General features: G+C 48.9%; 108 protein-coding genes, 1 tRNA gene and 1 pseudogene (2 of these 110 running past the window's edge). 63 read left to right on the forward strand and 47 right to left on the reverse strand.

Annotated features, from left to right (window positions below; all coding sequences use genetic code 11):
• The 8 genes from KA369_07580 to KA369_07615 form a co-directional block, all read right to left on the reverse strand.
• Positions 1 to 171: the 5' end (the start) of a prepilin-type N-terminal cleavage/methylation domain-containing protein gene (locus tag KA369_07580; GenBank protein MBP7735816.1), read on the reverse strand. 414 nt of this gene lie to the left of the window's left edge; the window shows 171 of its 585 coding nt (coding positions 1-171); the start codon lies at positions 169 to 171; its stop codon lies off the left edge, out of view.
• A 10-nt stretch (positions 172 to 181) separates the two neighbouring features.
• Complete coding sequence (gene gspG / locus KA369_07585; GenBank protein MBP7735817.1) at positions 182 to 598, reverse strand: type II secretion system major pseudopilin GspG; 417 nt, start codon at positions 596 to 598, stop codon at positions 182 to 184.
• Positions 599 to 692: 94 nt separating this feature from the next.
• Positions 693 to 1,949: a type II secretion system F family protein gene (locus KA369_07590; protein MBP7735818.1), complete on the reverse strand. Its 1,257-nt coding sequence runs from the start codon at positions 1,947 to 1,949 to the stop codon at positions 693 to 695.
• Positions 1,950 to 1,974: 25 nt separating this feature from the next.
• The gene (gene gspE / locus KA369_07595; GenBank protein ID MBP7735819.1) at positions 1,975 to 3,675 is read right to left on the reverse strand and encodes a type II secretion system ATPase GspE; all 1,701 of its coding nucleotides are present in this window, start codon (positions 3,673 to 3,675) and stop codon (positions 1,975 to 1,977) included.
• The gene (locus KA369_07600; GenBank protein ID MBP7735820.1) at positions 3,676 to 5,490 is read right to left on the reverse strand and encodes a hypothetical protein; all 1,815 of its coding nucleotides are present in this window, start codon (positions 5,488 to 5,490) and stop codon (positions 3,676 to 3,678) included.
• A 25-nt stretch (positions 5,491 to 5,515) separates the two neighbouring features.
• Entirely contained in the window at positions 5,516 to 6,319 is an 804-nt protein-coding gene (locus KA369_07605; GenBank protein MBP7735821.1) for a hypothetical protein, read from the reverse strand.
• Between the two features lie 177 nt (positions 6,320 to 6,496).
• Positions 6,497 to 7,180 (reverse strand): DedA family protein, encoded by a 684-nt coding sequence (locus KA369_07610; protein MBP7735822.1) that lies wholly within the window; start codon positions 7,178 to 7,180, stop codon positions 6,497 to 6,499.
• 17 nt (positions 7,181 to 7,197) lie between these two features.
• A complete protein-coding gene (locus KA369_07615) occupies positions 7,198 to 7,524 on the reverse strand; it encodes an inorganic pyrophosphatase Ppa (GenBank protein MBP7735823.1) in 327 nt (108 codons plus the stop codon).
• Between the two features lie 121 nt (positions 7,525 to 7,645).
• Between KA369_07615 and KA369_07620 the strand changes: the two genes are divergently transcribed.
• Positions 7,646 to 9,886: a hypothetical protein gene (locus KA369_07620; protein ID MBP7735824.1), complete on the forward strand. Its 2,241-nt coding sequence runs from the start codon at positions 7,646 to 7,648 to the stop codon at positions 9,884 to 9,886.
• A gap of 23 nt (positions 9,887 to 9,909) precedes the next feature.
• Here KA369_07620 and KA369_07625 read toward each other — a convergent pair whose 3' ends face one another.
• Positions 9,910 to 11,916, reverse strand: coding sequence for an adenylate/guanylate cyclase domain-containing protein (locus tag KA369_07625; protein ID MBP7735825.1), 2,007 nt, complete (start codon positions 11,914 to 11,916; stop codon positions 9,910 to 9,912).
• Positions 11,917 to 12,239: 323 nt separating this feature from the next.
• Between KA369_07625 and KA369_07630 the strand changes: the two genes are divergently transcribed.
• From KA369_07630 to aroQ, 4 genes are all read left to right on the forward strand, one after another.
• A complete protein-coding gene (locus KA369_07630; protein MBP7735826.1) occupies positions 12,240 to 13,910 on the forward strand; it encodes an arginine--tRNA ligase in 1,671 nt (556 codons plus the stop codon).
• A 77-nt stretch (positions 13,911 to 13,987) separates the two neighbouring features.
• Entirely contained in the window at positions 13,988 to 15,223 is a 1,236-nt protein-coding gene (locus tag KA369_07635; protein MBP7735827.1) for a CinA family nicotinamide mononucleotide deamidase-related protein, read from the forward strand.
• Between the two features lie 14 nt (positions 15,224 to 15,237).
• Positions 15,238 to 18,120, forward strand: a complete 2,883-nt coding sequence (locus KA369_07640; protein ID MBP7735828.1) for a tetratricopeptide repeat protein — start codon at positions 15,238 to 15,240, stop codon at positions 18,118 to 18,120.
• A gap of 35 nt (positions 18,121 to 18,155) precedes the next feature.
• On the forward strand, positions 18,156 to 18,611 hold the full coding sequence (aroQ, locus tag KA369_07645; protein ID MBP7735829.1) for a type II 3-dehydroquinate dehydratase: 456 nt from the start codon (positions 18,156 to 18,158) through the stop codon (positions 18,609 to 18,611).
• A 10-nt stretch (positions 18,612 to 18,621) separates the two neighbouring features.
• On the opposite strand, the gene KA369_07650 is transcribed toward aroQ, so the two are convergent.
• The 4 genes from KA369_07650 to glmS form a co-directional block, all read right to left on the reverse strand.
• A complete protein-coding gene (locus tag KA369_07650; GenBank protein ID MBP7735830.1) occupies positions 18,622 to 19,134 on the reverse strand; it encodes a PCI domain-containing protein in 513 nt (170 codons plus the stop codon).
• A gap of 9 nt (positions 19,135 to 19,143) precedes the next feature.
• Positions 19,144 to 19,551, reverse strand: a complete 408-nt coding sequence (locus KA369_07655; protein ID MBP7735831.1) for a response regulator — start codon at positions 19,549 to 19,551, stop codon at positions 19,144 to 19,146.
• A 273-nt stretch (positions 19,552 to 19,824) separates the two neighbouring features.
• Positions 19,825 to 21,132 carry a radical SAM protein gene (locus tag KA369_07660; protein ID MBP7735832.1) on the reverse strand — a complete coding sequence of 436 codons (1,308 nt, stop codon included), beginning with the start codon at positions 21,130 to 21,132 and terminating at the stop codon, positions 19,825 to 19,827.
• 10 nt (positions 21,133 to 21,142) lie between these two features.
• Positions 21,143 to 22,984, reverse strand: coding sequence for a glutamine--fructose-6-phosphate transaminase (isomerizing) (gene glmS / locus KA369_07665; GenBank protein MBP7735833.1), 1,842 nt, complete (start codon positions 22,982 to 22,984; stop codon positions 21,143 to 21,145).
• Between the two features lie 561 nt (positions 22,985 to 23,545).
• Here glmS and hisI point away from each other — a divergent pair.
• On the forward strand, positions 23,546 to 23,929 hold the full coding sequence (gene hisI, locus KA369_07670) for a phosphoribosyl-AMP cyclohydrolase (protein ID MBP7735834.1): 384 nt from the start codon (positions 23,546 to 23,548) through the stop codon (positions 23,927 to 23,929).
• Positions 23,926 to 24,816, forward strand: coding sequence for an ATP phosphoribosyltransferase (locus tag KA369_07675; protein ID MBP7735835.1), 891 nt, complete (start codon positions 23,926 to 23,928; stop codon positions 24,814 to 24,816). The genes hisI and KA369_07675 overlap by 4 nt, the downstream gene beginning before the upstream one ends.
• A 32-nt stretch (positions 24,817 to 24,848) precedes the next feature.
• On the opposite strand, the gene KA369_07680 is transcribed toward KA369_07675, so the two are convergent.
• A complete protein-coding gene (locus tag KA369_07680) occupies positions 24,849 to 25,469 on the reverse strand; it encodes a hypothetical protein (GenBank protein ID MBP7735836.1) in 621 nt (206 codons plus the stop codon).
• Positions 25,470 to 25,894: 425 nt separating this feature from the next.
• Here KA369_07680 and KA369_07685 point away from each other — a divergent pair, with 425 nt between their 5' ends.
• Positions 25,895 to 28,132, forward strand: coding sequence for an ATP-binding protein (locus tag KA369_07685; protein MBP7735837.1), 2,238 nt, complete (start codon positions 25,895 to 25,897; stop codon positions 28,130 to 28,132).
• Positions 28,133 to 28,663: 531 nt separating this feature from the next.
• Here KA369_07685 and KA369_07690 read toward each other — a convergent pair.
• On the reverse strand, positions 28,664 to 29,776 hold the full coding sequence (locus KA369_07690) for an Ig-like domain repeat protein (GenBank protein ID MBP7735838.1): 1,113 nt from the start codon (positions 29,774 to 29,776) through the stop codon (positions 28,664 to 28,666).
• Between the two features lie 380 nt (positions 29,777 to 30,156).
• Between KA369_07690 and KA369_07695 the strand changes: the two genes are divergently transcribed.
• Complete coding sequence (locus KA369_07695; GenBank protein ID MBP7735839.1) at positions 30,157 to 30,756, forward strand: YHYH domain-containing protein; 600 nt, start codon at positions 30,157 to 30,159, stop codon at positions 30,754 to 30,756.
• A 15-nt stretch (positions 30,757 to 30,771) separates the two neighbouring features.
• Here the strand turns inward: KA369_07695 and KA369_07700 are convergent, their stop codons facing one another.
• Positions 30,772 to 31,890, reverse strand: a complete 1,119-nt coding sequence (locus KA369_07700; GenBank protein ID MBP7735840.1) for a DUF4185 domain-containing protein — start codon at positions 31,888 to 31,890, stop codon at positions 30,772 to 30,774.
• A 252-nt stretch (positions 31,891 to 32,142) separates the two neighbouring features.
• On the opposite strand from KA369_07700, the gene KA369_07705 reads away from it, so the two are divergent.
• From KA369_07705 to KA369_07725, 5 genes are all read left to right on the forward strand, one after another.
• Complete coding sequence (locus KA369_07705) at positions 32,143 to 32,736, forward strand: chemotaxis protein CheB (protein ID MBP7735841.1); 594 nt, start codon at positions 32,143 to 32,145, stop codon at positions 32,734 to 32,736.
• A gap of 214 nt (positions 32,737 to 32,950) precedes the next feature.
• A complete protein-coding gene (locus KA369_07710) occupies positions 32,951 to 34,171 on the forward strand; it encodes a beta-ketoacyl-[acyl-carrier-protein] synthase family protein (protein MBP7735842.1) in 1,221 nt (406 codons plus the stop codon).
• Positions 34,172 to 34,216: 45 nt separating this feature from the next.
• On the forward strand, positions 34,217 to 34,522 hold the full coding sequence (locus tag KA369_07715) for an acyl carrier protein (protein ID MBP7735843.1): 306 nt from the start codon (positions 34,217 to 34,219) through the stop codon (positions 34,520 to 34,522).
• Positions 34,523 to 34,541: 19 nt separating this feature from the next.
• Positions 34,542 to 35,492 (forward strand): ACP S-malonyltransferase, encoded by a 951-nt coding sequence (locus KA369_07720; protein ID MBP7735844.1) that lies wholly within the window; start codon positions 34,542 to 34,544, stop codon positions 35,490 to 35,492.
• Positions 35,493 to 35,497: 5 nt separating this feature from the next.
• Complete coding sequence (locus tag KA369_07725) at positions 35,498 to 36,838, forward strand: radical SAM protein (protein ID MBP7735845.1); 1,341 nt, start codon at positions 35,498 to 35,500, stop codon at positions 36,836 to 36,838.
• 18 nt (positions 36,839 to 36,856) lie between these two features.
• On the opposite strand, the gene KA369_07730 is transcribed toward KA369_07725, so the two are convergent.
• The 4 genes from KA369_07730 to KA369_07745 all read right to left on the reverse strand — a co-directional run bounded on the left by KA369_07730 (position 36,857) and on the right by KA369_07745 (position 39,784).
• Positions 36,857 to 37,999, reverse strand: a complete 1,143-nt coding sequence (locus KA369_07730; GenBank protein MBP7735846.1) for a 3-oxoacyl-ACP synthase III family protein — start codon at positions 37,997 to 37,999, stop codon at positions 36,857 to 36,859.
• A 4-nt stretch (positions 38,000 to 38,003) separates the two neighbouring features.
• Positions 38,004 to 38,573, reverse strand: coding sequence for an enoyl-CoA hydratase/isomerase family protein (locus tag KA369_07735; GenBank protein ID MBP7735847.1), 570 nt, complete (start codon positions 38,571 to 38,573; stop codon positions 38,004 to 38,006).
• A gap of 87 nt (positions 38,574 to 38,660) precedes the next feature.
• Positions 38,661 to 39,392, reverse strand: coding sequence for an enoyl-CoA hydratase/isomerase family protein (locus KA369_07740; GenBank protein ID MBP7735848.1), 732 nt, complete (start codon positions 39,390 to 39,392; stop codon positions 38,661 to 38,663).
• Between the two features lie 8 nt (positions 39,393 to 39,400).
• Positions 39,401 to 39,784 (reverse strand): acyl-CoA thioesterase, encoded by a 384-nt coding sequence (locus tag KA369_07745; GenBank protein MBP7735849.1) that lies wholly within the window; start codon positions 39,782 to 39,784, stop codon positions 39,401 to 39,403.
• 180 nt (positions 39,785 to 39,964) lie between these two features.
• On the opposite strand from KA369_07745, the gene KA369_07750 reads away from it, so the two are divergent.
• From KA369_07750 to KA369_07785, 8 genes are all read left to right on the forward strand, one after another.
• On the forward strand, positions 39,965 to 41,101 hold the full coding sequence (locus tag KA369_07750) for a 3-hydroxyacyl-CoA dehydrogenase family protein (GenBank protein ID MBP7735850.1): 1,137 nt from the start codon (positions 39,965 to 39,967) through the stop codon (positions 41,099 to 41,101).
• 34 nt (positions 41,102 to 41,135) lie between these two features.
• The gene (locus tag KA369_07755; protein ID MBP7735851.1) at positions 41,136 to 42,554 is read left to right on the forward strand and encodes a radical SAM protein; all 1,419 of its coding nucleotides are present in this window, start codon (positions 41,136 to 41,138) and stop codon (positions 42,552 to 42,554) included.
• A gap of 94 nt (positions 42,555 to 42,648) precedes the next feature.
• A complete protein-coding gene (locus KA369_07760) occupies positions 42,649 to 44,118 on the forward strand; it encodes a trypsin-like peptidase domain-containing protein (GenBank protein ID MBP7735852.1) in 1,470 nt (489 codons plus the stop codon).
• A gap of 19 nt (positions 44,119 to 44,137) precedes the next feature.
• Positions 44,138 to 45,601, forward strand: a complete 1,464-nt coding sequence (locus KA369_07765) for a hypothetical protein (GenBank protein ID MBP7735853.1) — start codon at positions 44,138 to 44,140, stop codon at positions 45,599 to 45,601.
• A gap of 114 nt (positions 45,602 to 45,715) precedes the next feature.
• Complete coding sequence (locus KA369_07770) at positions 45,716 to 46,747, forward strand: DUF2279 domain-containing protein (GenBank protein MBP7735854.1); 1,032 nt, start codon at positions 45,716 to 45,718, stop codon at positions 46,745 to 46,747.
• Positions 46,748 to 46,758: 11 nt separating this feature from the next.
• A complete protein-coding gene (locus KA369_07775) occupies positions 46,759 to 47,223 on the forward strand; it encodes a hypothetical protein (GenBank protein ID MBP7735855.1) in 465 nt (154 codons plus the stop codon).
• Entirely contained in the window at positions 47,223 to 48,227 is a 1,005-nt protein-coding gene (locus KA369_07780) for a BtrH N-terminal domain-containing protein (GenBank protein ID MBP7735856.1), read from the forward strand. The genes KA369_07775 and KA369_07780 overlap by 1 nt, the downstream gene beginning before the upstream one ends.
• Positions 48,228 to 48,255: 28 nt before the next feature.
• Positions 48,256 to 48,525 (forward strand): acyl carrier protein, encoded by a 270-nt coding sequence (locus KA369_07785; protein ID MBP7735857.1) that lies wholly within the window; start codon positions 48,256 to 48,258, stop codon positions 48,523 to 48,525.
• A 6-nt stretch (positions 48,526 to 48,531) separates the two neighbouring features.
• Here the strand turns inward: KA369_07785 and KA369_07790 are convergent, their stop codons facing one another.
• Positions 48,532 to 49,902, reverse strand: coding sequence for a radical SAM protein (locus tag KA369_07790; protein MBP7735858.1), 1,371 nt, complete (start codon positions 49,900 to 49,902; stop codon positions 48,532 to 48,534).
• Between the two features lie 120 nt (positions 49,903 to 50,022).
• On the opposite strand from KA369_07790, the gene KA369_07795 reads away from it, so the two are divergent.
• A complete protein-coding gene (locus tag KA369_07795) occupies positions 50,023 to 50,433 on the forward strand; it encodes an Rrf2 family transcriptional regulator (protein ID MBP7735859.1) in 411 nt (136 codons plus the stop codon).
• Positions 50,434 to 50,439: 6 nt separating this feature from the next.
• On the opposite strand, the gene KA369_07800 is transcribed toward KA369_07795, so the two are convergent.
• A complete protein-coding gene (locus KA369_07800; GenBank protein ID MBP7735860.1) occupies positions 50,440 to 51,483 on the reverse strand; it encodes a methyltransferase domain-containing protein in 1,044 nt (347 codons plus the stop codon).
• A 14-nt stretch (positions 51,484 to 51,497) separates the two neighbouring features.
• A complete protein-coding gene (locus tag KA369_07805) occupies positions 51,498 to 52,352 on the reverse strand; it encodes an MBL fold metallo-hydrolase (protein MBP7735861.1) in 855 nt (284 codons plus the stop codon).
• Between the two features lie 248 nt (positions 52,353 to 52,600).
• On the opposite strand from KA369_07805, the gene KA369_07810 reads away from it, so the two are divergent.
• The gene (locus KA369_07810) at positions 52,601 to 53,161 is read left to right on the forward strand and encodes a rhomboid family intramembrane serine protease (protein ID MBP7735862.1); all 561 of its coding nucleotides are present in this window, start codon (positions 52,601 to 52,603) and stop codon (positions 53,159 to 53,161) included.
• Between the two features lie 23 nt (positions 53,162 to 53,184).
• On the opposite strand, the gene KA369_07815 is transcribed toward KA369_07810, so the two are convergent.
• Together KA369_07815 and KA369_07820 are read right to left on the reverse strand one after the other, a co-directional pair.
• Complete coding sequence (locus KA369_07815; GenBank protein ID MBP7735863.1) at positions 53,185 to 54,045, reverse strand: hypothetical protein; 861 nt, start codon at positions 54,043 to 54,045, stop codon at positions 53,185 to 53,187.
• A 36-nt stretch (positions 54,046 to 54,081) separates the two neighbouring features.
• Positions 54,082 to 54,450 (reverse strand): hypothetical protein, encoded by a 369-nt coding sequence (locus KA369_07820; protein MBP7735864.1) that lies wholly within the window; start codon positions 54,448 to 54,450, stop codon positions 54,082 to 54,084.
• 727 nt (positions 54,451 to 55,177) lie between these two features.
• Between KA369_07820 and KA369_07825 the strand changes: the two genes are divergently transcribed.
• From KA369_07825 to KA369_07835, 3 genes are all read left to right on the forward strand, one after another.
• Complete coding sequence (locus KA369_07825) at positions 55,178 to 55,573, forward strand: cyclic nucleotide-binding domain-containing protein (protein MBP7735865.1); 396 nt, start codon at positions 55,178 to 55,180, stop codon at positions 55,571 to 55,573.
• A 489-nt stretch (positions 55,574 to 56,062) separates the two neighbouring features.
• Positions 56,063 to 56,524, forward strand: coding sequence for a hypothetical protein (locus KA369_07830; protein MBP7735866.1), 462 nt, complete (start codon positions 56,063 to 56,065; stop codon positions 56,522 to 56,524).
• 91 nt (positions 56,525 to 56,615) lie between these two features.
• On the forward strand, positions 56,616 to 57,380 hold the full coding sequence (locus tag KA369_07835; GenBank protein ID MBP7735867.1) for a hypothetical protein: 765 nt from the start codon (positions 56,616 to 56,618) through the stop codon (positions 57,378 to 57,380).
• 24 nt (positions 57,381 to 57,404) lie between these two features.
• On the opposite strand, the gene KA369_07840 is transcribed toward KA369_07835, so the two are convergent.
• Complete coding sequence (locus KA369_07840) at positions 57,405 to 57,548, reverse strand: hypothetical protein (GenBank protein MBP7735868.1); 144 nt, start codon at positions 57,546 to 57,548, stop codon at positions 57,405 to 57,407.
• 226 nt (positions 57,549 to 57,774) lie between these two features.
• Between KA369_07840 and KA369_07845 the strand changes: the two genes are divergently transcribed.
• From KA369_07845 to KA369_07855, 3 genes are all read left to right on the forward strand, one after another.
• Entirely contained in the window at positions 57,775 to 58,137 is a 363-nt protein-coding gene (locus tag KA369_07845; GenBank protein MBP7735869.1) for a TerB family tellurite resistance protein, read from the forward strand.
• Positions 58,138 to 58,242: 105 nt separating this feature from the next.
• Positions 58,243 to 60,684, forward strand: coding sequence for a DEAD/DEAH box helicase (locus tag KA369_07850; protein MBP7735870.1), 2,442 nt, complete (start codon positions 58,243 to 58,245; stop codon positions 60,682 to 60,684).
• The gene (locus KA369_07855; protein MBP7735871.1) at positions 60,681 to 61,478 is read left to right on the forward strand and encodes a ribonuclease H-like domain-containing protein; all 798 of its coding nucleotides are present in this window, start codon (positions 60,681 to 60,683) and stop codon (positions 61,476 to 61,478) included. The genes KA369_07850 and KA369_07855 overlap by 4 nt, the downstream gene beginning before the upstream one ends.
• Here the strand turns inward: KA369_07855 and KA369_07860 are convergent.
• Positions 61,449 to 61,700, reverse strand: coding sequence for a DUF3343 domain-containing protein (locus KA369_07860; GenBank protein ID MBP7735872.1), 252 nt, complete (start codon positions 61,698 to 61,700; stop codon positions 61,449 to 61,451). The two genes, KA369_07855 and KA369_07860, sit on opposite strands and share 30 nt — an antisense overlap.
• A complete protein-coding gene (gene yedF / locus KA369_07865; GenBank protein MBP7735873.1) occupies positions 61,697 to 62,299 on the reverse strand; it encodes a sulfurtransferase-like selenium metabolism protein YedF in 603 nt (200 codons plus the stop codon). The genes KA369_07860 and yedF overlap by 4 nt, the downstream gene beginning before the upstream one ends.
• 170 nt (positions 62,300 to 62,469) lie before the next feature.
• Here yedF and dinB point away from each other — a divergent pair, with 170 nt between their 5' ends.
• Positions 62,470 to 63,552: a DNA polymerase IV gene (dinB, locus tag KA369_07870; GenBank protein ID MBP7735874.1), complete on the forward strand. Its 1,083-nt coding sequence runs from the start codon at positions 62,470 to 62,472 to the stop codon at positions 63,550 to 63,552.
• Between the two features lie 3 nt (positions 63,553 to 63,555).
• Here dinB and KA369_07875 read toward each other — a convergent pair whose 3' ends face one another.
• From KA369_07875 to KA369_07895, 5 genes are all read right to left on the reverse strand, one after another.
• Entirely contained in the window at positions 63,556 to 64,635 is a 1,080-nt protein-coding gene (locus KA369_07875) for a hypothetical protein (GenBank protein ID MBP7735875.1), read from the reverse strand.
• Between the two features lie 41 nt (positions 64,636 to 64,676).
• Positions 64,677 to 66,065, reverse strand: coding sequence for an asparagine--tRNA ligase (gene asnS, locus KA369_07880; protein ID MBP7735876.1), 1,389 nt, complete (start codon positions 66,063 to 66,065; stop codon positions 64,677 to 64,679).
• Positions 66,066 to 66,146: 81 nt separating this feature from the next.
• A complete protein-coding gene (locus tag KA369_07885; protein ID MBP7735877.1) occupies positions 66,147 to 67,382 on the reverse strand; it encodes a hypothetical protein in 1,236 nt (411 codons plus the stop codon).
• A gap of 225 nt (positions 67,383 to 67,607) precedes the next feature.
• Complete coding sequence (locus KA369_07890) at positions 67,608 to 68,903, reverse strand: adenylosuccinate lyase (GenBank protein ID MBP7735878.1); 1,296 nt, start codon at positions 68,901 to 68,903, stop codon at positions 67,608 to 67,610.
• Positions 68,904 to 68,972: 69 nt separating this feature from the next.
• Entirely contained in the window at positions 68,973 to 69,812 is an 840-nt protein-coding gene (locus KA369_07895) for an SPASM domain-containing protein (protein ID MBP7735879.1), read from the reverse strand.
• 260 nt (positions 69,813 to 70,072) lie between these two features.
• Between KA369_07895 and KA369_07900 the strand changes: the two genes are divergently transcribed.
• The 5 genes from KA369_07900 (at position 70,073) to KA369_07920 (ending at position 76,159) form a co-directional block, all read left to right on the forward strand.
• A complete protein-coding gene (locus KA369_07900) occupies positions 70,073 to 71,713 on the forward strand; it encodes a Na/Pi cotransporter family protein (protein MBP7735880.1) in 1,641 nt (546 codons plus the stop codon).
• Positions 71,714 to 71,794: 81 nt separating this feature from the next.
• Positions 71,795 to 72,610 (forward strand): hypothetical protein, encoded by an 816-nt coding sequence (locus tag KA369_07905; GenBank protein MBP7735881.1) that lies wholly within the window; start codon positions 71,795 to 71,797, stop codon positions 72,608 to 72,610.
• Positions 72,607 to 73,242: a TetR/AcrR family transcriptional regulator gene (locus KA369_07910; GenBank protein MBP7735882.1), complete on the forward strand. Its 636-nt coding sequence runs from the start codon at positions 72,607 to 72,609 to the stop codon at positions 73,240 to 73,242. Before KA369_07905 ends, KA369_07910 begins: the two co-directional genes overlap by 4 nt.
• 78 nt (positions 73,243 to 73,320) lie before the next feature.
• Positions 73,321 to 74,544, forward strand: a complete 1,224-nt coding sequence (locus KA369_07915) for a saccharopine dehydrogenase NADP-binding domain-containing protein (protein ID MBP7735883.1) — start codon at positions 73,321 to 73,323, stop codon at positions 74,542 to 74,544.
• A gap of 19 nt (positions 74,545 to 74,563) precedes the next feature.
• A complete protein-coding gene (locus tag KA369_07920; protein ID MBP7735884.1) occupies positions 74,564 to 76,159 on the forward strand; it encodes an FGGY-family carbohydrate kinase in 1,596 nt (531 codons plus the stop codon).
• Here the strand turns inward: KA369_07920 and recO are convergent.
• Both recO and KA369_07930 read right to left on the reverse strand, forming a co-directional pair.
• The gene (gene recO / locus KA369_07925; protein ID MBP7735885.1) at positions 76,139 to 76,909 is read right to left on the reverse strand and encodes a DNA repair protein RecO; all 771 of its coding nucleotides are present in this window, start codon (positions 76,907 to 76,909) and stop codon (positions 76,139 to 76,141) included. The genes KA369_07920 and recO overlap by 21 nt on opposite strands.
• A gap of 5 nt (positions 76,910 to 76,914) precedes the next feature.
• The gene (locus KA369_07930) at positions 76,915 to 77,607 is read right to left on the reverse strand and encodes an HlyC/CorC family transporter (protein ID MBP7735886.1); all 693 of its coding nucleotides are present in this window, start codon (positions 77,605 to 77,607) and stop codon (positions 76,915 to 76,917) included.
• A 450-nt stretch (positions 77,608 to 78,057) separates the two neighbouring features.
• Here KA369_07930 and KA369_07935 point away from each other — a divergent pair, with 450 nt between their 5' ends.
• Both KA369_07935 and KA369_07940 read left to right on the forward strand, forming a co-directional pair.
• Positions 78,058 to 78,783, forward strand: coding sequence for a hypothetical protein (locus KA369_07935; protein MBP7735887.1), 726 nt, complete (start codon positions 78,058 to 78,060; stop codon positions 78,781 to 78,783).
• Positions 78,780 to 79,691: a hypothetical protein gene (locus KA369_07940; protein ID MBP7735888.1), complete on the forward strand. Its 912-nt coding sequence runs from the start codon at positions 78,780 to 78,782 to the stop codon at positions 79,689 to 79,691. The genes KA369_07935 and KA369_07940 overlap by 4 nt, the downstream gene beginning before the upstream one ends.
• Here the strand turns inward: KA369_07940 and KA369_07945 are convergent.
• On the reverse strand, positions 79,669 to 80,457 hold the full coding sequence (locus KA369_07945) for a methyltransferase domain-containing protein (protein ID MBP7735889.1): 789 nt from the start codon (positions 80,455 to 80,457) through the stop codon (positions 79,669 to 79,671). The two genes, KA369_07940 and KA369_07945, sit on opposite strands and share 23 nt — an antisense overlap.
• 155 nt (positions 80,458 to 80,612) lie before the next feature.
• On the opposite strand from KA369_07945, the gene KA369_07950 reads away from it, so the two are divergent.
• On the forward strand, positions 80,613 to 82,175 hold the full coding sequence (locus KA369_07950; GenBank protein ID MBP7735890.1) for a radical SAM protein: 1,563 nt from the start codon (positions 80,613 to 80,615) through the stop codon (positions 82,173 to 82,175).
• 101 nt (positions 82,176 to 82,276) lie between these two features.
• A complete protein-coding gene (locus tag KA369_07955) occupies positions 82,277 to 83,155 on the forward strand; it encodes a hypothetical protein (GenBank protein ID MBP7735891.1) in 879 nt (292 codons plus the stop codon).
• Between the two features lie 33 nt (positions 83,156 to 83,188).
• Here KA369_07955 and KA369_07960 read toward each other — a convergent pair whose 3' ends face one another.
• The 6 genes from KA369_07960 to KA369_07985 form a co-directional block, all read right to left on the reverse strand.
• Positions 83,189 to 84,106 (reverse strand): hypothetical protein, encoded by a 918-nt coding sequence (locus KA369_07960; protein MBP7735892.1) that lies wholly within the window; start codon positions 84,104 to 84,106, stop codon positions 83,189 to 83,191.
• Between the two features lie 6 nt (positions 84,107 to 84,112).
• Positions 84,113 to 86,263, reverse strand: coding sequence for a FecR domain-containing protein (locus KA369_07965; GenBank protein MBP7735893.1), 2,151 nt, complete (start codon positions 86,261 to 86,263; stop codon positions 84,113 to 84,115).
• Positions 86,244 to 88,916, reverse strand: a complete 2,673-nt coding sequence (locus tag KA369_07970) for a HAMP domain-containing protein (protein ID MBP7735894.1) — start codon at positions 88,914 to 88,916, stop codon at positions 86,244 to 86,246. Before KA369_07970 ends, KA369_07965 begins: the two co-directional genes overlap by 20 nt.
• Positions 88,917 to 89,095: 179 nt before the next feature.
• Entirely contained in the window at positions 89,096 to 89,260 is a 165-nt protein-coding gene (locus tag KA369_07975; protein MBP7735895.1) for a hypothetical protein, read from the reverse strand.
• A gap of 76 nt (positions 89,261 to 89,336) precedes the next feature.
• Positions 89,337 to 89,915 (reverse strand): hypothetical protein, encoded by a 579-nt coding sequence (locus KA369_07980; GenBank protein MBP7735896.1) that lies wholly within the window; start codon positions 89,913 to 89,915, stop codon positions 89,337 to 89,339.
• Positions 89,916 to 89,923: 8 nt separating this feature from the next.
• On the reverse strand, positions 89,924 to 90,829 hold the full coding sequence (locus KA369_07985; protein ID MBP7735897.1) for an EcsC family protein: 906 nt from the start codon (positions 90,827 to 90,829) through the stop codon (positions 89,924 to 89,926).
• 309 nt (positions 90,830 to 91,138) lie between these two features.
• Between KA369_07985 and KA369_07990 the strand changes: the two genes are divergently transcribed.
• Positions 91,139 to 91,783 carry a hypothetical protein gene (locus KA369_07990; GenBank protein ID MBP7735898.1) on the forward strand — a complete coding sequence of 215 codons (645 nt, stop codon included), beginning with the start codon at positions 91,139 to 91,141 and terminating at the stop codon, positions 91,781 to 91,783.
• Positions 91,784 to 91,959: 176 nt separating this feature from the next.
• Positions 91,960 to 92,535: an arginine decarboxylase, pyruvoyl-dependent gene (locus KA369_07995; GenBank protein ID MBP7735899.1), complete on the forward strand. Its 576-nt coding sequence runs from the start codon at positions 91,960 to 91,962 to the stop codon at positions 92,533 to 92,535.
• Positions 92,536 to 92,563: 28 nt separating this feature from the next.
• On the opposite strand, the gene KA369_08000 is transcribed toward KA369_07995, so the two are convergent.
• The 3 genes from KA369_08000 to KA369_08010 form a co-directional block, all read right to left on the reverse strand.
• Positions 92,564 to 93,583: a sensor domain-containing diguanylate cyclase gene (locus KA369_08000; GenBank protein ID MBP7735900.1), complete on the reverse strand. Its 1,020-nt coding sequence runs from the start codon at positions 93,581 to 93,583 to the stop codon at positions 92,564 to 92,566.
• Between the two features lie 103 nt (positions 93,584 to 93,686).
• Positions 93,687 to 94,343 carry a rhomboid family intramembrane serine protease gene (locus tag KA369_08005; GenBank protein ID MBP7735901.1) on the reverse strand — a complete coding sequence of 219 codons (657 nt, stop codon included), beginning with the start codon at positions 94,341 to 94,343 and terminating at the stop codon, positions 93,687 to 93,689.
• Positions 94,340 to 94,675 (reverse strand): cupin domain-containing protein, encoded by a 336-nt coding sequence (locus tag KA369_08010; GenBank protein ID MBP7735902.1) that lies wholly within the window; start codon positions 94,673 to 94,675, stop codon positions 94,340 to 94,342. The genes KA369_08005 and KA369_08010 overlap by 4 nt, the downstream gene beginning before the upstream one ends.
• An 84-nt stretch (positions 94,676 to 94,759) precedes the next feature.
• On the opposite strand from KA369_08010, the pseudogene KA369_08015 reads away from it, so the two are divergent.
• Both KA369_08015 and KA369_08020 read left to right on the forward strand, forming a co-directional pair.
• Positions 94,760 to 95,376: pseudogene (locus KA369_08015) on the forward strand (uracil-DNA glycosylase).
• Positions 95,377 to 95,380: 4 nt separating this feature from the next.
• Complete coding sequence (locus tag KA369_08020; GenBank protein MBP7735903.1) at positions 95,381 to 96,046, forward strand: MBL fold metallo-hydrolase; 666 nt, start codon at positions 95,381 to 95,383, stop codon at positions 96,044 to 96,046.
• Positions 96,047 to 96,064: 18 nt separating this feature from the next.
• On the opposite strand, the gene KA369_08025 is transcribed toward KA369_08020, so the two are convergent.
• Positions 96,065 to 97,273 carry a DUF362 domain-containing protein gene (locus KA369_08025; GenBank protein MBP7735904.1) on the reverse strand — a complete coding sequence of 403 codons (1,209 nt, stop codon included), beginning with the start codon at positions 97,271 to 97,273 and terminating at the stop codon, positions 96,065 to 96,067.
• A gap of 603 nt (positions 97,274 to 97,876) precedes the next feature.
• On the opposite strand from KA369_08025, the gene KA369_08030 reads away from it, so the two are divergent.
• Complete coding sequence (locus KA369_08030) at positions 97,877 to 98,602, forward strand: hypothetical protein (protein ID MBP7735905.1); 726 nt, start codon at positions 97,877 to 97,879, stop codon at positions 98,600 to 98,602.
• A gap of 65 nt (positions 98,603 to 98,667) precedes the next feature.
• On the opposite strand, the gene KA369_08035 is transcribed toward KA369_08030, so the two are convergent.
• The gene (locus KA369_08035; protein MBP7735906.1) at positions 98,668 to 99,747 is read right to left on the reverse strand and encodes a patatin-like phospholipase family protein; all 1,080 of its coding nucleotides are present in this window, start codon (positions 99,745 to 99,747) and stop codon (positions 98,668 to 98,670) included.
• A 302-nt stretch (positions 99,748 to 100,049) separates the two neighbouring features.
• On the opposite strand from KA369_08035, the gene KA369_08040 reads away from it, so the two are divergent.
• From KA369_08040 to KA369_08125, 18 genes are all read left to right on the forward strand, one after another.
• Positions 100,050 to 101,261: a class I tRNA ligase family protein gene (locus tag KA369_08040; protein ID MBP7735907.1), complete on the forward strand. Its 1,212-nt coding sequence runs from the start codon at positions 100,050 to 100,052 to the stop codon at positions 101,259 to 101,261.
• A gap of 62 nt (positions 101,262 to 101,323) precedes the next feature.
• Positions 101,324 to 102,208 carry an ABC transporter ATP-binding protein gene (locus tag KA369_08045; GenBank protein MBP7735908.1) on the forward strand — a complete coding sequence of 295 codons (885 nt, stop codon included), beginning with the start codon at positions 101,324 to 101,326 and terminating at the stop codon, positions 102,206 to 102,208.
• 44 nt (positions 102,209 to 102,252) lie between these two features.
• The gene (locus KA369_08050) at positions 102,253 to 103,287 is read left to right on the forward strand and encodes an ABC transporter permease (GenBank protein ID MBP7735909.1); all 1,035 of its coding nucleotides are present in this window, start codon (positions 102,253 to 102,255) and stop codon (positions 103,285 to 103,287) included.
• A 9-nt stretch (positions 103,288 to 103,296) separates the two neighbouring features.
• On the forward strand, positions 103,297 to 104,313 hold the full coding sequence (locus KA369_08055; protein ID MBP7735910.1) for a metal-dependent hydrolase: 1,017 nt from the start codon (positions 103,297 to 103,299) through the stop codon (positions 104,311 to 104,313).
• Position 104,314: 1 nt separating this feature from the next.
• Positions 104,315 to 104,785 carry a hypothetical protein gene (locus tag KA369_08060; protein MBP7735911.1) on the forward strand — a complete coding sequence of 157 codons (471 nt, stop codon included), beginning with the start codon at positions 104,315 to 104,317 and terminating at the stop codon, positions 104,783 to 104,785.
• 98 nt (positions 104,786 to 104,883) lie between these two features.
• Positions 104,884 to 105,468 (forward strand): hypothetical protein, encoded by a 585-nt coding sequence (locus KA369_08065; GenBank protein MBP7735912.1) that lies wholly within the window; start codon positions 104,884 to 104,886, stop codon positions 105,466 to 105,468.
• Positions 105,469 to 105,604: 136 nt separating this feature from the next.
• The gene (locus tag KA369_08070; protein MBP7735913.1) at positions 105,605 to 106,540 is read left to right on the forward strand and encodes an alpha/beta hydrolase; all 936 of its coding nucleotides are present in this window, start codon (positions 105,605 to 105,607) and stop codon (positions 106,538 to 106,540) included.
• 214 nt (positions 106,541 to 106,754) lie between these two features.
• A complete protein-coding gene (gene eno / locus KA369_08075) occupies positions 106,755 to 108,047 on the forward strand; it encodes a phosphopyruvate hydratase (GenBank protein ID MBP7735914.1) in 1,293 nt (430 codons plus the stop codon).
• The gene (locus KA369_08080; GenBank protein ID MBP7735915.1) at positions 108,040 to 108,471 is read left to right on the forward strand and encodes a hypothetical protein; all 432 of its coding nucleotides are present in this window, start codon (positions 108,040 to 108,042) and stop codon (positions 108,469 to 108,471) included. Before eno ends, KA369_08080 begins: the two co-directional genes overlap by 8 nt.
• Before the next feature lie 33 nt (positions 108,472 to 108,504).
• Entirely contained in the window at positions 108,505 to 109,149 is a 645-nt protein-coding gene (locus KA369_08085) for a Sua5/YciO/YrdC/YwlC family protein (GenBank protein ID MBP7735916.1), read from the forward strand.
• On the forward strand, positions 109,146 to 111,623 hold the full coding sequence (locus KA369_08090) for a BamA/TamA family outer membrane protein (protein MBP7735917.1): 2,478 nt from the start codon (positions 109,146 to 109,148) through the stop codon (positions 111,621 to 111,623). Before KA369_08085 ends, KA369_08090 begins: the two co-directional genes overlap by 4 nt.
• Positions 111,624 to 111,659: 36 nt before the next feature.
• Positions 111,660 to 112,250, forward strand: a complete 591-nt coding sequence (hisB, locus tag KA369_08095; protein ID MBP7735918.1) for an imidazoleglycerol-phosphate dehydratase HisB — start codon at positions 111,660 to 111,662, stop codon at positions 112,248 to 112,250.
• Entirely contained in the window at positions 112,247 to 112,855 is a 609-nt protein-coding gene (gene hisH / locus KA369_08100; protein MBP7735919.1) for an imidazole glycerol phosphate synthase subunit HisH, read from the forward strand. Before hisB ends, hisH begins: the two co-directional genes overlap by 4 nt.
• Complete coding sequence (hisA, locus tag KA369_08105) at positions 112,849 to 113,568, forward strand: 1-(5-phosphoribosyl)-5-[(5-phosphoribosylamino)methylideneamino]imidazole-4-carboxamide isomerase (GenBank protein MBP7735920.1); 720 nt, start codon at positions 112,849 to 112,851, stop codon at positions 113,566 to 113,568. Before hisH ends, hisA begins: the two co-directional genes overlap by 7 nt.
• Positions 113,569 to 113,578: 10 nt before the next feature.
• Positions 113,579 to 114,637 carry a sensor domain-containing diguanylate cyclase gene (locus tag KA369_08110; protein ID MBP7735921.1) on the forward strand — a complete coding sequence of 353 codons (1,059 nt, stop codon included), beginning with the start codon at positions 113,579 to 113,581 and terminating at the stop codon, positions 114,635 to 114,637.
• Between the two features lie 86 nt (positions 114,638 to 114,723).
• Positions 114,724 to 114,797: transfer RNA gene (locus KA369_08115), tRNA-Ile, on the forward strand.
• A gap of 35 nt (positions 114,798 to 114,832) precedes the next feature.
• On the forward strand, positions 114,833 to 115,147 hold the full coding sequence (gene rplU / locus KA369_08120) for a 50S ribosomal protein L21 (protein ID MBP7735922.1): 315 nt from the start codon (positions 114,833 to 114,835) through the stop codon (positions 115,145 to 115,147).
• 8 nt (positions 115,148 to 115,155) lie between these two features.
• A protein-coding gene (locus tag KA369_08125) for a ribosomal-processing cysteine protease Prp (protein MBP7735923.1) crosses the window boundary here: on the forward strand, positions 115,156 to 115,343 show its 5' end (the start). The gene runs 226 nt beyond the window's last position; 188 of the gene's 414 nt are visible here — the first part of the coding sequence; its start codon is at positions 115,156 to 115,158; its stop codon lies beyond the right edge, outside the window.

Consider the following 115,343-nt stretch of genomic DNA (forward strand, 5'->3'; position numbering starts at 1 on the left):
GGTAAAGATGGCGAAATTCTGGCGCTGGGAGCTGAAGACCCTCGTCACGCGGGGCACGGCGATCATCGCGAGAATGGAAATAACCGCAATGACGACCACCATCTCTATCAGGGTGAAGCCGCGGCTGTTAAGGCGAATTTTTTTTTTAATGAATCCCGAGACGGTATCCATGGGACAGGACCTATTTGTCCTCCCAGCTCTTGATGTCGGCGTTGGCGCCTTCGCCGCCCTCCTTCCCGTCGGGACCGTTGCTCCATATCTCATATTCTTCCTGGTCGTTTTCTCCAGGATAGCGGTAATGGTACGGGTTGCCCCAGGGATCGGTGGGGATCTTCTTCAGCAGGCCCTCTTTGACAAGGGCATCAAGGCCTTCCTCGGTCGAGGGATAGTTACCCTTGGTGCTCTGGTACTCGATGAGGGGAGTCTGGAAATTCTTGATCTGGAGCTTGGCCGCTTCGATTTTGGCCCGTTTCAGGTATTTCGTGACATTGGGCACGACTATTACGGCGGACAGGAGAGCTATGATGGTTACCACGATCATGATCTCTATGAGGGTGAATCCTTTGTTCGATTTGGCCTGGGCGCGTACCTGATGCATCCTGGATGCTATTCTGTCTTTGATATTCATGGCATTCTCCTTTTCGTATATTACATTTGATATGGTAATCGCCGACAGGTTACGGCGCATACATTTATTGCAGCAGCATATTCATCTGTGTTATCGGCAATATGACGGACATGACGATCATGGCAATGACAAGACCCATGATTATGATGACAATAGGCTCTATGAGGCTCGTAAGGCTCGTTACGGACAGATCGAGCTCGGTTTCGTACACGGTGCCGATGTTAAGGAGCATGGTGTCAAGGTTATCGCTGGCTTCGCCGGCCGTTATCATGCCCAATACCAGCTTGGGGAGAAAGTCGGATTTGCTCAGGGCATTGGCCACCGAGGCCCCCTCCTTGATCTTTATAGCCGCGTCATTGATCTTTTCCTCTATGATGACATTTCCTACGATCTTTTTCACGATTTCGAAGGATTTGATTATATCCACCTTGTTGTTAAGGAGTATGCCGAGGTTCTGGGTAAAACGGTAGACAATGAGCCTCTTATAAAGATTTTTCGCCAGGGGTATCGTGAGCTTCAGGCCGTCGATTTTTCTCCTGCCCTCGGGAGTGTGTATGTACCGATAATAGGTGTAACCGAGGACAACAAATAAAAACACGAGACCCAGGAGGACCCAGCCGTTGGAAAGAAGCGAGCTGATGCCGATGACGACCCTGGTGACAAGGGGGAGGGCCTTTTGCTGCTCCTCGAACATTCCAGCGATTGTCGGGATTACGCTGGTCATGAGGAACATCGTAACAGCCATCGCGAACAGGAGCATGAAGGCGGGATAGTACATGACCGACCTTATCTTGCTGGTCAGGACGTTCTGCTTTTCCTCCATGTCGGCCAGGCGGGCTATGACCTGGTCAAGGGACCCGAGACTCTCCCCGACGCGGACCATGCTGACGTACATATCGGGGAAAATGGCGCGGTGCTGGGAAAGGGCGTTGGAAAACGATGAACCCTGCTCAAGCTTTTCCTTCAGATCGGCCACCACGTTTTTAAAGTGCTTGTTGTCGATCTGCTCGACAATATCCGTTATGGCGACCGGGAGGGGAAGGCCGGCCTTGAGAAGCGTGGCAAGCTGGCGCGAAAAAAGGCCAAGCTGTTTGGTGCTTAAGCGAAGGCTTATGATATCGGAAATGCGCTGGGCGAATCCTTTCAGGGTAAGCTTTGATGCGGCTGAGGCGTCAAGGGACGTTATCTCATGCTTCTTCAGCTTTACGAGGTAGAGTCCCTGGCCGCGAATTTTCTGACGGGCGCTCATTTCGGACGGCGCGTCGATATAGTCCGATACATTCTTTCCCGTGCGGTCTAAAGCCTGGTACTGGAATATCATCGCAACGAACCTGCCTGTAGTGAACTCAGCATACCCTCAGCACTTCCTCTACCGTAGTGATGCCCTCAATCGCCTTGTTGAGTCCGTCCTGCAAGAGCGTTATCATTCCTTCCTTGACGGCGAATTCTTTAATAAGAGGGGCCTCGCTGTGCTCCATGATCAACTTCCGCACGCCCGGCGTGAGCACCAGGAGCTCGAAGATGCCGAGCCTGCCGGAATATCCGGTATTGAGGCATTCGGGACAGCCCTTTCCGTGGAAGAGCCTGCCTCCCTTCAGCTGTGAGGCTTTGATGCCGAGCTCGGCGAGCATCTTCGGAGCCGGCTTGAAGGCCTCCTTGCAGGAGGGGCATATCTTGCGGGCGAGACGCTGGGCCAGGTACGCGTTGACGGATGAAGTGATCAGAAAGGGTTCGATACCCATGTCGACAAGGCGGGTAATCCCGCTGGCGGCGTCATTGGTATGGAGGGTGGAAAAAACGCGGTGGCCGGTGAGTGCCGCCTGAACGGCGATCTCGGCGGTTTCAAGGTCGCGTATTTCGCCGACCATGACGATATCGGGGTCCTGGCGCAATATTGATCGGAGACCGCTGGCGAAGGTCAGGTTGATGCCGGGCTTGACCTGCATTTGGCCGATGCCGGGAATCTGGTATTCTATCGGGTCCTCGACGGTGAGGATGTTTACATCCTCATTCTTTAACTTCTGGAGAACGCTGTAGAGCGTCGTCGATTTCCCGCTTCCCGTTGGGCCAGTGACGAGAACGACACCGTAGGTCTTCTTTATAAGCTTGTCGAATTCCTCGAGGGTTTTTTTATCGAACCCTATGGCTTCCAGGTCGAAGCTCATATCGGATTTGTTGAGTATACGGAGAACGATGCGCTCGCCGTAGTAGGTGGGGAATGTCGAGACCCGGATATCGATGTCTTTTCCCGCTATCTTCAGCTGTATGCGGCCGTCCTGGGGCAGCCGGTTTTCCGCTATATTAAGGTTTGCCATGATCTTGATCCGGGATATGACGGCTCCCTGGTATTTTTTTGGGGGCGTATACATGTTATACAGGATGCCGTCGATGCGGAACCGGACCACGAGGTCCTTTTCATAGGGCTCGACGTGTATGTCGCTGGCCCGGTCGGTGACAGCCTGCTTGATGAAGGTGTTGACCAGGCGGATGATGGGGGCCTCGTTGGCCATGTCCATGATGTCTTCTGTTTCGGATATGGAGGAGGTGAGGATCTCGAAGTCGGATTCCTCCAGGTCCTCGATGACATCGTTGGTCGACTCATCCTTCAGGACGTTGAAATGGGCAGTGATGACGTTCTGGATCTCCTCGTCGGTGCTCAGGACCGCCTCGAAATCGTATTGGGGGAAGATCATTTTCAGATCGTCGAGGGGCTGTATGTTGAGCACATCGACGATGCCGACCAGGATCGTGTTGCTTTTCTTCTTAAATGGGACCATCCGGTTCTTGCGCATGAAGTGGGCGGGAATGGCGGCGAAAAGATTGTCGGGATCGGAAAAATCAAGGCGCGGCATGAAGGACATGTCATACTGCTCAGCGAGACAGGAGAGGATGTCTTCCTCTGACACGATCCCCTTCTTGAGCAAAAATTGCCCCAGTCGCAGCGACGATCCCTTCAGCGCGAGAACGGCTTCCTGGAGCTCCTCCTGGGTAATGATCTTCCGGTCGACAAGTATCTTGCCGAGGTACTTGGTCTTAATCTTCGCCATCTATTTATTGCTCTTTTTCAATCTGCGCATGGTTTCAATTTTCTGTTTCGTTATGCTTTCGAGACGGTCCTTCTTGGTCACGATATGAGGCGTTATGAACACCAGCAGATTCGATTTCTTGTAGCTGACGGTTTTATGCTTAAAGAGCCAGCCGAGGAGGGGAATGTCCCCCAGCAGCGGCAGCTTTGATTCGGTAGTGTCTTTCTTGTTCTGGATCAGGCCACCCACCACGATGGTTTTGCCGTCGTAAACCGTCACTTTGGTTTTGATGTCTCTTTTCCCCAGTTTCGGCGGCACCAGGGACCCGCTCGAAAGCTGCTGCGTCTCGCCGATGATGGAATTGACCTCCTGGTAGAGGTCAAGGGTGATCCGCTTCTGCTGGGTTATGTGCGGTGTGATCTTCAGCTTGATGCCGACGGTTTTGTATTCATAGGTCTGGAACGTCGTGTTCTGGTCGGTGATGCGATTGTTCGTCGGCACGCCTATCTCCTCACCAACATTGAGCTCGGCTTCGCTGTTGTCGATGGTCAAGACCTGCGGCGTGGAGAGGATGTTGAAATTATTATCGGTCGCTGAGGCGTTAAGGAGCGCGAAGGCGAGTACGCCGATATCGGGCACGTACCCGAGCTGGAATCCCGTGTTAACCGGTACCGCGAGCTTTTTGTCGGTTACGCCGTCGGGGAGCTTGTAGCTCGGGATCGTCGAGCTCATGATGGATGATCCGCCGAATATGTGGGTACCGGCCTGGTATCCCATCATCCAGTCGATGCCGAAGCCCCACCCGTTCTCGACGTTTACCTCGACGATCATGGCCTCGATCAGCACCTGCTCGCGTACGATGTCGAGCTGCTTGATAATGCTCAATATTTCCGAGTATTCATCGGGCTTTGCAGTTATTATGAGAGAGTTGGTCTCTTTATTCGCTATTATAGAAAGCTTTTCCTTGCTGGACGAGGACGACGATCCATGTTCCCTGGTGACGCGTTTTGTCTTGTCCGAAGGCTCGACCCTCTGCGGCTGCTGGGGCGCGACCGGCGTCGAAATGGGCGACGTATTGATTTTCGCCGTATCCGAAAAAGGAATGCGGGACAGGACATTGGCGAGGTCCTCGGCGTTGGCGTTTTCCAGGTGGTAGACATGGATGTTTCCGCTGGTCTGTTCTTTGCCGGCCGGCGCTATCCTGGAGTCAATGGCCTGGGCGATCTTGACAAGGCTGTTGACATCCGACGTTATACCGGTTATGATAAGCAGGTTCAGGGACTGATAAACGATGATATCGGCGCTCTTCGGCTTGAGAGACCGCAGGGTATTGGAGATTTCCGTGGCATCGGCGTTCTTAAGATCAAGGAGGTAGGTTATTGATCGCTCATCGAGGATAATTTTGCCGTCCACGATTACCGAGGAGTTCTTTTTTACCGCATCCTCGATGGGAAGTATCTTGATCAGGTTCGGCGTCTCAACGACGGCGAGTCCTTTCACTTCGAGGATTGCCTTCATGACGTTATAGGCTTCATCAAGGGGGACCTTGCGGGCCGAGCTTATCGAAATCTTGCCTTTTACACGGTCATCGATTATGACGTTCTTGCCGATCAGCTGTCCCATGACGTTGATGAACTCGTTGATTTCAACATCCTTGAAATTGAGGGCGAATTTCTTTTCAACGGGAGCTCTCTTTCCCCTGGCGGCTCCTTTCTTGGGAGCGGCGCTCAGATACGCCGAAGAAGGGCTGCTATCATGATATGATACGATAATGAATGGCAAGAAGGATATCAGGAGAAACATGGCAGCGGTCTTTTTAGGGAGTGATAGATTCATTATCATATCCTTTCCTGTTGGGTGATTAATCAGTAATGTTGAAATCGAATCTGAGATCTTTTCCGTTACGTTCCAGGTCTATGGTTATTTTCGGATCATTTTTCATCATTTCCCACATAGACATCAGTTTTTGGGTGCTGTCAAGCATTTGCCCGTTGATCCTCTTGATGATATCGCCGCTTCGCGCGCCCAGACGGAACATGATATTCTGGGGCTGGACGGTGACAAGTCGATAACCGACTATCTGGCCGTTCACGCGGTGAGGACCCGCCTGCAGGCCCTGGAGCGCGTTATCCATATTGTTGAACACCTTCTGCTTGAGCTCGGCCCTGCTGAGATTCTGGTTGACCTGGGAGCTTCTCCCGTCGGGCGATGCGCCGCCGGGTCTCTGGGAATCGACTACTTTTTTCGCATACAGCTCCAGGGCCACCTTTTGCCCGCCGGCTTCAAGATATACCTTGGAGTCTCCTATGCTTACCAGCTTGTTGCCGTACACGTCGCTGCCAACATCGTTGTTAACCTTGTACAGGGCGAATACGCCGGGCCCTTTTTCACCGGTTTTTAGTATCATGGCCCGCGCGATGCTGGTGGGGCCAGATATAGTCCCCAGGAGGGTCAACTCGCTTATGGACCCGGCGGGGTTCTGGCCTTCACCGGCCAGATCGCCGGCGCTGGCTACTTTGAAGAAGCCGCATTCGGATATAATTTTATAATCGTCAAAGTTCTTTCTCGCATGGGCAGCATATGTTCTCCGGGTGCTTGTTATGATCTTGGAATAACCGGGAGACAGGTTATATTTTATTATCTGGTTGATTGTCGAAGCAAGCATGAATGAGAAAATCATTATTGAAATGATATTGAGTGAATGATATTTGAGATTCTGCATGAATACGAAAACCCGGGATTTTTGCCATTCGCCCTTAAGGACGTGGTATAATAAAAAAATAATAGTTTATATTATTTTTTATATAAAATCAACAATTATTATCATATTAAGTCAAGTAATTTACTTAATTATCGCATTTTTTGATTTTATTTCATTATGATTAGCATCATATGAGGACGATGCTTTTTGTTTCTTTATTTTTTTCCTCGCGATGAATATTATGATCAACGTGACGATTACCGCTACAAGGACTATTTTATATCTGTTTATGTATGGAAAAATCTTCTCATAGTTGTTACCGAATGTATAGCCGAGAGTGAAAAGGATCAAAGAAGTTGATGTTACGGCGCACAGGTCGATAATCATGAATTTGACCGGATTCATTTTTATAAAACCACAGGTCATGAAAAGGATGTTCCTGAAGCCAAGGGGGATGAACCGGCCGAAGAAGAGCGTCTTTCCGCCATAGGATTCGAAATAACCACTGAGGATTTTCATCCGTGATTCCACATTTTGAGGATTGACCAGTTTGAGACGGATCATGAGCCTGCTATACAGAATTTTTTTTATCCCAAATCTGCCGATGCAGTAGGCCAAAATGTCGCTCAGATATGCTCCCATATAACAGCCGGCAAAAATATAGAGTGTATTCTGGGGCTCGATGGTCGCCGCGATCGAAGCGGATATGATGAATACGATATCCTCCGAAACGGGGAGGTTCAGCCCTGAAAGCATCAGGAGTCCAAAGGAAATGAACTGCACATAAGGAGACATCCCCATAAGGATTTCTTTGACATCGAACATTATGTTGTACCTTGACGCTAACGGACTATAAACGGTTTTGCTTTAATAGCGGGCGTCCCTTTCTTGATCCAGATACGGACCTTCATGGCACTTTCGCCGTCTTCATTTGTCACAGTGCCAATTTCCTCCATGTGGCCAATGGAGTCAACAGTGAATTCATAAAATTCCTTGTTTTTAGAAAAGGGATCGGTGAGCAAAATCATGAGTGAATTGTCATGGGGGTGCTTCTTGGGCGTGCCCTCGAAAATACGATGCATTTTTGAAATATCGTCTTCCCGGTATTTCTCGATATCAAATTGCCTATGGGATTTCTCAATAAGTCTTTTGATGTAACGGTCAGTCATAGTGCGCTCCTGGACTGCGGTTCTTATCAATTATAACTCGTCAGAGAAACATCAAAATTCCTAAAAATCTCAATTTAACTTGACTCTGCCGCATGTTTGTCGCACAGTAAACAAAAATTTTATGAAAATTCAAAAAAAATATATCGCCGTAGCCGTGATTGCGCTGCTTGTCATCGTTAATTCCCTGGCAACCATGAGGCTTTTTTTCGGAGTCATGTATCCGGAGAGGCTCTTAAAAGGCGCGGTTAACGAATATTTTCGCAACAATCTCAACAAGGCGGTTAAATTCGAGGACCTGTATATTGATTATGACGGAACTATCGTCCTCGATGACCTCAATGTATCCATAACCAGCGATTTCAACGATAACATCAGCCTCATAAAAAGCGAAAAAGCAGTCATCAATCTTCGTTTTTTCGCGTTGTGCGCCGGCTCCATAAGTGTCGAGGGTATAGATTTCTATAATTCCGAGATAATATTCATCAAAAAATTCGGCAGAAGCCATGTCGATTCATTTCTCATGGTATTTGATCCGGGTAAATTCATCAAGAAAACGCAGGAATCATACGGAGACTTCTATATCGATTTTCACCGGGCGAAGCTGTTTTACCGTGAATCGCTCAGGGCGAAACAGGTGATAATGGAGCTCTATAAAATCAACGCCGGGATGACGATAGATAAGAACTATTTCACCTATGATGTATCAGGCAAGATAAAGAAATATCATTCGAACATGATACGGAACGGTGATTTTGACTGCAGGGGAACCATCAGGGTGGTTGATTATAATTATTACCACCATGACATCTCCGTAAATAATTTTGACCTCACCTATCTGAATGATCACATCCTTGATTACAAGGTTGCCGATATCGCACTGAAAGGCGGACTGTCGACCGATTTCTCTGTATCCAAGAAAAAGAACATGCTCTCGGTAAGTGGAAAAGTTGAAACCAATGCCCTCACGGTTTTTTCCATACCGGAAAAATTCAATCTTCTCTCGAACGAGAATATGAATATCGCCTTTGACATGTCGATTGATCCGGACCTGAACAGCTATGCCATAAGGCAATTGAAGCTCGATGACGATGTCCTTGCCATTGAAGGCTCCGGAAGATTTGCGCGAAATGACAAGGAAGATGTTATTAGTTTGAATATCAAGTCAAACAAGATAGATCTTGGCGACCTGTCCCAGAACCTTTCTCCTCTAAAAAACATTGAATATGGCGGAACATTGAAGTTTGACGGTTCCGCCAATCTTGATTTCAAAAACAGCAAGGCATCGGGGATTAAAGGCGCAGCTGTTCTTGAAGATTTCACTCTGTCGAAAAATGTAAAGGGCTCACTCGTCCCCATTGTTGAAGAATCCTCGGCGAGCCTGTCCTTTGACGAAAGCTCCATTTCACTCGACATCAAGGGAAAGCCCCTTAAATCGGACCTGTCAGTGGCGTGCAGATCGAAAATCGCTTCCTGGATCCCCTTCAGATCTGAAACCGCCGTCAGCGTCAGGTCCCAAAAGATGAACCTGGACAATCTGCACCATTGCGTCGTTTATTTCGCCGACAAGGTCTTCGCCGCAGCCTACGAAGATAAGAGGAATCCCCTTGACAAGGAGCCGTTCATGCAGCGTCCCCTCGGAAAGTTCCTGAATTACAATACCATAAGCCTTAAAAGCAGCTTCGATACGATGTTTTACGGTGCAAAAGCCCGTTTCAGCGACGTTGTCATGAATGCTCAGTTAACGAAGGGAAGCATACTTCTCAATGATTTCTCAATTGATGGATATGACGCAAAATACAGGCTTTCTTTCCAGGGATATTTCAATAGCGACCAGCCCTATGTAAAGCTGGAAGGAAAGGTTGAAGATTTCGATCTTTCGGGATTTTACTCTGACAGCGGCATCAAGGGCTCCCTGAGCGCGAAGGCCCGGACTGAATTTTCCTTTGAGGTTTCAGCGGCTCGGATGGGCGATATCCTCGACAATGCCAAGGGTCATTTCAATATTTATATAGGCAAAGGGGAGATGAAGAATACGCCTTTGCAGCACAACCTCATTGCATTTTTGCGGAAAAACGGATATGATCCCGGAGCCATATCGGACATATCCTTTGAAGACATCACTTTGTCGGTATCGGAGCAGGGCGAGAATTTCTGGTTCAGCAATTTAGGCATACGCGGCGATACAATGCAGTTCAACGCCCTCGGAGATTATCTGTATGAAGGCGGCATCAGCAGCACCCCGAACCTGACGATTCGCAATGAAACCTCGTCGACCAGCGTGCCGATTAAGTTAAGCGGGCCCCTCCTGGCTCCCTGCCTCGATGTCTCCGGCAAGAGTAAATCACACAGGGTCTGTTTCTGATCTGGCCAGGGCCCCTTTCCCCGTCAGTTCTTCATGTCGATAAGCTCGTATATCGTGACGGGCTTTTCCTTGCCTTTTACCCGTATGAGATCAAGCTCGCGGGCGATGACGTGGTCCTTGACCTCGTCATAGGTGAATTCGCTTATTATGATGCTGGTGCTGTATATCTTGTTCGTACCCTCAAGGCGTGCCCCCAGGTTGACCATGTCGCCCATGAGCGTGTAGTCCATGCGGGACGTTGAGCCGACGAATCCGACGACCATGGGGCCTGTATTCAGGCCGATGCCGATGTTGATCTTTTCCTTGCCCTGATGCTGCCAGGCCTGGTTCATCTCGTTGAGCTTGACCATCATCTCAAGGGCGGCCCTGCAGGCCCGGAGCGAGTGATCGGCCTGGGGCACGGGTGCGCCCCAGAACGCCATGATCTCGTCGCCCACGTACTTGTCGAGGGTCCCGTCGTATTTAATGACGATATCGGTCATCGCCTGGAGATACTGGTTCAAGTGGTCGACTAGCTGCTCCGGCGTCATCCTTTCAGACATGGTGGTAAACCCGCGAATGTCCGAGAAGAGAACGGTGATGGTCTTGCGCTCCCCGCCGAGCTTGGCCATTTCTGGCGAGTTGATGAGCTCGTCGACGACCTTGGGCGATACGAATTTCGAGAAGGTCTGCTTGATGAATCGCTTTTCCTTCTGCTCAGTAAGAACGCGGAATACGACGATGGCCGTAAAGGAGAGACCTATCTGCAATATGGGCGTTGAAAATGCCGCCATGTAGCTGAACATGTCGAAGATAACGTACGACCCCACCATGTAGGCGATAGCCAGGACAAAGGTAACCACGAATGAGTAGATGATGGAGACGCGCGGCACTATGAAGCCGATGAGCAGCGCTATCACCAGCATGACGAGCAGGTTTTCCATGTCGTTGAACTTGATGAGAAAATTCTGGCTTATGATCGTATTGAGCACATTGGCATGGTGCTCGATCCCGAAGGTGGCGCCGTAGGGGGACTGCTTTTCATCAGTGGCAATCCCGGTGACCGCGTAGGCGGCCACAAGGACGATCTTATTCTTCAGGGAGGTGTTGTTCTCCTTTAGCATGTCCCCTTCGCGGCAGAAATAGCTGTAGGGGTAGTGCTCGAAGCTGCCGAAACCGCCGATGAAGTTGACGTCCATAAAGCCGCGCTTGTCTATGGGAATCTTTATTTCACGCTTGTCATTGGGCTTGGCCATTTTTTCTCGGGGAAGGTTCTTCAATTTTATATAGCTGCCCCACTTGATCTCGATATCTTCCTTGCCGATGCCATAATACTGCATGACGATCAGTAGATCTATGCTCGGGTAATAATAATTCTGCCATTTGAGCAGGAGCGGCATGGTCCTGATGACGTTGTCCGATCCGGGGAAGATGTTGGCGAAGCCGATGCCCTTTGCCGCATTCGCAATAAGGGGCGTGGGAGGCACCGCTTCTTCAACGAGCATGGGAGATTTGTCAGCCGGGTCGACAGGGAACCTGATCCGGTTCAGGATCTTGAGGCGCTCCGCCTGGTCTCCGTAATCCTTGTCTATATATTTTGTTTCAAAGGGGAAATCGAGGAATGCCGTCTGTGCGCTGCGAATCGCGTCGGCGAGCTTGTCTTCTCCCTTTTTGTGATCGAGGAACATTATGTCAACGAGGATGGCAATGGGCTTCCCGGTGCCGATGTACTTCATGAACGTAGCGTGTATCTCCCACGGGAACGGCCACTGGATCCCCTGGTCGGAGAAGTGGCGGATGGTCCTTTCATCGATGCCGATTATTATGATGTCCTTGCGGGCGCGCTTGTTAGGGAGCCTGAGCTCTGCGCCTTTCTGGATGACCTTTGACTTTTCCGCGGGGTCGCGCAGGAAGAAAAGGAAATCGCCGGCACCGAGCTCCATCCGGTCAAGAATGGTCGTGAGCGTAAAAAGCACTGATATGACCGCGAACAGGATAAGGGATATCAGCATTCCAATAAGATGGCTTTTTTGGAGTTTAAATGAAGGCATAGGGACCTCGGCTCAGGGTTTATCGGGATCCAGCAAGGGCGGATCCGGGATTCGTAATGTAAGTATTCTCAATGCGGAAAGACAATAATTTCAAGTTTTTTTATTGTTTTATTATAAAAAATGATCAAGTACAACTTGTGAGATATATATTATGAATTACTTTTCAATTGGATTTTGATGTTAAGATCTAATTATAATAGTAGTGCGTATACGGATAAATACCATATGCTAACGATCTTTTAATCCCGCTAATTATTCTTGACAAAAAGTGACAATTTACGGTTTTTAAATAACCGTGATAAATATTCTTAAAGAGGATTTCATTGAACCTGAAAAGCGAAATTGCCGCGATACTGTCTCAAGCCATTGCTTCCGCAGTCAAAGACGGATTATTTAACGATGAGCTCCCGTCGGTGGAGAGGAAAGTCGAATATCCCCGGGACCAGAAATTCGGCGACTATGCCATACCCTTTGCCCTCGAATCCGCGCGGATGCTCCGTAAATCACCCATGGAAATCGGCCAGAAGATCGCGGGGTATCTTGGCTCTGACCCCAGGATCAGCAAGATAGAGGTGGTAAAACCCGGATTTATCAATCTGTTCATTGCCAGCGGTTTTCTCTTTGAAAACGCAAAGGAAATAATCAGACAGGGTAAGGCCTACGGGAAGGCGGTTAAGGATAAACCGCGCAAGGTTAACATTGAGTTCGTTTCGGCAAACCCGACGGGACCGCTCAATATTGTGTCCGCCCGCGCGGCGGCCGTGGGCGACACAATCGCAAATCTTCTTGAGTTTTCCGGCGATACCGTGAACAGGGAGTTCTATATCAACGATTACGGGAACCAGGTGTATCTGCTCGGAAAATCGGTCCTGGCCCGTCTGAAGGAGCTCCGCGGTGAAAATGTTGAATTCCCCGAGGACGGCTACCATGGGGAGTATATCAGGGAAATCGCCTCCGAAATCCGTAATAACCACGGCGATGAGATCAACGCAATGACCGATGAATCGGAGCTGGCTGAATTCCTGGCGGTAAAGACCATGGAGCACAACGTATCCGGCCAGAAACGTGACCTGGAAAAATTCAACGTCCGGTTCCAGACCTGGTTCAGCGAGCGTACGCTCCATGAAAAGGATGAAGTCATGAAGACCCTTGATACGTTGAAGTCTTCTGATTGCGTCTACTCCTCCGAAGGGAAGGTTTTCTTCAAATCGACTGATTTTAACGATGACAAGGACCGTGTACTCGTCAGGGACGACGGGCGACCAACCTATTTCCTCGCGGACATAACCTATCATCAAGACAAGATACGCAGGGGCTATGACCTCATCATAGACATATGGGGCCCGGACCACCATGGCCACATTACACGCCTGGTGGGAGCAATGAAGGCGCTGGGTTTCAATGAGAATGATTTCAGGATCCTCATAGCCCAGCAGGTCAACCTCCTCATGGAGGGGGAAACCGTCAAGATGTCCAAGCGCCTCGGGCAGTTCTCGACCATGCAGGACCTCATCGATGAGATCGGCGTTGACGTAGCGCGGTACTTTTTCGTCATGCGCTCCCTTGAAAGTCACCTCGATTTCGATCTGACTCTGGCGAAAAAGCACAGCTCCGAGAACCCGGTGTTCTACCTGCAGTACGCCCATGCCCGCATATGCTCCCTCTTCAGGGAAGCCGAGAAGAGGGGCCTCGCCTATGAGCCGGCAAATGCTCGGCCGGAGTATTTCGATAATGAAGAGTCACAGGTATTGATGAAGCTTCTGGCCAAGTTTCCCGAAGAAGCGGCTGACGCCGCCGACAATTTCGAGCCTCACCGCATCACCACGTATCTCATGAGGCTGGCTCAGTCCTTTCACCGTTTTTACACCGAGCACCGTATCCTGACCGATGACGCGTACATGTCCGTTTCGTACCTGCTTCTGTGCGACGCGGTCCGTGTTGTCATGGCAAACGGCCTCGGGCTTCTGGGCGTTTCCGCTCCCGAGCAGATGTAAGGGAGATTCGCTATACTATCGGCGCCGGGCCTGCATGGCGCGGTGCGATTGAATCAGATCCATGGAGACCCGATGAGATGATGAGGGCGTCAATCCTGTCAACCGGCAACGAGCTCCTGTACGGGAAGACCATCGATACCAACGGGGGCTTTATCGGCTCCCGTCTTTTCCCCATGGATATCGCGGTGAAAAGGATCATGGAAACCGGCGATTCCATCGATGATCTGGAACGCTCCATACGATATCTCCTCTTGGATTCGGATATCCTGATAATGACCGGCGGCCTCGGTCCCACCGACGATGACAACACCATTGAGGCGCTGCGGCGGATTTTCGATTTCGAAGTAAACATTGACGATAATGCCCGTCGGCGAATGGAGGCTTTCTTCGAAAAGATCGGCATGGCCATGACCGTAAAGGACCTCAAAATGGCGGAAGTGCCCGCGGGCGCATTGGTGCTCGACAACGAGAAAGGCCTTGCTCCGGGTTTTATAATGTGCAATGATGATAAGCTCGTCATATCGATGCCCGGTGTTCCCCGGGAAGCTGAACATATGATGGTTAAACTTGTCGTTCCGTATTTGAAATCCCGCTACGGCATTGGCGTGAAGAAAACCATATCACTTAAGATCATAGGGGTGAAAGAATCAGATATCAACGAATCGATCAAGACCTCGGGAATCCCCCTCGATGGCATGGAGTGGGGCATGACTGCGGAAGAGGGCATCACAACGCTGACATTCGTAGATAAAGACGGCGGTTTTGATATATTCGCCATACCATCCATGATCCGACAGGTGTTTCCGAACCAGTTACTCGACCGGATGTGGGACAGGCCCGAGGAAGAAGTGATCGATATACTCAGAAAGAAAGACCTGACCATGGCAATTGCAGAATCGTGCACGGGCGGACTCATAGCGAAGCGAATCACCGATATTTCCGGTTCATCGGATGTTTTCACCGGCGGGATCGTTTCATACGCCAATGACGTGAAGGTGCGCCAGCTGGGTGTATTAGAAGAAACGCTATCGACTCACGGGGCGGTATCTTCGGAAACCGCCGCGGAGATGGCCGCCGGCGTCCGCATAGCCCTGAGATCGTCCATCGGTATATCGACGACAGGGATAGCCGGGCCTGGGGGAGGGTCAGAATCAAAACCGGTCGGCACCGTATGGTTCGGCCTGGCCGATGAAAAGGGTGTGAAAACCTTTACCCGCGTAATAAGCGGCGACAGGGAGAGGGTGCGCTCCATGGCGTCACTGATCGCCGTTGAAAATCTCAGATCTTATTTGAAACATTTGGGCGCGTCATGACACGCATATATACCATGAATACAGCACTGTATCGCGTTAAGCGTTTTACCCTGGTACGGAGATTGACGCCGCTTTTTGCCGCTTTTATCCTGCTTGTTGACTCATACTCCCTTGCCGCAATGGATTCCAGGTTGCTCTTTGACCAGGGCATGGAGGCTTTCAAAACAGGGAATTACGGTTCGGCGGAGCTCCTATTCAGGAAAATTGTAGATTCCCCCGGTGATGAATATCTTGACCGGGCATGGTTTTACCTGGCGCGGTCCATCTTCAGCAAGGGAAAATACGATCTGGCGCTTTTTGAGTTCAAGAATTTTTTGAACCGGTGCAAGACCGACGCCCTTTCAGCTGAATCCAGATACTGGATGGGAGAATGCTATTATAATCTCTCCGATAAACCCAATGCCATAGAGGAATTCCGTCGATACATTGCCGTTGCAGGCGATGGGGAGCTGGCCCAGAACGCCCATGACCGTATAGGCATGATGTATCAATCACAGAAAAGATACGATGAAGCGATAATCGAATGGGAAGCCGCGAGGGCAAAGAGCTCGGATCAACAGAGAAATCATGCCAGGCAATACTGGATCGGAGAGGCCCTGTACAGAAGCGGGAAATATGACGAGGCAATAAAGAAATTGTCGCCTCTTTCCGCGGTGTTGACGGATACACGCATAAATGCCATGGCCGACATCGTCCTCGGAAGGATTTACCAGAAAAAAGGGGATCACCAGAAGGCGCTCCAGATGTTCGCTTCGATTCCGGCCGGATTTTTAAAAGAGGAACAGTTCATCGAAGCGCAGTATTTCAAGGCGCGCTCGCACATGAAGCTCGGACAAAAGGCCCAGGCAAAGACGCTTCTTGACGCGTTTCTGGCCGCCGCCGCCAAGGATTCCCGTTGGTATGAAAGCGCACGGTTTGAGCTGGCGGGGATACTGATTCAGGGGCCGGACCATGAAGAAGGGTTAAAGCTGATGGAGGAGGTGCGCGCCGGTTCAACCAAAGATGGATTGAAATCGCGTGCGGCCCTCATGCTGGGACGTTATTACGCCGAGCTGAGCCCCGATAAGGCAATACCGTACCTTGAGGAGTCCCTTAAAAAGGCGAAACAGGCTAAGAGGAAAGAATTGCTGGAGCTGATCGGGAAAACCGCAATGCGGGCACACAATTATACCAGGGCAATTGAATATTTTAATATTTATTTGAAGGAAAATCCCTTCGATGAAAACCGTGATGAAATAAATTTTCTGAAGGCGCGGGCCTATCTTGAAATGGGTGAAATTGACAAAGCCACAATCATTTTCGAAACCAGCAGGAAGGAGAATCCTTTCTCTAAATTCGCCGTTGAATCGAATTATTACATGGCCCTTGTCCGGTACAGGCAGGGGCAAAAATCGAAGGCCGTTGCGATGCTTCTTGAGTATATCAGCAGGAAAAATGGCGAGCAGTCCTATGAAGCCCATGTGGCGCTTATGAGAATATACCTCGGAGACAATGACCTTGAACGGGCCGGGCGGGTTGCCGAAGCCCTTGTGCGAGAATACCTTGGCCGCAAAGATGTGGAATCGGTACTCTATGATTACGCAACGGCTCTCCTGAAGAATGGAAAAGACGCCAGGAGGTTCGTCAATCTTATCCTTAACAGGTTCCCCGGCACTGAATCGGCGGCGGAAATGTATATGGCCCTCGGCAATGAAAATTATGAAAAATCCCGTTTTATTGCCGCGCTGGAAGGCTTCAATAACTATCTGAAATCACCCTATACGAAAAATCGGGGAAACGCCTTCTATAAATTGCTTCACACTCTCTACAGGCTGAAACGATATGACGATGTAATCGCTCTTGTAAAAAAAGGCAATTTCCCTTCATTGTCTGAGCAGCAATGGAAAGAGATCCCTCTCATTCAGGCCAGGTCCTATTATGCCTTGAAAACATTTGAAGACGTATACATGACCTTGGAAGTTAAGAACATGAAGGATTACCCGAAGGATGACATCGTCATGTATATACGGTGCGCATTGAAGGCCGGGGATTACCGGTCGGCCATCGAGGCCAATGAATTTCTGGAAAAGGACAAGACCTACTACTCAGAATCGCTGTACATTATCGCCGATTACATGATGCGCAATGAGAACATGGATGAGGCGGAGCTTTTTTTCTTTAAAATAATCAATGAATGTCCCGGAACCTCCTTTGTCGACCAGGCGAAGCTCGCCCTTGGTGAAATGCTTATTATGCAAAGAAAATATCCTGAGGCCATAAATCGTCTTGCCACGGTTGAGGATTCCGCCGATAAAAATATACAAAAGAGAAAAAATGCGATGTTGATTCGCTGCCACTGTGAAATGGGAATGGCCGACATGGCCGCCACGTTGACTGAATCGAATCTTCAAGACCTTATCGGAAGCGAGTACGGCGAGCAGGTTTTCACGTGCATGGCGAGGCATTATTATAAGAAAAAGGATCTGCAGCACTTTGATCGATATGCGCGGCATATGGCGAGGTATCCCGGCAACGAATCAGAGTTGAATTACATGGCGGGAAAGCTCAATTTCTTTGCAGGCAATTATCAGAATGCCTACAACCATTTCCTTCCGCTTTCCCGCGTAAAAAGCAATCAGGGTGCCGAAGCGTTATATTTCATCGGGCTGTACAATCTCATGGTGACCAGGAATATCGCAGCCGCCATGAACATATTCGCCAAACTGATCGATATGGAGGACGCTGCGGATTCGGTAAAAAGAAAAGCACTGATACAGTGCGCTATAATGTATCGCGAAATGAACGATAACGATAAAACATTGGAATGCCTGAAAAAGGTCCTATCGATCCAGCACCGCAGCATGACATACATACAGGCCATAAACCTGCTGGACGAGTTCGGTTTTGATGGAAAGTGAAGCCGGTCCCGTCACCATAGATACTGGAGGAAGCCATGGATTCAAAAAGAAAGATTCTTGTCATCAGCGGCCCGAACCTTAACCTGCTTGGAACGCGAGAACCCGATGTATACGGGACCCGCACTCTTGAAGACATGAAGAAACTTGCCGTGGAAGCTTCAAAAAAAATGAATGTGGACCTCGAATTCATTCAATCCAACAGTGAAGGCGAGATAATCGATTGCATACACAGAAATCGAACAGCCGTCGGAATGATAATAAATCCAGCGGCATTCACCCATACGTCCATAGCCATACGGGATGCCATATCCGCCGTGGGCATTCCGACAGTGGAAGTGCATCTTTCCAATATTCACGCGCGGGAGGAGTTCAGGCGGAAATCTTATATCGCCCCCGTGTGTGTCGGGCAAATATCGGGGTTCGGCATACATTCATACCTTCTGGGGCTGTCGGCCCTTGACGCCTACCTTAATGAAAGGGATAAGAGGTGATTGGCGGGGATTACCGGGCTATGGAGCCGCAGGAGCGGCACTGGATGGTTTCTCCCATGAGATACACTTTATCAAGGGGCGCTCCGCAGGACGGGCAAAAACGGATATTAGCCACCTCGTGCTCGGCTTCTTCAGTGAAAAATTCGCCGGTCGTACGATCGATTTTTCCCCGCACAAGCCCTTTCTCAACAGCCGCGGCGAGGAGTTTTGCGGCGAGCTGCTCCGGCATCGTCAGCCGGGCTGCCACATCACTGATCTTAATGCGCCGGTATGATATGACCATGCCCGCGATTGTTTGCATGAGCTCAATGTTCTTTTTCATTTTTTTTGAGCGCATGTAGAGGAAAAGACCCGGGATTATAAACGAGAGTGAAAAAAAGGCTATGGGGATGCCGGATTTTGATTGGGCCGATGAGCTGTCGATGTGCATCGCAATGCCCAGGATGCATGTCGTCGCGCCGCAGAATAATATGAATAATCCAAAAAGCTGGACAGCTGTCGCTATGGCTTTTTTAAAAATCATGGCGGCTGGCTAGTGGCGGGTCGAGTTTCTTTTTTTTGATTCTATTTCATGGCGCTGCAGGGCGGTCGAAATGATAGAATCGAGGTCGCCTTGCTTGATCGGCTTGATCAGGTACCCATAGTGGCGTATCGTATCAGCGCGTTTTATTGTGTTTGAATCGGCATTGGCGGTGAGAAATATGACCGGAATGTCAACCTGTTTGGTTATCAAGTCGGTCGCTTCAATACCATCCATGTCATCTGATAGAAAAATATCCATAATTATCAGGTCAGGCATGATCGACTTGACTTTCTCAACTGCTTCTTCGCCGGAAGAGAGCGTCGCCGAAACCTGGTACCCAACTCGTTCGAGCATACGTTGTATGTCCAGGGCTGTGATCAGCTCGTCTTCAACAAGCATAATGCGTTCTTTCAATATCCCCTCGTCCATTCTATGACATAATATAATGATAATGTACGGTTATTGCAAGCGATATAATAAATTTTTTTATGACTGTAATAATCACCGAGTCAATGTTAATGATAATTCATGGATTTTTTTTAAAAATATACCTGCAACGAATATGTAAAATTTTCGTTTTATGTCCAATAAAACCGAATTGAATATATAAACAGAAATATAGATTACGGTGTTTATAATTATAGCAAAAGTGATATATGTATCAACTCTTTTTTTATGACCGGGGTAATTCTAAGGCATTAATTTCGAGCGTATAAGACTGATTATATTCTTGAGGGAAGTATCGTCACTATTCTTAAAATCTAGCTTATTCTCCTTAATGCAGGGGGCAAGCAGAGATATGATATCTTCAGTGAGTTCTCCGTATTGGCCTATAAAAGATTCAATCCTCGCCCGGACGCTGAATTCCAGCTTTTCCCGGGGATCAAGGTCAAGGTATTCATCTATTGTTTCAAGCATGCCCTTGCGGTCCCGTGGAAGTTTTCCGAAGATGGGCAGAAGGTTTGAAGCACTGTCGCTGAGGATTTCCGTATCGGCATCCGTTTCTTCGATAAGAATCCTAATTTCCCTGACCACTAGCTCTTCCGTCGCTTCTATAAATGCGCCGTTTTTTCGAGCTTCCTCAAGAGCGGTCATGGGAAAAATCTCCAGGGACCTGAGGCGTATGAAATCCGGCCCAATTCTGGAAAGGACACGGGCAGTGTCATGGCCATTCGCGTCGGAATGGGCCGCTCCTCCCAGACCGGGCATCACGTATACCGAACAGGAAAGGCCGGCTTCCTTCGTTTTCAAACAACCGGCTACCTGCTCTTCGGCCGATACTCCCTTGTTGACCATGGTCAGCACGGTGTCGCATCCGCTCTCAAGCCCGAAATGGACCCGGTGAAGGCCCGCGCCGGCCATGGATTTCAGCTCTTTCAATGAACGAATCCGGGCTGCCGTTGAGGTCCTTCCGTATACGGTAAAACGTGAAATACCGGGGAAATTCAGTCTTATCTCACCGATAACCTTCTTTATAAAATCGGGTTTATGGGTAAGTGAATCGGCATCACCCAGGAAGCAGGTCCTTCCTCCGCTGATGCGCCAGGTGACAATATGGTTCATGCATTGCTCGATGTCCGGTGTGCTGTTGAACCATGAAAGGAACCAGGCCATGCGCGGATCCAGAGACTCAGGCCGCGGAAGAGAGCCAATTTCAAACGCCTGTTCGGAGAAGATTCCCGCTTCCCATTGGGCGGCTTTGACGGCATCGGCGAAGTCGGGGATGCGGCTGTATGCGGCTGATGAATAAACAGGGAAACCGACACCCTGCTCGTAAAGATAATCATCCATCAGTTTCGCCCGTCTGATGTCCTCGAGGATCTCGTCGATTCCGCGCCGGGAGTATTTTGCTCCGACCTTGTACACGGGGCAGAAGGCGCATTTCTTCCAGTGGCAGTTCCTGGTAAGCCTGAAGGTAAGGCTGTAATTTTCAGTGGGCGGTCGTATGGAGCATATCTCGAATGGCCTGATCGATAGAATGTCAGTCCCGGAAAACATGACCCCGGCGTTACTCCACCGTGACGCTCTTCGCCAGATTACGCGGCTGGTCGACATCACAGCCGCGCAGGACGGCGACATGATAGGCGAGCAGCTGGAGCGGGATGACAGTCAGAAGGGGGGAGAATATTTTCCTGACCTCGGGTATGTAAATGATATGGTCACTGTATCGCCGGATGCTTTCATCGCCCTCCGTGGCGATGGCGATGATCTTTCCTCCGCGTGCTTTTACCTCTTCCATGTTGCTTACGATCTTGTCGTAGATGATGTCCCGCGGCGCGATGAACACGACCGGCATGTTTTCGTCGATAAGGGCAATGGGGCCGTGCTTCATTTCCGCCGCGGGATACCCCTCGGCGTGGATGTAGGATATTTCCTTGAGCTTGAGCGCCCCCTCGAGGGCGACCGGAAAATTAACGCCCCTGCCGAGGTAAAGGAAATTCTTGTTATCCTTGAATGTCTCGGCGATGGATCGAATGTAATCGCTCGCCTCAAGGACTTTTGTTACAAGATCGGGTATCTCCTGCAGCTCATCGATGCAGATACACAACTCATCCGTCGTCATATCCTTGCGATGCGCGAGCATCAGCGCAAGCATGGCGAGCACGGTGACCTGGGACGTGAATGCCTTTGTGGAGGCGACGCCGATCTCGGGACCGGCATGAATGTAAATGCCGCCATCGCTCTCGCGGGCAATGGTGCTCCCCACGACATTGGTTATGCCAAGGACCTTGATGCCCTTCGATTTCGCTTCGCGGAGGGCGGCGAGAGTGTCGGCGGTCTCGCCGGATTGGCTGATGACGATGACCAGGTCACCCTGCTTCAGGATGGGCTTCCGGTACCTGAATTCGGAGGCGTATTCGACCTCGACGGGAATGCGGGCATATTCCTCGATGAGATATTCGCCTATGAGCCCGGCGTGCCAGGACGTTCCGCAGGCGATGAATATCACGCGCTGTATGCCGTTGAGCTCGGCTTCTGTGAGCCTTAGTCCGTCGAGCCGTATGGTGCAGGTATCGCTGACGGCCCGCCCTCTGTATGCGTTGTGAATCGTTTCCGGCTGTTCGAAGATTTCTTTCAGCATGAAATGATCGAACCCCATCTTTTCAATGGCTTTGATGTCCCAGTCTATATCAACGATTTTCTTGTCAATATTTTTCAGGTTAAGATCATAGGTCTTGAAGCTGTCCTTTGTAAGGTCGAGAATTTCCCTGTCTTCGAGATAGATGACCCTGTTGGTATGCTCGATGATGGCGCTGGCATCGGAGGCGACGATCATCTCGCCGTCTCCCGATCCCAGGATGAGGGGGCTCCCGTTCCGTGCCGCTATGATGCGGCCCGGCTCACGCTTTGAAACAATGCAGAGGCCGTAGGTGCCTTCAAGATTCGCGATGGCCTTCATCACGGCATCGAGGAGATCGCCGTTCTGTTCATAATGATACTCGATCAAATGAGCTATAACCTCGGTGTCGGTGTCGCTCTTTATGATATGGCCTTTTTCAGTGAGCATTTTCTTTATCGCCGAGAAGTTTTCGATAATGCCGTTATGAACTACGGCGATTTCATTGTGGCAGTCCATGTGTGGATGGGCGTTGAGGTCCGATGGAACGCCGTGGGTGGCCCACCTGGTATGTCCAATTCCGGTATGATAGCGGCTGATATCGCCATGGTCGCCGTTTCCAAGCGATTGTTCAAGGTTTGAAATCTTGCCGTTTTTTTTATGTACGAACAGATCATCATCGACAAGAGCAATCCCCGCAGAATCATAACCGCGATATTCCAGTCGTTTCAGGCCATTTATAACAATGTCGGCGGCGCTTTTATTTCCAATATACCCAACTATGCCACACATGAAGCAAAATCCCCCGGGTTGTCATTAAAAATCTGCATAAGCTTTTATTTGAACAGATTAAAGTCAAGATATAAACAGGTGAAATTGTTAACATCATGTAAAAATGTAGTAATATTGCGATATTATATAAAAATCACCCACGGTGATCTCCTTTTCCTTATCGGGAACCCATAAATAGATATAAGCGATGAAAATTAACTTTAATTACGGCTGAAAACATAAATTGGGAAGGCTCATTGACGGCACCAGAATTATTCGTGAAGATCGCCGAAAAGATGTATACCGCCAATTGGGAATCTGTGGACAGGACAAGCTCGATGATCTCAACCTGATGCAAGCATCTTGATGATGCCGCAGCCTGCCGGAGCCGCTTTGACAAAAAGAACGACGGCAATACATCCTTGTGATAAATTTCATGGTCAGCCTATAATTTTGAAGGGCAGTGGATCCCCGATAATTATTGATTACACTCACATCTCCGTCCTCAAATGGTTTTTTTATTGTAAAAAAAATACATCGGTCAAATTATTGTCAAAATTGGATGTCATACGGGGAAAAGTCATGATCGATATAGACTTTAAAAAGACCGGGGGACTCGTTCCTGTTATTGTGCAGGACTATGCCACTGGGACGGTACTTATGCTGGCGTATATGAACAGGGAAACATGGGATCTTACCATTAAAACAGGCATAGTCCATTACTGGAGCAGATCAAGGAACAAGATATGGAAAAAGGGCGAATCATCTGGAAATGTCCAGGAAGTGAAGGAAATTCGCATTGATTGCGACAATGATACTGTTCTGATCAAGGTAAACCAGGTAGGGAAGGCGGCATGCCACGACGGATACCAGAGCTGCTTTTACCGTGTCGTTAAAAACGGAACTCTGGTGACGGATGGAGAGCGCGTGTTCGATCCTGCGGCTGTGTATGGAGAAAAAAAATGACGAAACAGATAAAACTGGGCATTCCGAAGGGAAGCCTGGAAAATGCCACCATTGAACTTTTTCAAAAAGCCGGATGGAAAATCTCGGTTTCATCTCGAAATTATTTTCCGGTTATTGATGATGATGAAATAAGCTGCTCCCTTGTCCGCGCCCAGGAAATGGCCCGGTACATCGAAAACGGCGTCCTCGATATCGGTTTGACCGGCCTTGACTGGATCCTCGAAAACGAGGCTGATGTACAGGTAATATCCGACCTGGTGTATTCCAAGGTCAGCACGAGGAAAGCGCGGTGGGTCCTGGCGGTGCCAGAAGATTCCGATATTCATTCAATCGAGGATTGTTCCGGTAAAACCATATCAACCGAGCTCGTGCAATTTACCAAAAACTTCTTTAAAGAGCGCAATATCCCCGTTCAGGTCGAGTTCTCGTGGGGCGCCACAGAAGCAAAAGTCGTTGAGGGCCTTGTCGATGCCATTGTCGAGGTGACGGAAACGGGCTCAACGATTAAAGCGCACGGCCTCAAGATAATTGCGACCCTGCTGGAAACCAACACAAAGCTGGTCGCAAATAAAAAGAGCCTTTCGGACGAATGGAAAAAGAACAAGATCATGCAGATAGCGATGCTTTTACGGGGCGCCCTCAGCGCTGAAAAGATGATCGGTTTGAAAATGAATGTTCCCCAGGGCGGTCTGGATCGCGTGGTCGCAATCATACCGAGCCTTACATCGCCGACCATTTCACAGCTGTATAATTCAGAATGGCTTTCCGTTGAAACGGTCATCGAAGAATCAATTGCCAGGGAGGTCATTCCGCTCCTCATCGAAGCCGGCGCCGATGGAATAATCGAATATCCCCTGAACAAAGTTGTAAACAAGAACGATATCTGAAGGATTCGATAATCCGCGCGGTACCGCAGATCTTACAGCGGTATCTTCAAATATGCAGTGGTGTTATTTTTGTCAGTGGAAATGACAAGGCTGTCATTGGGCGCATTGAGGCTTTTCAGCATCATCTTGATCAACACGAGACCCAGACCTGCGCCTTCACGGTGGGGATCTTCAATGTTCTTTATGCAGTAATCAGCCAGATCCCGGCAATTTTCGGCATCAGTTAATTTTTTATTTACATTTATCGTTTCTGTCTCGGTCATCCTGACGGGATTCATGACCTTGACATGAAGCGTTTTATCCGCGGTCCAAAGATCGATGACGGCTTTCAGGTCGTCTCTGCGCGCGAATTCTTCGAAAATATTTATGTTCTCCCTGCTGATTTCAAGCTTAAAAAGCTCCAGTGCCTTATTATAATCGATTATCTCGTGGGATTTATTTTTGGGATCATAATCCTCGAAATAGATGTTCTTATAATTGGCCTTGATCGCGTTTATGATCAATTCTTTAACGCTGGCAAAAATTGGAGCCATCAGCTCGGTGCGCTCATGAGCGGTGAGTATGTCAAGAATAATCCGGCGAATTTGCTTTTCGATATCATCGGAAATGGTATAGGCGACAACTCGCGCGCTATTGGCTTTTTTTTCAGACAATGGTTTCATCGAGGAGTATTATTGAAATTTGTTCCAGTTGTAAATTATGGCAAGATTTTATATCAGCAATTAATGCTAAACATTCTCTATGATTAATTGTAATAATATCACTTTTATAATAATTATTCTGTAATGCAAAATAATTTGAAAAAGCGTAATAGTCAATAAAAAAACGGGCTGATAGGATTTTATATTGACAACTTGATAATTTATAAAAAAAAACTATGTATTATAAGTTAACAGTTTGCTGATAAACAGCAAACTGCTAAACGATACATGGATGTATCGCCTTTTTTCGAGGCATTAGCCGAGAAAAATGTGAGGTTTTACGAATTCACTTCGTAAAACCGACCCTGAAAAACTCCAAGGAGGGAGTTTTTCAGGAAACTGTGAGTTAATTAATAAATACCTATATGATATAACAGATGAAAAACAAATGGATTTATCCAGCATTGATACTGCTCTGGGCCGTTAAGAGCGTTTCAGCGGAACAAATAAACATCAATAAAAATGATGTATATATCAAAAAAGGCTTCTCCGCTGAATGGATCGATTCCATCCCGGCCGATGATGCATCCTGGCTTGTCGCAGGACCGACAAGAGCAGTAAAGACAATGAGAGTATCGGAAATGGCGTTACCCGGCATGCCCAAGCGTCATTTCTTTTCATACCGCCACTACAAACCTGAAAACTTCACGTTCATCACAAGCTTCAATATGGCAGAAGATGCGCAGATGGAAAGGGAGTTCCTGGGATTATATATAGACCAGATAGGCGAAAACTGGGAAGTCTATCTAAATGGGAAACTGCTGAAAAGTGAAATGCATGTCATGGCTGACGGCGAAATCAAGGAATTCAGGAACCAGCGGCGCGTCCTTATCTATATCAATCCCCTCCTGATAAAACCCGGCAAGAATATACTGGCATTCAGAATTGTAGGTGATCCCACGATTGATGATACCGGCTTTTATGCGAATTTGCCCATTCTGATAGACAATTATGAAAAGCTGGCAAGAAAAAAAATGAGGCTCACGCAGCTTATTCTATTGTTTGTTTACCTGGTAGTGGGCCTCTATCTATTATTGCTCTACTTATTCAGAAGATCGGAGCTCTATAACCTGGTATTCGCCTTTTTTTCAATAATGTTTTTCATCTACCTTTTCTGCAGGACGAGCACTGTCTACATGCTGGTTCCCAACACCCATTGGACCTTGTTAATAGAATTTATATCCCTGTATACGCTCCTGCCGCTCATCATGTGCTTCATGGAGCTGATTCTTCACGGCAGGATCCGGGCATTTGTTTATGGATACGGAATATTCTGTATTGCTCTTATCGCACTATCCTTCGTGTCTCCCTATTCCGTAAGGGTTGATATACTCCGGATCTGGCAATACACGTCAATAATTACGGTCCTCTATATATTATTCCAAATCACGAGCTCCTTCATAATAACGGTGCGTCATGACTATGGTAGCTCCATGCCTGGCAATAGGCCGAATGTATTACGGTCATTAATAAACAGTATCATGAACACGGTGCCGGGCAATCTCATGGTGGGCGCGCTGGTAGCGGCCGCATGCGCTGCCTTTGATGTTTTAGACGCCATGTTCTTCACGACAGGTATTGTCTTGAGCAACTATGGATTTATGGTATTTATAATAGGGATTACCATGGTCCTCTCGAACCGCTATGTCTATTTGCACCGGGAAATAGACGGCTTGAGCGATGATCTGGTAAAAAAAACCAGGGACCTCAAGGAAACACGTGTCAAGTATGGCATTTCCAAGGAGAAGTACCGTCTCCTGGTTGAAGGCTCCACCGATATCATATTCTCCCTTGATGAAAAATTCAATTTTATAACAGCCAACAAAGCCCTATGCGATCTGCTGCGGATCCCCAAGGATGATCTGGCTGGAAAAAACCTTATCGATGTCCTCTACCAGCCTGATGGAGTGTCTGTTTCGCTGCAGTTCATCCATGAAAAGCTGGGATCTTTTCTGATAGATAAAAAGCCGCTCCATATTAAGCTCGACTTTAAAATCCCCTTTGGCATTGAGCCTCAAGCTCTCCAGGTTCGGTTTGAATACATCAATATCGAGGGCCGATACGAAATCTTCGGCAGGGGCATGCGAGTCGCCGATGACGCTCTCAATCAGTACCTTCTGTCTGAACAGCACCGCTATCGCATAGGGAACATGCTCATCGTGGCCGATGACCTGAGCGTGAGAATCACTCGAAATCTCGACAAATTCATAGGGAAAAAAGAGGTAAACTTTATCAGGCTCGCCATTCGCGAGATGCTGATCAACGCCATCGAGCATGGGAACCTTGCCATAACCTTCGAGGAAAAGACAAGGGAGCTTGAAAACGACAATTATTTTACATACCTGAATCAGCGACAGAAGGATCCTCGTTTCAGCGGAAGGACCGTGGAAGTCTTGTATTCGGCCGATTCTGACAAGATATCCTACACCATAACCGACCAGGGCAAAGGCTTCGAACATCTTATGTATCTGGATGAAAATATCGATGTTAATGAGGAATTCCTGTCGCATGGTCGAGGCATATCATTGGCCAAGAATATTTTTGATGAGATACGATATAATGAAACAGGGAACAGCGTGATGCTGGTAAAATGGCTTAATAGGGGTTCATTATAGAGGTAAGTGCAATCTACCTGACAGAGGCAATCAGCATTTCAATCCGGTGCCGAGCCTCATTTCGATGGACATGTTCCGCAAGTTTTTGGGAAATGTGATAGACCTGAGATAATCGATAAAGCATTTCTCCAGTTTTTCCGGGGCCTTTCCCCTGCATACCTTTTCAGCAGTTTTTGAGTACCCTGCCAATTTCCCTCCTTTATCGATAACCACAATTACATCGATATAAATGTATTCGCAATTGGCGCAGTTCATGGACAATCGCGATTGCGCAAGGCATCGGCGAAAGACGTTGCGCCGGAACCCTTCTCGTATCTCATTCATGGATTGCCAACGGTCGCCGGCAAGTTCATAGTCCTTAACGATCACGTTTTTGCTTTTTTCCGAGCATGTAGCATTGAAGAATACCAATGTCACAGCAAGTATTGCGATAACCGGAAGTGGGATTGATCGTGAGGAATGATTTGATAATGTTGCCATTGCATTAATAAGAAAGGGCCCACGCTTTTCAGCGTAGGCCCCGGATTGTTCTTACTTTTCCACTGTCTCGATGAGAGAGTTTGGCGGCAGAATGTCGACATAGACGGTGAATGATGTAATGGTGGACATGTTTCCCGCCTTGTCAACCGCTTTGGCGTCAATCTGGTGTTTGCCGTTATTCTGGAATTGGATCTCACTCTTATAGGGGATGAATTCACCTTTACCGTCGATGCGGTAATAAATGACGGCAACGCCCGACTCATCATCCTTGGCGGCAATCGTATATTTTACATCGGTTGACGCGACGTTCTGATTGTCGATCTTCTTGAGCTCCTTATCCGGCTTTACCTCGACGACAGGGGCCGTTTCATCGGTAACAAGTTTTACAACGGCATCTTTCATTTCCACTTCATTACCGGCATCATCGAGAACCCTGAAGGCGAATTGCTCGGTGACGTTGTTTACATTGTCAGTGGCCTTTATTTTGAGGTTGATATCGGCCTTGGGAGGGATGGCGAAGGGGGCCGCATATTCCTGGAAATTGGTTCCGTCGGTGGAATATTCGACCTTGTTTACGCCGGAGAGTGCATCGCTCGTATTTATCGTGAAAAGAACGTTTTTCTGATAATAAATTTTGTCCCCGATCTTTTTAACAGGTGAACTGGTGGTAACAACGATGACCGGACCGGTATTGTCAACGGCGACATTGTATGTTTTTTCGGCTTCCTTGTTACCGGCTTTATCGGTGCCGTTATACTTTACTGTGTGATATCCTTCCTTGTCGATAGTAAAAGGATTTTGATATGTTTGGGCAGCCGCGTCATCGATTTTATATTCGATCTTTTCGATTGCGAGGTCATCAATGGCGGTCAGTTTAAATTGAACCTTTGAATTGACGAAGATCGTTTTTCCATCAGTATATGATTTTGCCGTGGCTGCGATGGTTGTCTGCTCTGTTTTCGATCCTGTATCGGTTTTGACAGCCTCTTCTTTTTTTACTTCTTCCTTCTTCACTTCGTCGGTCACTTCGCTTTTCTTTTCGTCAGCGACATCCCCGGTCTTTGCCGGATCGGTGGTTGACGGATCATCCTGCGAATAGGCCAAGCCGGAAATGAAAATTCCGATAGCTGCGCATATCGAAATTATAAACATTTTTTTAAACATACATAACCTCCATTTTGCTGTATAAACATGTATAATTAATTACTTAATTTAACGTCTATAATAGTTTGTTATTAATTAATATTAATAATTAATTGTCAATAGATATTTGGCGGTTTAGCGACAAATTTAATCATTTTAGGCTGTTTTGATAGAATATAACAGCTGTAAAGCTTATTCGATGAACAATTATGATAAATAACAGGTAGTTGCAAGAGAATGACGAGCAATCCTGAAAAAATCAGGCTTATAACTGTATTTGATAGAATATGAATGCATTTGTATATCAACATATTGTTTGCAATGATCATTTACTTTGACTTGACTTTTTCAAACTTTTCAGTTAAATATGTAAAAAAATCTAATTTGAAAGGAGATAACATATGGTTGCCCGAACACTCGCATTAATTGTATTTTTAATGTTTTTTATCGTTGAAATGACTTTTGCCCACGGTGGAAGGACAGATTCAGAGGGTGGTCATTGGGATCATCAGAAAAAAGAGTACCATTATCACAAGGATGGAAAAATAGCCATTGATAAGAGCAAAAGCTCCCGCTATGACGAACTGGCAGGGAAGCATGAGGGTGACAAGGATACGAAGGAAACCAGGAAAGATAAGAAGAAGAAAGACAAAGACGATGCCGAAAAAGATTCAAAGGTAAAAACCAAAAAGGACAAAAAAGATAAAGAAGACAAGGAAGATAAGGAAATCAAGAAAGATAAAAAGGATAAGAAAAAAGAGAAGGAAGACAAGGTAGATAAAAAAGATAAGAAAAAAGATAAAAAAGATAAGGGTGATGAAGATAAAGATAAAAAAGTAAAAGATAAGAAGGAAAAGAAAGACAAGAAGGATAAGAAGGATAAAGAAGAAAAATCGGAGAAGAAGGAAAAGAAAGAGAAGAAAGAAAAAAAGGAAAAAAAAGAAGATAAACCAAAAAAAGAGAAAAAAGATAAAAAGAAAAAATCAAAAAAAGATGAGTGAGTCCATATAACTAGATCAGTTATCGCGTGAAGGTAATGACCGATAGGGAATTTTCAGAAGTATCGGCTGATATATGGCGGGATTTATATAAATGGCATAAAGTGCCGTAGACGTGCTGAAAATTTCCTTTCCCGAGTAGTAAAAAAGACGCGGCCTGGTCGATATGGAAGGAAGGGACGGCGGTGTGAAAATAACCGCCGTCTTTTTATTTTGTATTCCCTCAAAATTATCGAAGGCGATGGTTTTTATCCTGCCGTCAATGCTGCAGTAGAGTATGACATATTCATTTAAAAATTCGTTATATGAGAGGGACGGTTCTCCCATCACGTCTTCCATGATTGGCGCGGCGTTTATCATGTTTTTTGTCCATCTACCGCCGGCGTCAAGGTATTCGTATCCGGACCTTTTTCTTATTAAAGAAGGACGAACCCGGGCCGTATAGGCAGGGACACGATTTTTCGAAGAAGGCCCATGGCCGATCAGGTAGAGATAATCACCCCTGCGGATCACGGCATCGCCGAACAGCGGTTCGCCCTCGTTAAAAAGCTTTACCGTTCGCTTGAATGATACCGCATCGCCGGGCTTCCACGCTTTCGGCTTGATCCACTCCGCAATCCCCACGCCGAATACACGGATGGGAAGGCCGCCGGGTTCTTTATTCGCCAGGTTTTTATCGATACAAACCAGCATATAATATACATAGACCGTGGCGTCTATTTGAATGCCGTCAATTGCCCAGAACCTCCATAGTGCGGGATCCTCTCCCGGAAATGGCTTAATGAATTGTGCGACTACGCCATTCTCTTTGTAGAACAGGAACTCCAGATCCGCAATTGTCGAATCATCGGGTATAGCCGTAAAGGCCAGTGAATTGCTGAGCATGCCCTTCATGACCGCCGTGTTTTCAAAGGTATCATTCACGGAAAGATCACCCTTCCATGACCCTACAATGGTGTCGCCGAAGGTCCACATCATGACATTGTCGATCAGGATCGGCGTGCAGCCATCCTGTCCTATGACGCTGTTTTTTCTGCTTATGCCGAATATACCCAGGTTTGCAATCGTATCGCGGGGATTGACAATTTTATTCTGCGGACCGCAAAAAAGAAATGACAGTCCCAATACAAGTGTCATAATTGAAGGGATTATTGTTTTGATTGTTATTCGTTTCCTGATCATCGGCTAACCATTATGCTGTAACGGCCATAAGCCATTACAATTTTATACGATACTATATATGATTCAATCATGCGGTCAAGAATAAATGGAAATCCGATAGATCATTTATAACCACGTTGACCTTTGCCATGATTTTATAAGCACGTATCTTGATATCGTACCCTTTATGCTAATTGTACAATATTACAAGGTAGAATAGCACAAGAGATGACTAAAACCAATAAAGTCACAAACGGTTACGATATGATAGTTATAGGCGCATCGACCGGCGGACCGCTGGCTGTTAAAACCGTGCTCAGGGAGCTGCCGGCCGATTTCCCCGTGGGAATAGCCTATGTGCAGCATATGCAGGCATCATTTTATGAACAGTATGCCCAGTGGCTCAATAATCAATTGTCCCTCTCCGTTAGACTGGCCGTCAATAACGATTATCCGTCTCCAGGCGAGGTGGTCCTTGCGCCCGCGAGGTTCCATCTTGTATTCGAGGACTGCAGGCTTGTCCTTGATGATTCGCCGCCGATAAAGAACCTCCGCCCCAGTGTCGACAAGCTCTTTGTTTCCGCGGCAGATTGCTTCGGGGAACGGCTTATCGGAATTATCCTGACAGGCATGGGAAGCGACGGCGCTGTCGGCTGTTGCGAAATCCTGGCGCATAACGGCTATACCATCGCCCAGGACGAGGAAACGTCCATTGTCTATGGCATGCCCAAGGTTGCTCTGGCCCGTAATGGCGTCACCGTGGTCCTTCCTCTTGAAGAAATAGGCCACCATCTGAAAGATTTGATTGGAATTTCCCGATAATAGCGAAAGAATGTATCGGGGATTATATTATCCGGAATACCATGGCTGAAACATTTTAAAATGAGCCGTTAAATCAATCTTGACAAAATATATAATGTTTTGATTGTTACGGACCAATCGTTCTGGAGCATTCCCTTGAAAGAGGAATGAATTCGTTTTTGGTTATGATAATACCGTAACCATTTGAAATCCTTCAAATCCAAACAGTACATTAATGAATAAAAAAGTAGTCATCACCGGAATGAATATCATATCCTCTCTCGGCCTGACTCTTGAAGAGAACTGGAAAAACTTACTGGCCGGAACAAGCGGCGCGGGCCCCATAACATTGTTTGATCCCTCCGGGTGCGAGACGCGGATCGCCGCGCAGGTGCCGGCTGCGTTCGATGAGTACGCGGCAGCATACTGCAAAAAACGCATTGCACAGCAGATGACACGGGTTACAGCCATGGCCTTCGTGTGCGCCGCCGACGCGATCGCCGCAAGCAGTGTTGATTTTAAATCACTTGATCGCTCCCGATGCGCGGTCATCATGGGAGCCGTATCAACAGGGAACTCGTCCGTGGAACATGGAACGACACCACGGAACAGGATCGTCAAAAGCATGAGCAATGCCATCCCTGCCTGGATTTCCCTTCACTACGGATTGGAGGGCCCGAATTTTACGGTGAACACGGCCTGCGCGTCATCGGCCTATGCCATGGGGCTGGGCTTTGACATGATCCGTAACGGGATGGCCGATATGGTAATCACCGGCGGCGCCGATTCGACTGTCAATCCAGAGGAAATCACCGGGTTCAACGAAATGTACGCATTGAGCACCCGCAATGACGAGCCGGCCAGGGCGAGCAGGCCCTTCACAAAAGACAGGGATGGTTTTGTCCTGGGGGAAGGGGCGGGAATCATCATCCTGGAGTCGGAGGAATCAGCCCTCGGAAGAAAAGCGTCGATAGTGGCGGAGCTTGCCGGGTACGCCATTACCAGCGAGGCGTATAACATCATGGCGCCGCGGCAAAACGGCGAAGGCATGGCCGCAACCATGAAGCTGGCACTCAGGAACAGCGGCATCGGAGCCGGGGAAGTGGATTACATCAATGCCCATGGCACCGCCACGACGCTGAACGATCTTTACGAGACCATGGCCATTAAAGCAGTGTTCGGCGAAAGGGCCTGTTGCATTCCAGTGTCATCCTCCAAGTCGATGATTGGCCATACCATAGCCGCTGCCGGGGCCATCGAAGGCGCCATAACCGCCATGAGCATACGGTACCAGATCGTCACACCGACGATAAATTACGATACCCCGGACCCTGACCTGGACCTGGATTACGTGCCCAATAATTCGCGGCCCCATAAAATTAATGTTGCAATATCCAATTCTTTTGCTTTTGGTGGTCATAATGCGACAGTTGTATTGAAAGCATATCAAGGCTGACATAACGACTGTCAAGGCCTGTACCTATATCCTCAGGAGTATCCTATGGCGAAGATCGATAGCGGAACGAGGGAAGAAGTCCGCAGAATAGTCTACGAATTCTTTTCCGAAGAATGCGAAGCGGCCATCGAAGAATTGAGCGACACTACCAATGTCATCAAGGACCTCGAGGGGGATTCCCTGATGTTCCTGGAGCTCCTTGAAATTTTCAAGAAGAAGTACGGTCTCAACGTTGAATTGAAGACCGTTGGGAAATACGTGGTCAAGCACCCCGCTGAAACAATCGGCGCGATCATCACCATGACGCTTCTTATTATCGAACATGAGAACAAAATCGCCGACCTCGATTGACAGACACCGGATACCTGATTTGGAAAGAAAAAAAACCGCAGCCATTTTCCCCGCCTTCGGGTGCAAATACCTCGGTAACGAGCGCGAAATCCTTGATGGGATGTCGAAGGACCTCCACGAGTTGTCGGTGCGCGCGAATTCGGCCGTCGGCCTGGACATCGGGGAATTCCATGCCTGCAGGGATGGCTGCTTTTCCGATGAACTGCTCTCCCAGTACGCCGTGTACATATACAGCTGCGCAGTATCCAACAATCTCAAGCGGTTCGGACTTCACACGGACTATGCCGCCGGTTACAGCATGGGATTATACGCTGCGCTCTGCCATGCAGAATCGATAACCTTCGAGCAGGGACTCGATCTGATCACCAGGGCATATCAGGGCATCCGGGCAGTCGCTTCGGAGCTCCCTTTTGGAATCGGCGTCATTTCGGGCCTTACCCCGGAGGATGTTCGTCCCATTATCGCTGGATTTGACGATGTGGAAATAATCAATATTAACAACAGGCACAATCTCCTTATTTCAGGATATGAAGATAGCGTGAAGGCGATTCTCGCCATGGCCCATGAGCAGGGGGCGCTGCACCGCAAATATCTGACCTTCCATTCGCCCTATCACTCCCGTTTCATGAACGGCGCCGCGGAGCAATTGAAGAAATACATATCCTCAATGACGATCTATGATCCGCTATATCCGGTCATTTCGACCGTTGACCAGAGGGAAATGACCACCTGGCAGGACATTGCGGCTGACCTTGCCGGCAACATAAACAGGAACATAAACTGGCTGGCCACGGTGAACCACATGATCGCGGACGGCGTTGACGTCTTTATAGAATGCGGGCCGGGGAAAAGCCTCCACCGCATGGGCAAATTCATCGATGGCGGCTTCGAGATCTATCACCTCCAGAACCTCCAGGACCTGCTCGTTTCAGACAGGGTGTGCCCGTCGGCCAGTGCGATCAACTATTAACCTGAATGAAAATCCTTCTCGTAAATCCGCCGCGTTCGCCCCATAACGGCATCCTTGCCCATGCGCCGGACGAGGCGAAGCCTTTCATCCATAAGAAACTGATAGGTCCGCCCCTGGGGCTCATCACCATTGCCGCAGCGGCCCGGGAACATGATGTCAGGGTCCTTGACATGAAAGGCGAATACGACCTTGATCCTGCGGCGCCCGGGATCGAGGCGCTTGTGAATGAATGTCTTTTTCAATACAAGCCGGATATTGTCGGAGTGACCTTTATAGCATCTGAATTCCCCTATGGCATCGAGATCTTCAAAGCTGTAAAAAAACACAATCCTGCCATACGCACCGTTGCCGGAGGGCTCCATGCCACCGTCTGTACCGCCGATTTCACCGATAATTCCGTTGATGTCGTGGTGCCGGGCCAGTGCGCAGGTATTTTCATGAACCTTGTCAGGGCCATGGAAAAAAACATTCCCCTGGACAGGGTGCCGGGGATATATCTGAATACCCAGGACGGCCTCGTGTATACGGGTGACACGGGTAAAACAGGTGATGCCGCCGGCGATGATTTCATTTTCCCGGACCGTTCATATTTGAAGCGATGGATATCCACCTACTGCGTCGGCGGTTCTCCCCATCCCAGCACCTATATCTTCACATCATTGGGATGTCCGTACCGCTGCTCCTTTTGCTCAATATGGGGCCAGTTCGGCGGCCGGTACCTTCAGCGCGATGTGGAAAGCGTCATTGACGAGCTGAAAATGGTCGACGATTACCCGGTGGTGAGGTTCGCCGATGCCAATACCATCGTCAACGACCGGTTCATCGACAGGCTCTTCGACAGGATCAGGGAGGAGGGCATTGAAAAATTCTTTATCATGGATATACGCTTCGACACTGCCGTGAAGCATCCAAAGCTCATTGAAAAGCTCGCCCGCGGGGGCCTCAAGGTGGTCATCTGCGGATTCGAGTCCTTCAAGGAGGAGGAATTACGCCGGTACCGCAAGGAAGCTCCGGCACGGCTCATTGAAGAGGGCATCGGCATTTTCCACGCCAATGGTATCATGGTGCGGGGAAACTACGTGATACCGGCCGATTACACGGAAGATGACTTCAAGGCAATGGCCGATTACGCAGGCTCCCACAGGGTTGTCTATGCCGGGTACACGATACTGACCCCCATGCCAGGAACCGATTATTATGAAACAGTCAGGGACCGCATCATTGATTATGATCTTTCTAAATACAATTTCTTCAACTGCGTGTTTAAAACGTCCCTTCCGGAAGAGCGCTTCTATGAAAACGTCGGGAAATTGTGGCTGATTAAGGAAGGTTCGGATGTGATTTGAAATCGGACAAGGCCTTGCCTATACTGATTTGCCGAAATAGGTCAGGGCGTAACCGGCCTGCATGAATTTGCTCACCTCTGTGACGAAGCTTAAAATAAGGTCGCCATCGACGAGTTTTTCTTCTCTCAGTATCCTGTCGAGGCAAATGAACACCATGGGAGGGCCGGAATATCCCATCTTCGCTATTTTCGTGTAAAGAGTGCCGGCCGGGATCCCCAGGGCTGCGCATTCCTCCAGCACGAGGTCCGATATATGCTTGGAGGGAAGGTTGACCTGGAAGAAGCGCAGCCTCGACAGGTCGATATGATAGGCGTCTATCATTCTCTTCAGACCCTTGGCGAAAACCGTGCCGTCAGGGTCATGGAAATATGACTGCAGGTGCTGAAACATCTGGGACAGGTGGTGATATCCCCGCTCATATTCGTCCCGGGGATTCATCCAGTAGGCGGGACGGCGGTTCCCCATGGAAGACGGCTTTTTCCCTCCCACTGATTCCATGTAGGTGTGGTCGAGGTAAAGCCCGTTGCCCTTCATATCGCGACTCTCCAGCACCAGGGCGCCGGCTCCGTCGCAGAGGAACCATCGGAGGAAAAGGTCCTCTTTCCTGATCAGGGGCTGGTTGTAGTATTCCGCCCTGAGCTCCGATGATGATATCCCAGAAGATAGCACCAGGGCGTTGCGGTACCTCCCGTTTCGCAGGAGGTCGCCGGCCAGGAGCAGGGCCTTGTACGCGGAGGTACAATTGGCGTGGATCGACAGCTCGGCGCACCGCTCGATTCCCAGGGCCTCCTGGATCCGGACCGACGGCGTCGGCATCTGGTCCATGTGAGCGCTGCCGTACACAATCAGCTCGATATCGCGGCTGTCGATGCCAGCCATGGCCAGGGCCTCGCAGGCAGCCTTTACCGACATGGTGACATTGTCCTCGGTGAATTCCCGCGTGACGGGGTCAATGGCGTAGTGATACTGCTCGACATCGAGCATTTCCTTCATGAGGGGGCCCATCCGCTCCATCCATTTCATCACCCTTGGGGGCGCGTCGGTTATCTTGCCAAGGTACCGGTCTATATCGTCAAAAGGCACAGGGTTCCCGGGAAGAAAGGAGCCGCTCCCTGATATCTGAACATAAGTTTCCCTCGGATGATTTAAAACGGGATTCATGGTTCTATCTCATGTAGTCATAAATATAGCTGTTCATTCCCAATCTGTTGTAGCGCCCAGGAATAAACTTGATAAAATTGATTGCCGCGGTAACAACATCTTTTTTCGGCACGATTTTATCAACAATTTTCCACTGATGGGCCTCCTCCGAGGTAAAGCTTGATCCTGACAGGACCAGTTCCATGGTCCTGGGAAGGCCGGCCAGGGACGCCATGTTAGATATACCTCCGCATCCGGGAATGAGGCCGAAGGTAGATTCCGGAAGTCCCAGGACCGAGCCGTTTCCGCAGATCCGGCAATGGCAAAACAGCGCCAGCTCAAGGGCTGAACCGAGGCAGACGCCCCTTATGGCGGCAACGACTGGTATGGTAAGGTTCTCGAAAAAAGTAAAGGATCTGAGATTATCGCTAAGTATGGATGATCTGTCCTGATCGAGGTCGGATTTTCCATGACCTTTAATGGCGCTGATAAGGTCATCCAGGTCGGCGCCGGAAGAAAAATGACGGCCCTCGCCATATATGACAATACCGGTTACGTCAGACAGGGGGATCACTTCCTCGGTAAGACGCCTCAATTCAGAAAAAAAAAGCGCGTCATACTGTTGGACGGAGGATCATTGAGGACAAGATGACCGATGGTATCTTCGATATGCCATTCCGGATTATTCATGGACCTTCACCGCGAGACGGCAGAACATTTTCGTTTCCTCTTCCATGGCCTGCTGGGCGGTCATGGTGCGTGAATTGTTAAGGGCTCTGACAATGGAGCGAATCACTTCGACGGGCCTCTGGGCAACCATTTTTTTCATCAGGGATAGTGAAAATTGAAGCGCTTCCTTCGGCGGTGTCACATGGTCCACGAGTCCGATCTCCTTTGCCCTGGAGGCATTGACAATATCGCCTCCCAGGATCATCTCCATCGCCTTCCCGTGGCCGATCATGCCGGGAAGACGTACGGTGCCGCCCATGCCAGGCATGATGGCGTGATTGACCTCCGGAAAGGCCAGAAGTGAGTTCTTGGCGCATATCCTCATGTGGCAGGCAAGGGCTATCTCGAGGCCGCCGCCGAAACAGGCGCCTTCGATTGCTGCAATGGTCGGCACCGGTATCGCTTCAAAATCGGCAAGAAGCTCCTTGCCGTCATGAATGGAAGACATGAGGAGGGCCTCATCCGCTGCTATTTCACGGAGCCTGTCAAGGTCGGCCCCGGCTGAAAAATGCCTTCCTTTCCCGATTACGATGATCCCTTTCAAAGTATCATCTTCGATCCACCGGATCAACGATCCAGGATCGACAAATACGGCATCGGTAAGACGATTTTGTGGCGGATTATCAATGGTCATAATGCCGATGGAGTCCTGAATTTCCCATGTTACGAGCCGAGATTGTTCCATTTATGACATTATCTCCCGGTTATGAAAAATTCCGGAATATCGTGGGGAACACGGTCACTGTCGACCAGTAATGTCTTGATGTTCCCCCGGGCAATGATCTCACCCGCGGCCGCGTTACGGATAACATGGGTGAAAACAAGATAGGGCGGCGCGTTGTGCATATCCGTCTCCACGACCAGCTCGTCGAAGACCCTGGATTCTTTTGAATACCGGATATTTGCCTCTGTCACGACCAGGATGAGGCCATTGCTCTTAAAGTATTCGAAAAGGTCCCTGGACCTGAGAATCTCCCAGCGGGCCTGTTCAAAATAATTAAGATAGACCGCGTTGTTGACATGGCCGAATGAGTCGATCTCATAGCCGCGGACTGTTATTGGATATTCATATGACATTGAGCGTTCCAGTTGCAGACAATTATAGACGAATTTATATAACAGGCAAGCGGGATTCGGTCCAGGGCAAAAAAAAGCAATGCATGAGTCTTCTTGAACATGGGGTTTGCTTGTAAAATTATATCATGGATTTTATAATTGCATTATTATACGGATCTGGATAGATAGAGACAATTTAATATGAAAGCAGCGGAAAACAGGACAATCGGCGTTATAGGCAGCGGCCGCATGGGGACCGATATCGCCTATTTCCTCAACGAGTTGAATTTCAATCTTGTGTGGATTTGCATAGACGAGGAAGAAAAATTTCGCCTCAATAAGTCGTTTAAGATAAAAACAGACCGTCTATCAAGAAACGGCATTATCAGCCATGATGAGCTCCGTAAAAGAACAGACGCGATGGTGATTTCCTGCTCCCTGCGGGATATCTCCTCCTGCGATATTATCATTGAAGCCATAGACGAGAATGCCGCTGCCAAGGTGAAGCTCTATACGGCCCTGGAGCCGTTTGCCCGTGATAAGGCCATAGTCGTCACCAATACTTCATCGTTCAGGCCTTCCAGCCTGGTCCGGGAGGGTATGCTGAAACACCGATTCGCAGGGCTCCATTTTTTCTTCCCTGTGAAAATGAAAAAAATAGTTGAACTCATTACAACTGAATATACGGATGATGTCAGCATTGCCGAATTGCGCGATTTTATCAGCGTCATGGGTAAGTTTTGCCTCGAGATGCCCGAGAATGAAGGCTTCGTGCTTAACAGGCTGTTCCTTGACTGCCAGGCCCAGGCGGTGCGCCTTCACCGGGACGGCAATATCGACATGAGAGCGATTGATGCTATCGTAAAGGGATCCATATTCCCAAGGGGGGTTTTCGAGTTCTTCGATGATGTCGGGATAGATGTGATGCGTCAATCTGTGATCAATTATACCAGCCAATTGAATAACAGGGATTTTTATAATCCGTTGCTGGATTTCCTTGCAGATCTCTTGTCAAGGAACAGGCTTGGCCGCAAGTCCGGATCAGGCTGTTACGACTATCCTGTCGACATTGCATCACTTGACTTGCCCGGTGAGAAAAATAAGGAAGAAATAATATCGCTACTGAGGGCCATTTATATCAATTCAGTCTTCAAGGTCCTTGAAAAAAAAATCTGGTCCGTCGATGACATGGAATTCGCCGTTAAAGAATATATGGACATGGAAGAGGGCCCCCTGGCGCTGGCTGAAAAAATCGGTCATGGCGCGATCAGGGAGATTTTGAAGCGCCACTACGATACAACCGGCTTTGAAGCCCACAGGCCGTCATCATTGTTATGACGATAATGGAAGGGCATGCTCCGGCTGAACATTCATGAAAAAAGTACTGCTGATAAATACCAACACAGAGAAAAAACCGTACCCGGTGCCTCCCCTGGGACTCTGCATCATCGCCGGGGTCCTTGAAAGGAATTACCGTGTAAAAATTTATGACGGCGCCTTTGATGAAGGGAAAAACCTGCACCGGACGATAAATGATTTCATGCCGGATTATATCGGCGTATCGATACGCAATATAGATGACATGGATATCATCAATCCCACCAACTATATTCAATCAATTCTGGAGCAATTCATCAGACCGATCCGGAAGGCCACCCGGGCGCCTCTGATACTGGGCGGAAGCGCCTTTAGCATCTTACCCGATTATCTGATGACATATTTTGACGCCGATTTCGGTGTCATCGGGGAAGGTGAGACCGTGTTGCCGAGGATCCTTCACTGCCTTGATAATGGCGATGACCCCTCGCGGTTACCCGTCGTAATAAGCCGCGATAAAAGGATCTTTTCCGGTGAAAATAATGATGTTGCCATGGCGGGCATTCCCTATTCCGAGATCGACCAAAGGATCGATTACGGGCCCTACAGGGCGCGGAGCTCCTACCCGGTACAGACGAAGCGGGGATGCGCTCACCGGTGCATCTATTGCACCTATAACTGCATAGAGGGATACCGCTACAGGACCAGGCCTCCCGAACGGGTGGCGGAGGAAATCAGGGAGGCTTCGGAGCGCCTGGGACAGGTGACCTTTGAATTCGTAGATTCCACATTCAACGATCCGCCGGGCCATGGCGAGGCCATTTGCCGCGAAATAGTACGCCGCGGCCTCAGCGTGCGTCTCCGGACCATGGGTATAAATCCGTGCAATGCTTCCCGGGAGCTATTTGACCTGATGAGCCGCGCCGGTTTCACACAGATCGACTGTACTCCCGATTCCGCGTCTCCCTCGATGCTTGCTGGACTGGGCAAGAACTTTACTCTGGCTGATTTACAGAATACGGCACGTATCATTCGTGACGCTGACATGCCCACCATGTGGTTCTTCATTTTTGGAGGTCCGGGCGAAACGGAGAATACGATCGCAGAGTCTTTTGATTTTATCGATAGCTTCATCAGGCCACGGGACATGGTCCACATGACCTGCGGTATGAGAATATACCCCGGCACGGGCCTGCACAGACGCGCTATTGAAGATGGAATCATCGGCCCTGACGATGACCTTGCTCCAACACGATTCTATGTTTCACCGGCCATCGGTAAGGAACGCCTCTTTGACATAGTCAAAACAGCGTCGATGTCACGTCCAAACTGCGTTCCTGTCATGGAATCCAGCCCGCCACCGGAAATGATGCGCGAAGCGATGAAAATGAGGGAGGAGGGCGCCCTTGCAGAGCCGATGTTCAGGACCCTCCTCAGGCTTCGGTACCGGAAGTTCGGGAAAGAAATGGACTGAGGTAAATAATTTGACAAAACCTTTATGGCATTATAATGTCTAATAGATTAATAACTGTCGGCAACCAGCTGATATGAAAAATATGGAATATACAATGAGAATATCTATCCTCTGTTTTGTATCCGCCCTTATATTGATTATAAGCTATCCAGTCGAAGCGAAGAAAGCCCCTTTTGACGTCAGCAGGGGGACTGTCAAGATAATTCGCACGGCAATACGGCCTGATTACAACCTGCCCTGGAAAATGAAAGAGCCTGAAACCGCTGTCGGTTCCGGTGCGATCATCAACGGGCACATGATTTTGACCAACGCCCATGTCGTATCCGATGCTACATACATACAGGTACGAAAGGAGATAGACCCGGAGCTCTATGACGCAGAAATCATGTTCATTGCCCATGACTGCGACCTGGCCCTGCTCAGGGTCAAGGACCCGCGCTTTTATGCAAATACCCAGGTCCTTGAGCTGGGAGAAATTCCAGAATTAAGGTCGATGGTCACCACCTACGGATACCCGATGGGAGGCAGCCGCATTTCCATAACGGCGGGCGTGACGTCGCGGATTGAGATAGGCGAATATTCCCACATGGGGAGCGTCTCTTTCATCATGATCCAGACGGACGCGGCCATCAATCCCGGAAACAGCGGCGGCCCCGTCATACAGAACAACAGGATCGTGGGTGTAGCCTTCCAGGCCAGCGCCAACTCGGACAATATCGGCTACATGATACCTGTTCCGATAATCAAGCATTTCCTCGAAGACATAAAAGACGGCAGCTATGACGGATTTCCCATGCTGGGAGTCTTCACCGAGACCCTGGAGAATATCAGCTACCGGCGCTACCTCGGAATGAAGGATGACCAGAGCGGGGTGCTGGTTTCCGTGACGATCCCGGGAGGCGGCGCCGAGAAAGCCCTGCGCCGCGGAGACGTGATACTGTCCATCGATTCCGTTCCGATCGCCAATGACGGAACGATCCGGTTCATGAAAGGGAGGATCTTTTATTCGTACCTCATAGACCTCAAGCAGATCAATGAGACTGTGCGCCTCGCGGTCCTTAGAAACGGAAACGTCATCAAGGTGAGCTATCCCCTCAGGACATATCCGTCAAGGATATCCTGGTTCAATGAATTTGAAAAACTGCCCCGCTACTGCGTCGTGGCCGGCCTGATTTTTCAGCCCCTTTCCAAGGAATATCTCATGACCTGGAACAAGTGGTGGCATACGGCCGACCGGCGCCTGCTCTATTACTATACCTATCACATATCGGACAACCTTTTCCCCGAGAGGCGCGAATTCGTGGTGCTCAACAGGGTGCTGCCGGACCCGGCCAACACCTATCTTTCGGATATTCACGACAAGGTGGTCGATTCCGTCAATGGCGTCAAGATCAGGTCCCTTAGCGACATTGCCGAGGCTTTCGCAAAACCGGCCGGCGCTTTCCACGTCATTCAGATAGATGGCACCACCTGTCCGCTGGTTATCAAATCATCCGAGGTCGATGGCGCGAACAGTCGCATTAAGAATAAATATGACATCCCAAGGCTTATGAGACTGCAATAACAGACGGAGAATTCCAATAATGAAATTTCGTGTTATCATAACTATTCTGTCAGCTCTGTGCCTGGGCGTTCCAGTAATGGCCCAAACTATCGAAGACAGCGTGGTAAATATCCTGGTTACATCGCAAAAGCGTGATTATGCGTCGCCATGGCAGAAGGGCGAAGTCGTCCGATCGAGCATAACAGGCTGCGTCATCGAAGGCAATCGCATCCTCACGGCCTCATATTCCTTGACCGATAACATCCTCATAGAGGTCATGAAAAAGGGCGAAAGCCGCAAGTATACCGCTTCGATAGAGATAAAGGATTATCAAAGCGGTGTGGCCCTGCTCCGCGTTGAGGATACGTCTTTTTTCAATGGCCTCAGGGCCGTCACGTTCCTGCCTTCAGGAGCAATGAACGGCAGGAGCGCCCGGGTCTATAAATGGGACTCCCTGAGCAGCCTCAAGGAATACCTGGCGGAGCTCACCAAGACATCGGTACGATTCTATGATCCGAGCTGCGGCGTCCTCATGCACCAGTTTTCGACCAGCATGAACGAGGGGGGCAACGGCGAACCGGTATTTATAGATTCCAGGCTGGCCGGTATAGCCACCGGTCTCAACGCCGAGTCCAAAACGCTTTTCGTGATAAGCTCCGAGATGGTTAAGCGCATGATCAAGGACGCGTCAGACGGATCCTACGAGGGGCTCCCCTTTTTCTGGATCGACAGCGTCGAACTGCAGGGGGATATAAACCTGAGGGAATACTACGGAGTCGGCGCCGGTGAGGGCGGTGTGCTTGTTACCGGTATTCCTGGCATCAGCAGCGGAAGCGATGTGCTCAAAAAGGACGATATCATCCTTGCTATCGACGGCCATGTGTTGGACGATAAGGGTAATTATGATTCGCCCTATGGTAAGTTGTACTATTACGGACTGATACAAATGGATCATTTTGCCGGCGAAGAAGTGACTATGACGATTTTAAGAAATAAGAAAAGAATACCGGTGAGGTTCAAGCTCAAACAGATCCCGGATGAATGCTGCGGCATACCCCTGATATCATATGACTCGGAACCGCTCTATTACATTTTCGGCGGCCTTGTCTTGATGGAGCTCAATGCCGGTTATATGGAGTCATTCGGACAGGACTGGAAGCAGAAAGCGGACAAACGCCTCCTGTATTATTTCGACAACATGAAAAAAATCGCCGAGAGCGGACTTGACGCGAGAGTTATCATTCTCAGCCGTGTACTTCCGGATACGATAAATAAGGGATATCAATTCCAAAAAGATCTGGTGCTGATAAAGTTCAACGGTTCCTCGGTGAAAAACCTTTCTGGCCTGAAAGCGGCCATTGACGCGTCACGGGATCGTTTTATTGTCCTTGATTTTGCCGGTGAAACGTCGATCGTTATTGACCGGGAACTGGCTGTTCATAACGCGCAAAACCTGTTTAAGACTTATAATATTAATCGGTCTCATAATATTCGCGGCAATTGATCACAGTGCCCGCAAACCACGCGGCTTGGTGCGGGGAATTCTATTATCAGCGTTTTCATGCTTGACATCCGGGGTCTATACTCGTCAATTTCTCCAATGGCAATGAACATGATCATGAGAATAATCCTATCAATCCTGCTGTGCCTTGTTCCCGCCACCTTGTCGGCCATGGAGGATGAAAAAAGCGATTCATCCGCACTTTCACGGGCCGTCGATATCGATAAAGCTGACAAATCCGAAAAGACCGAAAAGCTCGGCGCGGCCGGGAAACAAAAAAATGAAAACCACGTGACCCCGGAAGAGCTGGCCGAGCGGATTAAGACCGACAAGATAAAGAAATCATCGATTCGCTATTCCATCCTTTTCGGGTTCCCGGTCAATACCTACGTGGTGGCCATGCTGACCTGGGACTGGGGAAAGACCACGAAATTCCGTCTGTCCCATGAGGGCTGGTTCGGGGCTAATACCTATAGCGGAGGAGCCGATAAGGCCGCACACATGTATTCTCATTACTTATTGATGAGGGTTTTTTACAATATTTTCAACTACACTGAAAGCGGGAAGCCCATAAAGTGGGCCTACGCGGCCGGTCTGACCGGCTTCCTGGCACTGGGCATTGAGATCGGAGACGGATTCTGCAAGAACCAGCACGGCTTCAGCGTAGCGGACCTTACCATGGGCTTTCTTGGCATAGGCATCGCCTCGATCCTTGAGCTGTTCCCCGAGGTCGATGCCTTTGTCAGCCTCAGCGCCCAGTACATCCCGACAAAATATTTCAGGAAATACCCACAGAGATTGAAATGGCTGATGGACGACTACAGCGGCTGGAGGTTCATGGCCAATATCAAGCTGGCGGGATTTCGATATATCGGCATCAACGTCCCGGAGTTCATGCGGTACATCCAGTTTGACATAGGATACTATACGAAAGGCTATACGAAATATGATTACCGGTACGCGGAGATACAGAGGACCATGACCACGCATGGAAAAACGAGAAACATTTACATCGGCATATCCGTCAACCTGGCCGAATTCATCAAGGATTTTTTCAAGGATAAGGACAGCCTCGCCTGCCGCGCCCTCCAGCAGCCCTTCAAGTATTACCACGTTCCTCTGGGCGTAGATCAGAGGTTCAGATTGTAAAGGGGGATCCCATGAAAGAAAAAGACGCTGCCGTTGATTACAAGGAGCACCAGCTCATACTCTATGTCGAAAAAAAGGACGGCTCCTACGGGCCGGTGAAAACAGGCTCGTACATTTCAAAGAACTACATCGATGATTTCTGGTACAAGCGCCACAACCTTGAGAAGGAGCTCCTGGAAAAGGTCCGTCGTGGCGAGATGAGCCCGGTGGCATATTACATGACCCTCGAGGAATTGACCCCTTCGGAGCTGGCCGCCAGGGTAAAGCTGAGCGCGCGCAAGGTGAAAAAGCACATGGACCCCGGACTTTTCGGCACTGCCACGCTGGAGCAGCTGAAACGATACTGCGGGGTATTCAACGTCCCGCTGGCGAACATGGTGCAGGCCATCGTGACGGATAAAAAAAACTTGAAAGTTTATGAAGAAAAAACTGATAATCCATTCTTCTCGATCTTGAAAATCGCTGCGGGGAAATAATGACATTCCAGCATAAAATGGCGGCCCATTGCGAGTCGGGGACAGTGACGGCCCTTCTGAATCATGGCGGCCTTGATATATCGGAACCCCTTGTCTTCGGCATATCCGCCGGCATATTTTTTGGATATTTCGAGTCAAAGAAGTTTCCGTTCCCGACCTTTGTCGTGCGCAACAGGCCGGGACAGATCCGTACCGGCATGGCCCGGCGCATCGGGGTATCCTTCAGGGAGCAGAGATTCAGGAACCCGGAAAAAGGAGAACGGGAGCTCGACAGGCTTCTGTCGGAGAAAATACCGGTGGCCTGCCAGACCGACTTTTTCTACATGAATTACCTGCCCAACCATGTGCGGGTCCATATCAACGTGCATTTCATCACGGTCGTGGAAAGGCGAGGGGATACATATATGGTAAGCGATTGCTATTCCCCGACCCTGGCTGAGCTTGACCGTGATTCTTTCATGAAGGCCCGTTTTGCCGGCGGCAGTTTCTCCCCGAAGGGTTTCCTTTTCCATCCTGTTTCTATACCGTCCGAAATCGATTACCGCACCGCCATCTGGAAGGGGATCAGGAGCGCCGCGTTCAACATGGTGAAGCTGCCGATTCCTTTTATCGGCGTCAAGGGGATCAGGCTCTTTGCCAAAAAGGTGGTGGACTGGCCCAGGCTCGCCAGGGACACGGAGCATCTTTCCCATGAAATAATGAAAATAAACATATTTCTTGAAGATCAGGGTACCGGCGGGGCCGGGTTCCGTTTCATGTACGCGACCTTTCTGCGCGAGGCATCCGAGCTGCTTAACGATCCGGACCTTCTGGAAATGTCAAAACGCATCATGGAGATCGGTGACCGATGGCGCGAGATATCGCTGTTTTCCGCAAGAATCGGCAAACGACGCGACTTCAGCCCGGAACGGCTGAAGGAATTGAGCGGCATGATCTACGACAGGGCCGATGCGGAGGAGCGTTTTTTCAGGGATATGCTGAAGCTCTGCAAATCAAAGAAATGAATACCATATGAGAGGACCGAATTATAATATGACTGAAAACAGCCTTAACGACGAAATAAAGCTGCTTATAATCAAAACGCTTAATATTGAGGATGTGCAACCTGATGAAGTGGTCGATGAAGATCCGCTGTTCGGCGAGGGAAACGTTCTTGGCCTGGATTCAATCGATGCGCTGGAGATCGTCATGGCCCTTCAGGAAAAATACGGCGTGCGGATCGACGACAAGAACCAGTCGCGCTTTATCCTGCGATCCATCGCCACCATCGCCGATTTCATAGAAAAAAACAGGACGAGATAGGCTTTTCTACGGCCCAACGTAAAATTCATCCTTTGAAACGTCGACGGCCCCGCGAAGCTTGGCCTGCAAAACAAGGGCGAAGATGGTTTTATGGATCCTGTCACCGTTGAATTTTGACAAATAAAAACCCGTGCGCCCGAGTATCTCTTTCCATGAATATCCCGCGTCACCGACATTTTTAAGGGCGTCGAATATTTCCTCATCGCGAATGGCGGGATTTCGGAAATTTATCAGTTTGCCGTCATCAAGGGTTCCTTCTTTTTTCAACCTTTGGTAGAGGCGCGTTCCCGGAAGCGCCTTCACCGGGAATATCACCGGTACTATCTTCATTTCATTGCAGAATTCAACGGTCCTGTAATAGGTGTCGATATCATCATCCTCATAGCCGATCACAAACCAGCCTGACACGAGGATCCCCTGGTCCTGGATGAAGCGGATGGAATCCTTCATGGAAGCCAATACATCTGACGAGGAAGGAGCTCCCATTTTTCTGATGGCTCCGGACTTCGCGAGTGTTGACGGATTAATTGATTCCATTCCGATGGCGGCGTAAATCAGCCCTGATTCGGCCGCCTTTTTGATGACGGCCCTACCTCTCTCATCCAATGCCGCATCGAGGTTGGCCTGCCCGGTCCAAAATCTTTTTTTCTTTAATCCTGAAATCGCGTCGTATAGATCGCAATAATAATCATACACGGGCGGCTTGCCGAAAACCGAATCATCGAGGATGTAGTAGTAATTCTTGAACGATTCAATCTCACGCACCACATCTGACACAGGCTTCATCCTGTAACCGGGACCGAATATTTCCGTGACCGAACAGAAGTCGCAGTTCACGGGACAGCCTCGAACGGCATACACCGTATCAAAAACATATTTTTTTCTATAAAGGGAGCGGATCGGGACGATGGTTTTTGTAAGATCCGGGTAGGTGTTGATCTTATGGATAGAGTATGGTCCCGGATCAAAGACAGCAGGCGAACAAACGTAAAAATTCCTGAGTTTCTTTTTTTCAGCGTCTGAAACGATAACGGGCCATAACTCCTCCGCTTCACCTACCGCCACGGCGTCAGCGTGCTCGATGGCGCGGAACGGCACCATTGACGGCTGCGGACCTCCGAGTACGACAGGAATTCCCCGCCGCCGGAATTCATCGGCGAGTTCATAGGCCCTGTTTTCCGCCGTGTATCTGAAGCTTATTCCCACCAGGTCGGCGGGCTCGTCGAAGCGCACATCGTCTTCCCATAACAGATCGACAAATGAATAATCATGTCCCGGGGCGGATCCGGCAAGTATCGGCAAAGACAAGGGCATGAACGGGTCGTTTTGACGAAGGGGATCGGTCAGGGATGCGGCGAGGATCAGTTTGATTTTCATGTATGCAATATTCTCAGCAATTGTGATTAAATGCAATTAATATTTGGTGACCACGCGCCGGTTTTTACCACGGATCAAAAAAGTAATTGAAAAATAACAATTTCCCCCGACACTATCATCATGAAATTGTCAACACGATCTCGATATGGCATCCGCGCTCTTCTGGATCTCGCCATGAACAGCGGAGATAAGCCTGTCAGCATAACCGACATTGCCAGGCGTCAAAGAATTTCACCGAGATACCTGGAAAATATCTTTCACGGCCTCAAGACAGCCGGCATCCTCGGAAGCTCAAAGGGGAAGGGAGGAGGGTTTTATCTTTCAAAACAACTGAAAGAGATAAGCGTTCTCTCGATCATTGACATTCTCGACGGTAAGCTCGCTATCGTTGATTGCCTTGAACATGAAGGAGAGTGTGAAATGGACGGAGAGTGCTATACCCGCATGATGTGGGAAAGCCTCAACAAAGAAATCCGCCGCGCTTTTTCAAATGTCAATCTGGATGATGTATTCGGCACAATCAAGAAATGACGCCTGTTACTTTTTCACGGCTGTGATGACCCCAAGTCCCGGCGTGCGCTTTATGCAAAAATCACGAATAGCGGAAAACCCGGATTCCTCGAGCCATCTTCTGACATCGCTCCTGTTGTGAAACGTTCCTTCGGTTGAATTATAAAGTTCCAGCTTCAAGAGGGCCGCATTGGTTTTCATCAACTGTGAAGATGGGACATGACCGAGATGGTCCATGATGATTATCATGCCCTGAGGCGCAAGGGATTCATGAAATTTTCTCAATAATACCACAAGTTCACCGGGCTTGAATATCCTTATCACGTTGAATACGAGCATGACATCATAACCGTTCCCAATAGGATCGCTGATGAAATCCCCGGCTTTGAAGGTTATTCGATCCGACAATCCGAATGATTCGATATTATCAACAGCCGTTTTTTCAGCCGGCTCCCAATCGTACACGATACAGGAGAGATTCTGGTATCGGAGGCATAATTCGATGCAGTACTGTCCGTGACTTCCGCCTATATCGATCACCCTCGCCGCGCCTGACGGTAATGTGACCTTTTTCAGGAGCTCCTGCGCCACGAGAACGGCCGAGCATTGCAATCCCGCATGGTAGGCGTTCCAGCATTCCGGATGCCGGTCGAGCCACTGCCATCCGGGTATATGGGGCTTACCGATTTGGATCGACCGGTCAAGATAATCCCACCGCAAGGACATATCGTTGAATTGATGGAACAGGGCAGCGATAGAGTAGGGTGAGCCCGACAGAAGCCATTTCCTGGTGCAGGCGGTATTTCGGTAGTATCCACGCTTCAGTTTGAGATACCCAAGATGGACGAGAGCATCGAGAAGCAGTATCAGCCCACGCTGGTCAACATTTATTACAGATGCCATATCGCCAGCATTTTTAGCTTCTGTTCCAAGACAGTCAAAAATGCCCAGCTTCAGCGCGGTCGCGACAGCCTTGAACGACAGCATGCCGAGAAGGTCGATCATCGGGGCCGGCCCCTTGTTGAGGCGGTTTATGCCAATTTTTTCCAGAGCGTTTAATGTAAGAGGCATGATGCAGCCCGGTATTAGTTTTTTCCGAAACCATAGTAGGCATGCTGTTGCGTGAAACCGGCAAACCCGTATTTTTCCGCGGTCTTTTCGAATTTTTTCCAGTTATCCCCGTAATGATAAAGGTAAAGTTTTTTCTTTATTTCAGCCGGGAGCTGGTTGAGCTCATCAATGCCGGCATGGACTCCGCCATTGAAAAACTGGCAGTCATGAAAGATAGCTTCGAAATTGAACTCCCTGTCATAATCGACCACCAGAGAAGGATCGTAGCGCGTATCGCTGCTGAAGAAGATACGATCGTCTATAATCACAGCGCAGCTCCAGAAAGAGCTCTGCCAGTCCGGTGCCGTGTCGGGAATATGCTTGGTGCGAACCATCTTGATATCGATGCTCCCGACTTTCACGGCGAAGGTATCCCGGGCATATTTAGGGATCTTGTCTGGCCTGATCACCTCGAAGAAGTCATCGAACGTTAGCACCTTGTGGGCCGTTCTCTCATTATGGCCGAGCCCGCCTCGCAGCGATGTTTCCCAGAGTAGATGCTGAAATGTTTCATTGATGACCATCACCGGCCTGCGCTTCGCGAAGTATCGTCCCATGATCGCAAGCTCTTCGAGACCGCCGATATGATCGGCATGGGAATGGGTGACGAGAATGTTACGTACATCGGTTATCGTCAGGCCGACGTCATGCATGGCCTGGGGGCATCGATGACCGCAATCGATGAGAAGATGGTCTTTACCCTTGATAACGACGAGAATGGTATGGTATTGCTCCTTGGTGAAAGCGCTGCCGACGCCGAGAAAAAAAATATCCAGGCCGCCTTTATTGGCAAGGGACAGCTTGCGCTTCCCAAGGGGTTTAATCTTCATACGACGCCTCAATGATTCGATAATGGAACATTCATGGTGATGTGTTGCTGCAAAATATCGAGTTGGAAAATAAAAAGTCAAGACTATTAACAGGCATATAATATTTTTTCGGCCGTTCATGATTACATTTAATCGGTTTGACATGATTGATCTTGCCGGTATTATTATTGACATTATGTCAGCTTGCATAATTAGATGTGAAGGCGGTCATCCGGCGGATGATTAATATCTGTAATAAAAAGGTCATTATGGCATTTACCCGAACCGGCAATATCTGGCAGTCATTTAAGACCGTCCTCTTCATCGTATTGATACTCTGGTTGATCCTTATTATCGGTCTGTTCTTGCCACTGGAGAATTTCGGGATAAAACCACGGACGGTTCACGGCTTGATGGGGATATTATTCGCTCCCTTCATTCATTCAGGTATCGAGCATCTCCTGACAAACTCCATAAGCCTTCTTATCCTTGGCTCGATCTTCCTTACCATGGAGCGAAAGCTTTCGATATTCCTTGTCATTCAGATAATACTTATAGGGGGGGGCGGCACCTGGCTTATCGGCCGGTCGGAATACACCCATGTCGGTGCCAGCGGCGTCATCTACGGCATCCTGGGGTATCTGCTGACCATGGGCTTCTTCAGCCGCAACGCAAAGGCGATCGTCGTCTCCATTGTCGTTTTTATTCTCTATGGCGGCGCCATTTGGGGAATATTTCCAACAGTCGGCTTCATATCATGGGAGAGCCACCTGTGCGGCTTCATAGCCGGCATAATCACCGCCAGGCAAAACTCCAATAATAAAAGATGATGCTACGATGCTACCGACGTCGCTCAATGCCCGCCTTTCTTCTCACATCGAGGATTGGGCAGTATGGTAACATGGTAGCAGCGCTGGTTCCTTTCCCAAATGGCGTATAGCATTCCCTCTTCCTGAAGTTGGACGAGTGTCTCCATCAGCATCGCCCGGAACTGGCCCCGCAAAGCGTCGCCGAGAAGAAAGCCCATCCGTGTTCTGAGCATATCCATAACGACGTCGGATATGGCGTTGCTGGCCACGGGCCGGGGCAGAGAAACGAAATAATCATCGTAAAAGATATCGAAGCTTATGCCGTAGCTGTGGGAGGTGATTTCCGTGGCGTTCGCGTTTATTGTGCGGAGATCCGTCTGGTATGACGCGGGGCGCAGCATCGAAGACAGTGCTATCTTGACCGGAGGCAGTTTCAGTCGTGTGGCTATGTTTTGCTGAAACCTATCTGTGATCGCCTTGAGACCGCATGCGGCCACCGGGGTAAGGACCCGGTACTTTTCACGGACATTGTAAAAATAATACAGCTTTTCGGTTCCTGATTTGACCTTTACCAGTGAACCGCCCTTGACGAGGTCGGACAAGGAATCGTCGATCGCTATCGGTTTCATGCCCGACCTGGCGGCCACATCCATATGGGCTGGAAAAAGATATGTACGCAGTTTCAATTCCCTCTGCGGCGTGGCATAATCGTCATAGAGGGGAAGATTTTCTATATAACCCCTTTCAGTTGCATGGATTGTGTCGAGATAAGAGGTGATGTCCTTCACCGTGCTGTTGTAATAATAGCCATAACTGGCTGCAATTGATAGGGCCGATATGACTGCTGCAGCTATTATCCAGATGAGCAGTCTTGCCCGAAACGGCGCTGTTTGTGATGGTTCCATATTGGTTGTTCCATTGACGATTTAATTTATTGATTTTTATTCTGATACAAGCTTATCTTCTCTCCATGTTCCACGGAGTACTACCTTGCCCTTGTATTCCAATGACCCGGATCCATTTTTTACGTCATGATCCCACTGGCCGATATATGTATAGCCATTGTTGTAGTAGTAGGTGCCTTTACCCTGCTTTTTTCCGTTAAAGAAAGTCCCGGTAAACCTGTCACCGTTTTTGAAATAATAGGTGCCTTCCATCATCCTGCCATGATGAAAAGTGCCGATGAAACGCCCGCCCCCGGCAAAATGATAGGTTCCCTGTCCATGGATCATCCCCCAATAGAACATGCCGGAATAGCGGTCGCCGCCGCTGTAGTTACAGCTACCGGTTCCATGGGGCTTCCCATTCATGAATCGCCCGGCATAACAGTCTCCGTTGATATATTTATATGTACCGCTGCCGTTTTTGCAATTCCCTTTGATGCATTGAGCAATGACAGAATCATGGCTCATCCAGATCATGAAGGATATGGCAGCGCCAAAGAGCATTATAGTATTAAAACGTGTCATATTGTTGATATTGAATCTTTCCGTTAGAATCGATTGCGGCTAAAATTCACTCGTCCATATCAAATACGGGAGCACGCAATCTGCAATGTGAATAATAATACCTCCCTATAGGCGAGGATTGCAATTATTATTTTTTATATATTTGACCTGTCAATTTATAAAAAGTCACGTGCCCATAATTTGGGCCGTGTTTTTGTCTTTATTTCATAATCCGCCCCTATAAGAATGCCCGCTGCGATCAATAAATATGCATTTTTATTGAAATATGATTGTAAAAAAAAGAAATATTAGTATATTAGAAGATAAGAAAGGACTTTAGCGTTAGGCCATGGCTTATTACACAATACCAGGTTTTGAAGGAAAGATTTTTATTCCTGAAGAAAACAGCAATGAATTAAAAAAATACGATTGCCCGGACTGCTTCTCTTGCCAGTTTTGCAGCGATGACCGTTGTGCTTCTTGCCTTAAAAAGAATAGTTGCAAAAAACAGAACTGTCTGCCGAGATGATGCATTGACACGCCATTGTATCTTTACGAGGGCCGCATTATACGCTATCGGGACATGGGAATGAGCAAAAATATCATTTATTTTCAGAACGGAGAAAGAATAATCGAAGCGGGCAGGGTGGAAACAAAGATGTACATCATACTCGATGGTGAAGTGCAGATTTCCCTTTCCGATAAAGTCGATAAAATCGTTGTGGCGCAATTGAAAAAAGGCGACTTTTTCGGTGAAATTTCTCTCTTTAATAAAACACCACGAAGCGCCACCGCCACCGCAGTGGGAAATGTAAAGCTTGCCTTCATCGATAGCGTCGAACAGCTGCGATCATTCCTCATCAAGAATCCGGTTTTTGCCGCGAAAATGGTGCATACCCTTGCGCAGCGGCTTGCCAAGACCGATGAAATACTCATCGGCAAAATAAGTGAATTGAACAGGATAAAGGTTACAAGGGATATTTGACAGTTTTCAGGGAATTTGTTACATATAATTATTGCTTCATAATAAAATCTATTACTTCCCAAAAAATTATTCTAAGAGTTTCCTGAAAATCTCCCTCCTTGGAGTTTTTCAGGGTCGGTTTTACGAAGTGAATTCGTAAAACCTCACATTTTTCTCGGCTAATGCCTCGAAAAATGGCGATACATCCATGTATCGCTTAGCAATTTGCTGTTTTTCAGGAAACTGCTAAATTTTCGGAATAATTTTCCCAGCATTGATTACCGGTGTAACATGTCAAGAAATTCTGATACATATCAAGTAAGGTTAAAGTTTTTTCATAAATCCTCCAAGATTTATTTAACAAGGAGCCCTTTGATGGGGCTCTTTTTTTTGTAATATAATACGGATGTTGTTATCTCATTAAAGCGAATATCAGCAAAATAAATTATGCTTGATTTATTATTTTTATTATAGTAGCGATTAACTCCAGAGCAATCCAGGGAGGATCTGATGAAAAAACTATTAACGCCGCTGATCATTGTCCATATGTTCATTGTTGCCTTTTATCCGTCCTGCAAAGGAGACAGTTGGAAAAATCTTCAATACTCCGAGATCAGCGCCTTCGAATGGCTCCAGGCGAACGTCAAAGACAGAAGCGGGGAGGCCGTACTCTGGTTCCAGATTTTCGATCAGATCGATGATAAAGCTACGATCGAAGGATATAAGAACTCCACTGAAAAGGTCGGCAAATACCCGGCCAAAATATTTGAAAACAAGTGGATATGGATACTTGTGAACAACCGCATTGAGATAAGGCTTATTGCGGATGAAAAAATGAAGGATTTTCAAGACACGAATAAACTGAAAAAATTCATTGAATCTTTTGATCTGGCGGGAATGGAAAAAATTACAGGCCCCAAGGTCAAGGGAAAGGACCTACAGAAATTTATACCCAAGCTGAAAACAAAATAGCGTTCATACTAAATACAGGTTATGATAAACTACCTCACTGCATCGTTTCGCTCGCCATGACAAAGAAAGGAAGTATAATTGTATTTTTGAGATGTCTTCTGGCACAATTTTCCCGATAATAATAAAAATACACAGTTATTATTCTAAATATGTCATGCAACAGTGGTTTATCAAATATTTATCAGCCATAATACTTTCCGTGATGGCAGTGCCTGCCGCCATTGCCCAGGATCCATCCCAGCCACCTGTTAAGATCATCTATCCCGACGGTTCTTATTATGATGGGCAGATGAAAGAAGGAATAAAACATGGCACAGGATGCTTTGTAGCGGCTGACGGGTCTGAGTACCGGGGGGGGTATTCCGATGGAAGGCCCCATGGAGAAGGCACTTATTGTTATCCCGACGGGAGAAAGAAAAAGGTTTTTTATGAAAACGGCCGCCTCGTTGGGTCGAGATTTATCAGCCATGATACTGATGAGAATGGTTGCGTATTCGGTGAATTTGAATTATTGGGACGCTATAGCGGCTGGTTCAAGGGAAGCAAGATAAAAGGATTCGTACCCCATGGCAGGGGCATCATGAGATATTCCAACGGTTCGGTGTTTTCTGGCCAATGGGAAAATGGCAAGATGCACGGCAACGGCTCGGTAAGATGGGAAGACGGCTCAATGTATTCAGGCCAGTGGGTTCATGGGAAAAGGACAGGATACGGCATCTATACATGGCCCAATGGAGAAAGCTATGTTGGTGAATGGAAAGAAAACCAGTTATGCGGCATGGGAACCTATCATTATAGTAACGGGAAGGTATTAAAGGGTAGGTGGGAGGAGAAAAGGGTCTATTTTAATAAATGAATTGCCGAGGGCCCAATACTATCGTCACTGGAATGTTATCAGCGTTTTCACAACCTTTTCAACGCGACTTGTGAATTCATTGCCATGGTATTTTCTTGTTTCGCTGATAATGTCGTCAAAGTTCACGCCAAGGTGCACCGCGTTGCACACCATTTCCGAATATCTCATAATACTCATGCTGGTAAAGCGTTTTGGATGCATGGTTATTTCCTTGTAAATCAGTATTGAAGGATTATATTTACCTTATCGGAATTATTTATTATTACATTAGTAATGTTAATAGGTCATTAAATCAAATTTAGATGCTAATTTGTAAATCAATGCCGATTAAAAAATGCTTGCCTTTGATCCATGTAATGCTAAGGTGCTTTTAGCAACCCTAAAGGAGATCATCATGTCCAAATCATTTACAAAAGAAGAAAAGATGGTCCTTATTGCCGTCATGAAGTATATTGTCAGCACCGACGGCATTGTGACAGACCGTGAAGTTGACGATATCAATGAACTTGCAGAGGAAAAAGGCTTCGAGGATTTCCAGGAGATATTCAACGAGGTGGACAGGACGGTTAAATCAATGGATGATCTTAAGAAACTCGTAAAGCAGATTGAACATGAGGGAAGCAGAAAAAAGATTATCAAGTATGCCGTGGAATTCTCCCGCGCCGATGCGGATGTCAATCCCCATGAGATCGAGATACTGAAATATATGTGCAACGTCTGGAACATCAACTTGAAAGCCCTTTTAGATGAGGGATGATAGATAATAGCCTCATTAATATTCATGCGTGTAGCAAACATTTGTTGACATTTTAATTATGTCATGTATGCTGTGGCATATTCTCATTAGAAAAGGTCACGGCATATGGAAGATTTAAAATACTTCATCGAATCAAAATTCAATGGCGAAGTTCGCGCCTCTTTTACCATTCCTGGTAGCAAGGGCTCCTTTGTCGATTTCCCTCCGAACCTTGATAATGAGCTGAAGAAAGTTCTCTTATCGCAGGGAATTAATGCCCTGTATGCCCATCAGGCAGAAGCGTTCAAAAAAATAGAAGGCAGTTGCGATACCCTTGTTGTGTCCCGTACGGCCAGCGGGAAAACGCTCTCTTTCTTCCTGCCCATACTTAATGAATATCTCCACGCAGAGCAGCCCTTTTCCGTGATGCTCCTGTACCCGACCAAGGCGCTTTCCCGGGACCAGGAGAGCACTTTTGGCAAGCTGATGTCCTCTGTTAACAAAAGCGGGATGCTGGGCACCTTCGACGGCGACACTCCCCGGGACGAGCGCGATAGGATACAGCGCTCATCAGATTTTATCGTGACGAACCCCGACATGCTTCATAGCGGGATATTGCCGAATCATAATCGCAAATGGCGCGGATTTCTTTCCCGCCTGCGGTATATAGTCGTTGACGAAGTCCATATTTACCGCGGCGCCTTCGGCTCCCATGTCTCCAATATATTCCGCAGACTTCAGCGCGTATGTGCCGTCCATGGGAGCAGGCCGGTCTTCGTATGTTCCTCCGCGACCATCCGCAATCCCCATGAGCACGCACGTCTTCTCTTCCACCGGGATTTCGAGGTCATTGATTACGATTCATCTCCTCAACCGGAAAAGAACTTTTACTTCATCAATCCGCCGCTCGAGGAAAGCCTCGGCCATGCCGCCTACCGGAAGGGTCCGGCTTCGGCGTCGATCCCCCTTATCCGGGAAGCCGTCCGCAGAAAAATCAGAACCATTTGCTTCTGCCGGGCCCGACAGGAAGTGGAGCGCCTCTACCGCGCCGTTATCGACGATTATCCTGAACTCCGGCAGTATGTTAAGCCGTACCGCGGCGGTCTACTGCCCACCGAGCGCCGCCAGATCGAGCGTGACCTTGCCGGAGGAAAGCTCCTCGGCATCATCACGACAAACGCCCTGGAGCTCGGCATCGACATAGGCGACCTTGACCTGTGCATTTTATCAGGCCATCCGGGGACCATCGCCAGTTTCTGGCAGCAGGCGGGGAGGGTGGGCCGCAAGGGTAAATCTCCGGTCATTGTCTATATAGCCAAGGACCGCCCCATCGACCAGTTTCTCGTGAATCACCATGACTTTGTCACCACAACGCCGGTGGAACAGGCCCTGCTTAATCCTGACAACCCCTATATCATTTTACAGCATCTGCCCTGTGCCGCCCAGGAGCATCCCCTCCGTCTCACTGAAGATGTTTTCGATCCATTCCTGTATGACGAGGCACTTAATATCCTCAAGGATGACAAGTCAATCGTGCCGTACCACGATTCTTTCAGGTACGCGCTTCAAGATTATCCCGCCCGGGGTGTGAACATCAGGGGCATGACCGATTATAATGTCGAGATATACTGCGGCACTGATGTGATCGGCGAGCTGGATCCGATCGGCGCCCGCGGCACCCTTTATAAAGATGCCATATACCAGCATCTTGGGAGAAAATACATGTCCATGGACCTCGACCTGGACAAGAAGCTCTGCAGGGTCGATCCCGTCGACGTTGATTATTACACAGAGGCGGTCTGGGAGGGGCGTGTGGACCTCACCGAATCGGAGGAGATCCATATATTCAACAATGCCCGCCTGGAATTCGGCGTCATCCGGGTCAACAAGCAGCCGAAGCTTTACAAGAAGATTAGAGAGCGCACCTATGAAAATATCGGTTATGGGCCAATAACCCTTCCGGCATTTGAATACGACACGACCGGCTTTAACATAGTGGCCCCTTCCGGGTGGATCAAAACGCTTGAAGAAAAAAACAAGCTCTATACCGGCGCCGCCTATTACGGTCTCAGCTATATACTTCGCCACGCGTCAACGGTATTTTGCATGTCGGACATAAAGGATATCAACACTGACATATCGCTCTATGAGGCCGAAAAGGGAACCTGGCGCAGCGCCCTTTATTTATACGATACTATCGAAGGGGGTGTCGGTTATGCGGAGCGGATTTTCGAGCGCATAGAGGAGGTCCTCCGGTTCTGCAAGGAGATCCTCGACAACTGCGAATGCCGTTACGGATGTCCTTCCTGCGTTCCGCCCCTTCCTCCCGGCGTCGACAGCAAGGAGCTCGAGGAATTCCTGGTGGAATCCAATGCCTCTGTTGAATGCACCAGGAGTCTCCTTCTGTCCATCCTTGAAAAGACGGTACATGTCCCGGAAATCGCCATCGGAAGGACTCCCCTGTCAACGCGCGACGCACCGCCGGTTGACACCGAAAAATTGCGTGTCAGCAGGAAGCTTGACAGGGCGGCTAGAATCCTCCGCGACAAGCGCGAGAGGCTCCATTGATCCAGGGCTGCTTTCGCCATATTCATGGGATCGGTCCCAAGACTGCATCCCGGTTGAATGACCTGGGCTTTCTCGCCTGGGAGGACTGCTTTTCCAGGGAGAGCTCTATTCCTTTTAACGGAAAGAAGCGAAAAAAGTTTCTTGAGGAAATCCGGAGAAGCATCGAATCCTATGATTCCCGCGACATCGGTTATTTTACAGAATCATTTCCAACATCTGAGCAATGGAGAATACTTGGAGAATATTTGCCGGGCGCTACATTTATCGATGTGGAAACGACGGGACTATCGTGGAATTACTGCCATGCATCGGTCATTGCGGCATATCATCGCGGCGAACTCCATGCCTTCGTTTATGGCGAGAATCTTGATGATTTTCTTTATCTGGCTGATGAATCCGAGCTTCTGGTTACCTATAACGGAACCAGTTTCGATATTCCGTTCATTGAAAAGACCTTCAACATCCCATCATTGAACCGGCCCCATGTCGATCTTCGATGGATTGCGTGGCACAAAGGCTATCATGGCGGCCTCAAGTCAATCGAGCGTCGCCTTGGCATACAAAGACCCCCTCAAGTGGAAGGCATAGACGGTTTTGAAGCTGTTGATTTGTATTACCGGTGGCAGCAGGGCGATCCCTTATCGCGGGACCTGCTCGTCAGCTATTGTGAAGCCGATGTCCTTTCGACATACCTTGTGGCCGAACGGATATTGATTGAATCAGGATGCACGGTGAATCAGATTGACCTGGATAAAGCCTTCAGTTTAATCGAATGTCCCGGCGTTATTATTTAATGGAATGATTTCGACGAATCCTTCAACGCCGGCAAGTATGGATTCGGCCTTTTCGGCATCATCAGGCATGATTCGAAGGCAGACACCGCAATCCGCGCTTATATGACGAGGAACCGGTATCAGCTTATGGGGAATTCCTTTATCTTTGAGAATCTTGTCGGCCCACATGGTCTGATTGACTGATTTAAAAAGAACAACGTGATATGATTTTAGCGAATTCATATGTTGATGGTCGAAGAAGCGCTTAACATCAGCTCTTTTATCTCATACATGTTTGATATCTTTCCGGCCAGCAGCTTGTCTTTCAATTTAAAAAAGTCAAGGCATGTGCCGCAGGCAAGGATTTGCCTCCCTTTTTTTTCGAGAATTTTAATATCTTCGATCACCTCTGACCCTTCGGCAACCAGCTTTACGCCGCTGTTAAGAAAAATCATGGTATCCGGCGACGGATCTGTTTCAGCGAGGGTGTGAAAAAGGCTTTTCATAAGAACCTTCCCAAGTTCTTCGCTCCCTTTGCCCATTATGTCCTGGGAAACGACGAGAACGCGCATGCCGCAATTTACAGATGCCGGAGAAACGTCGACTATGCCGCGGGTGGATGCAGACGTTGATGTAGTTTTATCTATGGTGATGTATATCCCGTCATTCCTGGTGTCGCTTGAAATGGCATATCCTTTATTTTCAGACATGCGCCTGATGTTCTCAAGGGCCGTTATATTGTCAACAATGACCATGATATGATCGTTGGCCTCAAGCGCTTTTGTAGCATTGATTACGGGCTGCGGGCAGGCCAGTCCGCGTGCATCTATGGTATGAATCATCACAGTATCTCCTCTTTATACATTCGTATTTTGTCATGTGTTAAGCGTTCTTATGATATGTCAATAAATTATATTTTAAATAGATACTATCTAATAATTAAATATTTGAAGCTTTAAAAAAATACTAAATATATGTTGACTATATATATTTGAATGCTATATTGATTAATATGAATATCAGGAAAATAATCCATGTTGATATGGACGCCTTTTACGCCTCCGTCGAGCAAAGGAATAATCCACTATTGAAAGGAAAACCCGTCATTGTGGGTGGAGACCCGAAGAAAAGGGGAGTCGTCGCAGCCTGTTCTTACGAGGCTAGAGCATACGGGATCCATTCGGCCATGGCCTCAAGCATAGCACATCGGCTCTGCCCCCATGCCATTTTCATCCGGGGCAACTTTGATGAATACCATGCCGTGTCAGAGCAGATCCATGAAATATTTCATGATTACACCGATATGGTCGAGCCATTATCACTTGATGAAGCGTACCTCGACGTTACTGATAATAAAGCAGGTAATCCCTACGCAACGTCAATTGCCTGTGAAATAAGAAAAAGAATCTATGAACGCACATCCTTGACTGCTTCCGCAGGCGTATCGTACTGTAAGTTCCTCGCCAAGGTCGCTTCCGACTACCATAAACCCAATGGACTTACCGTGATAATCCCCGAGGAGGCAGACGCTTTCATAGAGAACCTGCCCATCGGCAAATTTTACGGGATCGGAAAAGTCACCGAAAGAAAGATGCTGCAGCTCGGCATCCGTACGGGCCGGGACCTGAAGCGCCTGTACCTGGAAGACCTCCTGCGGATTTTCGGGAAGGTAGGCGAATACTATTACGATATCTCCCATGGGATCGATGATCGTCCCGTTGAAACCGAGTATATCAGAAAATCAATCGGCAAAGAGGAAACCTTCGAAAGGGACCTTGATGATATTTATGAAATGAATTCAATCCTGCGAACGCTGTCATGGAGGGTCGCAGATTCTCTCAATCATCATGAAACCAGGGGCAGGACCATCACTATTAAAGTAAAATATGCTGATTTTACCTGCATAAGCAGGAGCATAACCATTGACGAGTTGTGCGATAACAGTGATATTATATTTATGCACGCCAAGAACCTACTCACAAAGACCGAGGCCGGCATTAAAAAAGTGAGGCTCCTCGGGATATCCCTGTCAAATCTCGATACCGAAGAGACGGAGATTGAAGACCGCCAGCTAATCCTGACTTTCGCAATGTAAATCCTACAGAGTAACAGAAAGCCCTATCAGCGTATACATGGTAATGCCGATGGCGATTTTATTGTAATCGTCGAGGCCGAGAAATAACCCGAAATTTACGTGGTCGATGTTTAAAAGGTCAGGATAAACGTTCAGCCGGAGCCTGTAGTTCTCCGTTCCATTTATGATGAGTGACGCGAGAAGGTTCCCATTACGGTCATAGAAAATACCACCGCAGGTCCTGAATTTTTTTACCGCATCGTCCGTCGAATCCTTGTTGGGGTCAAAGCCCTTCATGACGGCAACGCCGGCGCTGAGCGTCACGAAATCCGTGTCGTTCACCCTGAACCCGAATCCGGCTATGTAATGATAGCCCATGAAAAAGAAAAAACGAACGAGGTTTTTATATATAAAGGGCCGAAAGACATAGTTGCATGAGGCGTTGTAAATCCTGGTCTTCCGGATATCGAACATCGGCTGGCCCATCCAGTTCCGCATCTGGAGTGTCCTGTGAAAAAATCGCGTAACGTCATCGCTTAAAAAAAGGAGCTTGCCTACCCAGTCAAAAAAAAGAAGGTCCGCGATGGGATCGTGGGGCGTGAGGCTCTTGTTGGAGTTCTCCAGTGCCTCGTTGCTCAGGTGTCCTGCGTAACATGTTATTAATGAAAAAAAGTAGGGAGCCGGCACGTTGTTGAACTTGTAATACTCGGCGATCATCCTGAAGTCATAGCCGCCGCCTATGATATGGAGCGTGTAATTGGGTATGGCCCTGGAGCCGGCCCATTCATCGGCGAAGAATTTCTTCCATCCGCCCCCCCTCTGCATGGATCGGGGGAAGTGGGCGAAGATATCGTAAATGTTGCCATATCTTTTAAAATACCCCGCCTGCTTGAAGGCAGTGGGAACCTGGACGCTGTCGAAGGCCGAATTGAAATAAAATTTAAGGGGAAGTAAAAAGTTACCGGGGGTCCTGAGATCCTCAGTGTAAATGATGTACTTTTTGTATACAGCGTCATCATCCTTTCCGGCATCTTCGTCGGCCCCCAGGGATGGGCGGCCATGAATGGCAAGAATGCAGCATATGCATACAAGGATCCATCGCACTCGATTAAACTGTTTTGAGTAAACCATAATTCAAAAAGCGATCAGAATTCGAGCGTTTTAACCGACCGGGGGAACGGGATCACGTCGCGAATGTTCTGCATTCCCGTTACGAACTGTATGACCCTCTCAAAACCGAGACCGAAGCCGGCGTGCGGGACCGTGCCGAATTTACGCAGGTCCAGATACCACCAGTAATCATCGGGATTGAGCCCGCACTCGGCGATCCTGCTTTTAAGCCTGGCATAGTCGGACTCGCGCTCACTGCCGCCGACGATCTCTCCGAGACGCGGCACCAGGATGTCCATGGCCCTTACGGTCCTGTTGTCGTCATTGAGCTTCATGTAGAAGGCCTTAATCTGCTTGGGGTAATCGGTGATTATCACGGGGAGCCGGTAAACCTGTTCGGTAAGAAATTTTTCATGCTCGCTCTGAAGATCGATGCCCCATTCGACGGGAAATTCGAATGTTGCCCCCGATTTGAGGAGCTGATCAACGGCCTCTGTATAGGTTATTCGCTTGAATTCGCTTTTTATGATGTGCTGGAGATTCTCAATAATTCCCTGGCTTATCCGGCTGTTAAAGAAATCCATGTCATCGGGGCATGCATCGAGGACATACGTGAAAATGTATTTCAAGAATTCTTCAGCGACATCCATGTTCCCATTGATATCGCAGAATGCCATCTCCGGCTCTATCATCCAGAATTCGGCAAGGTGACGCGACGTATTGGAGTTCTCCGCCCTGAATGTCGGCCCGAAGGTGTAGATATTCTTCAGGGCGCATGCGTATGTCTCGCCTTCCAGCTGGCCGCTCACCGTGAGAGCTGCCTTTTTGCCGAAGAAGTCCTGGCTGAAATCAACCTTTCCCTCGATCACCGGCACACTTTCGAGGGGCAATGTCGTGACCTGGAACATCTCGCCGGCGCCTTCGCAGTCGCTGCCGGTAATGATAGGGGTGTGGACATACACGAATCCGCGCTCGTTGAAGAAACTGTGGATCGCGAAGCTCATGGCGCTCCGAACCCTGGCCACAGCTCCGAAGGAGTTCGCCCGGGGACGGAGATGGGCGATTTCCCTCAGGAATTCAAAGGTATGCCGCTTTTTCTGCAGCGCATATTCCTCCGGGGAGGCCGTACCCACGATCGTGATCTCTTCCGCTGTCACCTCAACCGACTGGCCCTGGCCGGGCGATGCGATGAGTTTACCCTTCACAATAACGCTGGCGCCGGTATTCAGGTCTTTTGAAATAGAGGCATAATCCTTATATGTTTGGTCAATAACAATCTGCAGATTCTTAATGGTTGACCCGTCATTGATCTCTAGGAACGTGACCCCTTTGGATTCCCTCTTCGTGCGCACCCAGCCTTCAACGGTCATGGGGCCGCCGTCGCCCTTCATTGTCAATATGTGCTTGATTCCTTGTTTTATCATGGGACCCTCATGGAAACGCTGCGTCAACCAAGCCGGTGCAATGACGGGATCATGTCACCGGACGTGACGCAACAGGCTGCTCTAAAAAAGATATAACGGGTGCGAATCCGGATTTTTCCCGAAGAATGTTATATCGTCGATTTTCTTGATCTTTTCGCCGCGCAGGATTGAGTAGAGCGTGCGTTCAACTCCTATTCCGCCTCCCATGGTGTCGGGGAATACAGATTTTCCCGCGGCGTTTTTCATTGAGGCAAAATAAAGGAACGGTCCGTATCCGCCCAGCTCATTGATGTTCTCGATGTTGCCGTCTTTAAGTATGGGACGCGCCGGCAGCACCTTGTTGTCATAAATGCGCTCGATGATAGGCTCGAAGAGCCATTCGCGTATGGCGCCCGAGAGTATCTCCTTGGCCGACGATTGTTTACCGCTTTTTGCGTCAATGCTCTTTGCGCAGATATCGTAATTGAAAATATTGGGTGAATTAATCTTCTTCATGTCGACTTTTTTATTATGGGGCAGCAGATACGGGTATACCAGGTCGTAATTTTCCCTCAACAGGCCGGTGATCCAATAAAACTGCGACTTCGTGTCCTCCCCGGTCTTTTCCTCGTAATTGCGTGGGCCGTATTTCTTGACGGCATCGTCCTTCATGTAGGCGGGGAAGGGGGAGCGCGGGACTTCCAGGACAACGCCGAGGCTCTTCAGGCTGTCGGCGTTCCTTTTGTTGATTTCTTCGCACGCCGCGATGATCAAGCGCTCGAAAAAGTTCATTATTTTTTTCATGTCCTCATTGAGGATCTCCGTGACCTTCTCGGAATTATAGTAGTAATCATCGAGGGTGAGGCCTCGGTTGCGACGAAGCTCCACATCCAGCTGTGAAAAATCCGCAAGGTATTTCCCTCTCTGAAGGCGCATGGGGCTTTCAATCTCAAGTCGAATATTCGGCGAATCAACGAATATTCCCTTGATATTGGGATTGGAGCAGGCAAGAAATTTGCTGTATATCATGCTGTGCGTCGTAAGGTACGTATGTCCCTTATATGGTATTGACGGCGTGTGCTCTATGTCGTGGGCGAGGGGGTCTGTTATGATGCTGAGCATAACCCGCTCCAGGTTAAAGAGACCTTCATCCGTCATGAACCGCGTGGCCGCGTTAATAAAGCTGGTCCGGATAGCCGCTGCATGGTACATTTCATCGGAAATCCATTTGTTCAGGTAATGCTCGCGGATATAGTCTTCCATGGTGGAACCGCTTTCGTTGATGGCTGATTGAAACCGGTAGAGGCTTTCCCCGATTTTTTTGATATTGTCTTCCATTGAATGACCTGCTCTGTAAAAATAATAGCTATAACCAGCATCGCACTATGAGCAAATTGTGACGTTGCCTTCTCATTGTCAAATAATATTTTCAGGACATCATCATAGACGAGTTATTTGGTCCGATCCATTGTCAAGCAGGTCTTCAATGTCAACAACGGGTGTAAGCCCAACTGGAGACTGCAGTTCATCTTGACTAAATGTTAAAGAACTCCGCTTATACCGTCACAGCAATCCGATCTTCTTATAAATAAAATCTATATTTATCAAATACCGCCGGAGGTCGAAGATCTTGTCCAGTTGCCCGGCCGTAAGGGTTTTAGACACAACCGGGTCTTTTGAGCAGAGCTCGCGGAGACTCCCTTCCCGGGCCCACACTCTCATCGCCATGTCCTGCACGGACTTATAGGCATCCTCCCTGGACATCCCCTTTTCCACCAGCGCGAGGAGAAGGCTTTGGGAATAGAAGAGGCCGCCGGTTCTGTTGATATTGTCCATCATGTTTTCGGGATACACATGAAGGTTTTCAATCACGAATATCATCCTGTGTATCAGATAATCAAGGGCGATGGTGGAATCGGGGAATATGATGCGCTCCGCCGAGGAATGAGAAATGTCCCGTTCGTGCCATAGCGTCATGTCGTCAAGGGCGACGTTCATGTTCGCCTTTATAACCCGTGAAATGCCGGTAACCCTTTCGCACAGGATCGGATTACGCTTGTGAGGCATGGCCGACGACCCTTTCTGACCTTTCTGAAACGGCTCCTCGACTTCACGCACCTCCGTGCGCTGGAGGTGGCGTATTTCCGTGGCGAGCTTATCAAGGGTTCCGGCGCAGATGGCCAGAGCCGACATGTATTCGGCATGACGGTCCCTCTGGATGACCTGCGTCGATATGGTATCGGGCTTGAGGCCCAGTTTAACGCAGACCCTCTGTTCGATATCCGGTGAAATATTGCTGAAGGTTCCCACCGCCCCGGAGAATTTACCGAACGAAACCGCCTCAATGGCATTGCGTATCCTCTCCCTGTTCCGCTTGAACTCATCATAGTAGAGGCACATTTTAACGCCGAACGTCGTCGGCTCGGCATGGACGCCGTGGGACCGTCCCATGCAGGGAGTGTCCTTGTATTTGAGCGCCATTTTTTTCAATATTTCAATGAGTCGATCAATGCCGGACAGCAGTATCTCGCCGGACTGCTTGAGTTGAATGGAAAGTGCCGTATCGACTATGTCGCTCGAGGTGAGTCCATAGTGTATAAAACGGCTGGATGGGCCGACCTTCTCGCCGACCGCGGTGAGGAAGGCTATGACGTCATGGTGTACCTGGTCCTCTATCTCAAGGATGCGGACAACGTCGAAGGACGCTGATTCCTTAATCCTTTCAAGGTCTTCCCGGGGAACGATACCGTCACTGGCCTGTACTTCGCATACCGCAATTTCGATGTCCAGCCAAATCCTGAATTTGTTCTCAAGGTCCCATATGCGGGATATCTCTTTTCTTGAATAGCGGTCAATCATAGGTCCCCTCATCTAATGTCATTGTTATTTTCGATATACCGGCGGTGTCCATTATGTCAATAAGAAATATCAGAGCCCCACCATATGTGGAGGCATGTAAAGTCTCTGGCAGTTTTTACACAACGAATTCACCACGTTATTGGTCATGAACTCGTTTCTCAGTCGTACGATGGGTTCGGCCTTCCATATTTCCGCAAGGGTTGATGATCTTAATGAGCCTAGGACATACTTTTTATCATAATCAAAGCAGCAGGGTACAACGTCGCCGTCCCAGGTTACGGTCATTCTCTCAAAGGGCCAGCGGCACTGTACGGCGCGTCTGTCGAAGGATCGGCTCTGGTCGTTCCTCGAAAATACGTTGATATCCGCGGCGCTGCCGTCCCAGGTGGTAAAACTTTTCGGCAAGAAGGAATCAATGCCCTGTACCGATTCCCAGTACTTTCCGGTGCGCTCGATGCTTTCATGGTTCAAATTGAAATCAACCATTGAGAGGACAACGGTCATAGGCGTTTTGCCTGTAACTTTTTTATTCAAGAATTTCATGAGACGTCCTTTCGATGTCTCGTATGCGTGCTTCATGCCGCGGATGGCATGGAACGATTCATCATCATGGCCGTCCAGAGAAATGTACAGCACCTGAGGCCGCGCCGCTATCAATCTGGCTGCCACCTCGTCGGTCAGCATGATCGGATTGATCGACAGTCCCGTTCGGATATGCCGTTCCTCGGCATAGGCAATGCATTTATCGAACTCAGGGTGCAGCAGGCTTTCACCGAAATGATGGAGCCATAATGTTTCAGCGCCGTTCCCCGCGGGATTGCATCCATGCATCTCATCAATTGTCTTTTTATAGAGAGAATAATCCATGAAGCCGATTTTGCGTGTCATGTTCTTTGTCCTTGGGCACATGACGCATTTCATCACGCAATGGTTGGTCAGTTCGATATTAAAAACATTGAATTCATGGTTCATATTGACGATAAGACTTTATCGTTAAGTAATCCTGTCAATTATTATCCGTAATTTATCAATACAAAAAATTTTTCAGGAAAAATAATGTTATTGCATAATTAATATGCGTTGATCCTTTATTAACATATAAACCGGTATTGCAATGTTATGTTCCTTGCCTCACGGTATAGCATAAAACCTCGTTTTAATCTGTGCATATGAATATTACGGTTGTGACATATATCATAGGCGGCATCGGTCTGTTCATACTCGGCATGATTCTCATGACCGAAGGGATGAAGTCCCTTGCCGGCGATACGTTGCGGAGGACTCTCAGCCGGTTTACCGGTGGCACCGTTTCGTCGATTTTATCCGGCGCCTGTATCACAGCGATGCTCCAATCTTCCCACGCGACGATTATCACGACCATAGGCTTCGTGAGTTCGGGCCTTATCACGTTTCATCAGTCTCTTGGCATCATACTGGGTGCGCACCTGGGCACAACCAGCACCGGATGGATCGTATCGCTCCTCGGCATGAAGCTGAAGCTTGGCATCGTGGCCCTTCCCATCGTCGGATTCGGGGCGATACTGCGCCTTCTCGGCAAAGAGAAAATCGCAATAGCCGGCATGGTGATGGCCGGTTTCGGCCTTATCTTCTTCGGCATCGATGTTCTCCAGGACGGCATGAAAAGTCTCTCCGCGTACATTGATCTGAAAGATTTTGCGGGTACCGGGCTGGGGAACAGATTCCTGCTCGTCGGAGTCGGCATCGTGATGACCATCATCATGCAGGCGTCAAGCGCCGCCGTTGCGACGACCATGGCAGCGCTCAACACCGGCGCCATCGACCTTGCCCAGGGTGCCGCGCTGGTGATCGGGCAGAATATTGGGACAACCATTACAGCCGCAATAGCCGCCATGGGCGCCACCCCCTCGGCCAAGAGAACGGCCATTGCCCACATTCTTTTCAACGTCATTACCGGTATAGTTGCGTTCATCATCCTGCCGTTTTTCATATCGTTCATTCAGTACATAATCCATACTTTCGGCGTCATGGACAACACGATCACCCTCGCCGGTTTCCACAGCGCCTTCAATCTTCTTGGCATATGCATCATACTTCCGTTCCTCGGATTTTTTTCAAGGTTTCTGACAAAGATCATACCTGACCGGGGCCCGTATCTTACGCGTTACCTCGACAACTCCATCCGTAACGTGCCCACCGTTGCCGTTGAAACAGTACGGCGCACCATCATAGATATCACCATTGCCACAATCGATGTCGTGCGGATCATGATCGAGAACGAGAAAATATCACCCGTGGTTAAAAGCAGGCTCCGGGATGTGGGAAAGGCCCTGAACGAGACACGCCGGTTCCTTGCCCAGATCCGTTCCCTCAAGGGCGCGTCCTCCGCGTATGGTTCCCATCTCATGGCCATCATGCACGCCCTAGATCACGTGGATCAGCTCATTATCGCCTGCTGGGAATTCGAAAAGCTCTCCACCATGCACAACGATCACCAGCTCAATCACCTGGCGCTGACTCTCTCCGAAGACGTCGGCCCGGTGCTTGTCATGCTGGAGGGATTAAAAAAAAAGGAATCCGTCGTTGAGATGGAAAAAACATCGCACTACATGAAAGAGCTCAGGGAGAAGCAGCGTGAGGAAATACTGGCACGCACCGCCGCGGGGACCATCGACGCCGACACCGCCATACGCCAGATCGAGGCGATCCGCTGGCTGGACCGGGTTACCTATCGCATTTTTCGCGCACTCTATTATCTCGGCCATTATACCGAAAACGCCGATTCCGTCGATCATTCCGAGTATTCGGATGAACTGTCCCGGAATGCATAGGCAGCGTGAAAATCATGCATCGGCAACATTGAATTCCATGGGACTATCAGCGAGACTGACTATATCTAACAAGGACATATAATGAACCAGGACCAGGTAAAAGAAAAGCTCCTCATGCTTGACAACAAGGTGGAAGACTTCACCGTCATCCTCTCAGGGAAGGAGAGCAAAAAAGTCGACGGACTCTATTATCCCGACAGCAGGGAGATCATCATCCATAACAAGAATTTCAATGATGACAACCAGCTGATCTACACCGCCATTCATGAATTCGCCCATCATCTTCATCATACACGCTCGCCGGTGCCTGTTTCGTCACGGGCCCATACGAACAAATTCTGGGATATTTTTCACAAGCTCCTCTTTCGGGCTGAGGAAAACGGCATTTACAACAATATATTCAGGCAGGACAAGCGGTTCGTTGATCTGTCGAATAATATCAGAACCAAGTACCTTGCCGTGAACGGAAATCTCATGAAAGAGCTCGGGGGCCTCCTTGAGAAAGCCCACGCCCTCTGCGAAGAGCTCAACGTCTCCTATGACGACTATGTTGACCGGGAGCTCCTCCTTCACAGGAACACGGCCAGGCTCCTGATGAAGATCAACACGATGAACATCAACCCGGCGATCGGCTACGAGAACATGAAAACCGTGGCCTCCATCAAGGACGATTACTCGAGGGGCCGCGCGGAGGAGGCCTTTGCCGAAGGGATGTCGCCTGACATGGTCAAGGCCGAATTTTCGTCGCGGGATAAATCCGATAATTCCATCGATGTTCTGCTCCAGGAACGCGACCGCATCGAGCGGTCCATTGACACTCTGACAAAAAAACTGGCAAAGATAGAACGCAGGATCAACGATTTAAAATATGAAGCTCCTTCGCGAGGTAAAAAATGACAAAGACGGCACGTGACAGTAAAACCATTGATAAGATAAAGGAAACGATACTCAACCATGCCATTGATATTATCAATAACGAAGGCTTCCAGCGGATGACGATGAGAAAAATCGCCTCAAAGAACAACATGTCCGCAACGAACCTCTATAACTATTTTTCCAATAAAGATGAAATATACATCAATATTCTGATCAGGGGATTCAGGCTCCTGTATGACAATTTGAAATCCGCATATGATTCCCAGAATGATCCGGTCGAACGTGGTAAAAGCTTTGTGAAGGCGTATCTTACTTTCGGCATACAGAACTATAATTATTACGAGATCATGTTTTCGCCCGCCTTGCCGAAATACAACGATTACATAGGAACGCCGCTTGAGAGCTTAGCCGCCGTTGAGATGGATTATTCACAAAAAATTATTGACCTCTCAGTCTTTGCTATTGTTGAGGTTTTAGGAAAGAAAAAAGCCATCGATCCTGCCGAAACGGAACGCCGTATGATCGAAATATGGAGCATGCTCCATGGCATGATTTCTTTATATAACAGCCGGATGATCGATTATGTTATTAAAAAACCGGTGGACACCTATGAAAATATCGTGGATGATCTTCTAAGTTATATAAAATCTTAAGTTGGATTATAAAAAAATACTTGACTTATAGTTAACAACTGTTATTATTAACATTAGTTAATTTTACGTGAGGTATATATGGCAAAAGTTATCGTTCTCGGTGGCGCCGGCGCTGTCGGTTCAGTGGCTGTCAGGACACTGGCACGGCATAATGAATTTTCCGATGTTGTCATCGGAGATTTCAATATAAGCAGAGCTGAATTGCTGCGGTCAAAGATAGGCTCTCCTAAAATTTCCTGTACCCCTTTCGACGCCCATGATTCGACAAGCATTCACAAAGCCATTGAAGGATGCGATGTCATTTGCAACTGCGTCGGCCCCTTTTATAGTACCGTAATACCGATCCTCACAGCCTCAATTGAAAAAAGGATACCCTATGTCGACGTCTGCGACGATGTGGATGTGACCCTTGATATATTCAAGCTTGACGGCGCGGCCAAGTCAGCCGGTGTCACAGCACTGATCGGGATGGGAAATTCTCCCGGCGTTACCAATATCATAGCCAAGCTTGCCGCTACCGACCTTCTTGATGAAACTGATTCCATAGACATTTTCCACGCCCATGGAGGCGAAAAGGTCGAAGGGGAAGGGGTCATCGCCCATCGGTTTCATTGCATGTCCATCGATATTCCAATGTACCTCGAAGGAGAATTGAAGTATGTGAAATATTTTGAAAAGGACGGTATATCCCTCAGGGAGACCTTTGAATTCCCGGTCCTCGGCAGGGTACCCCTCTATCCCTATCCGCACCCTGAGCAGGTCACCATCCCCAACTATATTAAAACAAAACGGGTGACCAACAAGGGGTCTGTAATTCCTGACGCATATTATGATCTCACCCGCGATCTCTGCGGCCTCGGTCTCGGCAGCAAGGTCCCGCTGACGGTCAACGGCCGAGAGGTGATCCCATACGATTTCGCCGTGGCCTACATACTCCGGGAGCGGGAACGGATACTCAGGGAGCTCAATTTCGGCTCCCAGCGTGGTTGCTGTTCCGTCGTTGTGAAAGGCAGTAAAAACGGCGAATCCAAGGAATACCGGTTCCACATGGCGTCGAGGAGCCAGGCCCTCGGCGAAGGCACCGGCATTCCGGCCGCAATGGGCGCGATCCTGATGCGCCGCGGCAAGGTTGAAGGGAAGGGTGTCATGCCGCCTGAAGCCTGCGTCAATCCTAAAGACCTTCTGGCGCTGATGCCTGAGGTAATGGACCTTGACAAAAACAAGGAAGGCGGTGAATCGTTCGGAGGTTTCATTATTGAAAGCGTTGATAAAAATGGGAAAGTAACAAAAATAAACCTGTAATAACATGCCTTCATCACAAATGAACAGGTTCATCCTTGCCGTTGATCATGGCACGTCAGGGTGCAAGGTGGCTTTATCGACTATCCATGGAAAGATAATAGATTTCGAAAGCCATCCGACGAAGGTTTTCTTTTTGCCGGGCGGCGGCGCCGAGCAGGACCCTGAAGAATGGTGGACGGCATTTTTGACTTCTGCAAAAAGGCTTCTAAGACGCCACAGAAGCAAGGCTAAAAAAATCGACGCCATATGCGTTTCCAGCACATTTTCCAGCACCGTAGCCGTCGGACGCAACGGAATGCATCTTATGAATTCCATCATCTGGATGGATTCACGCGGAGCCGGTTACATTCGAAAAGCAGCTAGCGGATTCCCCACCATACAGGGCTACGGCCTTTCCAAGGTCCTTAAATGGATCAGTATCACCGGCGGCGGTCCGTCCCTGTCCGGCAAGGATGATATCGCCCACCTGCTGCTTATAAAGAATATCTTTCCGGATGTGTATGATAAAACCTGCAAATTCCTGGGGAGCAAAGATTACTTCAACCTTCGGCTTACGGGAGAATGCGTCGCCACCAATGATTCGATCATGCTCTTCTGGCTTACCGACATCCGTGACATCAATAACATCACCTACTCGAAATCATTGATACAGTCTTATGGTATTGACGGCGAAAAACTTCCTCCGCTGGCGAAATCAATTGATGTGATCGGGAAACTGCTTCCCAATGTCGCAAGCGAGCTGGGGTTGCGCGGGGACGTGCTCGTTATAGGCGGCTCCCCTGACCATCAGTCAGCCCTGGTCGGTTCGGGGGCCGTGAGGGATTATGAAGGTCACCTGTACATCGGCACTTCATCATGGGTCGAGTGCCCCGTTCCCTTCAAGAAAACCGATATGTTTCACAGCATAGCGTCCCTGCCATCGGCAATACCGGGCCGTTACCAGTGCATAAACGAGCAGGATATCGCTGGAGGGGCCCTTTCCTTCTTGCTGAACAATATCATTTTTCACAAAAGCGATTTTTACGAAGCTAAACCGCAGAAAAATCCGTACGAGCGCATTGACCGAACCGTTAAAAAAGTCCCTGCCGGCAGCAACGGCATAATATTCACGCCATGGTTGAACGGCGAGAGGACGCCCATTGACAGCACGACACTGCGCGGGATGCTCTACAATATTTCCATTACGAATAATACCGATGATATAGTGCGATCAGTCCTCGAAGGCGTCGCATTCAATACGAAGTGGAGCCTCAAGTATGTTGAAAAATTCATCGGCCGCACAATGGATACCATTAACATCATAGGTGGCGGGGCTCAATCACTTGAATGGTGCCGCATTTTCGCCAATGTGCTTAGAAGGAACATCCGCAGGGTGAAGGATCCCATTCAGGCTAATGCGCGGGGAGCCGCCTACATTGCCTCGGTCGCCCTTGGTCATATCGGCTTCAATGATATCCCTCAATTGATCGAATATGATTCGTGCATCGAGCCTCAGGAAAAACAGGCCGATCTTTATGATGACATTTTCAATGAATTTGTAAACATATATAAAAAGAACAGGGGGATTCTTGAGCGTCTCAACAGGGGCGATAAATCACCGGTTCAGCCTGTCTGAAAATATGAATGACTTGGATTTGATCTCCATGTGAAAATAATGCTCCATGAAAAGAGAAATCGCAAAAAGCAGGTCCAGCAAATCTTTTTCGCTGAATCGGCCATGATCGATGGCGTTGAATTTCTGCGACATGCAGAGGACCATGTATTCTCGCATTGCTCCTGGGAGCACCGTGCTTCCCCGCCAGTGTCCTGACGAAGCGGCACCGAGGCAGGCGCCGCAGACGGGCCTGAGGTCTGTCACATCCATGGCGAATGTCGAAAATTGTTTTGTGCCGCACAGCTTGCAGAAGTCAAGGTCTGATAGTATCCCGTGTAATTGTAACAGATGCAGGATCATGAAAGCGGAAAGATGTGCTGGAAATTCTGTTTTTGATAAAACTTCAATACCGGCCGACAGGAGCTTGAATATCGATTCATCACCCATGTCAAAGCCGCTGGTTTTATCGACGGATTCCAGCAAAAAATACAAGTGCCATATCTTGTTGAGGTCGGCGGTGATGGCTGTGTAATATTTTTCGACCGTGATCTCGTTGACGATACAATAATCACGATCATCGCGTTGATAGTAAACGAGCGTCGACATCGAGCCGGGTTCGGTCGCCGCCAGGGACCTTTTCTTGCTTTTTTTCAGCCCTTTGAAAAGGAACCTGCGTTTTCCGCAATCCCTCGTGTAAAAATTGCATATGATATCCGCCTCTCCTAATGCCTGGGATGAAAGGGCGATGCCAGTTGTCTTTAAGATTTCCATCGGGCCTATTTGGATTTTGAGATGGTCACGGTGATGCGGTTTATGATCGTCCCGGTGATGTCTTTTATGGTGAACTGGATGTCACCGTCCTTGATGGATTCGCCTTTTTCTGGAATTTTTCCAAAAAGATCAAAAACGTATCCGCCCACGGTGTCGAAGCCGTCCTGCGATATGTTTAATCCCAGCTGCTCGTTGAATTCAGCTACGGGCATGCGGGAATCGACCTCGTAGGTGTTCTTTCCCTTCTTTTCGATTTCGGGGAGGTCCACCGTGTCATATTCATCGTTGATCTCGCCGACGATTTCTTCCAGTATATCTTCGAGGGTTACGATGCCGCTGAAGCCGCCATATTCATCGACGACGACGGCAATATGGAGCTTGCGAAGCTTGAATTCCACCAGCAGTTCATCGAGGGTCATCGTCTCGGGAACAAAATATGGCTCGTGCAGTATTTTCTTGAGCTGGAATTTCTTTTTTGATGTTTCGATAAGGAGTTTCAGGAGATCCTTCACGTAGAGTATGCCGACGATGTTGTCGATCGTCTCCTTGTACACGGGCACGCGTGAATGGCCGGCCTTACACATCGTTTTCACCAGCGGCTTCAGGTCCGTTTCAGAATCGATTGCGAAAACATCTACGCGGGGGATCATGATATCACGGGCGTTCAGTACGGGGAGTTTGATTACCCCGCGGATCATGTCTTTTCTTATAATATCCAGATTCTCATAGTCACATGATTCCAGGACATCGTCGTTGTTCTTGGAGAAAGATTTTTTAAGACGATTGAAAAATTTTGTCTTTTTTACGGGGATATTGTCTGAACCAGAATTATCGGATATCATTCTGTTTTGAATATAACCTTCCTAATTTATATACTTTAATTAAAAAGCAGGTGAAATCAATTTTTGTCAACAGTATTTTTCCATAATGCATCTTATGATATGTTGTCTTGATTATCAGATGCTAAATATCAAATATTTGGATATGACATTTATCGTTCTTGTAATATTAAAATTTTAGTTTACATATAAACAGCATTTCATTAAGGAGTATTTCAATAATTGAATTTCAATAACGGGATTACTCACATGAAGAAATTTTTTGATCCAGAACCTTTGATAGTGACTACCGGAGGAGGCGGACCCGGTTTGTTCCATATTACAATACGCAACATGAAAAACGCCATTTCTCTCGGTTCCGACGTGATCCAGGCGGCTGCTGACATTACCAGAGATAAGAAAATTGTCCTTTTTTCAAATATCGTTTTTACAAATAAGGAAATCTCGGGGAAGGGTATCAGGAGCTTTACGCTCGATGAATTAAAGGCGTTGTGCCGCGCGTCAGCCGGCGATAAGCCGGACGACGATATGGACGGATTGTTCCCGGAAATGGATGAGGCCCTGAAAAAAATTAAAAGCCATCGATTCAACCTGCATCTTTCAGGAAGGGACCCGGAACTCATTCATAAATTCTGCGACATCATTACCGACAACAGGGCTCAAGAGCGTGTCCTTGTCTCATCGTTGGCCGGCGGAACCATCAGAAAAATCCGCGGAGTATTTCCCGATATGGCCACCTGCTTCCCTTTTATCAATGCCATCGGTTTTTACGCCCTTCACCGGAGCGGATTACTTTACTTTAAAAGAAATTTCACCCACGATGTGCTGATCATCCCCGAGAGAATTGGCGCATCCTACCTTGCCAATCCCGGGCTTATCAAAGAAGCCAGGTCGAGGGGCATCCGCGTCTATGTGCTTGACGTCATCAAAGAAGAGCAGGTCGGGCGTTTGCATGGCAACGGCGCCGACGGTTTTGTGACCAACTATGCCACGATGGTAAAGCGGGCCATGAAACAACTTGAGGGCCAATCATGATAATTACGGCTGCTGAACCGTTTTACATATATATCATGCTTCTGACCATATTTATTGCCCACGTCCGTCTTCTGGAAAAGAGCCTGGATAGAGTAGGACCCATTCAGTTTTTCATGCATAAGCTTTACGCCGTGATCGAACCTGTCATTTTGAGAATAACCGATTACCTTATTACAAAAAAGCGTATCACGGAAAGCGTTCCCGGCATGGCTCTGCTCCGTTTCATAGCCACGGCAAGCCATTATCTTCCCCATGGGGTGGTCATTACCACCAAAGCCGCCGAACGCTTCATGGATTATATTGAAACCGTCGAGGGCCCGGCCGGCGCGCGAATAGCCGTCGGTCCCTGCGTCTGCCAGCGGTCATTAAACAGGTGGAATGAACCTTCCTGCAAGGATATCGTGATCCTCTATGGCGCCGAGATATACCGCCACCTTAACCTGGGGTACCGCGTCATTACAGCGGCTGAAGCTAAGAATATCGTGCGACAGTGCCGCGATGCTGGCCTTGTCCATAGCATCGATTTCTGTATGCAAACGGGGAAATGGGCTTTTGTCCTGTGCAATTGCGATAGCAAGATATGCGTGCTTACCAGGACATTTATATTGACTGGCAAGTTCATATATGCGGGCCCTGAAATCGTCGCTCTTAAAGCGGATAAATGTCTCGGAGAAAAAAAATGCGGACATTGCATCAGGGTCTGCATGTTCGGCGTCAATTCATCCACGGGGACCAAGCCTTCCGTGGCCTTCGACAGGTGCCTGGGTTGCGGACAATGCAGCCGTGTCTGTAAAGGAAAAGCGCGTTCAATGTCCCCACGATTTGATTACGGACATGAGAGGGTTGTGCCGGCCGAAATCCTGCTCGGACAAGGAACCGGAAAAACTACGGCTTCCGCGCGGAAATAAACGCCCGGGCCGAAATTGCATCAGCCTTCGCGTTGTTCTTATCAAGGTATGTTGCGACGAACAATTCCTTGAAACCCTGATGTTCCTCTTCCGGCAAACGTGATATAAAAGGCACCATGGGGGCAGATTCTAGGTATCCGGACAATTCATTGATATTCTTAAACACATAATTGTGTTCATACCGCTCAACCTCGATGCAGATAAAACCTGTGCCGCTGAGAAGCTCTCTGTTCTCTTCCCGGGTAAGAAATTTCCATGGCCATGTCATGTTCTTATAATAGGACCGGTACCGCTCCACCTGCAGTATTGCGAAGATTGTTTCATACAAGGTATTGGGCTCCTTAAGGCTTGTCTGGACCATGATTCGCCCTCCCGGTTTCAAAGACCTGAATATCAATCGGTACATTTCTTTGAGGTCGTGGATCCAGTGAATGGCCGAATTCGAAAACAATGCGTCGAATTCTTCATTGAAATCGATCTTGAGTGCGTCTCTGTTGACAAGAGTTATATTGGAAATCCCGCGTTGAGCGACGTTATCCTTCGCAATTTCTATCATTTCCAAGGATGCCTCGATGCCGGTCACGTGTCCCCGAGGTACTCTCGATGCAAGCTCAATGGTTAGAAGGCCGTTACCGCACCCCAGGTCCATTATAGTTTCCTGAGACCCGGGATTCAACATTTCTATGGCTTTAATGCCAAGATCATATTGAAGAGAGGAGCTTCCCTGATAAAGTGCAGCATTCCATTTTAATGAAGGTTTTTCCATAAATTGAGATGTTTAAATAGTTTTCATCTTATACTGTATATCATGCTACATTATTGGCCGGCGATTTTAATGCAACAAGTATTTTCTTGACATAATTTTGCTTATGACAACTATTTAGTAAATCACAAAAGATGAACGTTTTAGGAGCCTGATAAATGAAAAAAAGGGTATTGCTGCTCAATCCTCCCTATCCGCTGGAAGAATCTCCGGCGCCGCCCTTCGGACTCATGTCCCTGGGAGCATACCTTCTTGAAAATGGTAGCGATGTAATAATCGAGGATTATATCGTCAATCCCTATTCACGGGACCGTGCCCGTGAAATAGTAAAGCAGTATAAACCCGATGTCATAGGCGCCACCGGCGTGACCATGAATATAAATACCGCCCTGCAGATTCTCAGGGATTACAGCGAAGAATCGCCGGATTCAATCATCGTGATGGGCGGTCCCCATGCCACATTCGACGCGGATAGCCTCCTGGCCGATAATGGCCACGTGGATGTCATTGTACGGGGAGAGGGGGAACTCACCACCACTGAGCTCATGCGAAACCTCGGCGATACCAATGCCTATAAGGGCATCAAGGGACTTTCCTACCGCGATAACAGCTCAATTGTGCACAACGAGACGCGGGATTTTATTCCTGATATCAACATTCTTCCGTACCCCGCGCGTCACCTCATCCAGCTCAGCAAGTACAAGGCGCTGGGCCTTCCTATCAACATGGTGACGTCCCGCGGATGTCCCTTTGAATGCATCTTCTGCGTCGGCTCGAAAATGGTGGGCCGCCGGGTGCGATATTACGACACACAGAGGGTCGTCGATGAGTTCCAGATGCTCGCCGCCATGGGCTTCCGCCAGATCAACATCGTGGACGACCTGTTCACATCCCATAAAAAACGCTGCATCGAGATCTGCGAGGAGATCATAAGGCGGGGGATCAAGCATGAATGGACCGCCTTTGCCAGGGTCGACACTGTCAGCCGGGAGCTACTCGATATCATGAAGGCAGCCGGATGCAACATGCTCTGCTTCGGCATCGAGAGCGGTGTCCAGGAAATACTGGACCGCGTGAAGAAAAAAACGACCCTTGAAAAGATCGAGAAGGCCCTTGCCCTGTGCAAGGATGCGGGAATCGTTCCCATGGCCTCGTACATCATGGGACTTCCCGGCGAGACCCCCGAGACGGTGAAGCAGACCATGGATTTCGCCAAGAGCACCTGCAACAGTTACGGGTTCCACATCCTGGCGCCATTCCCCGGCACGGAGGTGCGCGAAAAGGCCGAAGAATACGGCATGAGGATACTCACCAGCGACTGGGACAAGTACGACGCGAACCAGTCCGTGTGCGAATCGATATATCTTCCCCACCAGGAGGTTGATCGCATCGTCAACGAATTCAACGGCGGTATCAACCGCCTTATCGTCGGCATCCTGAAAAAGCACGAGCGGGGCGAGGAAATTTCAGCAAGCGATCTCGACATGGTCAACGGCATCATGTCCCTCGATTTCAGCTACAAGCTTATCAATGGTAAAATGGTGGAGACCTACTCTGCAAACAGCGCCAACGGATCCGGGCGGAATGGTTTGATCGATTATGTTATCGAGCATTCCGAATTTGAGAGGGATACGGTTATCCGTGAGCTGAACCGCCTGTTCACTATCGGCTGCCTCATAGACCGTTCCACACCGGAGGCAACACATATTTCCTGGGCGTGATCTCCTCCGCATCCGGGAGTTTGCGTCGACCGGGAATTTAATGATGCCACTTTCTCAGGCAAAGCAATTGACTGTTTGCCGAAGGTTAATGAACCCACGCGATGATCGAAGATCATATGAATTCAATTTTCAGCGTCATTGATTGTTATTTAAATAACGGCCTCACCGCATCCAATGACATCCTTGCCTTCGCAGAATCAACCCTGGGAATAGAATCGATCAAAGAACTGTGTCATCTCCTGACGACAGGAGACCCCGATGTTGATGGCCTGACTGACCTTTTATTTTCACCGGATCTTGAATTGGAAACGTCCATTGAGCCCTTTATTCCTGTTGAAGGGCTTGCGCCTGATGAAACGCTGAGTCTTACCGTGAAGATATTGAATAAACACGATACCGTCATGGTGACGCTCGGCGATACCGATGTCGATGTCCCCGTTATGTTAACGGAACCGCTGCTCGATCGTTTTATCGGCAAGCTCAACCTGGATAAAACGATCCGGGCCATGAATACAGGCGATCAACTGTCATTTTTCTCCGAAGAAGACATCATTTCATTTCGTGTGCTTCTGCGCCATTCCCGCTATCGTGCTAACGCGGAACGTGACAGCCTCATCATTTCCCTGCTCGAAGGGTTGGGGAGGATCACTGGAGGAACAAAGCCCGCTATTGTCCATGACTGCCTCTCACACTTGCTGGAGCTATTAAGCGAAACCCCAAATAATAGTGACTTGAGCGCTCGGCTTTCAATGAAGATGCTCAATTACAAGGATATGCTGGAAAAAGCGGCGTTGTTCGATGATTATCTCGAGAAATATACAATGGAGTATCTCATGTCGCAAAAGATTCAACTGCCGACGTTCAATGTCGAGGAAATCAGGAAGAAAATGTATCTCACGGACCTGATCAGCTCAGCCATATTCGGGAACCCGGCCGATCCAGGACGGGAGGAGACTATATTTTACCATGAGTCGGACTGATCTGCGCAGGTTTCTGCATATGAAAATTATGAATTAAATCCTGAATCCGATCATGGCGTAATAGTGAAGTGTTTGAAATATCTTATTGTTATAGAAGACAAGATAATAGTCCGTTCCGATATTGAGACTCATGGCGTATAGGAAATTCAATTCTATGGATACTCCCGCCTTCGCGTAAGGATCCAGAGATTCAACCTTCCCGTTTATAAGGGGAATCCCTATTGCGTTGCTGCGGGTATATTTCTGGACTGAATATGACACGCCGCCGCCCAGACGAAAATAAAAACTGATCGGGGCTTTCAGTCTGGTTTTCATAAAAAGATTTATACCGCCGGTTATCGTCATCAGCTTCGATTTGAACTGAACCGAGTTGTTCCCCGCGTAAATACAGTACTTCCCGTCAAGCTCAATGCCCATGAAGCGGGCGAAGTTTTTAGACTTAACGGCCTTCGAATCGCCGAAATGGAAACCCAGGGTCCCCATATACCCCAGATACTGCAATGTAAAGGTACTGTTCTTGTACATTGAATTCCAGGAGGGGAGGAGCATATTGTAACACACGCCGCCATTAATTTTTATCCCGGCCTTGCCCGGATATGTATTCGAAAAGAACTTCGTTCTTTCAGTTTTTCGGATTTCAATGCCGTCCCAATCGGTCCAGAAGCTGACCTTTTCAAATTTATTAACTGCGCCGATCCTGATCTGGTATTTCCCCGGGGGGAGCATGAAATCAACATAACTGGTGGGAACGGTCTTGTCCAGGACAACTGCATCATCGGCGTCCTTAATTTGCACCATGTATCGAATGATGCCCTGGACGCTTTCCCATTTTATCCGTATGGTTTTTTCCTTTTTTTCTTTGGCAAGGGCAGGGGATAGCGCTGCTGCTGCAACAGCAACCGAGGTTATCATGAAAAGCAAGAAATTGAACTTGATCGCTTTCAGTTTCATACGTCATTATTCCGTATTTATTATTTTATTTGAATCAAGTTTCAAGTCTTTTTTTATTCCCAACGTTATTTCAAAAACTGCCCTCGCTTCTTCACTCTTGCGCTTCATCCGGTTGGCAGCCGCGTCCATTTCAAGGGCCTGTATGGTCCACATGAACTTTCCTTCGTCAAGCTTGTTCAATGCGGCGAACTTGAACGCGTTATTCCTTGTTTCAAACGTGGCTATTGAGTAATGAATGCCGCCCCTGAACTGGTAAAGACCTACACGATAGAGATTTGCCCCCTTTACCGGTCTCCATGAAAAATCAAGGGTGTCTTTAGTCAGCATGTTGACCGTGCTTCCGGCACCGGGACCTACGACGACGGGCGTATCGAGCAGGCTCACCACCTCGAAGGAATTGACAGGGCTTGTGAGAATTGCCTCGTTCTTTTCATCGACAAGTTTTACACGCCAGAAATATTGGCCTTCATCTATTTTCGGAATGACCGTGGACAAGTCTGATGTCGACATTTCCTTTACGACAGCTGAGAAGTCCCTGCTTTTTGAGAGTTGCACCGAAAATTTTCCATCCAGATCGGTTTTAGACCAGGAGAAATTCACGTCCGAGGTCCTTTCATCTTTCGGATTGGCGATGATGGCCCTGTCAACCGGTTCAATCAGCTTAATGGAGCCCGTATCCCCGACCTTGAACCTTGAGCGTCTGGATAGATCGGTCGTGGTACCGTCTCTCATCACTCCCCTGAGCGCCCAGTAATAGGTGCCCTGGTTCATTTTTTCGGTTAGACGATATGATGTATTCTTGCTGCTTCTTTTAAATATAACCCTGGACAAATCACTGTCTTCGGCGATCACGATATTCGTGTCGACGATCGCCGGGTCCTTCACCCACGTGAAGTTAAGCCCTTTCTGGACAATCGATTTCGGGTGGACCGATCTTCCAGAGGGCGGGTAAACCGGTTCCGGTGGCTCTATCGATTTTGTTTTTGCCACCGTGAAGGTATAGACAGGCGACGAGGCATTGCCGCTCGTCTGATCCGTTTCAGATATGTTGACGACCTTCCAGAAGTAGGTGCTCTCCCCGAGGTTGTTCAATGATATCTTGTTACCCTCGACCGTCGTATTGACCGCGGCGGGCGTCATTTCAGGCTTTGATGAAATCATCAGCTTGTACCGTTGGACCGATTCGTTGCGCGACCATATGAAATTTATCATCGGTTTCGCATCCCGGAATTTTATGATCGACCTGTTTGGCGGGGAAATCAGCGTGACGGGCCTGTCATTGACAACGGTGAATTTTCTTATTTCACTGGTTTCAATCTTTTTTGTGGCGTTGTTAATGGCTGTCACGCGCCAGTAGTAAACGCCTATATCGAGCCTGGCGGCGGCAGCGGCGCCATTGGACTTTACCTTTATGAATGGGTCCGCAAGGGCGGGATTCGCCGCGATTTCGAGATAGGTGCTGTAATCTCCCTTGATACGCTCCCAGGAGCAGGGGACAGTTGTTTTCCCGCCATCGGAGGGGATATACCGGTTATGTTCGGGGCTTATGAGCTTTATATTGAGATCGTAGAGACGGATGGTATCCTTGCCGGCCAGTATGTTCTGGTTTTCGTTGATAACTTTTTCTTCCTTTCCGCTCCTGAGCGTCGCCTTGCCTCGATTGACCGTCATCTGGAGCTGGTTGTCACGATCCTGGGACAGGCTCACGTCGCCGTTTGACAGCGATACCGTCGATTCGCCTGATTGAATATTGACCTTTTGCTTGCCGTCGGCTTTCTTTCCGCTCTGCTTGGCGCTTATGGTGCCCTGGATGAACTTGATATCCACTTCCTTTTCCGAAATGGCCAGGAGAATCATGCTGTTCTCGCTGAGATTGATGACCGTGCCGTCAACGAGCTTGATCGTGGCTTCGGAGTGATCGGCAGTGCGAACGGTATCGTAATTGTACAGGCTCGATCCCTTGGTTATTTCATCCCATACCACCTGGGATGAATATTTTCGTTCTGCCGTATTGCGCTTTGATGTTATCTGGCCGATAAGCTTGGTGCTGCCCATGCCGGAACGGTACATTATATCCGCATATAGGAGATAGCCGAGGACCGAGAGGATGGCCATCCCTATGACGAAGATAACGACATCACTTTTCGATAATCTCATACTTCTCTTCACCGCGTTCTATCATTTGAGTGACGGCATCATCAGACAACAGGTCCTTTTGATCGATGCCGATGAGGGACTGCATGTCACGGAGGGTCTTGGGCCGCGCCGGATCGTCCTTTCGTCCCAGAATGGCGTAAATCTGCTGAGGCTCCATTTTCCCTTTGACCTTTATCTGCTTCATTTTTTCGACGGCAAAAATATCTTTTACGAGTTTATAGGAATCTTCACTTATGAGTATATCGGTACCGAAGGGCTTGTTAAGCTGCTCGATCCTCGACGCCAGGTTTACCGCGTCGCCGATGACTGTATATTCCATCCTGTTCTCGGATCCGATCTGACCGGCGAGGACCGTTCCGGTATTGATCCCGCATCCGATGATGATGATCGGCTTCTTGGTTCCGCCTCGGCCCTTGTTGAATTCAATGAGCTCCTTTCTCATCATGAGTGCGCTGTTGACGGCGTTCTCCGTGTCGTTGCCCTTGGAAATGGGAGTTCCCCATACTGCCATGATGGCGTCCCCGATGAATTTATCTACGATACCGTCGGATTTTTCAATGCACGAAACCATTTTTGTCATGTAGATGTTTAGAAATTCAACGACCTCTTCCGGCTCAAGTTTCTCCGAAATTGCCGTGAATTGACGTATGTCAGAAAAGAGTATGGCCACCGTTTTGCGTTCGCCGCCGAGACGCAGGTCATCGCGGAGGGCGGCCTCGGCTATCTCCTTGTTTACGAACTTGCCGAAGGCGCTCTTGATGCGTTCCTTTTCCTCAAGTCCTTTCCCCATCTGGATGAAGGTGCTGGTCAGCTGGCCGATCTCATCCTTCGTTGTAGGCGCAATGTCCACATGGTACTGTCCCTCTATGATTTTCCTGGTGGCTCCGACAAGCCGGATAATGGGCGTCGTTATGGTCTTCCCGAAGAAGAATATTATCAGAATGGCTCCGGTGAGGACGATTCCCATAATGATCATATTCCGGCGCTGGATGTCATAGACGGCCTCAAAGGCCTTTTTCTCATCGGCCGTGGCGATTATGCCGAAGCCGCCCATGTCGATCTTTTTGAAGGAGCCCAGGTAGTAGATACCTTTTGAGTCCTTGTAGCGGGTCTGGCCGTTATCGATCTTGCTTTTCATCATCATGCTGCAGATGGGGAGCGTCGCGTAGTTGGTCCCGCTCTTGATGACATTTGCGTCTGGATGGGCAATGACATCGCCCTTGAAATTTACCATGAAAACCTTAGTGATGCCTGCCGTGGCGAACGTTTTCATCAGATTTTCAAGGCGGATATAGCTGATAATTATCGATTTTACAGCTCCGTTGACGTCGCGTTCATGGGGAAAGCTGAGTGAGAACACGGTATTGTCCAGGTACGGCGATACGTTAATAATAAGATGTTCCCCCGAGAAGGAGAGTGCCTGCAGCTTTTTATCATTGATTGTATTGATATCGTTTTCATTGATCAGAAATTTGTTCATCAATGGCGTGTTATAAAAGGTTTTATCGAATTTCTGAGCACCGGACTTTTCGTCCTGCCGGGCGATGCCGGTAAAAAGCACTTCTTTCCGCCCCGCCTCGAGAATGCTCTCCTCGCCTGCGGTCGTTCCTTTTTGCTCCTTGAGCATTACGGACGACATGATCTGGTACTTCTCGATTTCCGATTTTATCTTGAGGGCGATAACCTCGGAAATCTGCAGGTTGCTTTCCTGTACGCGTATCTTGTTGTCATTCCTGAAAAAATAACTGGCAAGGAAAATCATGCCGGTCAAAGACGCGAAGATGATTAACGATATTATCGATATGAGCTTAAAACGTATGGACCTGTAAAAAGGTCCGGCACCGACCTCGGTTATCTCCACCGGCGCCGCGAGAGCTGTTTTTACTTTCCCGGGCTCTTTCTTCGATTCTTTCTTATCATTGGATACTTCCCCGGTCTCGCCGGCTTTTGCGCCGGCAGCTGCGGCAGTGGTTTCTTTTTTCTGCCTCGATGTGTCGGGTTTGGCTGCAGGCGCAGGTTTCTGCTCAGCCTTGGCAGGTACCGGTATAGGAACAGCAGGTCCGGCGGCCGGTACCTTCCTCAAATGATCCGGTCCGGCATCCCTGGAGATTACAACGGAACGGTCAATCCTTACCGCATCCTTGATTTTGCCGGCATCATCATCAGGCTGTGAATAGGTTTCCTTGAAAGCTTCAATAAGCCCCTTGTAAGTATTGAGCTCTTCCGCGTCCTTTTTTATTTTCCGCACCGTCTCAATGGCATCATTGACGCTCCTGCCGTTGGCTATGTGGATGCATGCTATAAGGGGCAGGGCAAACCTGGTCCTGTAAGAGATAATCAGACACCCACCCCCGGCGAGGGCTTTTTTCAAATCTTTAACCGCAGCCTTTAAGACATTGACATGCTGTGCATCGGGTGTATCGAAATAGAGGCTCATCACCTGAATTCCGCTCCTTGTGAGGGCATTCACCATGGAGAGATAGATTTTTGCGTCCACCGGTTCCGAAGAAACTATGCAGGCAGTTTTGACGCCGTTTTCAATAAGTAGCTTTGACTTAGAACCGGAGAGGGCCTCTCTGATTTGTCCATCTGTAACAAAATCAGGCAGTATTTCCAGGAAGAGTTTATTATTTGAGGTAGTTTTTGGTTTCATAATAATTATCTAAATTCATTATAAATTTGACAGTTTAAAGTTAGCTAAGATCATTAAAAATATCATAAATTATAATTCTATTTTATGACATTAACATCAATAATGTATATTATATTTTATACATAGTGAATGATTTTATAATTGTTAAAAAATATCAACTAATATATACATCGGCTATTTTATCGCAGTGACTCAAACACTTTGGCGACATCCCAAGCCATGGCATTCAATAGATTAATGGCCATTACGCGCGTTGAAGGAGAATTTTTAACATCTGCATTACCGCTGGAAAGCTTTTCAATTACCTGAGCTATCTTGTTATTTTGTTCATTTGTATATTCCATGGCATTCCTGTTTTATTATTATAATTAATTAATAAATGATTATATGCAGTTTTACAACAAGCCTATTTTTTCTGACTCAAGTCAGACCGATTGTGCCATAATCAGTGAATATCTCCTTCTTCCAGAACGGCTCCACCATTTTAGATTCACTGCCATGAGCGGCAAGGACCGACATGAATCGTCCCACGTGTTCATGGCCGCAAATGAACACTATATTCATGTCAAGAACTTCCCTCAATCGTTCATACCAGAATTCTTCCCGCTTTCGCCAATACGTTTTGGCCATTTCCACAGCAAGGCTGCGCACCTTTTCTCTGAGCACCCTGTCCAGTATATAGGACGGTGGCGCGGCATATTCTGCTTTCGCCCTTTCAAGGAGCTCGCCGAAGTAGGGAATGCCGAGGGCTTCAAGCTCCTTTTCGCCGGGATCGCAATATCTGTGCCGAATCCCCAGCATCAGGGAAGCCTCAACGGCTGTCCCAGCCGTCGCGTTATAAACATCATGCAACGCCTCTTCGCTGAACTCCTCGGCTATGACATCTACGGCAAGATCGCGGCATACATCGATAATATAGGACCGGAATTCAATCCTGATCGGCTCCGGCACCGGTCCATCATATTGCACCAGGTGATCTACACCGATTAGATATACCATGGCATGATTTACCGATAAAGAAAATTGGAAGACAGGCGTTTAACCCGGGCACTGGACGCAAATATAGAAGAAACCGAAGCTTCGGCGGCTACTTTGTTATCAAGATGAAGCTTTCTGAAAATCATATAGGCCGAAGTCATGGTGCTGCTCATCAGCCAGTAGTTAAAACCGGCGCCAACGACGGCGCCGATTACGGGAATTAATTGGGTGATCTTTCGTTTCGAAATGCTCTTCGCGATATGGGCCGGAATGTTACCGGTCGAGTGTTCGAGAAATTTCAGCAATAACGATGTCTTTGAACGGGCAGCCGCCTTGGCATAGGCCGCTTTCCCGGTCATGGCAGCAGCCGCGAAATGGAGATCAGCCAGGGCGGCGGTTTTTGCTGCTGCGGAGCCGCAGCAGCCGGCGCTGTAAATGCCCATGACCACAGGGGCCATGGACGGGTCCTTCATGTCGAAGCCGTACGCCGATCCTATCTGTTGTATAGTCCTGAACAGAATTCCCATGATCGCCGGGATGTCCGCCGCGACAAGGGCCAGGCCTCCCAAGCCGCAGCCGGCGCCTTCAAGGGCGGCAATGATTTTTCCGGAGCTAAAAAATCCCCGGGCAATCCTGTCAAGATCCCGCATGTCCTGTCCCGCCAGATCTGAAATGGAATGAACATCGAGTCCCGCTCTTCTAGCTTTTTTTATAATGCTTTTTTCCGTATAGGTCCAGTATGATACGTCCTTCAGCATCTCCATAAAACCGATCACCGCCTTCTCCACTGCCAGGCGTAACGGCCTGGGTACATTATCGATGAACAGGGTGACGGGCTTTCCCACCGAATCGATGGTTTTATGGCCCAAGCCCGGCTTACCCTTTTCCCACTGACGTATCTCATCCAGTGCCTTGATTTCATATGTGCTTAACATGGGCTATCCACACTCACCTGTTAAATGCAGGCTGATCATGATGATCAATGGACTTATCTTTATCAGCCTGGTGTTTAATATACTGCAATGATGCGAGGCATATCAAATAAAAAAATGAATACACATCATTTTTTTATATTTTAATAAACAAATAGCTCTAATTGTCTTAAATTAAATTGCTTACTTAATCGATTTTTCAGGCATCAGTTTTTACAAATCTCAATGATTATTAGCTTGATAATAAATATAATTAATATACTGTGTCATTAGAAACAATTGTTTTGGGATGTTCAGGGATATTGTAAAGATATGACCCTTGAGGAAGCCGTTAAACAGAATAAAAAGATAAAAATACTGGCCTATTCGGTGAGCGATTACGTTGAAAGCCGAATGAAAGAGGTGCTTGGCCTTATATTCGATAATTTCGAAAAGCCTGAATTGGTTCCACCGGTGTACACCTGCTTGAAAGAGCTTGTCATCAATGCGGTCAAGGCGAACTTCAAAAATATCTATTTTGAAGGCTACGCATCGAAAAATCGCTCGGAAAGCGTGATTGATTACGAAATGGCCTTAAAGCTTTTCAAGCTTGAGCTGAGCAGGGAAAACGCCGGCAGCCTTGAGCGCCTGGCCCGCGATTATGACATGCGGGCGGAGGTGGTAATTCAATCTGTTGAGAATTGCCTGAACATCACGGTATCAAACCCGGTCGAAATGACCGATCGGGAAAAGACAACAGTGCAGAACAAACTTCAAAGCGCCAGCCGGTATTCCGATATTACCGAGTATTTCGCTGAAAACGATGAAGAGGTGAGCACCGAGATCGATGAAGGGGCCGGCCTCGGCCTGATCCTCATATCCATGATGCTCCGGAGCATGGGGGGCAACGACCGCGATTTTGTCATTACCTCTGAGAACCACAAAACCACCGCATTTCTCAGGATCCCCGTCAGATAAGCCGCGAAATCCATAAGGATCAAATCCTTTGAGAGGCCGTCAAAAATTGAATTTTGAAATTTTTTTTTCTTGTTTTATTTTCAGATATGCAAAAATGTGTCTTGTTTTTAAAACAACTTGTCATCCAAAGTGACATAAAATAGTATTCATTATATTTTACGGAATTAAGAGGCGGTATGGTCCCCAGTAAGTTGTTTCTCACAAAAGGCGTTGGCGTTCACAAAAATAAACTTTCATCATTTGAGCTTGCATTGAGAAATGCCGGCATAGAAAAGTGCAACCTCGTTTACGTATCCAGCATTTTACCGCCCAAATGTAGAATTATACCCCAGAAAGAGGGGGTCAAACTGCTCCACCCCGGACAGATAACATTCTGTGTCATGGCTCGAAATGAGACCAATGAGCCCAACAGGCTGGTATCAGCGGCCATAGGCATTGCGATGCCACGGGACCAGGAAAACTACGGCTATCTGTCGGAACATCATTCCTTTGGCGAGATATCCAAGGTTTCCGGGGATTTCGCAGAAGATCTGGCGGCAACCATGCTGGCATCAACCCTGGGTATTCCCTTTGATTCAGACCAGGCCTGGGACGAGCGAAAACAGGTCTACCGCGCCAGCGGACACATTTTCAAGACGCGCAACATATCACAGTCCGCGGAAGGAAATAAAAACGGCCTGTGGACTACGGTAATAGCCGCCGCGGTGCTGCTCGTTGATGAGAAGAATATCGTAAAATACAAAAACGAATAATACGCGAGAGCCGTTATCCCGGCTTTTTTTAAAATAAAGCGCCCACCGCGTTCTTCCCCTTGTCCTTGATATTGAACATAGCCTTGTCGGCCACCGAAAGAAGTCGGGTTAAATTTGTCGCGTCTTCCGGATAGGCAGCGACGCCGAAGCTGGCGCTCAACCTTGCGTTAATTCCCCTGTTCGACAGATACACGGTCTTTACCATAAGGGAGCGGATTTCCTCCGCCTTGTCTATGGTCGCTTTCCTGTCAAAACCTGGAAGGACAATGACAAATTCATCGCCCCCGTAACTGACGCCGAAGGCTGGTTCTGACAAAGCCTCGATGATGGTATGGGCCACTTCCTGGATCGCCTGACTCCCGTTGAGGTGGCCATGGGCGTCCACGATTTTCTTGAAGTTGTCCAGGTCCATGAAGATGAGCCCGAAGGGTTTGTTCGTATTCTTGCTTGTTTCAAATAATTCAGACAACCGGCTGTATAAATAGCGGGTGTTGTACAGACCGGTAAGATTATCCTTGTTCGCGAGGGTCTGAATATGCTGATAATGACGGGTATTTTCAACAGCTATGGCAGCATAATCGGCCACGAACATCAGGAGAGACAGGGCTTTCTTGCTGGTCTTATACGGATTTATGGCCTCAATGACACCCACTGCCTGGTTCCCGAACACCAGGGGCACGCACATTACCGACTTTGTGACCTTGCCCGATATGCGATCTATCTGGTCGTTAAAATACTTGCATGTGCGCACATCATCCACGACCATGGGCGTCTTTGTCAGGGCCACCTGCCCGGCGATGCCCTGTCCCATGGCTATCCTGATATCCTTGACCTCTTTCATGTCGAGATCGATGCTCAATTTGAAGACCAGCTCGTTCTTTTCGCGCTCCACGAGCATTAGGGACCAAATGTCGGCCGGGATCAGGTCAGAGAGCTTTTTCAGTATGGTGCCGAATAGCCTGTTCTGGTCCAGTTCCGAGGTCAAAGCCTTGCCCAGGTCCATGCAGGAACGCAATTCACGGCGCGATAGGTGCATTTCACCGTACATGGGCCACTCCGCGTTTCATATCATTTGAGATGATCGGTGCTGATAGGGTCTCGCAACGCATGTCATTAAATCGAAATATCTCCGGTTTTTTACAAGAACTTTTTTATACCGGTTCACCGATGCGAATAAATGGCAGGATGAGCACTCCCAGGACAAGGCCGATGACGAAGCCGATGGCGTGGGCGAGGTAGCTCACATGGGGATCGAAGGTGGTCGGAAACATCATGACAAGAGAGAAACCAATGGCCCTGAAGAGTCGCATCGGCACAGTATGATCGACATCATGGTGGATGTAAAAAACGAGCCACAGAGCCACCATGCCGTAGGCCATGCCAGAAGCCCCAAGCAGTTTTATGGACGGATCATAGACCGCTATTGTCAGCAGGTTGGTCAGTAACCCAATTACCAGTGAAACAGCGGGAAAAACGATCAGGCCGAAATAGGCCTTCAGCATCCATCCGAATACGAGAAAAATCAGGGCGTTACTGAATAGATGGTACAGGTCCCCGTGGGTGCAGAGAGATGTAAAAAGCCTCCAATACTCATGGTGCTTGAAAATGGAGTCTCCGCTCAGCCACAGGTAGTCCCCGGCAGCAGATCTGTTATAAACCGCGGTGGCCAGATAAAATATCAGGAATAGTATCAGCGCCGGTATGGCGTTGCGCAGCGAAGGGAACCGGGCGAGGGGTCCCGGCGGACACTTCGGTTTTTCCTTGAAATCCTCGGGATCCGGGAAATCGTCATCTTCAAATTCGTTCATTTCTTAGGAATATAATCCTCCCGAATGGGGTTCCACGAATCAACGGCGATAGTGAACTCATCAAGGACCCGTCCGCTGTGGACTGTGCCGGAGGGGACAACAGCCACATCCCCCCTTTTCATTACCCTCGTATTGCCAGCGACGGTCAGCTCCAACGCTCCTTCCAGAACAAGGCTGATCTGCTCATGGTGGTGGCTATGCTCGGGTAGGACCGAGCCAGGCTGCATTTCCACCCAGGTGATCATAACGTTGTTCAGGTGAGCCTCTTTAAAAACGAAACCCTTGAGCGGGCTGATACCTTCTTTTGTTTTGAAAGAATCAAAGTATTCCATGGCTATTCTCCAGATTGATGATTTTTTCATTATATAGATGTAGGGAATATTTGACAAATACAAAATATACAGGATGATTGCCCCATGGAGACGAAGGAACAGATGCTTCAGGCCCTCAAGGCCGAGGTCGCGGGTTGCTCACGCTGCAGGCTTGCCGGAACCAGGACCATGACCGTGTTCGGTGAAGGCAATCCTGACGCTGAGGTCATGTTCATCGGCGAGGGCCCCGGGAAGCAGGAGGACCTTACCGGCCGTCCCTTTGTCGGCCGCGCCGGTGAGCTACTGACAAGGATCATCGAGCTGGGCATGGGCGTTCCCCGCTCTTCAGTCTTCATCGCCAACCTGGTCAAGTGCAGGCCCACGGTGGACATGAAATTCGAACGAGACAGGCCCCCCGACAATGATGAATTGACCGCCTGTTCCCACTTTTTCGGCGCCAGGTGGAGATCATTCAGCCCCGCGCGATCGTGGCCCTGGGCAGTCCCTCGGCAAAATTTCTTCTCGACACGTCGACCGGCATCACCAAACTGAGGGGGAACTGGGGCTCTTTCCATGGCATCCCCGTGATGCCGACGTACCATCCCAGCTATCTACTCAGGAACGGCGGTGAAGCCAGTCCCCTGCGCAGGGACGTGTGGGACGATATCAAGAAGGTGCTGGGCAAACTCGGGAAACCGATACCCAAAAAACGAAAGGAGTGATTGCATGAAAGTCTGTGAAGGTGTGTACTCATATGTGTGGAAGGGATATTTCGTCAACAACGCCAACATGTTCTATTTCGGCGAACCCCTCAATATCCTTTTCGATCCGGGCCTCAAGAACTACCTGGACATGCGCTTCGAGGAAATGAAAAAGGACGGCCTTGATCCGAAGAACATCAAATTCTGCGCCAACACCCACTGCCATCCCGATCATTTCGAGGGTTCCCTGGAGTTTGCCAAAAAGAAGATACCCATCGCCATGCATGAAGAGGAGATCACCTTCTACAATAAATTGGGGCCGCAATTCTTCCAGATGTTTGGCATGGCCTTCCCGAAGCTGGAGTTCGATATTGTTTTAAAAGACGGCCTGTGGACCGTCAATGGCACCGACCTTGAGATCTATCACACGCCCGGTCATTCCCCCGGATCGGTCTGCATCTACTGGAAGGAGAAAAAGACCCTCGTCTGCGGAGACGTTGTCTTCGAACAGAGCGTGGGGCGGGTCGATTTTCCCGGAGGCGACGGCGAAAAACTCATAGAAAGCATCAAGCGCATATCGAAGCTTGATATCGAATATCTCCTGCCGGGCCATATGAACATCATCACCGGGGCAAGCGCCATACGAAAAAACTTCGAGATGATCGAGAACTATTATTTTTCCATGATGTAGGGAAGTGCGGTTCCTTCGCTAAAGCTTCATGAGCAGTCGCATGCCTCGCATGAGCAGATTGGCCGCGCTTCCCCTGAGGGTAATGGCCCCTTTGCCGCAATAGGATTCGCAGCAGTAGCAATTGATACACAAACCGGAATCGATGACGGGAAGTCGTTCCCTGTCATAGCTGATGGCCTTGACCGCGCATTTTTCGACGCAGGCATCGCAACGGGTGCATTTTTTCCTGTTGATATGCGGATGCACGATAAACTGATCAAAAAAATAATCATCGATTTTGCCGGCAACACCCTTCGCGATCTCTATGTCAGGCAGCTTCACATAGGGTATTGACGGTATGGCGCCGATCGTTCTGACCGCCGCGGCAGAAACAAGGCCCCTCTCCATGGCCTCTCTCACGGCCGGGACCCACATCGGATCGTACCCGATGATTCGGCACGCCACCATGTCCAGGGCCGGACCGCTTTCAGAGGCAAGAACAAGCCCGGTGAAGCGCGGTTCCCCGTTTGCGGCGGGACCGTTCTTGTCGAGACCGATGACCGCGTCCATGATCGTGAGGCGCGGCGACACAGCCTCGTACACATCGACGATGGGCTTCCCCCACGCGTCCTGGTAATCATCCCGGTGCTGGAACTGCTTGTGGTACAGCTGCTTGGACCCTCCCACGACGCACCCGTACACGTTCTTTATCGCCCCCGTGTACCGTGCCAGGCGATGGAGCTTAAGCTTGGGGACATTTACCACCAGGTCATGGTCGAACACGGCCTCGGTCACGTAGAAGGGATTCAGGTACCTGCCCGATGTTATTTTTCTGAGGCGCGTAGTTTCGAAGGGGACTATGGATGCGCCGTATTTCCCGGCGACAGCGGCAATGCCGGATTTTTCCATACCGGCCAATGTGCAGCCGCCCTGGTAAAAAGCAGAAGAATCGCCGATGGTTATGGCGCAGCCAAGTTCTTTGAAATATCTGCACACGGCGTCTATGATTCCCGGATGTGTTGTCGTGGCCTGATCCGGGGTATTCTGCCCTATGATATTCGGCTTGATAAGGACCTTGCAGCCGCGTGTACATTTGTACCTGATGGCATCCAGCGCCTTCTTAAGGGCGGGGTACGTCTTGTCAGGATTATATGACGTGCATGGCTCCACGGCAACGATCTTTTTTACGGTTATTTTATGGTTCCGTATTTTCGGGTCCTGATGTTTTTCAGCTGAGTGGGCTGCCATAGGATTCACCTTCCTGATAAAATTCATCAACAACAAGAAGATCACCGAAAAGCAGGGCAGTATCCTGCCAATAAAATGCCGCCGTGATACATTCATAAGCTTCCTCGGCCTCGTTTTGAACGAAACATACTCTACACTTAAATACCACATCCGATGAAAACGAATCACGCCGCTAAATGGGTAGAAGAACATTTGTCATGATCAATGGGGACATGTCCAATATACATCATTTTTCATGTTTTGTCATATTTTAGTGGTTTGATGGATAGATGTGCAGCCGAACTGAGCGTCGCAGTGATTTTGACGAACTGACGAGTGTCAACCCTGCAGGCGGTATGGCTCCATACCTCAATGCACGACTGAACCCGGATAATATTAGAACTGACATGTCAGTTTATTTCTTGACAGATATGCGGGACTTTGGTAAATAACCCAACGATCTGATAATCATGTCGGATGAAGGGTTTTGTTATGAATTCATCATTAAAATCCGGCTGGACGGTCAAATTATATTCAATTATCAAATTGAATTAATTGGTTATCGGATCATTGGTCGGTCTTAGCGGGATTATCAAACTATCATAACGGGGATTGGAGGTTTTTATGTTCAAAAAAAGATTTCTTATCATCGGGTCATTATTTTTATTTATTGCGGTTATTACAACCGGCACGCAGAGCGGCGTGAAATATCAATGGAAGCTTGAAGGAATGAAGAACGGCTGCCAGGTATACACCAGCCCGGTTCCCGGCAAGGAATACATTGCCGCGAAGGCCGTATGCGTCATTCCGGCCAGAATGGAGGTCGTCGGGATGGTTCTCAGGGACATCATCAACTATCCTACGTGGATGTCAGATTGCGTAAACACGAAGATGCTTAAAGTTGTCAATGACCAGGCTGACGTATTTGTGTTCTGGTTCCAGCAGCATGTCCCCATCCTTACCGACAGGGATATGGTGCTAAAATCAAACGTTACTCTCAATTACCCGAAGGGCTGGTGCCTCATCAATGCCTTCTCTACCAATGATATGGCCTATGATGCGAAAAAAGGCTATGTCAGGATGCCTCGCTTCAGCTGTGAATTCCTTCTTGAATGGGTCGACAGGGAAAATACCAGGGTTTCCTTTTTGATCGATCCGGATCTTGGCCCAGGCGTTCCTGTTGGAATAGCCAATTCAACCATCAAGAGCATTCCGGCAAAATCGATGGAAAAAATGAAATTGATGGTCAAACACCCGAATTACGTCGAACCTGCCAAAACGTCTAAATACAACAAGCTGCTCACGGAAGCGATCAAAGCAGGGTATCCCGCTTTGAAAGGCGGCAAATAAAAGAGATGCTTTCATAATATCAAGTCCATGTCCTCCACCGATGACATGGACTTTCTTATTCATATTTACTCCTTGGCTTGATATTCTACAACCATTGAGCTGATCTTTTTCGAAGCCACCGCCTCATAAAATTCTTCACCAAGATTTTTCGCGCCCTGAACGGCCCTGCGCCAGTAGTCCAGGCGTTCCGAGTCCTTTCCCCTGAATTTCATGAAATCATTCCGGTCAGGTATCTTTCCATAGGGGAGGGCTCCTATAAAATCCTTTGACGGGCAGACTATAAGGACATTTTCCATATTCTTTTTATGGGCCCGCCGCCACGGCAGGTGCTTGTCAAGCCATCCGGGAATGATGGAATCCGTATAATGGGGGTAGAGTACTATATGATCCGGGTCCGAATCAAAGGGAATATCAATGTGATAATCTATCATGCCCCCGTCACGGTATGTCCCGACTGGAACGCCGGGGATATCCGTCACTCCTTTCATAACCAATGGGATTGAACCGGATGCCATGACGGCTTGCTTTATATTATCTTCTGCAAGGTATGCGTGAAGGATGGGGAAGCCGCCCATATTATAAAACGGGGGTACATCTCTGCCATCGCAGAACAAGGTCCTTTCAAAATGCAGGCCCATGGATCTTCGTGATAGAAGATTGGTAAGGGTCGCCAGGGCCATTCCGGCTGCGATGGCCGCCCTGGATTCAACTGCCAGGATATGCCGTGCCCTGACGGCAAGAATATTCAGGCGGTAATAGGGATGTTGCAATACTTCAAGCTTCTTTTTTTCAGGGAAATATGCGTCCAGGATAACCTGGCTTACGGCCGATACCTCTTCTGCGGTCGGTGCCGACGAATATGACTGATTCAGGTAGGCCGTTTCAAAGGCATCGATTGCGGCTGCAGGATTGCTCTGTGCCAGGGCGGCAAAACGCCATGTTCCGATGGAGGAGCCCAGCAGGTATAGAGGCTTCTTCCTGTGCTTGAAAATTACCGCCAGGCTGCGGTCAATACCCCCCAGTATCAGCCACTTGGGCCCTCCTGCCGCTCCGGCCATTACGCTGACCCGGTCCGGGGTTAATCCTTCATCGCGTATTATACGGAGTGCCCTTGATCCGGCTATAAACGACAGTGGTTGGGTCATGGAATCACCTGCTTTCTTTTTTTTTATGCCGGGTAAAACCTGATTATTTACACTATGGATTAATTGTAAGTCAATAATAAAATGCGCCGGGGCGCCATCAAATACCCCGCAGCTTGCTATGGGATTTTAGCGAGCTGCGATTAAAGCGCACCAGTCGTCACGGGTCCTTATTGTTGATGGAAGAACCACTTTCAATTGACATTTTTTCGTGAGATTATAGGATTGCTACATTATAATACGGCGCTTGATCATTGACAAGCAATTGCGCAGATAGGACAGATATGCTGAAATTATACAATACGATGTCACGATCTCTGGAAGAATTCAAGCCGCGCAATAAAGGTAATGTTAAGATATTTACCTGTGGTCCATCGATATACCGTCGTCCACATATCGGCAATTACCGCACCTTCATGTTCGAAGACATCCTCGTGCGGTATCTTCAGTTCAAAGACTATCGCGTGGACCGGGCGATACCCCTTACCGATATCGAGGATAAGACGATCATGGAGGCCATAAAGAAAAAAAAGAAGATCGATGACCTGACCGGCGACATTGAAAGGATCTTTCTTTCCGAAATGAGGTCGCTCCATATGCTTTTGCCGAAAAAGGCGCAGAGGGCCTCCCTTTGCGTGGATTGCGCCGGCAGGCTGATAAAGAAATTGATGGAAACCGGCCATGCCTACCGCCATGGCGCGGATATTTTCTTCGATCCCATGAAATTCAAGGGATTCGGGAAGCTCTATCGGCTTGACCTGAAGCGCTGGCCGAAGAAAAAGATCCGCTTCAAGCGCGACACCTATAACGGCAACCGCTGGAACCTGGGCGATTTTATCCTCTGGCACGGATATCGCGACGGCGATATCAAGTGCTGGGACACGGCCGTTGGAAAGGGACGGCCGTCATGGAATATCCAGGACCCGTCGGTGATAATCCAGCACCTTGGCGGCTCGATCGACATCAACTGCGGCGGCATTGATAATATTTTCCGCCATCACGATTACAACATCGCCATTGTCGAGTCCTATACAGGCACCACCTTCGCGAACTACTATCTTCACGGCGCCCACCTCATCGTGGACGGCAAGGCAATGTCGAAGAGCAGGGGTAATATCATATACCCCGAGGATATTTACCGTCACGGTTGCAGAAACCGCGATCTGAGGTTTTTTCTCTTCTATACCCATTATAGAAAAAAACTAAATTTCACAGCCGCCCGTTTCAAGGATTCGTGCGCTAAAATGGAATCGTTCCGGACCCTTGCCCTGAAGCTGTGCAGGCCTCCCCGGTCCAATAATCCCGGGGATCGCCGCGTAAAAGAGCTTATTGGCGATATTCAGCGAGTCTTTGAAAATAATATGGACAATGACCTCGGCATAGGCGCGGCCTTCGATGGCATATACGAAATCCTTGAATCCCTGGACAGGATTAGAAACCAGATGTCGAAAAAAGACGCATCCGACCTTGAAAAAACCCTCAAGAGGATTGATGCCGTCATGGCAGTGTTATTTTAATGTAACTTAATGGCGTCTATGGCAACAGATTTCATGCGTGCGGGATGTAAAGTAACTATCATATGAATCCGATCCTCGAAGTTAGTGACCTCAAAAAGTATTACCCGGAAGTGAAGGCCGTGGACGGCATTAGCTTTGCCATCGAGCCGGGCACATGCTTCGGCCTTCTGGGTCCGAATGGCGCGGGCAAGACCACCGCGATAGAGGTCATCGAGGGGATACTCAAGCCCACCGGCGGGGAGATATTTTACAAGGGAAAGCGCCGGGGCAATTCCTTTAAAAACGAGGTCGGGATCCAGTTCCAGAATACGGAGCTGCCCCAGTTCCTTACCGTAAAGGAAACTCTCCTCACCTTCCGGAACCTCTACGACCGCAAGGCCGACGTGGCTGAATTGATAGAGACCTGCCGTCTCGAAGATATCCTCAAGCGCGACAACCGCAAGATATCTGGCGGGCAGAAGCAGCGCCTTCTCCTGGCCATGGCCCTGTCCAACGACCCGGAGCTGCTTTTTCTTGACGAGCCGACGACCGGTCTCGATCCCCAGGCGCGCCGCCACCTCTGGGATATCGTACACCGGATCAAGTCAAAGAATCGAACCATCGTTCTGACAACCCATTACATGGAAGAGGCGGAAATTCTGTGCGACCGCATCGGCATCATCGATAACGGGAAGATCATAGCCATGGGTACGCCCCGGGGGCTCCTCAAGGAGCACTGCGGCGGCGTTTCCATTACGCTCAATGCCTCGATCGACAATGCGGTCCTTGATAATTTTCCCTGCCAGTGGTTTCGCCGATACGATACGATAGAGATAGAGACTACATCTCCCAACGAATGCCTTCACCGGCTGATGGAGCTGGGAGTCGACCTGTCGACGATGAATGTGCGCAATCAGAACCTTGAGGACCTTTTTTTAAAACTGACCGGCCACGATCTACGGGCCTGAGAGGACCTGTCATCGGGGGACCGTCCCGTAGAAGGAGCTGTGCGATGTTTAAACGAATATGGACACTTTTCAAAGCGCGAAACCTCGAATTTCTGAGGGACCGGTCCGCCTTTGCGTGGAACATCCTGTTCCCCGTGCTGGTCATCGTCGGGTTCAGCGTTCTTTTCAGCGATGACCGTCAAATACTCTATAAAGTCGGTATTATCGGCACCCCCACCGTTGCCGAATCAGATTCCGACACGCAGCTAAAAGCCTTTAAAAAAGTTAAATATATCGATTTTATCCCCTTTTCTTCCGAAGAGCTGGCCATGCCGAAGCTCCTCCATCACCGGATCGACCTTCTCATAGACCAGGAAAGAAAGACCTACTGGACAAGCAGGACTTCGCCCAAAGGATATATCACGGAACATCTCCTCAAGTCCAGCGCCACCATCCCCAAAACAGATTTGAAGAAGGAGTCCGTCCGCGGCATCGAGATCCCCTACATAGAATGGCTTTTCCCGGGCATACTGGGGATGAACATGATGTTCAGCGCTCTCTTCGGCGTCGGCTATGTGGTGGTCACCTACAGGAAAAACGGCGTATTGAAAAGGATGAGCGTCACTCCGCTCTGGCCCTGGGAGTTCCTCACGTCGCAGATAATGTCGCGCATGTTTCTTATCCTGCTGACCACCGCCATCGTGTTCATCGGGTGCAAGCTCATGTACGGGTTCCAGGTGCGCGGATCATATCTCACGCTCCTCCTGGTGGTCTGCCTGGGCGGCTTCAGCATGATATCCCTGGCCCTGGTCGTGGCCTCCCGCAGCGGCAGCGAGGAATTCGCCGGCGGCATCCTCAACCTGATAACCTGGCCCATGATGTTCCTGTCCGAGGTCTGGTTTTCCCTCGAGGGATCGGAGCCGTGGGTGCAGAAGGCGTCCAGGATTTTTCCCCTTACCCAGATGATCGATGCCGCCAGGAAGATCATGAACGACGGCGCCGGGATCCAGGATGTGCGATCCAACATACTCATTCTCGCGGCCATGTCTCTGGTCTTCCTGGTCACCGGATCGCTCCTCTTCAAATGGCAGAAAGGGTAGGAGTCAATCATGGACCCTTTGACACACAGCGCCCTGGGAGCGGCCATGGGCGGCTTCATAGGCGGGAAAAAGGAAGGCCTGCGCGCCCCTATCGCGGGGTTAATGGCCGGCGCCTCGCCTGACCTTGACCTCCTACCGACCCTTTTCATGGAACCCATGGCAAAACTGGACTTCCATCGGGGCATAACCCATTCGGTTGTTTTTGCCCTTCTCCTGTCGCCGATTGTCGCCTATGCCATATGCCGCTGTACTGGCTCGAAAAACGCAAAGGGGCGATTCCTGACATGGACTCTTATCGTGTTGTGCGCGATCCTATCACATATCGTTCTTGACTGCTTCACCACCTATGGCACCCGGATTTTTCTGCCCTTCAGCGATTATCGCGCCGCCATCAGCTCCATCGCCATTGCCGATCCTTTCTTCAGCGTTCCGATCATCGTAGCCGCGGTGTCCCTTTTCGCGGTTAAAAAGAACGAACGCCTTAAAAAAATCCTTTTCGCGGCCGGATCCGTTACGGCGCTGGTCTATCTCGCGACGACCGTCCTCGTGAAAATGCATATCGATTCCGTCTTTGAGGATAATTATAAAAAACAGGCCATTGAACATTCCAGGTACATGACGACACCGATGCCCTTTTCAAATTTTCTATGGGTCGGGATTGCCGAAGGCCGGGACAGTTTTTTTACCGGGTACTATTCCCTTCTTGACCGGGATGCCGCGATATCGTTTGACATTAATCCCAAGAACCATGAATATCTCGGTGATATGCTGAAAAATTCGGCCATCAAGACGATCATTTCACTTGCCAAGAACTTTTATTCAATAGAACAGACCGAGGCTGGCTTGAAGCTTATCGACCTCCGGTATGGCAGTCTCTGGGCCGGCAGCGGAATAAAGGAGTATATAATATCGTATGATATCCGCAATGACCATGATAAACTCGAAATCATCCGTCACACGCGTTCGCGCCTATCGCCCGAAACATTCAAAATTTTCATAAAAAGGATTATCGGAGTAAAAAAATAATATGGAACGTAATCTCGCGATACAACCACGTTTCCCCATGGTGATGGCACTACTGCTGATGGCGGGATTTCCTGTCGCCGTCATGACTGCCGAACCGGATCCGGACAGGTCCAGCGCTTATAATGAATGCGACGCCCGCTGCGCCACGCTGGATGGCGAAAGCAGATACCGGTGCGTCAAGACCTGCATCAATACAAAAAAAAGGAATGCCCCCGTGGGAAATAATGAAGTGAAGAAGAAGATAAGCGACTGCGAAAAACTGTGCGAGCCTTATAAGGGCATAGACAATGTAACGTGCAGGAGGCTCTGTCTCGATAATAAACGATACAATCCCCCGAAAAAGAAAGAACCTGAAACCAACACTGATCCGTCCCCCTGCGAGACCAGGTGCGGGGCCCTTTCGGGGCCGTCACGGGATACCTGCATATCCCGCTGTGAAAAAAAGAGCCGCTTTGACTCCAGGAGAAAATAGGGGAAACCGCAAATAATATTCGGTCCGATAATTATTTTATAGACATGGCGCCGCCTCTCTGGTAATATTCTCATAGAGCGCCGAGGTATCCGGTTTTTATGAGAAAAATAGCAATTATTCTTTTCTTGCTTATGACAACCGTTCCGTTCATGACCTGCGAGCGGAATGATATGCATGACCTGGCATTACTGGGACTTGCCCCGAAAAACGCCATATACCTGTACATAGGCGGGATGTCATCTGGTAACTCCAAAGGAAGAAACGACTCGGACAGCCAGTGCTACACTGCCGGATTGATCTATCATTCACTTATCGGCGCATCCAGGGTCAAGGCCTTTCGAAGCTACTCGTTTTCCGATGAATTAAGGTTCATAGTCCCGACCAACTACTGGCAGTATCCCGTGGTCGGCATTTCTCCCGCACTGACCCTTACAATGGTATCCAGCACTTGGGCAAGTCTCTGGGACGGGGCACTGGACAATCCCGTAAACACATCCGTTGGCATGCCTTCCGGGACCTACTGGTGGTCAGGAAGCAATCCCGACGGCGGTTACTCCGGAATCGACTGCGGCGGGTGGCAGGACAGCATATCTACCAAATCAGGCCAGGTCGGCGGCGCAGGCATCGGTGAAGCGACTCTTACCTGCGATACCTCCAATTATGTATTATGCGTTGCTTACTGAATCCTCACCATCCTCACTAACCTGAATAATGCGATTAATATACGTTATTTATTGCCACATTATGCCGGAATAAGTACATTATGTACATTATCGGGCACCCGCTCAGCATTTCATTTTATGATACAGGGAGGATGAAATGAAAAAAGCACTTATCATTATTATATGCGTCGTGGGGATTATTTTAGGCGGATGCGCAGCCAGCTATTATTTCTTTCCAGGCATTATCGTTAAATCCTTTTTCATCTATAACAGGCTTTCCGCCGGCCTTTCCCGCCATGAAATCAAGGTGGACGACCATCAATGGGCCTATTTCGAAGGCGGCACGGGCGATGTCATAGTATTCCTCCACGGCTTTGGTGACAGCAAAGAAGGGTGGGGGGCGTTTCCTGCCCCGTTCATGGACAGCTACCGCGTCATTATACCGGACCTGCCCGGATTCGGAGAAAATTCCAGGGTTCTATCAGATTCCTACCGTGTCCCCGACCAGGCTAAGAGGCTTGACCGCTTTGTCGAAACGATCGGGTTACGGTCATTCCATCTCTGCGGTGAATCGCTGGGTGGGACCATCGCCGCTTACTATGCCACAGTCTATCCGGATAAGGTTAAAAGCATAATGGTGATGGGTTCCCCGGGGTTGCGGCAAGCCGCTAAAACCGATGCAATGCGGGCCTATGAGAAGGATAAAACAGAGGGCCTGTATTATAAGACTGAAAAAGGATTCCACCAGTTGATGGGGTGGGCCTTTGCCAAGCCTCCCCAGTTTCCCAGGCCCTTTGTCGACTATTTTGTGGAAACGGCCCGGGAAAGGTACTCTTTTAACAAAAAAATGTTTGATGATTTATATAAGACTGATTTTACAATCATGGAAAATCGACTGCTGAAGATAACCGCTCCGGTTCTGATCATATGGGGCAACAATGACAGGATCATTCATATTTCGACCGGCGAAGCTTACCACAAAGGAATAAAGAACAGCAGGTTGGAAATTCTCAACGGCGGTCACATGATATATGCCGACGAACCGGAGAAGACAATCAAAGTTTACAGGGACTTCCTTAAAAACCTTAAATGATCCGTTCCGATCCTGTCGCAACCATAGGCGCCAGCAAACATCCATATGCATCAGTCCGGTTGTGCGGTGCAACACAGCCAATACAACATTTTATAGGCCAAATTGTGCTTGATATTATATATAATAGTTTATTATATAGTTAATCTATTTTTGTGCGAATTATGCCATTCAGTGGGTCGTTCATGGGATTAGAAACCCAATAAGGAGATGAAGCATGACCATTATTACCGATGTCCATGCAAGGGAAATTCTCGATTCCCGAGGAAACCCGACCATCGAGGTCGATGTCGAGCTTTCATCTGGCTTTATCGGAAGGGCAGCCATACCATCGGGGGCGTCAACCGGCGAGCACGAAGCGGTTGAGCTCAGGGACGGTGATACAAAGCGCTACCTCGGCAAAGGCGTTCTGAAGGCCGTTGACAATGTCAACAATATCATATCCGGCGCCGTTATGGAAATGGACGCCATTAACCAGATCGAGATCGACACCGTCATGATCGAGCTGGACGGCACGCCCACCAAGTCCCGGCTGGGCGCCAATGCGATCCTCGGCGTTTCCCTTGCCTGCGCCAGGGCCGCGGCGGAGTCCCTGGGATTGCCCCTGTATAAATACATCGGGGGCGTCAACGCGTCGGAGCTTCCTGTCCCCATGATGAACATCATCAATGGCGGATCCCATGCAGATTCAAATGTAGATCTGCAAGAGTTCATGGTCATGCCGGTGGGCGCGGCCAATTTCAGGGAAGCGATTCGCATGGGCGCCGAGACGTTCCATGCCCTTAAGTCCGTTCTCAAATCGAAGGGATATGCCACCGGCGTCGGCGACGAGGGCGGATTCGCGCCGTCGCTGAAATCCAACGACGAGCCCCTTGATCATATCATGACTGCCATCGAGAAGGCCGGCTTCAAGGCCGGGACCGACATCATGATAGCGCTGGACCCGGCTTCCAGCGAGTTCTATGATACGGATAAAAAGAAATACGTGTTTTCCAAGAGCGACAAGAGCGAGCGGGACAGCGCACAGATGGTCGATTTTTACGCAAAACTCGTGAAAAACTATCCCATCATATCGATCGAGGACGGTCTGGCCGAAAACGACTGGGACGGATGGAAACTCATGACCGATAAGCTCGGCAGCACGATACAGATCGTCGGCGACGACCTCTTCGTGACCAACACCGAGCGACTCAAGCAAGGGATCGAGAAGGGTATAGCCAACTCGATACTCATTAAAGTCAACCAGATCGGCACTCTTACGGAAACGATCAGGGCCATCGAAATGGCAAAATGCGCAGGGTACACGGCAGTCGTATCCCATCGCTCCGGTGAGACAGAGGATTCGACCATAGCCGACCTGGTCGTGGCCATGAATACCGGCCAGATCAAATCAGGCTCCGCCTCCAGGACCGACCGTCTTGCCAAGTATAACCAGCTGATCCGCATCGAGGAGGAGCTGGGAGTCATGGCCAACTATTCCGGTAAGGGAGTATTCTACAGCATTGGCTAGTCACCAGTATCGCTGGATTATTTTTATCATCGTTTTTTTGCTGGCATCGGTTTATTTCTTTATTTTCAGCAAAAGCGGTCTTCTTGAAAGGATCGTGCTCAGCAAGGAAAAGGACCGCATATCGGCGACCATAGAGACGCTGAAGTCCGAGAACGCCGGGCTCCAGCGTCTTCTAAATAAGTACCGCGGCGGCGACTATCCCGAAGCCGACATGACGGATTCGGGATTCGTGAAAAATGGCGGCGCCATACTATTCTTCCATGGTATTGAAACAAAATCCCGTTCAGGATACGAGGAAGATGTATCAGCCGTAGAATACCCGGTGCCTCTGCCGTATATGAGAATTGCCTGGATCATACTATCTTCAATAATTATCGTTGCTCTCATTCTGTACGGTAAAAGGTCATCCGGCCAATCATCGTAAAGGTATTTCTGTCAAAAGGGAACCTGAATTCGTATGAAAACAGAAACCATATCGATCAAGAAGCTCAAAAAAGACGGCACCATTGACTCGTCCATTACACGCAGCCTTGCCGACATGATTAAAGGCGGTAAGACCGTGCTGATGCCGGTTGACGCCATCTATGGCATTGTGTGCCTCGATGACCAACGCAACAGGGAAATACTGGAGCGCATAACAGGCGACTCCGACTCACATGTCGTTCGCATGGTTTCGTCATTCAAGATGCTCAACGAAATCAGCAACATCGACAAGCTTGAATTTGATTTTCTTCATCGCATATGGCCCGGGGAGCTTATCGTGTATGTCGAGGATATCTCTGCAAAAGGGAAGGCCATTCCCGTACGCATGCCCAGGAGCAAGTACCAGCAGGATATAATCGATCACGTGGGAAAGCCCTGCCTCTACTCGGCCCTCCTCGATGCGGATAAAAAGCCGATGTACCGGAAAAAGGAGATTATAGACACCCTCGAAGGCAGGATCGATTGCCTCCTGGTGATCGATGAGTTCTGCAAGGAGCACACGCTTCCCTCCGTTGTCGACATCAGCAAGGGGACCCTTGCCATTATCAACGAAGGGAGGGTGTCCACGGAGGAAATAAAATCACTATATTTCCTGGGCAAGGATGACTCCGTTCTTTGAGCGTCCGCACGGCAACGATCCTTCTTCTGCTCGGGCTCCTCGCCATGCCCGGGCCCCCGGTCACAGCCCGTCGCGCCGTCCCTGAAAAGGAGGCCTGGCGATGGAAAACCCTTGCAACATGTCACTTTGACCTGTACTATCCGGATGGCCTTGAAGACCTGGCCCTTAAGGCGGGAGAGCTTGCCGAAAGCGGCTATCTCCGTGTTTCAGGCATTCTCGGCCATGAGATGAAAAGAATCATCCCACTGGTGCTGTACCCCGCCGGTAATTTTTCCCATTGTGTCAAGAAAGAAAATCAAGCCGATGCAGTTCAAGGATCATTATGTAACGAGTATATTCCCGCCGGATATGTTTCCTTTAATGGGTCCTATGCCGATCTGCGCAGATCGATAACCATTGAAACAGCCCGTGTCTTTCAACGCGCCATCGCCGGGGAAACACCCCTTTATGCGCCGGCAATCACGTCGATGCGTACACCCTGCTGGCTGTCTGAAGGAATTGCCCGGTATTGCGCCAATGGCTTCGACCGTTCCGCGTACAGATCTATTCACAGCATGATTGCCGGCAACCGATACCGTGGCCTTTCCGATAACTCCTTGATGCAAGGAGGCGGCGACGATGAGTGGGCCTCCATGGGCCAGGCTTTTTGCTATTTCATTGAAAAACGTTTCGACAAGGAAACATTGGGAGAGCTTCTCAGGGACATCAGGGACCTTGGCTTTTTCACCGAAGCTCTGCATGGGGCTACCGGTAAGACGGTTGAGGACCTCGATCGGGACTTTGCCGGATTCCTCCTGGAACTTCACAGACATGAATCAAAGAAACAATTAAAAAAAGAAGTTGGATTGAACCGTATCAACTCTTCCCGCGGGCCTGGGGACGGGATGATCCCGGCCTCATCATCGGACGGGAAGGACATTCCCGCGGTAGGCAGTGCCGGTGGACATCCTTGCATCATCGTGCCGGATGCAGTCACCGGCCGAACAGCACAGATGATTCAGCTTCCCTTCGATCAGATCAGGCATCCTTATATTTCCCCTGACGGCAGAAATATTGTCTTTTCCGCCGTGGCAGGCTCCTCCGAGGACATCTACTTGATGGATTTACACACAAAGAATATAACGCGGATCACCGATGATGATTTCAGCGACCGCTATCCGTCCCTGTCCCGTGATGGAGGAACCATTCTGTTTTTGAGCAATTATAATACCCGGGGCGATTCGGCCGACCCCGACTACCGGATCAATCAGATCAACATCAAGACAGGAAATAGGACGGTCCTGCACCCGGCACAGGGAAATCTTCCGATTATTGACGGCCTTGCCGGCTCAGCCATACAGTACCTGTCTGCTCAAAAGTCAGGTCCCTATCCGCCTGAATATCATGATCCCCGGATAAATCCTGCCGAAATTACCTTTGATCAGTACAAACCAGTGACGCAATCCCCATGGCTCCAACTGGGGATGGCGGGAACTCTGCAGAACAGCTATCTTCTCTTTTTTCAGGGAGTCTTCACCGATATACTCGGACGCCACAGGCTTGTAGTTTCCGCCAATTACCTGCGAGACCGGAGCAGCAATTACGCCAATGCTTCCCTGTCATATACCTATAGCATCAGGGGGCTATTCCTCGATATCGGCTTCTTCAGGCGGGGCGATCCATTGAGAATAGAATCGCTCAACGACATGGTGGATTATCCTTCAACGATTTCATCGGGCATACGAGGCATGGAGCATTACGGGGGGATTGCGTCGCTTGGCTTTGGCCTGGGTAAGTCATTTACTCTGCGACTGGGTACTTCCGCCGGCCGTTATGAAAAGGAACATCATTTCCCGCTGACGCGTCATAACTTGAAAATGACCTTTGGCAGACTATTCATGGCAGCGCAGTATGACACAACGGAATATGCCTCCATGGTTCCCATCAAAGGATTCCGGGGTCAAATAAGGGCTGATCACACCTTCGATCTTACCGGGAACAGGTCATTTACCGGCATCGGTATCGATCTTTCAGGGTATGTTCCCATCGGTAGAAAATTCATCTTTGCCCTCCGCGGATCGGGCTCAATGCTGATCGGCCCGAATCGCGGCAATTTTCAGTACTATCTCGGCGGCTTTTCCTCCCTCAGGGGATATGGTCTCAATTCCATAGCGGGAAGTAACATGTTTATGTGTTCAGCCGAATTACGGTTCACTCCTTCCGACTGGCGCACCTTCGGCATTCCCCGCCTCGGCGGGCTTGGAAATATCGGGGCAGCGATGTTCATAGATGCCGGATCTGCCTGGAACGGCGGATATAGATTGATTGACAAAAAAACGGGGCGCCTTGATGATCTGAAACTCGATTTCGGCTTCGGCGTCAGGGCGGCCCTGAGCCCCCTATTAATTTTAAAACTTGACTTTGCCTGGCCCTTTGATAATAAGACAATCAAGGAAAATGTTATTTTATTCAGCATTGGATTTGATTACTTCTAGTGCAAATTGGCCAGGAAACTGTGAGGCGGTTCCGCGATGGAAAGGAAAGGCTCGGTAAAAAGAAAAACCAAAGAGACTGACATAGCCCTCGAACTGATTTTGGACAGCGTTGAAAAATCAGAGATAGCCAGCGGCGTCCCCTTTTTCGATCACATGCTCGAATCGATGTCGAAACACGGAAGGTTCCGGCTCACTCTTTCCTGCAAGGGAGACAATGATATTGACGACCACCATTCCGTCGAGGATATCGGCATTTGCCTTGGCCAGGCCCTGAAGCAGGCCCTCGGCGACAAGGCGGGCATAGTCCGGTTCGGCGATGTAACAATTCCAATGGATGACGCTCTTACCCTGGTGGCGGTCGATCTTTCCGGCAGGCCATTTTACAAGTACACCGGCCCGCTCCTGAACGGCTCCATAGCGACCTACAGCGAGGAATTGACCGATGAATTCCTGCGCGCCCTGGCTATGAACGCCGGCATCAACCTCCATGTCATGGTATATTACGGCCAGAACAAGCACCATGTCCATGAGACGATATTCAAGGCCCTGGGCATTTCATTATACAGGGCCGCAAGCAGGGACCTGGGCCTGAAAGGCGAGGTCCCGTCGACAAAAGGAACCATATGATCACGGTCATTGATTACGGGATGGGAAACCTCAGGTCCGTGGTGAAGGCTATTGAAAAGTTCACCGACAGGGTGGCGGTTTCAGCCGATCCCTCCTCGATAGAAAAATCGGACGCCCTGATAATGCCCGGCGACGGAGCCTTCGGCATGGCCATGGAAAACCTCACTTCCCGCGGATGGATCGGACCGATCCATGAATTCATTGAAAGGGGAGGGCACTTCTTCGGCATCTGCCTCGGGTTCCAGCTCCTTTTTTCAAGCAGCGAGGAGTTCGGCTCCCACAGGGGCCTGGGGATCATTCCCGGCGATGTGGTCAGGTTCGGAGAAGAGGACCTGAAAGTGCCTCACATGGGATGGAACACCGTGGATCTGATCAGGGAAGCGCCTGCCTTTGCCGGCATTCCGACAGGAAGCTATTTTTATTTTATACACTCCTATTACCCGGAGGTCAGCGACCGGAGCTGGGTGATCGGCGAGGTTGAATACGGCAAGCCCTTCCCGTGCATCGTGGGCAAGGGCAATATCATAGCGACTCAGTTCCACCCGGAAAAGAGCCACACCGTGGGGCTTAAAATCATCGAGAACTTCGTGAGCGGACTATGCTGATCATCCCGGCCATTGACATCAAGAACGGCAATTGTGTCAGGCTCCTCCAGGGCGATCCCGAGAAGGAAACCGTATACTCCCGGAGCCCCGTCGACATGGCTAAGCGCTTTGAAGACGCAGGGGCCAGGCTTATCCACGTTGTTGACCTTGACGGCGCCTTCGAGGGCAGACCGGTCAATCGCGACATCGTCTCGGCCATAGCCTCCACTGTCTCGATACCGATCGAGATCGGAGGCGGCATACGCACTGCCGATGCCGTCCGCATGTATGCCGACATCGGCATACGGCGCATTATCGTCGGCACCATAATACTGGAGGAATCATTCCTGACCCTGATCGACCGGTTCCGCGACGTCCTGGTCGCCGGCATTGACGCGAAAAACTCCATCGTTGCCACCCACGGGTGGAAACAGGTTTCGTCCATGTACGCCCTTGACCTTATTCGCAAGCTCAAGGACCACGGCATACGGGACGTCATCTATACCGACATTGCCACCGACGGCATGCTCACGGGCCCGAACCTGAAGGCCATCCGGGAAATCCTGGATGAAATTAACGACATTGATCTCGTCGCGTCAGGGGGAATATCCTCGATGCAGGACCTGGTAAACCTGTCGGAATTCGAAGGCTCCGGCCTGAAGGGATGCATAACGGGAAAGGCCATATACGATGGCAGAATAGAAATTGCCGAAGCCTTCTCCCGTTTTCAATAAGGTTGTACTCATGAAACCATCAGACGATACAGATTTTATCATCCACTTTCCTACGGAGATCGAACAGTATGAACGCAAGATCTACGATCTAAAGCAGCTCATTGAGATTAGCAAGGGACTCAATTCGACCCTTGAGTACAACATACTGATCGATTCCATACTCCTCACCTGCATGGGTCAAATGCAGCTCCTCATGGCCGGCATCTTTCTGAAAAAAGGGATAGGCCACGAGAATTTCGCCCTCCACCGCAATTACAAGGGCTTTGAGGTGGATCATTCGATCGACTATGAGCTCGAGCCCGATTCGGAAGCAATACGCTTCATGGAGAAAAATTTCCGATGCTACACACTGGAAGAGCTTGAAGACGGCGTTTCCAACGAACCGTCGCTTGACATCCTGAAGCTGCTCAAGCCCAACCTGGTTGTCCCCCTAATGTGCAAGGGCATTCTCAACGGCATCATCATACTCGGCGACAGGATCAACAGCAAGGATTTCACCGAGACTGAGAAAGAATACCTCCTTGATATTGCGTCCCTGGCGGGCATCGCCATTCACAACGCCTCTCTCTATGAGATGGCCACCACGGACATGATGACGAAGCTTAAGATCCATCATTATTTCCACACCATGCTCATCGAGGAGATAAACCGCGCCAACAGGCTCAGCAGGCCCCTCTCCATCATCATGGCCGATATCGACCATTTCAAGGTGTTGAATGACACCTACGGTCACCAGGCCGGCGACATGGTGCTCATCAACGTGGCGAAAATCATCCGCGAAAACATTCGGCAGATCGATGTCCCGTCGCGCTACGGCGGCGAGGAGTTTTCAGTGATCCTTCCCGGCACCGAGATCCACGAGGCGCTGGTCGTCGCCGAACGCATACGGCAGAATATAGAGAAATCCAAGGTCGAGTACGACAACAAGGATCTCAGGGCCACCATCTCCATCGGTGTGACCCAGTATGACCCGGACCTGGACAAAACAAAAAACACCCTCATCGAACGGGCCGATAAGGCCCTGTACATGTCAAAACGCAACGGCCACAATCTCGTATCCTTCCTGTAATGCTTAGTTTTGCCGAAGATGCCCCTCTGATTTCAAATATTTTCTTGACATAATTTTACTTGTTAGATTTATTGACCTTCTAAACAGGGCCCATAGCTCAGTCGGTTAGAGCATCTGACTCATAATCAGGGGGTCGAAGGTTCGATTCCTTCTGGGCCCACTTTCAAATAGAACCAATGTAAGGATAACAATTATATGTATGCAATAGTGGAAATCTCAGGGAAACAGTACAAGGTTGAAAAAGACGCAACTCTCAATGTCGATAAACTTGAAAAAAACGCTAATGACGAACTGATCATAGACAAAATTCTCATGGTATCCGGCGACGACAAGGTAATGATCGGGCAGCCGTATTTAAAGAACGTTAAGATCACCGCGAAAGTCATTGGCGATATCAAGGGCGAAAAGGTCAGAGGCATTAAATTCCAGAAGCGCAAGCGCCATGAGCGGACCCTGGGCCACCGCCAGAATTATTCGCAGATAAAAATCAGCGAACTGACGGTCGGTTAGCGACAGCGTTGATCACGGTCACGTATCATAATATCCAGTATGATGACGAACTGCGCTGCGATTTAAACGGCAGCGGTATAATAAAAGTCAGGATCGAAGGTCACGCGCTGTTCAGTCCGGAGGGGACCAGGAGTCAACCGCACAGGAAAGCGGGCGCGGCAAAGGGGTATAACCTGATCTGCGCGGCGATTTCCTT

The sequence above is a fragment of the Spirochaetota bacterium genome (assembly GCA_017999915.1).
In the GTDB taxonomy this organism is placed as follows: Bacteria; Spirochaetota; UBA4802; order UBA4802; family UBA5550; genus RBG-16-49-21.

Bases quoted from the DNA above. Each gene is read 5' to 3' on its own strand.
- yedF (MBP7735873.1), bottom strand. From the start codon at position 62,299: ATGATTCATACCATAGATGCACGCGGACTGGCCTGCCCGCAGCCCGTA.
- KA369_07900 (MBP7735880.1), top strand. From the start codon at position 70,073: ATGAATATTACGGTTGTGACATATATCATAGGCGGCATCGGTCTGTTC.
- KA369_07955 (MBP7735891.1), top strand. From the start codon at position 82,277: ATGATCGAAGATCATATGAATTCAATTTTCAGCGTCATTGATTGTTAT.
- aroQ (MBP7735829.1), top strand. From the start codon at position 18,156: ATGGATTCAAAAAGAAAGATTCTTGTCATCAGCGGCCCGAACCTTAAC.
- KA369_08045 (MBP7735908.1), top strand. From the start codon at position 101,324: ATGAATCCGATCCTCGAAGTTAGTGACCTCAAAAAGTATTACCCGGAA.
- KA369_07780 (MBP7735856.1), top strand. From the start codon at position 47,223: ATGACATTCCAGCATAAAATGGCGGCCCATTGCGAGTCGGGGACAGTG.
- KA369_07950 (MBP7735890.1), top strand. From the start codon at position 80,613: ATGAAAAAAAGGGTATTGCTGCTCAATCCTCCCTATCCGCTGGAAGAA.
- KA369_07930 (MBP7735886.1), bottom strand. From the start codon at position 77,607: ATGATCCGCGGGGTAATCAAACTCCCCGTACTGAACGCCCGTGATATC.
- KA369_08055 (MBP7735910.1), top strand. From the start codon at position 103,297: ATGGACCCTTTGACACACAGCGCCCTGGGAGCGGCCATGGGCGGCTTC.
- KA369_07625 (MBP7735825.1), bottom strand. From the start codon at position 11,916: ATGCCTTCATTTAAACTCCAAAAAAGCCATCTTATTGGAATGCTGATA.
- KA369_07590 (MBP7735818.1), bottom strand. From the start codon at position 1,949: ATGATATTCCAGTACCAGGCTTTAGACCGCACGGGAAAGAATGTATCG.
- KA369_07650 (MBP7735830.1), bottom strand. From the start codon at position 19,134: ATGATTTTTAAAAAAGCCATAGCGACAGCTGTCCAGCTTTTTGGATTA.
- KA369_07910 (MBP7735882.1), top strand. From the start codon at position 72,607: ATGACAAAGACGGCACGTGACAGTAAAACCATTGATAAGATAAAGGAA.
- KA369_07990 (MBP7735898.1), top strand. From the start codon at position 91,139: ATGACCCTTGAGGAAGCCGTTAAACAGAATAAAAAGATAAAAATACTG.
- KA369_07980 (MBP7735896.1), bottom strand. From the start codon at position 89,915: ATGGTATATCTAATCGGTGTAGATCACCTGGTGCAATATGATGGACCG.
- hisH (MBP7735919.1), top strand. From the start codon at position 112,247: ATGATCACGGTCATTGATTACGGGATGGGAAACCTCAGGTCCGTGGTG.
- KA369_07730 (MBP7735846.1), bottom strand. From the start codon at position 37,999: ATGAATCCCGTTTTAAATCATCCGAGGGAAACTTATGTTCAGATATCA.
- KA369_07920 (MBP7735884.1), top strand. From the start codon at position 74,564: ATGAACAGGTTCATCCTTGCCGTTGATCATGGCACGTCAGGGTGCAAG.
- KA369_07790 (MBP7735858.1), bottom strand. From the start codon at position 49,902: ATGAAAATCAAACTGATCCTCGCCGCATCCCTGACCGATCCCCTTCGT.
- KA369_07710 (MBP7735842.1), top strand. From the start codon at position 32,951: ATGAATAAAAAAGTAGTCATCACCGGAATGAATATCATATCCTCTCTC.
- KA369_07770 (MBP7735854.1), top strand. From the start codon at position 45,716: ATGAGAATAATCCTATCAATCCTGCTGTGCCTTGTTCCCGCCACCTTG.
- KA369_08065 (MBP7735912.1), top strand. From the start codon at position 104,884: ATGAGAAAAATAGCAATTATTCTTTTCTTGCTTATGACAACCGTTCCG.
- KA369_08070 (MBP7735913.1), top strand. From the start codon at position 105,605: ATGAAAAAAGCACTTATCATTATTATATGCGTCGTGGGGATTATTTTA.
- KA369_08010 (MBP7735902.1), bottom strand. From the start codon at position 94,675: ATGGAATACTTTGATTCTTTCAAAACAAAAGAAGGTATCAGCCCGCTC.
- KA369_07615 (MBP7735823.1), bottom strand. From the start codon at position 7,524: ATGACTGACCGTTACATCAAAAGACTTATTGAGAAATCCCATAGGCAA.
- KA369_08035 (MBP7735906.1), bottom strand. From the start codon at position 99,747: ATGACCCAACCACTGTCGTTTATAGCCGGATCAAGGGCACTCCGTATA.
- KA369_07610 (MBP7735822.1), bottom strand. From the start codon at position 7,180: ATGTTCGATGTCAAAGAAATCCTTATGGGGATGTCTCCTTATGTGCAG.
- KA369_07690 (MBP7735838.1), bottom strand. From the start codon at position 29,776: ATGTTTAAAAAAATGTTTATAATTTCGATATGCGCAGCTATCGGAATT.
- dinB (MBP7735874.1), top strand. From the start codon at position 62,470: ATGAATATCAGGAAAATAATCCATGTTGATATGGACGCCTTTTACGCC.
- KA369_07970 (MBP7735894.1), bottom strand. From the start codon at position 88,916: ATGAAACCAAAAACTACCTCAAATAATAAACTCTTCCTGGAAATACTG.
- KA369_08030 (MBP7735905.1), top strand. From the start codon at position 97,877: ATGTTCAAAAAAAGATTTCTTATCATCGGGTCATTATTTTTATTTATT.
- KA369_07940 (MBP7735888.1), top strand. From the start codon at position 78,780: ATGATAATTACGGCTGCTGAACCGTTTTACATATATATCATGCTTCTG.
- eno (MBP7735914.1), top strand. From the start codon at position 106,755: ATGACCATTATTACCGATGTCCATGCAAGGGAAATTCTCGATTCCCGA.
- KA369_07715 (MBP7735843.1), top strand. From the start codon at position 34,217: ATGGCGAAGATCGATAGCGGAACGAGGGAAGAAGTCCGCAGAATAGTC.
- gspG (MBP7735817.1), bottom strand. From the start codon at position 598: ATGCATCAGGTACGCGCCCAGGCCAAATCGAACAAAGGATTCACCCTC.
- KA369_07640 (MBP7735828.1), top strand. From the start codon at position 15,238: ATGAATACAGCACTGTATCGCGTTAAGCGTTTTACCCTGGTACGGAGA.
- KA369_07775 (MBP7735855.1), top strand. From the start codon at position 46,759: ATGAAAGAAAAAGACGCTGCCGTTGATTACAAGGAGCACCAGCTCATA.
- KA369_07840 (MBP7735868.1), bottom strand. From the start codon at position 57,548: ATGAGATATTCGGAAATGGTGTGCAACGCGGTGCACCTTGGCGTGAAC.
- KA369_07810 (MBP7735862.1), top strand. From the start codon at position 52,601: ATGGCATTTACCCGAACCGGCAATATCTGGCAGTCATTTAAGACCGTC.
- KA369_08085 (MBP7735916.1), top strand. From the start codon at position 108,505: ATGAAAACAGAAACCATATCGATCAAGAAGCTCAAAAAAGACGGCACC.
- hisA (MBP7735920.1), top strand. From the start codon at position 112,849: ATGCTGATCATCCCGGCCATTGACATCAAGAACGGCAATTGTGTCAGG.
- KA369_08040 (MBP7735907.1), top strand. From the start codon at position 100,050: ATGTCACGATCTCTGGAAGAATTCAAGCCGCGCAATAAAGGTAATGTT.
- recO (MBP7735885.1), bottom strand. From the start codon at position 76,909: ATGGAAATCTTAAAGACAACTGGCATCGCCCTTTCATCCCAGGCATTA.
- KA369_07985 (MBP7735897.1), bottom strand. From the start codon at position 90,829: ATGTTAAGCACATATGAAATCAAGGCACTGGATGAGATACGTCAGTGG.
- gspE (MBP7735819.1), bottom strand. From the start codon at position 3,675: ATGGCGAAGATTAAGACCAAGTACCTCGGCAAGATACTTGTCGACCGG.
- KA369_07605 (MBP7735821.1), bottom strand. From the start codon at position 6,319: ATGCTTGCTTCGACAATCAACCAGATAATAAAATATAACCTGTCTCCC.
- KA369_07805 (MBP7735861.1), bottom strand. From the start codon at position 52,352: ATGAAGATTAAACCCCTTGGGAAGCGCAAGCTGTCCCTTGCCAATAAA.
- KA369_07660 (MBP7735832.1), bottom strand. From the start codon at position 21,132: ATGTTTTCCGGGACTGACATTCTATCGATCAGGCCATTCGAGATATGC.
- KA369_08060 (MBP7735911.1), top strand. From the start codon at position 104,315: ATGGAACGTAATCTCGCGATACAACCACGTTTCCCCATGGTGATGGCA.
- asnS (MBP7735876.1), bottom strand. From the start codon at position 66,065: ATGATAAAACAAGGAATCAAGCACATATTGACAATGAAGGGCGACGGC.
- KA369_07975 (MBP7735895.1), bottom strand. From the start codon at position 89,260: ATGGAATATACAAATGAACAAAATAACAAGATAGCTCAGGTAATTGAA.
- KA369_07905 (MBP7735881.1), top strand. From the start codon at position 71,795: ATGAACCAGGACCAGGTAAAAGAAAAGCTCCTCATGCTTGACAACAAG.
- KA369_07795 (MBP7735859.1), top strand. From the start codon at position 50,023: ATGAAATTGTCAACACGATCTCGATATGGCATCCGCGCTCTTCTGGAT.
- KA369_07835 (MBP7735867.1), top strand. From the start codon at position 56,616: ATGTCTTCTGGCACAATTTTCCCGATAATAATAAAAATACACAGTTAT.
- KA369_07885 (MBP7735877.1), bottom strand. From the start codon at position 67,382: ATGGAAGACAATATCAAAAAAATCGGGGAAAGCCTCTACCGGTTTCAA.
- KA369_07845 (MBP7735869.1), top strand. From the start codon at position 57,775: ATGTCCAAATCATTTACAAAAGAAGAAAAGATGGTCCTTATTGCCGTC.
- KA369_07820 (MBP7735864.1), bottom strand. From the start codon at position 54,450: ATGAATGGGAAGCCCCATGGAACCGGTAGCTGTAACTACAGCGGCGGC.
- KA369_07745 (MBP7735849.1), bottom strand. From the start codon at position 39,784: ATGTCATATGAATATCCAATAACAGTCCGCGGCTATGAGATCGACTCA.
- KA369_07675 (MBP7735835.1), top strand. From the start codon at position 23,926: ATGACGAAACAGATAAAACTGGGCATTCCGAAGGGAAGCCTGGAAAAT.
- KA369_07700 (MBP7735840.1), bottom strand. From the start codon at position 31,890: ATGACACTTGTATTGGGACTGTCATTTCTTTTTTGCGGTCCGCAGAAT.
- KA369_08025 (MBP7735904.1), bottom strand. From the start codon at position 97,273: ATGGCAGCCCACTCAGCTGAAAAACATCAGGACCCGAAAATACGGAAC.
- KA369_07635 (MBP7735827.1), top strand. From the start codon at position 13,988: ATGATGAGGGCGTCAATCCTGTCAACCGGCAACGAGCTCCTGTACGGG.
- KA369_08005 (MBP7735901.1), bottom strand. From the start codon at position 94,343: ATGAACGAATTTGAAGATGACGATTTCCCGGATCCCGAGGATTTCAAG.
- KA369_08000 (MBP7735900.1), bottom strand. From the start codon at position 93,583: ATGTACGGTGAAATGCACCTATCGCGCCGTGAATTGCGTTCCTGCATG.
- KA369_07695 (MBP7735839.1), top strand. From the start codon at position 30,157: ATGGTTGCCCGAACACTCGCATTAATTGTATTTTTAATGTTTTTTATC.
- KA369_07620 (MBP7735824.1), top strand. From the start codon at position 7,646: ATGAAAATTCAAAAAAAATATATCGCCGTAGCCGTGATTGCGCTGCTT.
- KA369_07815 (MBP7735863.1), bottom strand. From the start codon at position 54,045: ATGGAACCATCACAAACAGCGCCGTTTCGGGCAAGACTGCTCATCTGG.
- KA369_07765 (MBP7735853.1), top strand. From the start codon at position 44,138: ATGAAATTTCGTGTTATCATAACTATTCTGTCAGCTCTGTGCCTGGGC.
- KA369_07785 (MBP7735857.1), top strand. From the start codon at position 48,256: ATGACTGAAAACAGCCTTAACGACGAAATAAAGCTGCTTATAATCAAA.
- KA369_07830 (MBP7735866.1), top strand. From the start codon at position 56,063: ATGAAAAAACTATTAACGCCGCTGATCATTGTCCATATGTTCATTGTT.
- KA369_07850 (MBP7735870.1), top strand. From the start codon at position 58,243: ATGGAAGATTTAAAATACTTCATCGAATCAAAATTCAATGGCGAAGTT.
- KA369_07600 (MBP7735820.1), bottom strand. From the start codon at position 5,490: ATGAATCTATCACTCCCTAAAAAGACCGCTGCCATGTTTCTCCTGATA.
- KA369_07725 (MBP7735845.1), top strand. From the start codon at position 35,498: ATGAAAATCCTTCTCGTAAATCCGCCGCGTTCGCCCCATAACGGCATC.
- KA369_07890 (MBP7735878.1), bottom strand. From the start codon at position 68,903: ATGATTGACCGCTATTCAAGAAAAGAGATATCCCGCATATGGGACCTT.
- KA369_07825 (MBP7735865.1), top strand. From the start codon at position 55,178: ATGAGCAAAAATATCATTTATTTTCAGAACGGAGAAAGAATAATCGAA.
- glmS (MBP7735833.1), bottom strand. From the start codon at position 22,984: ATGTGTGGCATAGTTGGGTATATTGGAAATAAAAGCGCCGCCGACATT.
- KA369_07740 (MBP7735848.1), bottom strand. From the start codon at position 39,392: ATGGAACAATCTCGGCTCGTAACATGGGAAATTCAGGACTCCATCGGC.
- KA369_07915 (MBP7735883.1), top strand. From the start codon at position 73,321: ATGGCAAAAGTTATCGTTCTCGGTGGCGCCGGCGCTGTCGGTTCAGTG.
- KA369_08020 (MBP7735903.1), top strand. From the start codon at position 95,381: ATGAAAGTCTGTGAAGGTGTGTACTCATATGTGTGGAAGGGATATTTC.
- KA369_07760 (MBP7735852.1), top strand. From the start codon at position 42,649: ATGAGAATATCTATCCTCTGTTTTGTATCCGCCCTTATATTGATTATA.
- hisB (MBP7735918.1), top strand. From the start codon at position 111,660: ATGGAAAGGAAAGGCTCGGTAAAAAGAAAAACCAAAGAGACTGACATA.
- KA369_07895 (MBP7735879.1), bottom strand. From the start codon at position 69,812: ATGTGCCCAAGGACAAAGAACATGACACGCAAAATCGGCTTCATGGAT.
- KA369_07705 (MBP7735841.1), top strand. From the start codon at position 32,143: ATGACTAAAACCAATAAAGTCACAAACGGTTACGATATGATAGTTATA.
- KA369_07945 (MBP7735889.1), bottom strand. From the start codon at position 80,457: ATGGAAAAACCTTCATTAAAATGGAATGCTGCACTTTATCAGGGAAGC.
- KA369_08110 (MBP7735921.1), top strand. From the start codon at position 113,579: ATGAAACCATCAGACGATACAGATTTTATCATCCACTTTCCTACGGAG.
- KA369_07965 (MBP7735893.1), bottom strand. From the start codon at position 86,263: ATGAGATTATCGAAAAGTGATGTCGTTATCTTCGTCATAGGGATGGCC.
- KA369_07960 (MBP7735892.1), bottom strand. From the start codon at position 84,106: ATGAAACTGAAAGCGATCAAGTTCAATTTCTTGCTTTTCATGATAACC.
- KA369_08050 (MBP7735909.1), top strand. From the start codon at position 102,253: ATGTTTAAACGAATATGGACACTTTTCAAAGCGCGAAACCTCGAATTT.
- KA369_07995 (MBP7735899.1), top strand. From the start codon at position 91,960: ATGGTCCCCAGTAAGTTGTTTCTCACAAAAGGCGTTGGCGTTCACAAA.
- KA369_07860 (MBP7735872.1), bottom strand. From the start codon at position 61,700: ATGAATTCGCTAAAATCATATCACGTTGTTCTTTTTAAATCAGTCAAT.
- KA369_07750 (MBP7735850.1), top strand. From the start codon at position 39,965: ATGAAAGCAGCGGAAAACAGGACAATCGGCGTTATAGGCAGCGGCCGC.
- KA369_07685 (MBP7735837.1), top strand. From the start codon at position 25,895: ATGAAAAACAAATGGATTTATCCAGCATTGATACTGCTCTGGGCCGTT.
- hisI (MBP7735834.1), top strand. From the start codon at position 23,546: ATGATCGATATAGACTTTAAAAAGACCGGGGGACTCGTTCCTGTTATT.
- rplU (MBP7735922.1), top strand. From the start codon at position 114,833: ATGTATGCAATAGTGGAAATCTCAGGGAAACAGTACAAGGTTGAAAAA.
- KA369_07755 (MBP7735851.1), top strand. From the start codon at position 41,136: ATGAAAAAAGTACTGCTGATAAATACCAACACAGAGAAAAAACCGTAC.
- KA369_07800 (MBP7735860.1), bottom strand. From the start codon at position 51,483: ATGCCTCTTACATTAAACGCTCTGGAAAAAATTGGCATAAACCGCCTC.